Annotated in this window: 110 protein-coding genes, 1 tRNA gene and 1 riboswitch (2 of these 112 only partly in view); of the genes, 54 read left to right on the plus strand and 57 right to left on the minus strand. The window is 53.9% G+C overall.

What is annotated here, in order from left to right; translation table 11 throughout:
• The 3 genes from rpsT to mutM all read right to left on the minus strand — a co-directional run.
• Nucleotides 1–235, minus strand: partial view of a 30S ribosomal protein S20 gene (rpsT, locus tag AC3Y7R_RS09805; protein WP_490041851.1) — the 5' portion only. It extends 29 nt beyond the left edge of the window; only the first 235 of its 264 coding nucleotides appear in the window; it begins with the start codon at nt 233–235; the stop codon falls past the left edge of the window.
• 86 nt (nt 236–321) lie between these two features.
• Entirely contained in the window at nt 322–1098 is a 777-nt protein-coding gene (locus AC3Y7R_RS09810) for an enoyl-CoA hydratase (RefSeq protein WP_490041852.1), read from the minus strand.
• A 58-nt stretch (nt 1099–1156) separates the two neighbouring features.
• Entirely contained in the window at nt 1157–2005 is an 849-nt protein-coding gene (gene mutM, locus AC3Y7R_RS09815; RefSeq protein WP_490041853.1) for a bifunctional DNA-formamidopyrimidine glycosylase/DNA-(apurinic or apyrimidinic site) lyase, read from the minus strand.
• Between the two features lie 89 nt (nt 2006–2094).
• Between mutM and ubiE the strand changes: the two genes are divergently transcribed.
• A complete protein-coding gene (gene ubiE, locus AC3Y7R_RS09820; RefSeq protein ID WP_490041854.1) occupies nt 2095–2847 on the plus strand; it encodes a bifunctional demethylmenaquinone methyltransferase/2-methoxy-6-polyprenyl-1,4-benzoquinol methylase UbiE in 753 nt (250 codons plus the stop codon).
• A complete protein-coding gene (ubiB, locus tag AC3Y7R_RS09825) occupies nt 2848–4383 on the plus strand; it encodes a 2-polyprenylphenol 6-hydroxylase (RefSeq protein WP_490041855.1) in 1536 nt (511 codons plus the stop codon).
• Nucleotides 4384–4388: 5 nt separating this feature from the next.
• Here the strand turns inward: ubiB and AC3Y7R_RS09830 are convergent, their stop codons facing one another.
• Both AC3Y7R_RS09830 and AC3Y7R_RS09835 read right to left on the minus strand, forming a co-directional pair.
• Nucleotides 4389–5042, minus strand: a complete 654-nt coding sequence (locus AC3Y7R_RS09830; RefSeq protein ID WP_490041856.1) for a flagellar hook capping FlgD N-terminal domain-containing protein — start codon at nt 5040–5042, stop codon at nt 4389–4391.
• 12 nt (nt 5043–5054) lie between these two features.
• Nucleotides 5055–6662 carry a flagellar hook-length control protein FliK gene (locus AC3Y7R_RS09835; protein WP_490041857.1) on the minus strand — a complete coding sequence of 536 codons (1608 nt, stop codon included), beginning with the start codon at nt 6660–6662 and terminating at the stop codon, nt 5055–5057.
• Nucleotides 6663–6770: 108 nt separating this feature from the next.
• Between AC3Y7R_RS09835 and AC3Y7R_RS09840 the strand changes: the two genes are divergently transcribed.
• The 6 genes from AC3Y7R_RS09840 (at nt 6771) to AC3Y7R_RS09865 (ending at nt 10738) form a co-directional block, all read left to right on the plus strand.
• A complete protein-coding gene (locus AC3Y7R_RS09840) occupies nt 6771–7058 on the plus strand; it encodes a rod-binding protein (RefSeq protein WP_490041858.1) in 288 nt (95 codons plus the stop codon).
• Nucleotides 7045–7398, plus strand: coding sequence for a hypothetical protein (locus AC3Y7R_RS09845; protein WP_490041859.1), 354 nt, complete (start codon nt 7045–7047; stop codon nt 7396–7398). The genes AC3Y7R_RS09840 and AC3Y7R_RS09845 overlap by 14 nt, the downstream gene beginning before the upstream one ends.
• A gap of 204 nt (nt 7399–7602) precedes the next feature.
• Complete coding sequence (locus tag AC3Y7R_RS09850; protein ID WP_490041860.1) at nt 7603–9084, plus strand: flagellin N-terminal helical domain-containing protein; 1482 nt, start codon at nt 7603–7605, stop codon at nt 9082–9084.
• Nucleotides 9085–9156: 72 nt separating this feature from the next.
• Nucleotides 9157–9534 carry a flagellar biosynthesis regulator FlaF gene (gene flaF, locus AC3Y7R_RS09855; RefSeq protein WP_490041861.1) on the plus strand — a complete coding sequence of 126 codons (378 nt, stop codon included), beginning with the start codon at nt 9157–9159 and terminating at the stop codon, nt 9532–9534.
• Complete coding sequence (gene flbT, locus AC3Y7R_RS09860) at nt 9531–9935, plus strand: flagellar biosynthesis repressor FlbT (protein WP_490041862.1); 405 nt, start codon at nt 9531–9533, stop codon at nt 9933–9935. Before flaF ends, flbT begins: the two co-directional genes overlap by 4 nt.
• Nucleotides 9932–10738 carry a DUF1217 domain-containing protein gene (locus AC3Y7R_RS09865; protein WP_490041863.1) on the plus strand — a complete coding sequence of 269 codons (807 nt, stop codon included), beginning with the start codon at nt 9932–9934 and terminating at the stop codon, nt 10736–10738. Before flbT ends, AC3Y7R_RS09865 begins: the two co-directional genes overlap by 4 nt.
• 270 nt (nt 10739–11008) lie before the next feature.
• Here the strand turns inward: AC3Y7R_RS09865 and AC3Y7R_RS09870 are convergent, their stop codons facing one another.
• From AC3Y7R_RS09870 to AC3Y7R_RS09895, 6 genes are all read right to left on the minus strand, one after another.
• The gene (locus AC3Y7R_RS09870; RefSeq protein ID WP_490041864.1) at nt 11009–12295 is read right to left on the minus strand and encodes an acetylornithine deacetylase/succinyl-diaminopimelate desuccinylase family protein; all 1287 of its coding nucleotides are present in this window, start codon (nt 12293–12295) and stop codon (nt 11009–11011) included.
• A gap of 45 nt (nt 12296–12340) precedes the next feature.
• Nucleotides 12341–14218 (minus strand): excinuclease ABC subunit UvrC, encoded by a 1878-nt coding sequence (gene uvrC / locus AC3Y7R_RS09875; protein ID WP_490041865.1) that lies wholly within the window; start codon nt 14216–14218, stop codon nt 12341–12343.
• Nucleotides 14219–14515: 297 nt separating this feature from the next.
• Nucleotides 14516–15301 carry an SDR family oxidoreductase gene (locus tag AC3Y7R_RS09880; RefSeq protein WP_490041866.1) on the minus strand — a complete coding sequence of 262 codons (786 nt, stop codon included), beginning with the start codon at nt 15299–15301 and terminating at the stop codon, nt 14516–14518.
• Nucleotides 15302–16252, minus strand: a complete 951-nt coding sequence (locus tag AC3Y7R_RS09885; RefSeq protein WP_490041867.1) for a calcium/sodium antiporter — start codon at nt 16250–16252, stop codon at nt 15302–15304. It abuts the gene before it with no gap.
• Between the two features lie 3 nt (nt 16253–16255).
• Nucleotides 16256–16444 (minus strand): hypothetical protein, encoded by a 189-nt coding sequence (locus tag AC3Y7R_RS09890; protein ID WP_490041868.1) that lies wholly within the window; start codon nt 16442–16444, stop codon nt 16256–16258.
• Between the two features lie 4 nt (nt 16445–16448).
• Nucleotides 16449–17249: a S49 family peptidase gene (locus AC3Y7R_RS09895; protein WP_490041869.1), complete on the minus strand. Its 801-nt coding sequence runs from the start codon at nt 17247–17249 to the stop codon at nt 16449–16451.
• Nucleotides 17250–17361: 112 nt separating this feature from the next.
• Here AC3Y7R_RS09895 and AC3Y7R_RS09900 point away from each other — a divergent pair, with 112 nt between their 5' ends.
• From AC3Y7R_RS09900 to AC3Y7R_RS09925, 6 genes are all read left to right on the plus strand, one after another.
• Complete coding sequence (locus AC3Y7R_RS09900) at nt 17362–18720, plus strand: aminotransferase class III-fold pyridoxal phosphate-dependent enzyme (protein ID WP_490041870.1); 1359 nt, start codon at nt 17362–17364, stop codon at nt 18718–18720.
• Nucleotides 18720–19628, plus strand: coding sequence for a LysR family transcriptional regulator (locus AC3Y7R_RS09905; RefSeq protein WP_490041871.1), 909 nt, complete (start codon nt 18720–18722; stop codon nt 19626–19628). Before AC3Y7R_RS09900 ends, AC3Y7R_RS09905 begins: the two co-directional genes overlap by 1 nt.
• Before the next feature lie 104 nt (nt 19629–19732).
• Complete coding sequence (locus AC3Y7R_RS09910; protein WP_490041872.1) at nt 19733–20599, plus strand: NAD(P)-dependent oxidoreductase; 867 nt, start codon at nt 19733–19735, stop codon at nt 20597–20599.
• Nucleotides 20596–22104: an aldehyde dehydrogenase family protein gene (locus AC3Y7R_RS09915; protein WP_490041873.1), complete on the plus strand. Its 1509-nt coding sequence runs from the start codon at nt 20596–20598 to the stop codon at nt 22102–22104. The genes AC3Y7R_RS09910 and AC3Y7R_RS09915 overlap by 4 nt, the downstream gene beginning before the upstream one ends.
• Before the next feature lie 12 nt (nt 22105–22116).
• A complete protein-coding gene (locus AC3Y7R_RS09920; protein WP_490041874.1) occupies nt 22117–22860 on the plus strand; it encodes a serine acetyltransferase in 744 nt (247 codons plus the stop codon).
• The gene (locus tag AC3Y7R_RS09925; protein ID WP_490041875.1) at nt 22857–23750 is read left to right on the plus strand and encodes a VOC family protein; all 894 of its coding nucleotides are present in this window, start codon (nt 22857–22859) and stop codon (nt 23748–23750) included. Before AC3Y7R_RS09920 ends, AC3Y7R_RS09925 begins: the two co-directional genes overlap by 4 nt.
• Before the next feature lie 331 nt (nt 23751–24081).
• Here AC3Y7R_RS09925 and AC3Y7R_RS09930 read toward each other — a convergent pair whose 3' ends face one another.
• From AC3Y7R_RS09930 to AC3Y7R_RS09960, 7 genes are all read right to left on the minus strand, one after another.
• Nucleotides 24082–24306 carry a hypothetical protein gene (locus AC3Y7R_RS09930; RefSeq protein ID WP_490042024.1) on the minus strand — a complete coding sequence of 75 codons (225 nt, stop codon included), beginning with the start codon at nt 24304–24306 and terminating at the stop codon, nt 24082–24084.
• A gap of 282 nt (nt 24307–24588) precedes the next feature.
• The gene (locus AC3Y7R_RS09935) at nt 24589–25695 is read right to left on the minus strand and encodes a flagellar basal body P-ring protein FlgI (RefSeq protein ID WP_490041876.1); all 1107 of its coding nucleotides are present in this window, start codon (nt 25693–25695) and stop codon (nt 24589–24591) included.
• A complete protein-coding gene (locus AC3Y7R_RS09940) occupies nt 25692–26699 on the minus strand; it encodes a flagellin N-terminal helical domain-containing protein (RefSeq protein ID WP_490041877.1) in 1008 nt (335 codons plus the stop codon). The genes AC3Y7R_RS09935 and AC3Y7R_RS09940 overlap by 4 nt, the downstream gene beginning before the upstream one ends.
• A 1-nt stretch (nt 26700) precedes the next feature.
• Nucleotides 26701–28146, minus strand: a complete 1446-nt coding sequence (gene flgK / locus AC3Y7R_RS09945; RefSeq protein ID WP_490041878.1) for a flagellar hook-associated protein FlgK — start codon at nt 28144–28146, stop codon at nt 26701–26703.
• A gap of 20 nt (nt 28147–28166) precedes the next feature.
• Entirely contained in the window at nt 28167–29474 is a 1308-nt protein-coding gene (locus tag AC3Y7R_RS09950; RefSeq protein ID WP_490041879.1) for a flagellar hook protein FlgE, read from the minus strand.
• 82 nt (nt 29475–29556) lie between these two features.
• Entirely contained in the window at nt 29557–30387 is an 831-nt protein-coding gene (locus tag AC3Y7R_RS09955; protein ID WP_490041880.1) for a flagellar motor protein MotB, read from the minus strand.
• Nucleotides 30388–30472: 85 nt separating this feature from the next.
• On the minus strand, nt 30473–30895 hold the full coding sequence (locus tag AC3Y7R_RS09960) for an Lrp/AsnC family transcriptional regulator (RefSeq protein WP_490041881.1): 423 nt from the start codon (nt 30893–30895) through the stop codon (nt 30473–30475).
• 130 nt (nt 30896–31025) lie between these two features.
• Here AC3Y7R_RS09960 and rocF point away from each other — a divergent pair, with 130 nt between their 5' ends.
• The 4 genes from rocF (at nt 31026) to AC3Y7R_RS09980 (ending at nt 34646) form a co-directional block, all read left to right on the plus strand.
• Nucleotides 31026–31955 (plus strand): arginase, encoded by a 930-nt coding sequence (gene rocF, locus AC3Y7R_RS09965; protein ID WP_490041882.1) that lies wholly within the window; start codon nt 31026–31028, stop codon nt 31953–31955.
• The gene (gene ctlX, locus AC3Y7R_RS09970; RefSeq protein ID WP_490041883.1) at nt 31955–32890 is read left to right on the plus strand and encodes a citrulline utilization hydrolase CtlX; all 936 of its coding nucleotides are present in this window, start codon (nt 31955–31957) and stop codon (nt 32888–32890) included. Before rocF ends, ctlX begins: the two co-directional genes overlap by 1 nt.
• A gap of 2 nt (nt 32891–32892) precedes the next feature.
• A complete protein-coding gene (gene ocd / locus AC3Y7R_RS09975) occupies nt 32893–33939 on the plus strand; it encodes an ornithine cyclodeaminase (protein WP_490041884.1) in 1047 nt (348 codons plus the stop codon).
• A 44-nt stretch (nt 33940–33983) separates the two neighbouring features.
• Nucleotides 33984–34132, plus strand: a riboswitch (FMN riboswitch).
• Between the two features lie 79 nt (nt 34133–34211).
• Nucleotides 34212–34646: a 6,7-dimethyl-8-ribityllumazine synthase gene (locus AC3Y7R_RS09980; protein WP_490041885.1), complete on the plus strand. Its 435-nt coding sequence runs from the start codon at nt 34212–34214 to the stop codon at nt 34644–34646.
• Here AC3Y7R_RS09980 and AC3Y7R_RS09985 read toward each other — a convergent pair.
• Entirely contained in the window at nt 34643–35407 is a 765-nt protein-coding gene (locus AC3Y7R_RS09985; RefSeq protein WP_490041886.1) for an SDR family oxidoreductase, read from the minus strand. The two genes, AC3Y7R_RS09980 and AC3Y7R_RS09985, sit on opposite strands and share 4 nt — an antisense overlap.
• 60 nt (nt 35408–35467) lie before the next feature.
• Here AC3Y7R_RS09985 and kce point away from each other — a divergent pair, with 60 nt between their 5' ends.
• Nucleotides 35468–36391 (plus strand): 3,5-dioxohexanoate:acetyl-CoA acetone transferase, encoded by a 924-nt coding sequence (kce, locus tag AC3Y7R_RS09990; RefSeq protein ID WP_490041887.1) that lies wholly within the window; start codon nt 35468–35470, stop codon nt 36389–36391.
• A gap of 12 nt (nt 36392–36403) precedes the next feature.
• Here kce and AC3Y7R_RS09995 read toward each other — a convergent pair whose 3' ends face one another.
• The 12 genes from AC3Y7R_RS09995 to AC3Y7R_RS10050 all read right to left on the minus strand — a co-directional run bounded on the left by AC3Y7R_RS09995 (nt 36404) and on the right by AC3Y7R_RS10050 (nt 51847).
• Complete coding sequence (locus tag AC3Y7R_RS09995) at nt 36404–37606, minus strand: NAD(P)/FAD-dependent oxidoreductase (RefSeq protein WP_490041888.1); 1203 nt, start codon at nt 37604–37606, stop codon at nt 36404–36406.
• Nucleotides 37603–39312 carry a hydantoinase B/oxoprolinase family protein gene (locus tag AC3Y7R_RS10000; protein ID WP_490041889.1) on the minus strand — a complete coding sequence of 570 codons (1710 nt, stop codon included), beginning with the start codon at nt 39310–39312 and terminating at the stop codon, nt 37603–37605. Before AC3Y7R_RS10000 ends, AC3Y7R_RS09995 begins: the two co-directional genes overlap by 4 nt.
• Nucleotides 39313–39318: 6 nt before the next feature.
• Nucleotides 39319–41397, minus strand: coding sequence for a hydantoinase/oxoprolinase family protein (locus AC3Y7R_RS10005; RefSeq protein ID WP_490041890.1), 2079 nt, complete (start codon nt 41395–41397; stop codon nt 39319–39321).
• An 81-nt stretch (nt 41398–41478) separates the two neighbouring features.
• Nucleotides 41479–42456 carry a LysR family transcriptional regulator gene (locus AC3Y7R_RS10010; protein ID WP_490041891.1) on the minus strand — a complete coding sequence of 326 codons (978 nt, stop codon included), beginning with the start codon at nt 42454–42456 and terminating at the stop codon, nt 41479–41481.
• The gene (gene cueR, locus AC3Y7R_RS10015) at nt 42420–42809 is read right to left on the minus strand and encodes a Cu(I)-responsive transcriptional regulator (protein WP_490041892.1); all 390 of its coding nucleotides are present in this window, start codon (nt 42807–42809) and stop codon (nt 42420–42422) included. Before cueR ends, AC3Y7R_RS10010 begins: the two co-directional genes overlap by 37 nt.
• A 4-nt stretch (nt 42810–42813) precedes the next feature.
• On the minus strand, nt 42814–45249 hold the full coding sequence (locus AC3Y7R_RS10020; protein WP_490041893.1) for a heavy metal translocating P-type ATPase: 2436 nt from the start codon (nt 45247–45249) through the stop codon (nt 42814–42816).
• A gap of 67 nt (nt 45250–45316) precedes the next feature.
• The gene (locus tag AC3Y7R_RS10025; RefSeq protein WP_490041894.1) at nt 45317–46345 is read right to left on the minus strand and encodes an ABC transporter ATP-binding protein; all 1029 of its coding nucleotides are present in this window, start codon (nt 46343–46345) and stop codon (nt 45317–45319) included.
• On the minus strand, nt 46333–47757 hold the full coding sequence (locus AC3Y7R_RS10030) for a mannitol dehydrogenase family protein (RefSeq protein ID WP_490041895.1): 1425 nt from the start codon (nt 47755–47757) through the stop codon (nt 46333–46335). Before AC3Y7R_RS10030 ends, AC3Y7R_RS10025 begins: the two co-directional genes overlap by 13 nt.
• On the minus strand, nt 47754–48647 hold the full coding sequence (locus AC3Y7R_RS10035) for a cupin domain-containing protein (protein ID WP_490041896.1): 894 nt from the start codon (nt 48645–48647) through the stop codon (nt 47754–47756). The genes AC3Y7R_RS10030 and AC3Y7R_RS10035 overlap by 4 nt, the downstream gene beginning before the upstream one ends.
• Before the next feature lie 90 nt (nt 48648–48737).
• The gene (locus AC3Y7R_RS10040) at nt 48738–49568 is read right to left on the minus strand and encodes a carbohydrate ABC transporter permease (protein ID WP_490041897.1); all 831 of its coding nucleotides are present in this window, start codon (nt 49566–49568) and stop codon (nt 48738–48740) included.
• Nucleotides 49565–50425 carry a carbohydrate ABC transporter permease gene (locus tag AC3Y7R_RS10045; RefSeq protein WP_490041898.1) on the minus strand — a complete coding sequence of 287 codons (861 nt, stop codon included), beginning with the start codon at nt 50423–50425 and terminating at the stop codon, nt 49565–49567. Before AC3Y7R_RS10045 ends, AC3Y7R_RS10040 begins: the two co-directional genes overlap by 4 nt.
• A 114-nt stretch (nt 50426–50539) precedes the next feature.
• Nucleotides 50540–51847, minus strand: a complete 1308-nt coding sequence (locus tag AC3Y7R_RS10050; RefSeq protein ID WP_490041899.1) for an ABC transporter substrate-binding protein — start codon at nt 51845–51847, stop codon at nt 50540–50542.
• A gap of 360 nt (nt 51848–52207) precedes the next feature.
• Between AC3Y7R_RS10050 and msrB the strand changes: the two genes are divergently transcribed.
• Entirely contained in the window at nt 52208–52654 is a 447-nt protein-coding gene (gene msrB, locus AC3Y7R_RS10055) for a peptide-methionine (R)-S-oxide reductase MsrB (RefSeq protein ID WP_490041900.1), read from the plus strand.
• A complete protein-coding gene (gene msrA / locus AC3Y7R_RS10060; RefSeq protein WP_490041901.1) occupies nt 52651–53157 on the plus strand; it encodes a peptide-methionine (S)-S-oxide reductase MsrA in 507 nt (168 codons plus the stop codon). The genes msrB and msrA overlap by 4 nt, the downstream gene beginning before the upstream one ends.
• Nucleotides 53158–53313: 156 nt before the next feature.
• On the opposite strand, the gene AC3Y7R_RS10065 is transcribed toward msrA, so the two are convergent.
• The 4 genes from AC3Y7R_RS10065 to AC3Y7R_RS10080 all read right to left on the minus strand — a co-directional run bounded on the left by AC3Y7R_RS10065 (nt 53314) and on the right by AC3Y7R_RS10080 (nt 56862).
• A tRNA-Thr gene (locus AC3Y7R_RS10065) sits at nt 53314–53389 on the minus strand.
• 42 nt (nt 53390–53431) lie between these two features.
• The gene (locus AC3Y7R_RS10070; RefSeq protein WP_490041902.1) at nt 53432–54904 is read right to left on the minus strand and encodes a heme biosynthesis protein HemY; all 1473 of its coding nucleotides are present in this window, start codon (nt 54902–54904) and stop codon (nt 53432–53434) included.
• 12 nt (nt 54905–54916) lie between these two features.
• Nucleotides 54917–56122 carry a COG4223 family protein gene (locus tag AC3Y7R_RS10075; RefSeq protein ID WP_490041903.1) on the minus strand — a complete coding sequence of 402 codons (1206 nt, stop codon included), beginning with the start codon at nt 56120–56122 and terminating at the stop codon, nt 54917–54919.
• A gap of 98 nt (nt 56123–56220) precedes the next feature.
• On the minus strand, nt 56221–56862 hold the full coding sequence (locus AC3Y7R_RS10080) for a uroporphyrinogen-III synthase (protein WP_490041904.1): 642 nt from the start codon (nt 56860–56862) through the stop codon (nt 56221–56223).
• A 78-nt stretch (nt 56863–56940) separates the two neighbouring features.
• On the opposite strand from AC3Y7R_RS10080, the gene tsaD reads away from it, so the two are divergent.
• Genes tsaD through AC3Y7R_RS10100 form a run of 4 tightly spaced genes read left to right on the plus strand, consistent with a single transcriptional unit; the run spans nt 56941 to nt 59663 of the window.
• On the plus strand, nt 56941–58038 hold the full coding sequence (tsaD, locus tag AC3Y7R_RS10085; protein ID WP_490041905.1) for a tRNA (adenosine(37)-N6)-threonylcarbamoyltransferase complex transferase subunit TsaD: 1098 nt from the start codon (nt 56941–56943) through the stop codon (nt 58036–58038).
• Nucleotides 58035–59006, plus strand: coding sequence for an NAD(P)H-dependent glycerol-3-phosphate dehydrogenase (locus AC3Y7R_RS10090; protein ID WP_490041906.1), 972 nt, complete (start codon nt 58035–58037; stop codon nt 59004–59006). Before tsaD ends, AC3Y7R_RS10090 begins: the two co-directional genes overlap by 4 nt.
• Nucleotides 58978–59250: a YciI family protein gene (locus tag AC3Y7R_RS10095; RefSeq protein WP_490041907.1), complete on the plus strand. Its 273-nt coding sequence runs from the start codon at nt 58978–58980 to the stop codon at nt 59248–59250. Before AC3Y7R_RS10090 ends, AC3Y7R_RS10095 begins: the two co-directional genes overlap by 29 nt.
• A complete protein-coding gene (locus AC3Y7R_RS10100) occupies nt 59250–59663 on the plus strand; it encodes an EVE domain-containing protein (RefSeq protein ID WP_490041908.1) in 414 nt (137 codons plus the stop codon). The genes AC3Y7R_RS10095 and AC3Y7R_RS10100 overlap by 1 nt, the downstream gene beginning before the upstream one ends.
• Before the next feature lie 767 nt (nt 59664–60430).
• On the opposite strand, the gene AC3Y7R_RS10105 is transcribed toward AC3Y7R_RS10100, so the two are convergent.
• The 3 genes from AC3Y7R_RS10105 to ahcY all read right to left on the minus strand — a co-directional run bounded on the left by AC3Y7R_RS10105 (nt 60431) and on the right by ahcY (nt 63025).
• On the minus strand, nt 60431–60772 hold the full coding sequence (locus AC3Y7R_RS10105; RefSeq protein ID WP_490042021.1) for a DUF2853 family protein: 342 nt from the start codon (nt 60770–60772) through the stop codon (nt 60431–60433).
• Nucleotides 60773–60908: 136 nt separating this feature from the next.
• Nucleotides 60909–61604, minus strand: a complete 696-nt coding sequence (locus tag AC3Y7R_RS10110; RefSeq protein ID WP_490041909.1) for an extensin-like domain-containing protein — start codon at nt 61602–61604, stop codon at nt 60909–60911.
• Nucleotides 61605–61633: 29 nt separating this feature from the next.
• On the minus strand, nt 61634–63025 hold the full coding sequence (ahcY, locus tag AC3Y7R_RS10115) for an adenosylhomocysteinase (RefSeq protein WP_490041910.1): 1392 nt from the start codon (nt 63023–63025) through the stop codon (nt 61634–61636).
• A gap of 108 nt (nt 63026–63133) precedes the next feature.
• Between ahcY and AC3Y7R_RS10120 the strand changes: the two genes are divergently transcribed.
• Together AC3Y7R_RS10120 and AC3Y7R_RS10125 are read left to right on the plus strand one after the other, a co-directional pair.
• Complete coding sequence (locus AC3Y7R_RS10120; protein ID WP_490041911.1) at nt 63134–63724, plus strand: HD domain-containing protein; 591 nt, start codon at nt 63134–63136, stop codon at nt 63722–63724.
• On the plus strand, nt 63721–64200 hold the full coding sequence (locus AC3Y7R_RS10125; RefSeq protein WP_490041912.1) for a GNAT family N-acetyltransferase: 480 nt from the start codon (nt 63721–63723) through the stop codon (nt 64198–64200). Before AC3Y7R_RS10120 ends, AC3Y7R_RS10125 begins: the two co-directional genes overlap by 4 nt.
• Nucleotides 64201–64209: 9 nt before the next feature.
• On the opposite strand, the gene AC3Y7R_RS10130 is transcribed toward AC3Y7R_RS10125, so the two are convergent.
• The 4 genes from AC3Y7R_RS10130 to AC3Y7R_RS10145 all read right to left on the minus strand — a co-directional run bounded on the left by AC3Y7R_RS10130 (nt 64210) and on the right by AC3Y7R_RS10145 (nt 66995).
• Nucleotides 64210–65082 (minus strand): LysR family transcriptional regulator, encoded by an 873-nt coding sequence (locus tag AC3Y7R_RS10130; protein WP_490041913.1) that lies wholly within the window; start codon nt 65080–65082, stop codon nt 64210–64212.
• Between the two features lie 312 nt (nt 65083–65394).
• Nucleotides 65395–65736 (minus strand): hypothetical protein, encoded by a 342-nt coding sequence (locus AC3Y7R_RS10135; protein WP_490041914.1) that lies wholly within the window; start codon nt 65734–65736, stop codon nt 65395–65397.
• A complete protein-coding gene (locus AC3Y7R_RS10140; protein ID WP_490041915.1) occupies nt 65736–66290 on the minus strand; it encodes an ActR/PrrA/RegA family redox response regulator transcription factor in 555 nt (184 codons plus the stop codon). The genes AC3Y7R_RS10135 and AC3Y7R_RS10140 overlap by 1 nt, the downstream gene beginning before the upstream one ends.
• Before the next feature lie 87 nt (nt 66291–66377).
• Nucleotides 66378–66995 (minus strand): SCO family protein, encoded by a 618-nt coding sequence (locus AC3Y7R_RS10145; protein ID WP_490041916.1) that lies wholly within the window; start codon nt 66993–66995, stop codon nt 66378–66380.
• A 94-nt stretch (nt 66996–67089) separates the two neighbouring features.
• On the opposite strand from AC3Y7R_RS10145, the gene regB reads away from it, so the two are divergent.
• The 8 genes from regB to trxA all read left to right on the plus strand — a co-directional run bounded on the left by regB (nt 67090) and on the right by trxA (nt 79044).
• The gene (gene regB, locus AC3Y7R_RS10150) at nt 67090–68478 is read left to right on the plus strand and encodes a sensor histidine kinase RegB (RefSeq protein WP_490041917.1); all 1389 of its coding nucleotides are present in this window, start codon (nt 67090–67092) and stop codon (nt 68476–68478) included.
• Nucleotides 68479–68544: 66 nt separating this feature from the next.
• Nucleotides 68545–70113: a PAS-domain containing protein gene (locus tag AC3Y7R_RS10155; protein ID WP_490041918.1), complete on the plus strand. Its 1569-nt coding sequence runs from the start codon at nt 68545–68547 to the stop codon at nt 70111–70113.
• 98 nt (nt 70114–70211) lie between these two features.
• Nucleotides 70212–70685, plus strand: a complete 474-nt coding sequence (tsaE, locus tag AC3Y7R_RS10160; RefSeq protein ID WP_490041919.1) for a tRNA (adenosine(37)-N6)-threonylcarbamoyltransferase complex ATPase subunit type 1 TsaE — start codon at nt 70212–70214, stop codon at nt 70683–70685.
• Complete coding sequence (locus AC3Y7R_RS10165; protein WP_490041920.1) at nt 70682–71701, plus strand: aminoglycoside phosphotransferase family protein; 1020 nt, start codon at nt 70682–70684, stop codon at nt 71699–71701. Before tsaE ends, AC3Y7R_RS10165 begins: the two co-directional genes overlap by 4 nt.
• Entirely contained in the window at nt 71694–72389 is a 696-nt protein-coding gene (locus tag AC3Y7R_RS10170) for a nucleotidyltransferase family protein (protein WP_490041921.1), read from the plus strand. The genes AC3Y7R_RS10165 and AC3Y7R_RS10170 overlap by 8 nt, the downstream gene beginning before the upstream one ends.
• Complete coding sequence (gene addB, locus AC3Y7R_RS10175; RefSeq protein ID WP_490041922.1) at nt 72376–75315, plus strand: double-strand break repair protein AddB; 2940 nt, start codon at nt 72376–72378, stop codon at nt 75313–75315. Before AC3Y7R_RS10170 ends, addB begins: the two co-directional genes overlap by 14 nt.
• Nucleotides 75312–78659, plus strand: a complete 3348-nt coding sequence (gene addA / locus AC3Y7R_RS10180; RefSeq protein ID WP_490041923.1) for a double-strand break repair helicase AddA — start codon at nt 75312–75314, stop codon at nt 78657–78659. The genes addB and addA overlap by 4 nt, the downstream gene beginning before the upstream one ends.
• Before the next feature lie 64 nt (nt 78660–78723).
• Nucleotides 78724–79044 carry a thioredoxin gene (trxA, locus tag AC3Y7R_RS10185; protein ID WP_490041924.1) on the plus strand — a complete coding sequence of 107 codons (321 nt, stop codon included), beginning with the start codon at nt 78724–78726 and terminating at the stop codon, nt 79042–79044.
• Nucleotides 79045–79119: 75 nt separating this feature from the next.
• Here trxA and AC3Y7R_RS10190 read toward each other — a convergent pair whose 3' ends face one another.
• The 3 genes from AC3Y7R_RS10190 to AC3Y7R_RS10200 form a co-directional block, all read right to left on the minus strand.
• On the minus strand, nt 79120–79746 hold the full coding sequence (locus AC3Y7R_RS10190; RefSeq protein ID WP_490041925.1) for a LysE family translocator: 627 nt from the start codon (nt 79744–79746) through the stop codon (nt 79120–79122).
• A gap of 168 nt (nt 79747–79914) precedes the next feature.
• Nucleotides 79915–81252, minus strand: a complete 1338-nt coding sequence (locus AC3Y7R_RS10195) for an ammonium transporter (protein WP_490041926.1) — start codon at nt 81250–81252, stop codon at nt 79915–79917.
• Between the two features lie 27 nt (nt 81253–81279).
• A complete protein-coding gene (locus AC3Y7R_RS10200; protein ID WP_490041927.1) occupies nt 81280–81618 on the minus strand; it encodes a P-II family nitrogen regulator in 339 nt (112 codons plus the stop codon).
• Nucleotides 81619–81874: 256 nt separating this feature from the next.
• Here AC3Y7R_RS10200 and AC3Y7R_RS10205 point away from each other — a divergent pair, with 256 nt between their 5' ends.
• Complete coding sequence (locus AC3Y7R_RS10205; RefSeq protein WP_490041928.1) at nt 81875–84082, plus strand: transglycosylase domain-containing protein; 2208 nt, start codon at nt 81875–81877, stop codon at nt 84080–84082.
• On the opposite strand, the gene AC3Y7R_RS10210 is transcribed toward AC3Y7R_RS10205, so the two are convergent.
• Both AC3Y7R_RS10210 and AC3Y7R_RS10215 read right to left on the minus strand, forming a co-directional pair.
• On the minus strand, nt 84079–84678 hold the full coding sequence (locus AC3Y7R_RS10210; protein WP_490041929.1) for an MlaC/ttg2D family ABC transporter substrate-binding protein: 600 nt from the start codon (nt 84676–84678) through the stop codon (nt 84079–84081). The two genes, AC3Y7R_RS10205 and AC3Y7R_RS10210, sit on opposite strands and share 4 nt — an antisense overlap.
• Nucleotides 84665–85375 carry an MlaA family lipoprotein gene (locus tag AC3Y7R_RS10215; RefSeq protein ID WP_490041930.1) on the minus strand — a complete coding sequence of 237 codons (711 nt, stop codon included), beginning with the start codon at nt 85373–85375 and terminating at the stop codon, nt 84665–84667. Before AC3Y7R_RS10215 ends, AC3Y7R_RS10210 begins: the two co-directional genes overlap by 14 nt.
• Before the next feature lie 226 nt (nt 85376–85601).
• Here AC3Y7R_RS10215 and AC3Y7R_RS10220 point away from each other — a divergent pair, with 226 nt between their 5' ends.
• Genes AC3Y7R_RS10220 through AC3Y7R_RS10240 form a run of 5 tightly spaced genes read left to right on the plus strand, consistent with a single transcriptional unit; the run spans nt 85602 to nt 91089 of the window.
• A complete protein-coding gene (locus tag AC3Y7R_RS10220; protein ID WP_490041931.1) occupies nt 85602–87338 on the plus strand; it encodes a type I secretion system permease/ATPase in 1737 nt (578 codons plus the stop codon).
• Nucleotides 87335–88636, plus strand: coding sequence for an HlyD family type I secretion periplasmic adaptor subunit (locus tag AC3Y7R_RS10225; RefSeq protein ID WP_490041932.1), 1302 nt, complete (start codon nt 87335–87337; stop codon nt 88634–88636). Before AC3Y7R_RS10220 ends, AC3Y7R_RS10225 begins: the two co-directional genes overlap by 4 nt.
• A 12-nt stretch (nt 88637–88648) precedes the next feature.
• The gene (locus AC3Y7R_RS10230) at nt 88649–89113 is read left to right on the plus strand and encodes a RidA family protein (RefSeq protein WP_490041933.1); all 465 of its coding nucleotides are present in this window, start codon (nt 88649–88651) and stop codon (nt 89111–89113) included.
• Nucleotides 89110–89865 (plus strand): glycerophosphodiester phosphodiesterase family protein, encoded by a 756-nt coding sequence (locus AC3Y7R_RS10235; RefSeq protein ID WP_490041934.1) that lies wholly within the window; start codon nt 89110–89112, stop codon nt 89863–89865. The genes AC3Y7R_RS10230 and AC3Y7R_RS10235 overlap by 4 nt, the downstream gene beginning before the upstream one ends.
• A 30-nt stretch (nt 89866–89895) precedes the next feature.
• Complete coding sequence (locus AC3Y7R_RS10240) at nt 89896–91089, plus strand: GNAT family N-acetyltransferase (protein WP_490041935.1); 1194 nt, start codon at nt 89896–89898, stop codon at nt 91087–91089.
• Between the two features lie 31 nt (nt 91090–91120).
• Here the strand turns inward: AC3Y7R_RS10240 and AC3Y7R_RS10245 are convergent, their stop codons facing one another.
• A complete protein-coding gene (locus AC3Y7R_RS10245; protein ID WP_490041936.1) occupies nt 91121–91609 on the minus strand; it encodes a peroxiredoxin in 489 nt (162 codons plus the stop codon).
• Nucleotides 91610–91688: 79 nt separating this feature from the next.
• On the opposite strand from AC3Y7R_RS10245, the gene AC3Y7R_RS10250 reads away from it, so the two are divergent.
• The 3 genes from AC3Y7R_RS10250 (at nt 91689) to AC3Y7R_RS10260 (ending at nt 93685) form a co-directional block, all read left to right on the plus strand.
• Nucleotides 91689–92891, plus strand: a complete 1203-nt coding sequence (locus AC3Y7R_RS10250) for an NAD(P)/FAD-dependent oxidoreductase (RefSeq protein ID WP_490041937.1) — start codon at nt 91689–91691, stop codon at nt 92889–92891.
• Nucleotides 92888–93448, plus strand: a complete 561-nt coding sequence (gene rsmD / locus AC3Y7R_RS10255) for a 16S rRNA (guanine(966)-N(2))-methyltransferase RsmD (RefSeq protein WP_490041938.1) — start codon at nt 92888–92890, stop codon at nt 93446–93448. Before AC3Y7R_RS10250 ends, rsmD begins: the two co-directional genes overlap by 4 nt.
• 108 nt (nt 93449–93556) lie before the next feature.
• Nucleotides 93557–93685, plus strand: coding sequence for a hypothetical protein (locus AC3Y7R_RS10260; protein ID WP_490041939.1), 129 nt, complete (start codon nt 93557–93559; stop codon nt 93683–93685).
• A gap of 159 nt (nt 93686–93844) precedes the next feature.
• Here AC3Y7R_RS10260 and AC3Y7R_RS10265 read toward each other — a convergent pair whose 3' ends face one another.
• Complete coding sequence (locus tag AC3Y7R_RS10265; RefSeq protein ID WP_490041940.1) at nt 93845–94870, minus strand: TRAP transporter substrate-binding protein; 1026 nt, start codon at nt 94868–94870, stop codon at nt 93845–93847.
• 197 nt (nt 94871–95067) lie between these two features.
• Here AC3Y7R_RS10265 and recQ point away from each other — a divergent pair, with 197 nt between their 5' ends.
• Together recQ and yaaA are read left to right on the plus strand one after the other, a co-directional pair.
• Entirely contained in the window at nt 95068–97107 is a 2040-nt protein-coding gene (gene recQ / locus AC3Y7R_RS10270; protein ID WP_490041941.1) for a DNA helicase RecQ, read from the plus strand.
• 46 nt (nt 97108–97153) lie between these two features.
• Entirely contained in the window at nt 97154–97948 is a 795-nt protein-coding gene (gene yaaA / locus AC3Y7R_RS10275) for a peroxide stress protein YaaA (protein WP_490041942.1), read from the plus strand.
• Here yaaA and AC3Y7R_RS10280 read toward each other — a convergent pair.
• Nucleotides 97924–98517, minus strand: a complete 594-nt coding sequence (locus tag AC3Y7R_RS10280) for a VOC family protein (protein WP_490041943.1) — start codon at nt 98515–98517, stop codon at nt 97924–97926. The two genes, yaaA and AC3Y7R_RS10280, sit on opposite strands and share 25 nt — an antisense overlap.
• 18 nt (nt 98518–98535) lie before the next feature.
• Between AC3Y7R_RS10280 and AC3Y7R_RS10285 the strand changes: the two genes are divergently transcribed.
• The 4 genes from AC3Y7R_RS10285 to AC3Y7R_RS10300 are packed head-to-tail and all read left to right on the plus strand — an operon-like array spanning nt 98536 to nt 101744.
• Nucleotides 98536–100020, plus strand: a complete 1485-nt coding sequence (locus AC3Y7R_RS10285; protein WP_490041944.1) for an FAD-binding oxidoreductase — start codon at nt 98536–98538, stop codon at nt 100018–100020.
• A gap of 3 nt (nt 100021–100023) precedes the next feature.
• Nucleotides 100024–100431 (plus strand): DUF4383 domain-containing protein, encoded by a 408-nt coding sequence (locus AC3Y7R_RS10290; RefSeq protein WP_490041945.1) that lies wholly within the window; start codon nt 100024–100026, stop codon nt 100429–100431.
• A complete protein-coding gene (locus AC3Y7R_RS10295; RefSeq protein ID WP_490041946.1) occupies nt 100428–101483 on the plus strand; it encodes a hypothetical protein in 1056 nt (351 codons plus the stop codon). The genes AC3Y7R_RS10290 and AC3Y7R_RS10295 overlap by 4 nt, the downstream gene beginning before the upstream one ends.
• A complete protein-coding gene (locus tag AC3Y7R_RS10300) occupies nt 101484–101744 on the plus strand; it encodes a hypothetical protein (protein WP_490041947.1) in 261 nt (86 codons plus the stop codon). It begins immediately after the preceding gene.
• Nucleotides 101745–101754: 10 nt separating this feature from the next.
• Here the strand turns inward: AC3Y7R_RS10300 and AC3Y7R_RS10305 are convergent, their stop codons facing one another.
• The gene (locus AC3Y7R_RS10305; RefSeq protein ID WP_490041948.1) at nt 101755–102375 is read right to left on the minus strand and encodes a hypothetical protein; all 621 of its coding nucleotides are present in this window, start codon (nt 102373–102375) and stop codon (nt 101755–101757) included.
• A gap of 216 nt (nt 102376–102591) precedes the next feature.
• Here AC3Y7R_RS10305 and AC3Y7R_RS10310 point away from each other — a divergent pair, with 216 nt between their 5' ends.
• The 4 genes from AC3Y7R_RS10310 to AC3Y7R_RS10325 are packed head-to-tail and all read left to right on the plus strand — an operon-like array spanning nt 102592 to nt 106476.
• Nucleotides 102592–103281 (plus strand): hypothetical protein, encoded by a 690-nt coding sequence (locus AC3Y7R_RS10310; protein WP_490041949.1) that lies wholly within the window; start codon nt 102592–102594, stop codon nt 103279–103281.
• Nucleotides 103278–104786 carry a C39 family peptidase gene (locus AC3Y7R_RS10315; protein ID WP_490041950.1) on the plus strand — a complete coding sequence of 503 codons (1509 nt, stop codon included), beginning with the start codon at nt 103278–103280 and terminating at the stop codon, nt 104784–104786. Before AC3Y7R_RS10310 ends, AC3Y7R_RS10315 begins: the two co-directional genes overlap by 4 nt.
• Nucleotides 104783–105631 (plus strand): hypothetical protein, encoded by an 849-nt coding sequence (locus AC3Y7R_RS10320; RefSeq protein WP_490041951.1) that lies wholly within the window; start codon nt 104783–104785, stop codon nt 105629–105631. The genes AC3Y7R_RS10315 and AC3Y7R_RS10320 overlap by 4 nt, the downstream gene beginning before the upstream one ends.
• The gene (locus AC3Y7R_RS10325) at nt 105628–106476 is read left to right on the plus strand and encodes a DUF4123 domain-containing protein (protein ID WP_490041952.1); all 849 of its coding nucleotides are present in this window, start codon (nt 105628–105630) and stop codon (nt 106474–106476) included. Before AC3Y7R_RS10320 ends, AC3Y7R_RS10325 begins: the two co-directional genes overlap by 4 nt.
• Before the next feature lie 3 nt (nt 106477–106479).
• On the opposite strand, the gene typA is transcribed toward AC3Y7R_RS10325, so the two are convergent.
• From typA to dapE, 6 genes are all read right to left on the minus strand, one after another.
• On the minus strand, nt 106480–108297 hold the full coding sequence (gene typA / locus AC3Y7R_RS10330; RefSeq protein WP_490041953.1) for a translational GTPase TypA: 1818 nt from the start codon (nt 108295–108297) through the stop codon (nt 106480–106482).
• A gap of 168 nt (nt 108298–108465) precedes the next feature.
• Nucleotides 108466–109320, minus strand: a complete 855-nt coding sequence (locus AC3Y7R_RS10335) for an alpha/beta fold hydrolase (RefSeq protein ID WP_490041954.1) — start codon at nt 109318–109320, stop codon at nt 108466–108468.
• A gap of 128 nt (nt 109321–109448) precedes the next feature.
• Entirely contained in the window at nt 109449–110783 is a 1335-nt protein-coding gene (locus tag AC3Y7R_RS10340; RefSeq protein WP_490041955.1) for a lytic murein transglycosylase, read from the minus strand.
• A 69-nt stretch (nt 110784–110852) separates the two neighbouring features.
• Nucleotides 110853–113096, minus strand: a complete 2244-nt coding sequence (gene rnr, locus AC3Y7R_RS10345; protein ID WP_490041956.1) for a ribonuclease R — start codon at nt 113094–113096, stop codon at nt 110853–110855.
• 75 nt (nt 113097–113171) lie between these two features.
• Nucleotides 113172–113741 carry a TIGR04282 family arsenosugar biosynthesis glycosyltransferase gene (locus AC3Y7R_RS10350; RefSeq protein ID WP_490041957.1) on the minus strand — a complete coding sequence of 190 codons (570 nt, stop codon included), beginning with the start codon at nt 113739–113741 and terminating at the stop codon, nt 113172–113174.
• On the minus strand, nt 113734–113785 hold the 3' end of the coding sequence (gene dapE / locus AC3Y7R_RS10355; protein WP_490041958.1) for a succinyl-diaminopimelate desuccinylase. 1097 nt of this gene lie beyond the right edge of the window; only the last 52 of its 1149 coding nucleotides appear in the window; the start codon falls outside the window, past its right edge — the gene reads right to left on this strand; its stop codon occupies nt 113734–113736. The genes AC3Y7R_RS10350 and dapE overlap by 8 nt, the downstream gene beginning before the upstream one ends.

A 113785-nucleotide genomic window follows, 5' to 3' on the forward strand; every position in this document is an offset into this window, starting at 1 on the left:
GGCGCGACATTTTACGTGCCGCAGTATTTTTGTGCATGATTCCTTTAGATACGCCGCGCATCAGTTCAGGCTGTGCGGATTTGAGCGCATCCTTGGCAACAGAAGAATCACCAGCGGTAATTGCTTCTTCTACTTTGCGCAGGAAGGTGCGGATGCGTGAACGACGCGTTTTGTTCACTTCGGTGCGGCGTTCGATTTGACGCGCGCGCTTTTTTGCTTGAGGCGAATTTGCCATACGTAAGAATCCCGATGGTTCGGTGTGTAAATCTAAGAATGCGCTTCTAGGACTGACTCCTTGGCAAGTCAACGCCCTAAATACTGTTACTTGTCGCGGAACTGGGCCTCTCGCTTCTCAACAAAGGCCGCCATGCCCTCCGCTTGGTCTTCTGTAGCGAATAATGAGTGGAAAAGACGGCGCTCAAACAGCAAGCCCTCAGCAAGTGACGACTCATAGCTACGGTTAACAGCTTCTTTAGCCGCCATTGTCGCCATAGCCGATTTCTCAGCAATTTTAGCCGCAGAGGCCAGCGCTTCTTGAACCAATTTCTTAGCGGGAACCACGCGACTGACGAGCCCGGAGCGCTCAGCCTCTTCCGCATCCATAAAACGGCCAGTCAAGTTCATATCCATGGCCTTAGATTTACCAACGAACCTCGTGAGGCGTTGAGTTCCACCAAGCCCGGCAATAACGCCTAAATTAATTTCTGGTTGACCAAACTTAGCAGTGTCGGACGCGATGATGAAATCGCACAGCATTGCTAACTCGCATCCTCCGCCCAGAGCATACCCAGACACCGCCGCTATGACCGGCTTGCGAACACGCATGAATACATTTGGAAACTCAGAAAACTGGTCGTTTCCAAATACATCACCGAAGCTTTTTCCCGCCATCTCGGTGATGTCAGCACCTGCTGCAAATGCCTTCTCGGACCCTGTCAGAACGATGCATCTAACTTTATCATTCTTACCCGCATCGATCAAAGCATCCGACAATTCCACCAACAATTCGGCGTTCAGAGCGTTCAAAGCATCGGGTCTGTTCAGCCTGATAAGAGCCACATGGTCTTCAATTTCAACGATAATCGTCTTGTACGCCATTGGATAACCTCATTCCTAACCGCCCATGACTCGTACCATGTTCACTGAGAGGTTCAATTCATCTTTGACATTTCGGACAGTAAAAGCTTGATCGCCCCGACTGAACAACCCGAAAAACCTTGGTTCCGCATTCGCTCAAACAAGGTTCCCCTTCTTGACCGTAAACCGCGAATCTGTGCTGAAAATAACCAAGTTCCCCATTCGTTTGCCGGTGATCCCGCAAGGATGATCCGCCTGAAAGAATGGCCTCATTTAACACGTCACGAATGGCAGGCACCAATGATGCCACCCGAGGCGCACTTAGATTTGAAGCCTTCCGCTTGGGAGAAATACCCGTACGAAACAGCACTTCGCATACGTAAATGTTCCCCAACCCAGCGACGACACGCTGGTCCAGCAAAGCCGTTTTGATAGGTGAACTCTTGGCTTTAAGCTTCTCAACTAGATAAGCCTCATCAAACTGATTCCCCAAGGGTTCCGGTCCAAGTTTATTGATCAACCAATGCTGCTCAACACCTTTAGTGGCCACAAGATCCATCGCCCCGAAACGTCGTGCATCGTTGAATGCAATCCGTGTGCCGTCCGCCATATGAAAAACCACATGATCATGTTTCAGCGTCACAGGAGGCTCATTATCGCCCCCCGCAAATGCGCCTTCATAAATTTGCATCCGGCCAGACATGCCAAGATGGATAATAAGCGTCTCACCGCTATCAAGGTCGGCTAAAATGTATTTTGACCGCCTGCGCAGCGCCGTCACCGCTCGCCCTTTCAGTCGCTCTGCCATTTTCTCCGGGAACGGCCACCTTAAATCAGGCCGGTTCACGTCCACATGCGCAATCACGCGCCCCGCCATGACCGGCTCAAGACCACGGCGCACAGTTTCGACTTCTGGTAATTCAGGCACGGCAATCCCCTTTTGGTCGTTCCGGTCGCATTGTATCCCTGCAAGCTGGACCTATAAGAAGGGTGAGACCACAAGGACTGCAAGCTCAGATGTCAAAAGAAATATCTAAAACAACTCATTTCGGGTTCACCGATGTCCCGGAAGACCAAAAGGCTGGGATGGTGCACGGCGTGTTCACCAATGTGGCCTCCAAATATGATATTATGAATGACGTAATGTCGGTTGGTATCCACCGAGTTTGGAAAGACGCTATGATGGATTGGCTGGCACCGCGCCCAGGCCAGCGCCTACTTGATGTCGCTGGCGGCACTGGAGACGTGTCATTTCGGTTTCTAAAGCGCGCAGGACAGGCGCAAGCCGTGGTTCTTGATCTGACCGAATCGATGCTGATTGAGGGCCGAAAACGGGCCGAGGCCTCTGCGATGACCGATAGCCTCGATTGGATTGTTGGCGATGCAATGTCCCTGCCCTTTGAGGACAACAGCTTTGACGTCTACACAATCAGCTTTGGCATTCGCAATGTAACCCGGATTGAGGATGCACTGTCTGAGGCTTTTCGCATCTTGCGCCCCGGCGGCCGCCTGATGGTGCTGGAATTTTCACAACTGCCAAACGAGATGATGCAAAAGGCATACGACCTCTATTCATTCAACGTCATCCCCCGCATGGGACAGATGATTGCAGGAGATCGAGACAGCTATCAATATCTAGTTGAATCTATTAGAAAATTTCCGAATCAAGAACGATTTTCAGCCATGATCCGTTCTGCTGGATTTGAAAATGTTAGCTATCGAAACATGACTTTCGGCGTTGCGGCTCTTCATTCAGGCTGGAAAATATAGATGCGCGGACCACACAATGTTTTGCGCCTTATTCGCACCGGTGCAACGCTAGAGCGAACTGGCGCAATGGGGCTAGTTTTAGATGCATTTGATGCACCTCCGTCACTGCGACTTTTGGCGCGAGTCTTAGGGTGGCCTTTCAAGTGGCTGGGAGCAAAAGGTGACCCTTCCATGCCACCTGCGGTTCGCGCATTAACAGCCCTTGGCCCTGCATATATTAAGTTTGGCCAAGTCCTCTCGACACGACCCGATGTGGTTGGTGATGAATTGGCGTTACAATTGAGAGTGTTGCAAGACAAGCTTCCACCATTCCCAACTGATGTCGCTATTGCCACCGTTGAAACTGAACTTGGTGCTCCTCTGGATACGGTATTCTCAGAGTTCTCAGACTCAATCGCCGCAGCTTCAATCGCACAAGTCCATAAAGCAAAATTGAAATCCACGGGCGAAGACGTCGCCGTCAAAGTCCTTCGCCCAAAAATCGAACGCGCCTTTCGCAAAGATATCGACGCATTCTATCTCGCCGCCTCAATGGTTGAATTATTCTCCCCATCATCACGCCGACTTCATCCATCTGAAGTTATCCGACATTTTGACGGCGTAGTCCAAGGTGAGTTGGATCTTCGCCTAGAAGGTGCTGCCGCAGGTGAATATGCTGCTAAATCAGCCGATGATGCAGGCTTCATTGTACCTAAAATTCACTTTTTCCACTCCGCCAAACGCGTAATGACGATGGAATGGGCTGAGGGGACTCCCTTTGGCGACACCGAAGCAATTTATGCAGCCGGCCATGATCGGAAAATTCTGGGTGAGCGGCTTTTACAATTATTCCTGCGGCAGGCCCTCAATGATGGATATTTCCATGCGGACATGCACCAGGGCAATCTAAAAGTCAGCGCAAACGGTGACATTATTGCCTACGATTTCGGTATTATGGGCCGGATCGACGAGTATACACGTCGGGCATATGCGGAAATTTTAATTGGGTTCATTCGCAAAGATTATCGGCGCGTAGCAGAAGTACACTTTGAAGCAGGATATGTACCAGCGGACCGCGACATAGACGACTTCGCCCAAGCACTGCGTGCTGTTGGAGAACCCATTTTCGGCATGAACGCGACTCAAATGTCGATGGGTAGTCTCTTGGCGTACCTGTTCGAAGTTACCGAGCGCTTTGGCATGGAAACCCGTACGGAGCTAATTTTACTGCAACGAACAATGGTCGTTGTCGAAGGTGTCGCTCGTACGATGTACCCACAAATCAATATCTGGGAGGTCGCCCAGCCAGTCGTCGAAGACTACATTAAGCAAAACATCGGACCTCGTGCTTTTCTTAGAGATATAGCAGCAACCGCTCAGGTGCTCGGACGTTTCGGCCCGAAGCTCCCCCACCTTATGGAGGCAATATTAACCCAGAGCGGGCAGCAATCTCAGATAAATCAATCCGTAACGGCAAAGCACTCGAGGTGGTTTTATTTTGCCAGTGGTATTGCTGTGAGCGCCATTGCAGCCACTATCTGGGCCTGTTTTTCCTAAATCAGCTAGCGCAACCCTGTTACAAGTGAGGATGGGTAGATATCTCCCCCGCCCAAGACAACGACCGTTTGAAGGTCAATTATCCGGACTTCCTTCACTTCAGCAAAGATGTCGGGAACATGCACGTCAATGATTTCATCATTACTGTAAGCAACGACCTGAAAGCTGTAGCTCCCCTCTTCGAACGGCTCCCCGTCACTGGAAACACCCGCCCACTCGAAAGGCTCGTCTGAAACAGGTATGTCTAGCCTTTGCACTTCGTCCCCATTTGCATCTAAAACAACCAGCTCTGTGCTCTCGGAAAAGCTTGGTGGATTTGCTACAATTTCGACAGGGGAGCCGTCGAAATACGCTGGGGTGGCCATGCGTGCGTCCATCCCCACCCAGCTAGCCATATCCCCAAGACCTGAGGTGAGAAACTGCGAACTCAACGCACTGAGCAAATCATTGGTTTTAACCTGCTGCTCAACGCCCGAAAATGTCGCGAGCTGGGTCGCAAAATCTTGCGAATCTAGCGGGTTAAGTGGATCTTGATTTTCCATCTGCGCCGTAAGCATTACAAGGAATGTTTCAAAGTCAGAGCTAATGATACTTTGTGATGAAACAGTTTCTGTAGCGGCTGTAGAATTCGTAGATGATGTCGAAGTTATCGCGTCCATAGCAGTTCGTCCTTATAGTCTAATATCCAATTTATCTGATGGTGGCCTAGTTCCAAGGAGTGCCACTTCAGTGAGTTCACTAGTTGAATCCGAATCCAAATTTTCGTCCGATGGTCGACCTTGGTCATTGTTATCTGAGTCACCCTGCTCAAAACTAAAACTAGTATTCTCGTACCCAACATCCGAAAAGCTTGCCTCCAACTGCTCATAGTTTCGGCGCATTAAATCCAAGGTTTCAGGCCGGTCAGCTATAATCAAAACATTCATGCCACCATCTTTACTCGACAGCACGATCCGAACTCGTCCAAGCTCTTCGGGATCTAAGCGAATATCTACCTCCCTGCCCCCGCCTGTCGCCACAGCCGTACTAATTTGAGTTCCAGCATGATGCACCAGCTGAAGCTGTCCCCCAGCGGTAGGCATCCGCGGCAGCGCACTAGATTCCGCGCTAAGACCTCTACCATTTCCAATAGGTTCTTGGCTCGAAAGGTTTAACTTACCCCCAAGGTCCAAAACCTCCCCCAGTGACTGCGGCAACAACTCCGCAAGAGGAAGTGTAGGCGCTACTGGCAGTACACCTAGTGATTTTTCAAAAGAAACTTCCCCGTCAGCTTCTATGACGGCCCACTGCTCATACGCCGAATACATAAGTTTCTCAGCATCCTCGGTTTGCACCTGAGTACGTTGGTAAATGGCTTGAAGCCCATTTTGCACGCGCTCAAACGACCTAGGGGGCGCCCTAATTATAGACACAGGCAAGACTGTTTCCAGAGTGCCGCCATCTCTCGTCGCTAGTATATGAGCGGTAGAATTTAGATTCTCATGGAGTTGCATTTGGCGCGGCTCAGGAGGCGTTATAATATCTAGCGGCACGGGCTTAACTACAGGTTGGAGCTCATGTTTCCGCCTATTTCCACCTAACTGTTCATCAGGAGCGCGGGGGGCCTCTGCTTCCCTTTGGCTTGCACCAAGTAAAAAGTCGTTTTCAGGTACAGGAAGTGCTGTTGGCCTTTCCCCATCCAGAGGCCTCCGGCCCGCTTCCATAGGCAACGGCGCAATATCTGTTGTTTTAGCGTCAGACCGTTTTAATGTACTCGCAGTCCGAATCACATCAACTACTGTTGGGGTCACTCCCTCTACGGCCTGAACTATTCCAACACCACCAAGATCAGAAACGCCCGTTCTTTCCTTCAAAGGAACCACATTAATAGAAGCAAACTCTTGCCCCCCTTCTTTTAAGTTAGGGGTATGTGGCGTTTCATCGTTGTCGGCAGCAACCTCACCCAGATGTAATGCACTCACGACATGTAATTTCGTAGAGCTTAGAAGTTCTTCGTTCAATTCACCTTGAGTGCCCTCAACATCAAGTTCAAGGAACTTCTGCTTGGCCTCGGCCTCCTTACTCGGTGGCACCACATCTGCAGGCAGATTGGAGCCCAACGCACTCCAATCTGCCGAGGCCGCCTCATCCATATCCACCAACTCAAAAAATTCTGCATAGGGACTCCCGTCTGACTTGTCCCCTTGAAGGGTTGAGGAAGGTTCGCCGTTACGGTCGCCCCCTTCCCTTCCAAACCGACTCGTTAGGGCATCCACAAAAATCTGCAGGGAAAAGGTCATTCTGACACCTTTGCTAAATTACGTACTTCTAAATGACATGTAGTAGTTACCGGTTCTTTACTTCCGCCCGGTATTTATACCTAAATTTCGTTACAGCAGGAGAGACATATGAAAATATCTAACACCGCAGGGTTTGATATTAATTCAGCATTAAACTCAAAAATTCAAGATCGGCAAAATATTGCAACAAAATTGGAGGCCTCATTCATTTCAGAGATGTTAAAATCAATCGGCATGGAGGCTAGATCAGGTGAGTTCAATGGCGGCCTTGGCGAGCAGCAATTTCAATCTTTCCTAAGGGAACAACAAGCAAAGTTGATTGCTGAAAAAGGCGGACTCGGGCTCGCATCTCATTTCTCTAATAGCATTATGGATCACAACAATGAATCTATTTAAAAAATACAGCCTAGGATCTCGCCTTTTAGATCTATTGGCAGACGAAAGGGTCATACTAACATCTGGAAACCTTAACGCCCTTGAAGCTATAGGGAAGAAGAAAGAAGTTTTAATACTCGCGCTTACCAAGGGAAAAGAAACTGTCTCCAAAGATGAACTTAGCTCTATAACCATAGCAACTTCTATCGTTGAAAGTTTGTATATTTCAGTTAAGAAAGGTTTAATATCAGCAGACGTTCGCTTAAAAGGCATACGTGAATCCAGCATTCGATTGGAAACTTATTCGATTGATGGGGGGAAAATCAGCTCCCCGTACAACCGCCGCGAAACGAAAGCTTGAATTTCATTTACTAAAACTGTCTCAACTTCAAGCGCAAACATTAGGAAACCCTTAGGGTGTTCGAAGTCAATTAGGCGGGCACCCTGCGAATGGGGTGGCGCACGACGGAACGAACAACCGCCGGGCATTTGTCAAAACGACTCTTCTATCACCGAAGGTGAGCAAATCGCGACGTTGAATGCGTCGAATATGAGGAATAATTGAATGTCTAGTATCCTAACCAATAACGGCGCAATGGTCGCGTTGCAAACTCTGAAATCTATCAACTCGAATCTACTGCAAATTCAATCTGAAATCTCAACCGGCAAGTCTGTTTCTTCCGCAAAAGATAACTCGGCTCTTTGGGCCATCTCAAAAGTGATGGAATCAGATGTAAAAGGCTTCAAAGCCATTTCCGAAAGCCTATCTTTAGGAGAATCAACAGTAGCTGTCGCTCGTCAAGGTGCCGAAACCGTTACAGATCTTCTCACGGAAATTAAAGGGAAGGTAGTGTCATCTCAAGAGCAAAATGTTGATCGGGAAAAAATTCAAACAGATATCGACGCACTTACATCTCAGATCAAATCCGTGGTTGGTGCCGCGCAATTTAACGGACTGAACATGTTAAAAGGCACCGATGCGGTTGAAATTCTATCCTCCCTAGATCGCCTTAGCGACGGTTCCGTCAGCGCATCTAATATCAAAATTTCCCGGGCTGATTTATCCGACAGTACAGGTACGTACGGAACCGGCACGTCTCTATCTGCAAACTCCACCGCATCGGCTGGACCAATTGCAAACACCGGGAATACCGAAGCCATCACATTTTCAAATAGCGCGGACATGTCTGGTGACGACTTCCAAATAACAGTTGCAGGAAGTACTCTAAATTTCTCAGCCGGTACATTCTCTGCAACAGACACTGAAGAACTTGCAATTGATCAGATAGCTGGAGCCATTAATGCTCTAGGCTTAGAAGGTGTTAGCGCAGCAAGAAACGGCAGTGACTTGGAGATAACTTCAACACGGGCATTTGCGGAGGTAGATCTCACGTTCGCGGGCTCTCCTGTCGTTGATGGAACCGCATCCATCGCGGAGCGATCCGAGAGCGTGACTTTCTCTGCGGTTTCCAAAGTCAACGCAGGTGATGGGTATCGGATTACCGTTGGCTCGGATGTTGCAACATATGTGGCTGGTGAAGGTGAAACATTTGAAGATGTAGCCAACGGCTTAAAAGCCGCGATCGATTCGGCAGGAATTGAAGGCATATCCACACAGGTTACGACTAACGACAATGGCGAGATGGTTCTCAAAATTGACAACGACAGTGCTACATCTATTTCGACATTTACTGCTGTTGGTGCACAAGACGGTAACGCATCTGGGGGATTGTTTGGCCTTGGCGACATTGATGTAACCTCCAACCAGGGAGCAGAATCCGCCCTCCAAAACGTTGAAGTTCTTATTCAGAACTCAATTGATGCTGCCGCAGAGTTTGGGTCGGCTCAGGGTCGTATCGAAACGCAATCTGAATTCATTGGAAAACTGACTGACTCATTGCAATCTGGGATTGGCACCCTAGTTGACGCCGACATGGAGGAAGCCTCTGCACGCCTTCAAGCACTTCAAGTTCAACAACAACTTGGCGTACAGGCTCTTTCGATCGCAAACCAGGCACCGCAAAGTATCCTATCACTCTTCCGGTAATTAAATGAAATGGTGGGGCGCTTAATAAGCCCCGCCAATCATTCTTAAATTAATCACTAGGGAGGCCAAAAGATGAACGCCACACACCAGGCAATTTCCGCATATGGAAGAGCAAACACACCACTTCGGACAGATCGGGGGATTGAGTTTGAAATTTTTGCGAAGGTGACTCACCAAATAAAGGATGCATCACAAATGGGGCCAGCGTCATTTCCAGCATTGGCGGCAGCACTTCACACCAATAGGAAACTTTGGACTACACTTGCTGCCGATGTATCTAACGTCGATAATCATCTACCCAGTGGCCTCAAGTCTCAGATATTTTACCTCTCCAAGTTTGTTGCGGATCACACTAGAAAAGTACTTAAAGGAGCGGCCACTTCAGACGCCTTAACGGATATAAATTTGTCTGTAATGCGGGGATTAGGTTGCGATGGGGGCGCTCCATGAGCGGCTTAGTTATTAAGCTTGGGCCAAAAGAGCGTGTTTTGATTAATGGAGCAGTGCTTGAGAATGGTGATCGTCGTGGGCGTGTTAACATCTTAACTCCTGGCGCAAAAATACTTCGACTAAAAGATGCAATGCACCCAAATGAAGCGAACTCTCCCGTTCGGCGAGTTTGTTACGTATTGCAGCTTATTCTGTCTGGAGATGCTGACGACATCCGAGGAAAGCAGCAAGTACTTCGTGGTGTGGAGCAGTTGAGCCACGTCCTGTTAGACTCTGACAGCCGAGGGATCTTTGATGTAACAACCAAACTCGTTCTCAACAATCAATTCTATCCAGCATTAAAATCCTTACGCTCATTGATAGCGCGTGAAGATCGCTTAATGGCATCGAGCCTTCAATGACCTACATTCCAATAATCCCTCAATCGGGCCTGCAAGGTTGGCTCTTCCTTGAGCGAACACTTGATAATCAAAAATCTTCTTTCTCTCAATCCACTCAAAACAAGCGAGAAAGTGACGCCTTTAAGGATAGAATATCAGATATCAAGACGGCCGAGCAACTCGTTAACGACCGAGAACTTCTAAAGGTATCGCTAGCTGCCTTTGGGCTCGAAGGCGATATCAACAATAAATATCTAATTAGAAAAATTTTAGAAGAAGGGACATTGAACGAAAACTCCCTTGCGAACAAGTTTTCTGATAAACGGTACCTTGCGCTTTCGAAGGCCTTTGGATTTGGAGACTCTGATACACCCCGAACGCAATCAAGCGGTTTTTCAGACGAAATACTTGACGCATTTAAAGACAGAAGCTTCGAAGTCGCTGTCGGGGACCAAGACGCAGACCTTCGGCTTGCCTTATCTCTGGATCGAGAACTACTTAAAATATCGGACAGCCAATCGTCTGACAATGCCAAGTGGCTTTCCATCCTTGGGAATGCACCGCTTAAATCTATTTTTGAGAGAGCGCTATTTTTGCCAGACGGCTTTGGAAACCAATCACTAGACCGTCAAATAGAAACATTAAAAAATAGATCAGAATCCCGCCTTGGAGTGAGCCACTTTGATGGGTTTAAACTTAGCGAAGCTAGAGAAAAATTGAGAACAAATTTTCTTCTTGCATCTGACTTGTCGTCTCAGACTCTTCTTTCCAGTGAAAAAGTAGCCTTAACCTTATTGCAATCTTATTCTGTGTTGAGATTTTAATTACTCTCCTGCAGAAGTGTTTCTAGAATAATAAATACTTTTCTTGGTGGCTTCAGAACCAATAAAATGCGTATATGAATAAAAAATTACCTTACGGAGAGGTAAATTCCGGCCCGCTATCCACCCGAATGATTTTGGGGTAACCTGTTTTCGTACAAAACCTGTCATGAGTTTTGACCTCATCCTCGCCACGATAACTGAATTTTACACCTAGAGTGGGTCAGACCTACCCCCTGAATTGTCACTCGCCTTGAGCTAGAACCTTTCGTGTTAATACGCGATTTCAGGCACCAATAGATCCACTAAAACCACCCCCATAACCTTGGCGGAATCCACCATGTCATCCACACCCACATATTCATCGGGCTTATGCGCCAGTTCCAGCAATCCCGGCCCATAGGCGATGCAGTTTTTCAGCTTGCCAATACGGTCGATGTGCTTTTGGTCATAGGTTCCCGGCGAGACCACATATTCCGCCTGCTTGCCTAAAACCGCCTGCACCGCCTTGGCGACTGAGCTCACAACGGGCGCATCCTTCGGGGTCATCGTCGGCTCAACCGACCAAATCTCACTCAGGTCATAGCGGAAGTTTTCGCGCTCAGATTTTACCTTTTCCAACACCGCGCGAATTTCGCCCTCGACCTCCTCGCGGCTCTCCTCCATCAGATAGCGCCGGTCCACGATCATTTTTGCGTAATCAGGCACGCAGGCCGAGGGCAGCCCGGTGAAATCTGCATCGGGTTCCGCCTGCCCGCCATGTAGTGAGTTGATGTTCATCGTGGACGAGCGCGCCCCTACAGGCACCACAGGCATCGCCGTGTGTTTCTGTGCCAAGGCGGGAAACAGGCTTTCTTCCATCTCATGCAGCACCGCGCCCATGTGGCGTACGGCGCAGTCGCCAAGAAACGGCATCGAACCATGTGCGATCTCGCCATGGGTCTCGATCTGGCCCCACCACACGCCGCGATGGCCCAGACAAATGCGGTCCTTTTGCAACGGCTCGGGAATGATCACATGGTCCACATTCTTGTAATGCCCCTGCTCGGCCAGATAGGCCACGCCGCCATATCCCCCCGTCTCCTCGTCCGCCGTGGCGCTGATCTCAATCGCGCCCGTGAAGTCTGGATATTCCTCAATAAACGCCTCCACAGCAATGATGGATGCGGCCATACCACCCTTCATATCGCAGGTACCGCGCCCGTAAATTTTGCCCTCATGCAGCTCCGCGCCAAACGGATCAAAGGTCCAGCCCGCGCCCACCTCCACCACGTCAATGTGGCTGTTGAAATGCACGCAATCCCCCGCCCGCGCCCCTTCAATCCGCGCCACAAGGTTCCAGCGCGGATAACGCTCGCTATCGCCGGGCGTGCCATGCGCACGGATCAATTCGCATTGGAACCCTTTGGCGCGCAGCCGCGTTGCCAAATACTCGCAAATCTCGCGGTAATTTTCCCCCGGAGGGTTCAGCGTCGGGATGCGTACCAGCTCTTGGGTCAGCACAATCAGGTCATCGCGCTTGGCGGCGATGCGATCAGTCAGGGCGTTTTGTGTGGTCATCCTCAGGACGCTAGGACCAAGATTGCCAACCCACAATACCGAAGTTTATCCGCGCTCATTGAAATGGTCGTAAATCATCTGCGCCATGGTCGCGGAGACCCCCTCCACGCTGGTCAAATCCGCAAGTGCTGCGCGCCCCACCGCCTTGGCCGAGCCAAAATGCAACAACAGAGCCTTTTTGCGTTTTGGCCCCACGCCCTCGATCTCATCAAGCGGACTTTTCAATTGTGCCTTGGCGCGTTTGGCACGGTGTGTGCCAATGGCAAAGCGGTGCGCCTCGTCGCGCAGGCGTTGGATGAAATACAGCACCGGATCATTGTGGCGCAATGCAAAGGGACGTTTGCCAGTGCGGTGAAATTCTTCTTTTCCCGCGTCGCGATCCACACCCTTGGCCACCCCCACCATGGCGATGTCTTCAACATCCATCTCGCGCATAATTTCTCGCACCGCGGAAACCTGCCCCGCACCGCCATCAATCAACAGCAAGTCCGGCCATGCCTCGGCCTTGCGCTCGGGATCTTCCTTTTGCAGGCGTTTGAAACGGCGCATCAACACCTCTTTCATCATCCCGAAGTCATCGCCCGGAACCAAGTCTTCGCCCTTGATGTTGAACTTGCGATACTGGTTGCGCAAAAATCCTTCTTGCCCCGCCACAATCATCCCACCCACGGCATTCGTGCCCTGAATATGCGAGTTGTCATAAACTTCGATCCGCTTGGGCGGTGCATCCAGATTAAACGCCTCGGCCACGCCCTTGAGCAACTTGGTCTGCGTCGCGCTCTCCGACATTTTACGCGCTAAGCTTTCGCGCGCGTTACGCAGCGCCGAGGTCACCAACTCTTGCTTTTCACCCCGCTGCGGGACCAAAATTTCAACCTTACGGTTAATTTTTCCACCCAGCGCGTCGGCCATCAAATCATCGTCCTCAATCGCGTGGGATAAGATGATTTGACGCGGAGGTTCCTTATCGGAATAGAATTGCCCGATGAAGGCCTGCAAAATTTCAGCCTCGGCGGCATTGGCCGTTTTAGGGTAGAAATCTCGGTTCCCCCAGTTTTGGTTGGCACGAATAAAAAACACCTGCACGCAGGCCTGCCCATGCTCCAAATGCAGAGCGATGATGTCGGCCTCCGTCACCGTTTTAGGGTTAATCCCCTGTGTCGTCTGCACTTGGGTCATCGCTCTGATCCGGTCGCGTAACGCGCCCGCGCGCTCGAACTCCATGGCCTCGGACGCCTCTTGCATCTTGACCGCAAGTTGCGCTTGCATCTCAGATGACTTCCCCGACAAAAACCGCTGTGCATCCACAACCAGCCCGCCATATTCTTCACGGCTGATCTTGCCCACGCAAGGGGCGGCACAGCGTTTGATCTGATATTGCAGGCAAGGCCGCGTCCGTGTCTCAAAATCGCTGTCCGAGCAATTGCGCAACAAAAACGCGCGCTGCAATTGGTTCAGCGTTCGGTTCACCGCCCCCGCGCTGGCAAACGGGCCGTAGTAATCGCCTTTCTCACGCTTCGCGCCACGATGCTTCTTGATTTGTGGGTAGTCATGGCGATTGGTGACCAAAATATTGGGAAAGCTTTTATCGTCGCGCAGCAGCACGTTAAACTTCGGCTTAAGTTGCTTGATCAGATTTTGCTCTAACAGCAGCGCCTCGGTTTCGGTCTTGGTCGTCAGAAACATCATCGACGTTGTTTCCGAGATCATCCGCTCAATGCGCGGCGAATGTCCGTTGGGGTTCGCATAACTCGAGACCCGCTTGCGCAGCGCCCGCGCCTTACCCACGTAAAGCACGCTTTGTTGCGCATCCAACATCCGGTAAACGCCCGGCGAATTGTCGAGCGTCTTTAGGTACGCCTGCACGCAAGCATGTCCGGCAACCTTTGGAACATCAGGTGGGCCGTCGGTGGCGTTTGTCATGTGATTCCCTACTTCCCTGCAATGTCACCGAGTTATGATCAAGATAAAAGCTTTCCACTGATCTTGTGGATAACCTTGTGGGCGAATTGGCCTGAACCGGAATTTATCGTTATATATCCGGGTCAAAACCTGTTTGCACAAAAAATAGGCGCTCATTCAAGTAATTGATTTTAAAAGATATTTTTATTGCCATTTGCCAACCAACTGAAAACATTAAACTATTTGTAAATAGATTCGCGAGACCCCACGTTGAGTGGACAAGTCAATCCCATTCCTCAGAAAATACTGCGATTCAAGTTATTCAACGCCCAAAACATCTGATGTCTTCCAAGCTAAATGTTGCCCTGCATCAATGCACAAAAGCTGGCCTGTCAAAGCTGGTGCGTGCAAAATATACACCAAAGCTGCCGTGATATCGGCAGCGTTTGGCCCGCGCTCCAAAATGGTGGCAGCCCGCTGCCTTGCAAAATGGCCGTCCGACTGCCGCGCGCCCTGCATCGTTGGTCCCGGCCCAATCGCGTTCACCCGAATTGCAGGTGCCAAGGCCTGTGCACTGGTTTGCGTCAATGCCCACAGCCCCATTTTAGCAAGCGTATAGGTCATGAACTCTGGTGTTAACTTGCGCACCCGCTGATCAACCATGTTGATAATTGCGGCCTGCGCCAAAGGCTCCCCCTGCGCATCTTTGCCCACTGTCGGGGCTTGCGTGGCAAAGCTTTGCGTCAACAAGAACGGAGCTTGAAAATTTGACGCCATGTGCCGATCCCAATTGCCCCGCGTGGCGGTTTCCAACGTGTCGTACTCAAAGATAGACGCGTTATTGATCAAAACACTTAACGGCCCGCCCAAAGCCTTTGCCGCTGCTGGCACCAAAGCCTCTGCCGCGTCCAAGTCCAGTAAATCAGCTTGCAGCGCCACAGATTTACGCCCTTTGGCCTCGATCAGTTTAACCGTCTCATCCGCCTCTTGCGCCGACGTTCCATAATGCACGGCAACGTCGAACCCCAAATCGGCAAGCTGCAAGGACATTGCCCTGCCCAGCCGACCAGCGGCTCCTGTTACCAATGCCCGCCCTGTGATCATTTACGCCCCCGCTTGCAACACAATCAAAATATAGGCCCCGTATAGCATGCAAAGCGCGATGCCCCAGCGTTTGCCCAAATCCTTGCGAAAGAACACCGCCGGGATCAAGATCAAGGATGCACCCAGCATGACCCACAGGTCAAATTGCAAGAATGCCTGTGGCACAGGAATAGGACCAACCAGGCCCGCGATACCAATGATCATCAACAGGTTAAACAGGTTCGAGCCAATAACATTGCCCAAGGCCACATCCGCCTGCTTGCGCATCGCGGCAATGACAGTGGTGGCAAGCTCTGGCAGCGATGTGCCTACGGCCACCAGTGTTAGGCCGATAACTGTGTCCGACACTCCAAGGCGGCTGGCGATAATGCTGGCGTTGTCCACCAACAAACTCGCGCCCAGCGGCAGCCCAATGAGGCCCGCCAGAAGGTAGGCCGCAATTTTCCAGCCCGCCATCGTCGGATCCGCACCCTCAGGGTCAGCCCCGGCTTTGGCTTCGGCGCGCCCGCAAAGTGCGTCACGAAACTGGTCCGCAAGGATGACCGCCATGCCCGCAAGCAGCACCAGCGCGTGCACCCATGTGATCGGCCCAAAAAAGCAAACGCCAATGAACAGCAAGCTCGCGGCAATCATCTGGACATAGCTTTTGCGCGTGTCGCACATGCTGGTCGGCAGGCCCGAGAACAGCGCAGGAATGCCCAAGACCAGCAGTACATTCGCTGTGTTCGACCCCACAACATTACCTAATGCCAAACCCGGAACGCCGCGGACGACGGCCTTCACAGCGATCAATAACTCAGGGGCGGATGTCCCGAAGGCCACGATCGTAAGGCTTACGATCAGCGCGGGAATGCCCAAACGCAAAGACAGGTTTACCGCGCCTCGCACCAATGCATCGCCAGCCAGAAGCAGGAGTATCAGCCCCCCCACCGCACCTAGTATCTCCAACATTTCTTAGCCCTTTTTGAGGCAGTGGCACGGGCCCTTGCCGATTTTGTAGCTTCCGCATTTAGGGCATTTACGAGCGGTCACCGCCCCCAACTTTCGCCCTAACTTTGGCCCAACCTTAGGGAATTTTAGTTTACCAAACATGGCCATTACGGCCATACCAACCAAAAAGAGAGTGATGATTTTGAAAATCATTCGCTCAAAGTCCAAACTGCGCCCAAAGCGCCTTCTCGTCCAGCTGCTCCAGCGTATCCGTCAAAACACGCGCGCCAAAGCGTTGAAATAGCGACCGTTTCGGCCCGAAGTTATTGAACACAACCTTGTCACCGAAGCGTTCTTTCATCACCGGCACCAAGTGGCCAATCGCATCCGCGAGGCCCACATCAATAGCTTTTTGGCCGACCCAAATCTCGCCGGTAAACAAGTCACCATCGTCAGACAGCTTCACGCCACGACATGTTTTCACATGCGCAATGAAACTGTCATGAATTTGCGCCTGAAGTGCTTTCAGCCGTTTCACATCCGCGGGGCGCTCGGGGCGGAATGGGTCCAGCATGGATTTGTCCTTGCCCGCCGTATGCACGCGACGCTCCACGCCTTGGCGCGACATCAATTCAGTGAACCCAAAGCTTGCAGAAATCACCCCGATGGAGCCAACAATAGAGCTGGGATCAACAAAAATCTCGTCAGCACTTGCCGCCAGCCAATAGCCGCCCGACGCAGCCACATCCTCGACAAAGGCGATCACTGGCACCTCGTTCTCTTCGGACAACCGCCGAATGCGCGCCCCAATCAACGAGCTTTGCACTGGCGAGCCGCCGGGCGAGTTCAACACCAAGGCCACCGCCGCAGGCTTGCCTTTTTTGAACGCCTTTTGCAGCAATGGGGCCAGCCCCGCGTCATTCAAATTGCCACCACGCCCGCCAGCGGCAATAACGCCGCTCATCGAGACGGCATTGACGGTGGGTTGTTTCTTCACAAAGGGGATAAATCGTTTCATCCTTGCCATGTAGAGCCCCGCTTCGCCCCAAACAAGGGCGATGTCGGAAACGGACTTGCAGGCGTTGCTTTTTGGCGCAACCTTGAGGCAGTAAATTTGCGGAGATGGCCCCATGAAAGACTCGAACTTCCTTAATGAAAACAACGCCCGCCACTTGTGGCACCCCATGGGCCACCCCGGCGCAATGCGCGACACCCCACCGCGCATTATCTCCAAGGCCCAAGGCTCGACCGTTACCGACATTAACGGCCACACGGTGGTCGATGGGGTTGGCGGGCTCTGGTGCGTGAATGTCGGCTATTCCTGCGAGCCAATCAAGCAAGCCATGACAGAGCAAGCGCAGACCTTGCCCTATTACTCCGCGTTTGCCGGCACCACCAATGAGCCCGCAATTGAGTTAAGCTATGAATTGCACCAGATGTTTGCACCAGATGGCATGGGGCGCGCTTTCTTCACCTCTGGCGGCTCTGACGCGGTGGAGACTGCGCTACGGCTCGCGCGCCAGTACCACAAGGTTCGTGGCGCGCATGGGCGAACCAAATTTTTGTCGCTGAAAAAGGGCTACCATGGCACCCATTTCGGCGGCGCGTCAGTGAATGGCAACAACCGCTTCCGCATCAACTACGAGCCTTTGCTGCCCGGCTGTTTTCACATCCCATCGCCCTATCCCTATCGCAACCCTTTCAACGAGACCGACCCCGCCAAGCTGGCGCAACTTTGCGCCGCCGCCATGGTCGACGAAATCGAATTCCAAGGCCCGGAGACCATCGCCGCTTTCATCATGGAACCCATTCAGGGCGCGGGCGGGGTCATCGTGCCCGATGCTAGCTTCATGGGATTGATGCGCAATATTTGCACGCGCTACGGCATTTTGATGATCGCCGATGAGGTCATCACAGGTTTCGGGCGCACTGGTGATTGGTCCGGCTCACGCCATTGGGGCGTGCAACCTGACATGATGACAATGGCCAAGGGCATCACGTCAGGCTACTTTCCCTTCGGCGCCTGTATGGTGTCGGACGCCGTTGCCGAGGTGTTCGAAACTGGCGATGCCTCGTTGGCCGCCATTTACCACGGCTACACCTATTCAGCCCACCCCATCGGCTCGGCCGCCGCCTTGGCCTGCATCCGCGAAAGCCAGCGCATGGAAATCCACAAGAATGCTGGCCCGCGCGGGGATCAGCTGTTTGCGGGTCTCACCGCCTTAAAAGACAAGTTCGCCATTATCGGTGATGTGCGCGGCGGGCATGGCTTGATGGCCGCGATAGAATTGGTCAGCGATGCGCAGGCCAAAACCCCAGCCACGACAGACACGCTTAACCAAGTGTTCAACCTAGCCTACGAGGCCGGGGCCATGGTCCGTATCGGTGGCAATAATCTGTTGATGTCACCGCCACTGATCATCACCGAGGCCGAGGTCACAACCATCCTATCAGCCTTGGACGCGGGCCTGTCCGCTGTCTCAGGGTAATGCACCACCTTGACCCCAAGCAGACCAGTTGTTTCATGGCGGCGGCCCATTGCGGGACGCTTCGTGCCGCCGCCGAGCAGCTTGGGGTGGAGCCATCAACTATCAGCCGCAGCATTAGTGCGCTGGAAACCCGCCTTGCCGCGACCCTGCTGGAGCGGGGGCGAAACGGGGTGCAACTGACCCAGGCAGGCTCCGTGTTGCTAGACTACCTGCGCCAGCAAGACGGCGCGCTTGAGGCTATGCAGTCCCAGTTCGACGCGCTTAAAAATATGCAGCGCGGGGCTATATCCGTGGCCATCGGCGAAGGCTTCGTCGGCGATTTGTTCAAAACCTCTCTCAGCCATTTCTCCAAACTCTATCCGGGGATCACTTACCAACTATCCGTCGGCTCGACCGAGCAGGTCACTCATCTGGTCACAACAGGTCAGGCGCATCTGGGCATGGCCTATAACGTGGAGCCTGATCAGCAGATTAAATCTCTGGCCCAAGCGCGCCAGCCGCTGATCATGCTCGCTGCGCCAAATAGCAGTGTCGTCACTGATAAAACCCCCATCACATTGGCAGAACTGGCAAAACTGCCCTGCGCAATTCTCAATCGTGGCTATGGGGTTGGGGCCATGATTAGCGCCTGCGAGGCCAAGCTGGGCTTCCGCCTACATGCGGTAGTCGAAACCGGCTCCATCGCGGCGCTCAAAGCCTTCGTGCGCAATGACATGGGCATCACTATTTTGCCGCGCTTCGTTGTCATGAGTGAACTTGCCGACGGAGTATTGTGTGAGCGCGCGATCCAATCCCCCGGCTTCGGGCAAGGGCGCGCGCATCTGGTGGCTAAAAATGGCCGCCAGTTGCCAATTGCGGCCCAGAAACTGGCAAGTCACCTTGCCCAGTCGATGTCTGCATTCACATAGCGTTGCTATTGACGCAACAAAAGCAAACATACGGTGCAATTTACGACGCTAAATATCCATGCGACTGTTCCCCGAAGCAAAATTAAAAGTCGGGATTTTATGCTATGAAACTGGGCATTATCGGATGCGGAAACATGGGTGGTGGCATGGCAGCCCACCTGCTTGCAAGCGGGTTTGAGGTGGTTTGCTATGATCCTGAGCACGTCACGCGGCAACGTATGGCGGAGCTTGGCGCGACCGCTACAACCTCCGCCCCCGAGTTGGCGTCGCTTTGTGATACCATCATCTTATCCCTACCCAAAGCCGCCATTGTGCAATCGGTAATGGCGCAAATTTCGCCCCACATCCGGCCCGGATCAATCGTGTTGGACACGTCAACGTCAGAACCAGAGACGTCTCAACAAATGTCCGCCCTTGCTACCGAAAGTGGCTACTCCTTTGTAGACGGGCCGGTCAGTGGCGGACCGATTGCTGCGCGCTCTGGCACCATGACCATGCTTTTGGGCGGCGACCACGACGCCATTGACCGCCTGCGCCTCGTCACCGACATACTCGCTGCCAAGACGGTTACAGTCGGCGGGTCAGGCGCGGGCCACGCGGCCAAAATCGCCAACAACATGCTGTGCGCCGCCAACCTTGTGCTGGTGGCCGAGGCCGTGCGGCTGGGCGAGGCCGCGGGCGTCAAACCCAGCGACCTGTTAGAGGGTATCAACGCCGGGTCGGGACGCAGCGGCGTCAGCGAGGTTAACTTTCCCAAATGGGTGCTGAATGATGCTTATGATTCCGGCTTCACTATGGGCCTGATGCGCAAGGATGTCGGGCTAGCCTTGGATCTGGCCCGCGAGAGCCGTGTCACCCTCGACGGGTTCGCGGCGATCGCTGACATTTGGCTCAACAAATCGGCGGATATTGAAGACGGGGCCGATTTTAACGAGATCACAAAACGGACTGGTAAAGGAGCATTCACATGACCGACCGCAAAGCCCTGTTCGTTGAATTGATGGCATCCCTTGGCCTTGGACCTCGCCCGCAAAGCCTGATTAACGGCGCTTTAGTAGATGGCGATGGCGCCATGGTTTCGCTAGTTGATCCCTATACCGAGCAAATGTTAACGCAATACCCTGACGCCAACGCAGCACTCGCGATCCAAGCCTGCGAGGTGGCACAAAACGCGCAACGCGATTGGTCAAAAGGCCGTTCCGCAGCGGCGCGCGGACAAGTTATGCAAGACATAGCACGCGCCGTCCTAGACATGGCAGAATCACTGGCCCGCCTTGAGGCGCTGGTCGCAGGTAAGCCGATCCGTGATTGCCGCGTGGAGGTCGCCAAGGTCGCCGAAATGTTTGCCTATTACGGCGGCTGGGCCGACAAATTGCACGGCGAGGTGATCCCTGTCCCATCAGGTCACTTGAACTACACATTGCGCGAACCCTTGGGCGTTGTATTCCAAATCACGCCTTGGAATGCCCCGATATTTACCGCTGGCTGGCAAATAGCACCCGCCATTGCCACAGGAAACGCGGTGGTCATCAAGCCAAGCGAGCTAACCCCTGTGACTACCGTGGCACTGGTGCGACTGGCCGAGAATGCGGGTCTGCCAAAAGGGCTGATCAATGTGCTGTGCGGCCTTGGTCCCACCACAGGCCAAGCTGCGATCGAGCATCCCGCCATTCGCAAAGTCATCTTCGTCGGCTCCCCCGAGACCGGTCGCCGGGTTGCAGTAGCCGCCGCGCAATCGCTGAAACCTGTAGTGCTTGAACTGGGCGGAAAATCCGCCAACATCGTGTTTGAGGACGCCAACCTTAAACACGCCTGCCTTGGGGCACAGGCTGCGATATTCTCTGGTGCGGGGCAAAGTTGCGTTGCCGGGTCTCGCTTGTTGGTCCATCAATCTATCCAGTCCGAGTTTTTGGATATGTTGTCCTCAGGGATGAACTCGATCCGGCTTGGCGATCCACTCGACGAGGCAACAGAAGTCGGCCCGATCAGCAATGTTCGCCAATACGCCCATGTCCGCGACATGATCGCTGACGCTAAATCTGATGGGGCGGAAATCCTAACCAGGACCACCCGGCCCGACGCAGGGTTTTTTGTACCCCCAACCGTTTTATCAGGACTAGGCAACCAAGCGCACGCTTCGCAGATTGAGATTTTCGGCCCTGTCGCCACCGCAATCTCCTTCGCGAGTGAGGACGAGGCCATCAGTATCGCCAACGACACATCTTTTGGCTTGGCCGGCGCAGTTTGGACCAGCGATGTCGGACGCGCCCATCGAGTATCTGAAGGCGTACGTGCAGGCACTTTCTGGATCAATAGCTACAAAGCAATCCATGTGTCCTCGCCATTTGGCGGGTCCCTGAATTCCGGTTTTGGGCGCTCCAGCGGCACGGATGCGTTGATGGAATATACAGCGGCCAAAAGCATCTGGCTCGACAGCGCACATGTCCCAAGGATAGCCTTTGGCTATGTGTCCTAGGAGGCCCCTCGAATGACGGAAAAACTAATCACAAGCGTCACAGACATGATGGAGAAATCGCCCGAAGTGGCGGTGCTGCTTGGCCTTAACCATAGCAGCTTTGAAGATTTCGGGGCATTGGCAGGCGCGGTGCTAGGTCAGGCCTGCCAAAACACGCGGATCGGCGAAATCATCCAAAGGGTATACTCTGAGAACCCGATCATTGCCGAGCAATCGCACTATGATATCGCAGAAACCGCCCGGCGAAATTTTGAACCAGGCGGACAAGCCGCCACGCTTCTTTTCGCGCACGGCGTTCATGCCATCATGGCCCATAGGGTGGCCCATCAGCTCTGGCGCGACGGCGATCATACACTTGCTTTGGCGGTAAAAACTGTTTGTGGTCGGACCTTTACCACTGACATCCATCCGGCGGCGCAAATCGGGGCCGGGTTGTGGCTAGATCACGGCTTAGGCTTCGTGGTCGGGGAAACCTCCGTGATCTGTGAAAATGTTTCGATCTGGCACAATGTCACGTTGGGCAGCACCTTGACTGACAGCGGCCTGACCCGACATCCAAAGATCGAACACTCCGCAGTCATTGGCGCAGGCGCTATACTGTTGGGCAACATCAATATTGGCGCGGCAGCCAACGTCGCAGCGGGCGCAATTGTCGTGGAAGATGTACCGCCTGCAACCGTGGTGGTCGGGGCCAAAGCGCGTAACATTGGAGTCGCAAAGGTCTCGTTCGCTCCCATTTTGAAGGGTCAAAAATGAACGCATCTTTCGGCATCGACCACCCCTTAATCGCAGTCAACGACATCGAAGACCTACGCCAGCGTCTGATCTCGCTTGGGTTCAACATGACTGAAACCGGAAAGCATCCGTGGGGAACCAGCACTAGTTTGGCAATGTTTAACGGCTGCCTCCTCGAAATAATGGGAATTTACGATGACACACTTTTGGACGAGACCCCCGCCGGTGAGTTTAAATTTGGCCGGCACATCCACACTCATCTGAAGTCTCGCGAAGGCATTGCCCTTACTGCCCTACACAGCACAAATTCAGTGCAAGATGCCAAACGGGCTCAAGCCGCTGGCTTCACAGTTAGTGGCCACCTAGAATTCGGAAGGGATGTAACCTTGCCGAATGGTCAAGAGGGCCGAACAAAAACAACCCTTGCCTTAATGCCAGACCCAGACTGGCCGCGCCTGTCATTCTTTTTATGCCAACAACATCGTCCAGATTTGATTTATGTGCCCGAATGGCTGGAGCATCCCAACACGGTCTACACAATCAGTGGCATTACCATTCGCGCGGAACTGAAAGACCATTCTGCCTTAAGCCAAAAGCTGCGCGGCCTATATACAGAATTTCAAGAGATTGAAGGAGGCTTCAAAGTTCAAACCCAAAACGGCCCTATGTGGATTAAAACAGCAGCCTCGATTGAGGCCGAGTTCGGCGCTTTGCCCGAGGCCGTCGCTGCTGAAACCCAACCAAGTATCGTAGCCATGGATTTTAACTATGAAGATATTACTCGATTCAATAAATGGATTAAAAACAGCAATCTCAAACACTCTAAGGAAAAGAGCACGTTTACGTTGCTTTCGGCACAAGACACTGGCAACGCCTTCTTGCGATTTCACAAACGCCAACTTGCGCCCTAAAACTACATCTGACGCACTTTGTGCCAATCGAGGCTCTCGCTCAATCCCGTTTTCGTTCGAAAGCACTCGTAATTTTCTAACCCAACACTGAGTGGTGACATCATGGGTTACAAAACCGTTAACCTATTCGAAATTTACCACCTCACCCTACCGGTGCAGCTCTCCATAGCGCGACACGAGCGCATTTTGGTCGAGCGGGGCCTCATTAAGTAGCGTGTGATCGCCCGCAGGCCGAGATCTGGCTATGTCGGTTGCGGCATCTTCCCCTCAAAAGGAATTAAGATGGTTCCAGCAATGCTTGCCCATGTTGCCCAGGCAGGCGCAATCACAGCTAGGCTGCACACCCCATGAGTGTTCCGTACTTTTCCCGCAACCACTCCGCCAGATCGCCTAAGACGTAGCTGGAGCCGTTGTCGATGAACAGGCGCGGCTTGTGGACAGCATGGACTTGATCACAGCCTCCTTCATGGCCAGCATATCGTCCAGCTGGCCACCCGGTTATCGTGCCATCCCCAGCTTCGCCAGAGACCTGAATGGAGCTTGTGTAACTTATCACATCCAGCACGTTTGCGCGGGCATCATCTTCGAATGCATCAATGGCTTCTACAATCCGCGACGCCGTCTCTCAGCACTCGGCTGAAAAAGCCCGGTCGCGTTCGAACGAAAGGTGGTTTAAACGAGCACCGAGGGCGGCAGGAAAACGGGACAAGTCCACAAGGTCAAGCTTAGTTTTCGCGCTGGCAACGAATATCCCCTTCGATTGGCCACTCTGCAGTACTGGATCGGTACGCTTATGGTCGACAGGTCAACAAGAGGCGCGGTGCACGTATCCCTCACACTATTGAACAATAAACTCGGCATGCAACGCACCAGCCGCTTTTATGCTCTTGAGAATATCAATCATATCCATTGGTGTGACTCCCAAGGCATTCAAACCCGAGACTACATCTCGTAAGGTTGTTCCTGGAGGGATTTCCGCCAAACCCGTGCCAGGTTCCTTAAGTATTGACGCACTACTTCGTGGTACGATCACAGTCTCACCCTCTGTAAATGGGTTCGGCTGCACAACCAATGGTGCCTCCTCAATTGTCAGTGTCAAGTTGCCCTGAGCCACAGCCACCCGAGAAATTCGCACATTTTCATCCATGACAATCGTACCCGATCTTTGATCAACAACCACACGCGCTCTCCTTTCTGGTTCTACTATGATATTCTCAATCCGGCTTAAAACATGCGCCGCCGAGCGCAATCCCGTTGCTTCAATATCCAACTCAACGGTCCCTGCATCTAGCATCAACGCCACTCGGCGCCCCAATAAAGAGTTTATAGCGTTCTCAATCTTTTCCGCTGTCGTAAAGTCTGGAGACCGAAGAGCCAAGCGCAGACTCGAAAGCTCAGAAAACTCAAACGCAACCTCTCGTTCAACTCGCCCACCGGACGGAACAATTCCCGCAGTAGGAACACCATGAACCACCCTGGCAGCCGCACCGTCAGCCACCACCCCGCCTGCAATAACCGTTCCCTGCGCTACAACATAGACATCACCATCCGCGGCATTTAGTGGCGTCATAATCAAGGTACCACCAAGCAGACTTTTCGCATCACCAATCGCAGATACTGTCACATCTACTTTACTACCTGTGCGACTAAATGGTGGCAGGGTTGACGTAACCAGAACGGCAGCAACATTTTTCGGTCGAAACTGCTCGCCCCCAACATTCACGCCTAACCGCTCAAGAATGTTTATCATCATTTCTTCGGTAAACGGGGAATTCCTTAGCCCATCTCCCGTACCATTAAGCCCTACGACAAGCCCGTAGCCCACGAGGTCATTACCCCGAACACCATCGAACTCAACAAGGTCTTTTAGCCGCACACTTGACCCGTTCGCCAGGCTAGGCAAGATAACGGAAAAGAAAATTATCAACAGCTTCCTTAAAATCATAGGTAATCCGATAGCTTAAGCTGCGAAGTGCGTGCTGTAATAACGTACAGCGTCTCTATTTGGTATTGCACCGCTTCTAATTCACTTGCCGTCTCATATGGGTCAGAAGAAATAATCTTGTTAAGTGCCAGTTCCAGCACATTCCGTTCCGTTTCAGAGGCAACCTCTGCCTCAGACAAAAAGCTTTCAGTCACACCTGTATCGCGTTGCAAGCCGATCAACGCATTCTCGGATGCAATTAAGCTTGTACCAACAGCCGTCAAAATCTCACGCTTTTCTTGCTCGGTAGTATTTAGAGACCCTTCAGATATTACGGAAGCAATTGCTAGGTCGCGGAGTGTCTCACGGAAGATTAGGTCATCCGCCTTAATCGGCACATCTATAGCTTGAGTCTCAGAAATTGAAATTCCATTCTGGGCAACGTCTGCCCCCCCATAAGCAAAGCTTTCGAAGCCACCTCCACTATCTAGAAACCAAGCATCTACCTGAGTCCGAAAATCAGTAACATCCACCGCAGTAGAGGCAATATTTCGAACTTGGGTTAAAATTTCTTCCCCAGAAGACAATGGCTTTTGATCTGTAGAAATTCCGGAAAAAAGGAACCGACCTGTTACTTGCGTATTCAATAACGAGACGACTTGATCAAGCCGATCAGGCGCGCTGGACAGCTTGGCATTCAATACATCAGGTTGCTCCAAAGATGCTGAGCTTACCAAATCCGACCCGAATGAGGCCACGACGTTCTCTAGGGTGGACAGACTACTTTGTATTCCGGAAATTCGTAAACTTAAATCTGAACGTGCTGAAGAAAAGCCCTCCAACCGACTAAGCGATCTTTCAAGACCTGCCAATGGCCCAAAATCACCTCTCACCTGACGGCCAACATCTAGGCGCACCCCTGTGGTAAGCTCTTGTGTCAATCGCGCTAAGTTTGTTTTCAGGTCGGCCCCTTGTCGGCGAAGCATCAAGTTTTGCCCAAGGTCGCTTATACTAGAAAATCTCATATCAAATCCTCAACAGAGACTGCAGCATTTCATCGACAGCCTGTATTACCTTTGCATTCGCCGCAAAATTTCGTTCGATCAGTAGCAGCTTTTGCATCTCTTGATCAGTGTCTACCCCCGCAGATTGCTCAACATCTCTAAACGCTTGCACTTTGGTCGAGGCGAACCCTTGGCGTTGTTCAGAAGTTTGCCGTGACTGGCCGACATCCGATATTAACTCGGCAATTAGTTCCGCGCTAGAACCGCCAGAAAAAGTGCCGCTCGCCGGTGTCCGCGAGGTTGAGAACACCTGCTCCAAGGCACTTAATGTCGTATGGTCGGAAACAGGCCCCGGAACTGTTGCTCCGAGCCCATCGCGTAAGCGCCACAGATCCCCGCCTTCAGATGGAACCACTCGAGAGTTCACTGACAGCCGAGATGCCAAGCCAGCTTCATCTAGAGGGTCCAGAACTTGGTCGGCATCTGTAAATATCCCAGGCTGGCCTGAGGCTAGAGTCGGATCAGCTAGCGCAGAGCGGTCGATCAAATCACGAGCAAATGAGTCTAAATCTGCTTGGAGCGCAGGGATTTCTACGTCACGCAGATTGAATGCTGCAGCCAATGCTCCACCTGCAACACTATCAGAGGCCGAACCATTAACGCTAGACGCGCCAATGATCTCAAGGCCAGACAGCGCCCCGCTTGCAAGGCTCATATCCGGTGTGATGATAGGTGTCGGGGTGAAGTTGAACTGTGCGGCCTGATAGTCAACAAGAGTGGTTCCATTTGCCGTGACCAATGCAACTTGCCCGTAGTCACGCGCAACTTCTTGAATCGGGACCAGAGAGCTTATCTGGTCAATGATTACTTGCCGTTGGTCCATCAAACCAGACGCATCCCCACCAGAATTCACCTGCACACGAATTTCACGGTTAAGTTGATCAACATCAGTTAATGACGCGTTCAATGTTTCAACCATTTCACCGATCGATCTATCTGCCTGCTCACGTTCAGAGATAAACTTATCCGAGATAGTGTTAATTTTAGCGGCCAAACTTGTTGCATCATTTACAACAGCTGAGAGGCGCGAGGTACTTGAGGGATTACCCGCTACCGACAATAAACTTTCTTCAAATTGGTTCATATGTGCCGATAGAGACGATTCTTTTTCTGGCGTGCCAATCAAAGTTTCCGCCGTGGAAAAGAACGTGGCATTCGTCTGGTGGAAACCTAAATCCGCCTCTGAAATCCTGCGATCTGTAAGCGCGGCTTGATTCACCATTCGCTCAACCCCTACGATCTGCACCCCTGCACCTTGCCCCCCCACCGTTGCAGCACTAAGCGACAGTTCCCGGCGACCATACCCTTCAGTCATGGCATTTGCCACGTTAGCTGACACTAATTCTGCAGCACGAGACACAGCCGAAAGCCCGGAAATGGCATTCGATAGAGACGTAGACATGCTCATTTTAACACCTCACCTTGGATTTATCGTTTGATATTGGTTGTTTCTTGCAGCATTTCATCCACGGTCTGGATAACTTTTGCATTGGATGAATAGGCTCTTTGCGTTTGGATAAGTGCTGTTAATTCGCCTGCGACATCTGTAGTGGATTCTTCCAGAGCATACCCAACAATATCCCCGGTTGGACCATCACCGGCATCCCATAAAAAGAATGAACCACTTTCGTTTGACGGGGCGTAAGTCTGGTTATCCAACGCAGTGAGACCATTTGGATTTGGTAAATCCACAAGAGGTATTTGGTAAATTGTTCGTGTGATCCCAATGTCAAATGTCGCTTGGACGAAGCCATTTGCGTCAACATCGACCGAAGTCATATTCCCGACAGGAGAGCCATCCTTGGTAATCTGAGTTGGTGCGAAACTGTCAGACAGTTGGGTAAGCACAGAGCCAGATCCCAACTCGCCAACTGTAATTTCAAGCGGGCCACCGTCAATATCAATAGAGAAGCTTCCTGTTACCGGATCATAGTCAGCACCAACTGCCGACGTTCTGGTCACAGATTCGAGAGTGCCGCCAGCGCCTCGGGTATCGTCAAAAACTAAGGTATACTCACCAACAACATCCCCGTTGCTAGCTGAATCTCGCAACTCCATCGTCCACTCATTTGAAGCACCAGATGCTGGGACTGTTGGAGTGTATGTCACCAATAGGTTTTGCGAAGTGCCGAGGTTGTCAAAATATTCCACAGACAACTCCACCGGGTCTCCGCTCGCGCCAGCCTCTGTTTCCGTGGCAGGAAGGTTTACCCCAAGCGACATCCGGGTCGTCGGTTCACCGGCAAACTGGTTTACATTGATTCTGATTGGCTCCAGCCCATCGGCAGTATCTCTAGGGTAGGTTGGGACAGTCCCGTCGGCATCTGCAGGCCACCCCATGAGCACCATGCCCGAATCTGTGGACAAATAGCCTTGTGAATCGGTTCTAAAGGATCCAGTCGTCGCCAGTCGAAACGGTAGGTCGGAGGTGCCAAGGTTAACTGCAGTCTGTGTCGTTACCGGAAGAAAACCACGGTCTCGAACTGCCAAGTCCGTAGAGTTCGTGGTTGTTAGCAACGAGCCAGATTGATCGATAAGACGCTGCGATGTTACCCGCACCCCGCCCGCAGAATAGTTACCACGGCCATTCGATATAACCATTGAATGGAATTCCGTCGTAGCGCGCTTGTAGCCATTTGTGCCCGAGTTGGCGATATTATCCGCAATCGTAGATAGGCGACTGGCATTTGCCGCCAAACCAGCCACGCCAGCATTAAGGGATGAGGAAATCGTCATGATGCGCCTTTCTGATGCATTTCGCTTAACTGCCACTATGCGGGCTGGTGCCTTAACAGCGCGCTAACAGATAAAATTGATCCTAGTTTGGTTGCCGCAGCCGCTCAGATCGTAGCAAAGTGATCTCAAGCCGGTTATTGCGCACTGCCATTGGATCGTGGAGTAATGGCTTGCTCTGCCCATATCCCGTCAGCCGTTGAAACCGATCGGGAACCGTTCCCTGGCGCTCCATGAGTTCGCGGATCATGTGAGATCGGGACGTAGTCACATTCCACGCCGGATTATCTATTAGAACGGATGGGTAAGCCAAAGAATGACTGGATATAGAAATCCGATTCTGTACAACTGAAAATACATCGACCAAAACCTCTGAAATTTCGTGCATGATTACAGTCGGTGCACCAGTTTCAACGTCAAATAATGGCGCTCCTTCAAGGTCAAAAATTTCAACGACCAACCCTTCATCAGTGACTTCGGTTATAATGTGTTCCAAAGCCATTTCTTTTATCAGGCTGTCGCCGCCTTTTCCCAAAATTCCACTCGCCAAATCTTCCAACTGAGCCTGATCTGCCATAGCCAAGGCCCCATCGGGGCTATCCTTTGATAACGCCGCATCAGGCAATCCACCTTGCCCAGATTGAGGCAGTCGCGACTTAACAATCAGGCTGTCGCCCCCAAATGCACCATCCCCACCACCCGAGACCCGCGCCACGGCAATGGTCGGAGTGAAGTAGTCAGCCAGCCCCTTGCGCTGTTTTTCGGTGGTCGCGTTCAACAGCCACATAAGCATGAAGAAAGCCATCATCGCGGTCACAAAGTCAGCGTATGCAACCTTCCATGCCCCGCCGTGGTGGCCGGCGGCAATTATTTTCTTGCGCTTGATAATGATTGGCCGAACAACTTCGTCGCTCATGATAATCCTCGCATGTTCCTACGGTCGGTATAAAACGACAGGCTGAACTACGAGTTAACGATTAAAATTGTCGGAACTTATTGACTTAGCCGCGGGCACGGTCGAGCAACAATGAAGTCTCGCTTCCTGTCACAGCTGAGATTTCGCGCACTTGGCGCAGGACGCGGTCAAAATCAGGCAAGCTGCTGACTTCAATTCGGGCAACAAGATCCCAAACCCCGTTTGTCGTGTGCAAATCAACAACCTCAGGCATATGTTGCAACTGCCTGATCACGGCTGCGGTTTGCGGCCCTTTCACTTCGATCATCATCACTGCATGAACAAGATCATCCAAACCAACATGTCCAAGTTCTACCGTAAAACGCCGTATCGTGCCTTCCCGCTGCATCCTGTCCATACGCGTTTGAACAGTCACCCGCGATAGCCCCAATTGCCCCGCAAGCGTTGTCACAGATGCCCGGCCGTCCCGCTTTAGAGCTGCAATCAATCGCCTTCCAATATCATCCACCCAGACGCCCTATCATAATGAGAATTAAACTTATCATTATGATAGCAAATACTGGCTAAATTTCCATAATGATTATCACTTTTATCACTCCGTCTCTTTATCCTTTTAGGTGAATAGCTTGGAGACTTTGATGAAACAAAGAACATGCATACTTGTCGGCGCGCCCGTTCAGTCAGGGGCCAGCCAACCCGGTTGCGTCATGGGTCCGGACGCGTTTCGAACCGCACATTTAGCCGAAACCCTTCGCGATCTTGGTCACAGTATTTTAGACAATGGCAATGTTACGCCTGACACAGTTGTCGACCAGCGTCACAACAATTCGGCGGTACATGACCTAACACAAACGGTGGCTTGGGCCGCAGCATTGGAACGTGCAGCTTTCGATGCCGCACAAACCGCAGACATGCCTATTTTCCTAGGTGGGGACCATAGCTTATCTATCGGAACCGTACCGGGCATCGCGCGTCATTGGCAGCAGCAAGACAGGCCACTTTTTGTCCTATGGCTCGATGCTCACCCAGATTTTCACACTTTAGATACCACCAAAAGCGGCAACCTTCACGGCACCCCTGTTGCGTATTTTTGCAATCTCCCCGGCTTTGAGGCATATCCCAAACTCACTGCCCCCGTGGACCCTGCTAATGTCTGTATGCTCGGCATCCGCTCGGTGGACCCCGCGGAAAACGCAGCCCTTCTCACGAAAAACATTGATGTCAGCGACATGCGCGCAATTGATGAGCATGGAATTGCCCCCCCCCTACGGGCCTTCCTTGAGCGGGTTCGGGCCGCCAATGGCGCTTTGCATGTATCGCTTGATGTAGATTTTCTTGAGCCAGCGATTGCTCCTGCTGTTGGAACCACAGTCCCCGGAGGGGCCACATTTCGCGAGGCCCATTTGGTGATGGAGATGCTGTGTGACAGTAAGCTTGTCACTTCGCTGGACATGGTCGAGTTGAACCCGTTCCTTGACGAGCGTGGCCGCACTGCCAGCCTAATGGTTGACCTTTGTGCCAGCCTAATGGGACGCAAGGTTCTGGACCGCCCAACAGGGCGATTTTGATGCACTCACCTCAAGCACCCAGCGCCGTAGTCATGATACGGCCTCACCACTTTTGCTCCAATCCGCAAACCCAAGGGGACAATGGCTTTCAAACTAGTAGCACCCGCGACGCGGGTGATGTGTCTTGCCTTGCGCTCGCTGAATTTGACGCGATGGTTGTCAAGCTTCGCAACGCGGGCGTGAGCGTGCACGTCTTTGACGATGCAGGTACTGAAACGCCGGATTCAGTGTTTCCCAACAACTGGTTTTCGTCTCATCCCGGTGGCCACATAGCAATCTATCCGATGTATGCCCCCAACCGCAGGGCAGAGCGCCGTTGGGACATCATCGAAGCTTTGAAAGCCGAATACCGCGTCCAAACTGTCGTCGATTTTTCAGGCTTGGAGCAAGACGGTGTATTCCTTGAAGGTACAGGGGCCATGGTCCTCGATCACATCGCGAGGGTGGCCTACACGGTCGAGTCCAACCGTGCGGACCCGGTCATTCTCGAGCGCTTCTGTAGCCATTTCAATTACGAGCCCATGGCTTTCGCCGCCACGGACGCGGCTGGGGTCAGCGTGTACCACACCAACGTGCTGATGACCGTAGGAACCAGTTTCACAATGATTTGTAGCGATATGATCACCGATTCAAGTCGTCGGGCCGAGGTCCTGGACCGCTTGGCGGAAAACGGGCGGGATATCATCGACTTAACGCTGTCTCAAATCAAGCAATTTGCCGGGAACGCCTTAGAACTTTCCGGCGAAGCCGGGGCGATACTCGCCCTATCTCAAACAGCATATGACGCACTGACGGGGGATCAAATTTCACGGATAGAGCCTCACGCGACCCTGCTCCCGCTTGCTGTCCCAACCATTGAAACCGCTGGCGGGTCTGTCCGCTGCATGTTGGCCGGAGTGCATCTCTCGCGCAGGCCCGAATTGAAAGTATCTTAACCATGAGCAACCCCTCTCAACTCGCCCTTGTCCCTTTCGTATCGGTCGACAACATGATGAAACTGGTAAATGCTATCGGTCCCGCCAACATGATCGCTGAAATTTCCGCCTATATTGAAACAGACTTCAAACGGTGGGAGCAGTTTGACAAAACCCCGCGTGTGGCCGCTCACTCTAAGGAGGGCGTTATTGAACTGATGCCGACCTCTGACGGTGAAAGCTACGGGTTCAAATATGTGAACGGACACCCTGCCAACATGGCGCGTGGCTTCCAAACTGTGACGGCCTTCGGCGTGCTGGCACGGGTCGACAATGGCTATCCAGTGTTGTTGACAGAAATGACCATTTTGACCGCACTTCGCACCGCCGCAACCTCGGCATTAGTGGCGAAATACTTAGCCCCAAAGGGTGCAAAAACCATGGCGATGATCGGCAATGGTGCCCAGTGTGAATTTCAAGCTCTGGCTTTTCAAACGATCGTAGGTATCGACACCGTGCGCCTGTATGACATTGATCCAGTCGCAACTGAAAAAGCCGCGAGGAACCTCGCGGCGACAGGCTTGAGCGTTGTGAAGTGCACCTCTCCCGAGGACGCGGTGGCTGGGGCGCAAATTATCACAACCTGCACCGCTGACAAGCAATGCGCCACGATCCTGACTGACAACATGATTGGCAGTGGCGTGCACATCAACGCTATTGGTGGTGATTGCCCCGGTAAGACAGAATTGCACCGAGACATCCTCTTGCGGTCCGATATCTTTGTGGAATACCCGCCGCAAACTCGTGTTGAAGGCGAAATTCAACAGTTGGACGACGACTATCCGGTGACAGAGTTGTGGCAGGTGATGACGGGACAAGCAGAAGGTCGCCGCGACCCACAACAAATCACGCTGTTTGACAGCGTTGGCTTCGCCACCGAGGATTTCTCTGCCTTGCGCTATGTCCGTGATCAACTGGCCACCCATGACACATATGTTGAGCTGGATATGCTTGCGGACCCTGACGATCCACGCGATCTGTTTGGCATGGTCGCGCGTGCCGCCAAATAAGCCGCTTTTGATCTTGCACGCCCGCCTCTGGGTCGCCATCTTAGGGATGTTCTCAGGGCGGGGCGAGATTCCCCACCGGCGGTAAGCGACTTAGGTCGCAAGCCCGCGAGCGCCTCTTCTTTCGAGGGGAGGGTCAGCAGATCAGGTGTAACTCCTGAGCCGACGGTCATAGTCCGGATGAAAGAGAACGAGCATTTGGCCCCCATTAATACGGGGGCTGTTTGCCCGTGATCGCCTTGGGTGACGTGTCGTTGCTATAAGGAGAAAACACTATGACACCCACCCGATACGCGTTCGTCAAAGCCAACTGGCACTCGGATATTGTTGACCGAGCCTTGGAAGGTTTCTGCGAATTGATTCCATCAGCGCAAGTGGATGTCTTCGACGTCCCCGGTGCATTCGAGATGCCGTTGGTCGCCCGCGACCTAGCAGCATCTGGCCAATACGGAGCTGTGGCTTGCGCAGCCCTGGTCGTTGATGGCGGCATTTATCGCCATGATTTTGTAGCCCAAGCCGTCGTGGACGGGTTGATGCGCGCAGGCTTGGACACTGGCGTGCCGGTGCTGTCAGTGTCGTTGACGCCGCACCACTTCCAAGAGACCGAGCATCACATGGCCATCTACGGAGACCACTTCGTCAGCAAAGGCCGCGAGGCCGCACAGGCCGCGTTGATGATCGGCAAAACCCGCGCCGCGCTCGCGGCTTAAGCCAACTTCTGCGTGTCCCCGCAGATTGAGATTGCCTGACCAGAGATTGTCCTGCCCCGCGCAGATGCAAGGTACAGGCACTGATCGGCAATCTGCTGCGGGGTCACGTATTCCTTGATGGATACATGAGAAAAAGCCGCCGCCTCGGTGTCTTCAAAGGCTTGGCCAAGGCGTTGTGATTTGGCCTCCAGCACCCTACGCTGGCGATCACCGGCAACTAGTCCCGGCAAAATTGCGTTGGCCCGCACCCCATGCGGCCCCAACTCTAGCGCCAAAGATTTGGTGAACCCGATCACACCCCATTTGGCCGCTGCATACGGGCTACGCATCGCAAATCCCACACGGCCCGCAAGGGATGACAGGTTGAGGATCGACCCGTTGCTACTCTCTTTTAACGCGGCGACCGCCGCGCGGGTAGTATTGAACTGAGATGTCAGGCACACCGCCAAAGTGTCATCCCAACCATCGGGCGCGATGTCTTCCACGCCACCCGTCGGGCCTGCAATGCCTGCGTTGTTCACAAGGCAATCGAGACCTCCCATAGTTGCAATTGCCTCAGCCATGAACGCACTGACCGCGTCACGATTAGACACATCCACTTGTGCGCAAGACAGACCTTCAATGCCCGCCAAAGCCGCCGCGTCTATGTCGCAGATCGTCACCACCGCACCCTCTGATTTAAACGCCTCAGCAATTGCACGTCCAATGCCACTAGCCCCTGCGGTGACAATTACGCGGTGTCCTTGCAGCCCAAGATCCATTCTCTCACCCCTTTTCATGCTCTCATACTTACGACAGTATCAGTGAAAAGGAGCGCTGCAATGTCCAACCCAGTTATCATCACGGCCGCCATCACCGGGGCAATCCACACGCCAACGATGTCTCAGGCACTGCCAATCACACCGCAACAAATTGTGGATGCAGCGGTTGAGGCCGCCGAGGCTGGCGCGGCCATCGTCCACCTGCATGCGCGCAACTCAGATACTGGCGCACCGGATCAAAGCGTTGAGGCTTTTGAGCCAATACTCGGCGCAATCAAAGCCCGTTCCGACGTGGTCATCAATATCACAACCGGCGGCGCACCAACCATGACTGTGGCCGAGCGGGTAAAACCTGCACAACATTGGCAGCCAGAGTTGGCCTCTCTCAACATGGGGTCGATGAACTTCGGACTGTTCGAGATGTTGGGGCGGTTCCCTGAGTTCAAACACCAGTGGGAGGTCGACTATCTTGGCAACCATGACATTATTTTCCGCAACACATTTGAAGACATCAGCTTTGTTCTAGAAACATTGCACGATGCTGGCACACGGTTTGAGTTCGAATGCTACGATACCGCGCATCTCTATAACCTCGCCCACTTCCGCGATGCAGGCACCGTCAAAGGCCCGCTGCTGATCCAAACAGTGTTCGGCCTGTTGGGCGGTATCGGGGCGCATCCCGACGACGTGGCACATATGAAACGCACAGCAGACCGCCTGTTCGGGGATGATTATGTTTGGTCTGTGCTGGGGGCTGGGCGACACCAAATGCCACTGGCGGCCATGTCGGCGGCGCAGGGTGGTAATGTTCGGGTCGGTTTAGAGGATTCCCTGTGGCTGGAGAAAGGTGTCATGGCCCCATCAAGTGCTGCGCAAGTCTTACGTGTGCGCGAGATTATCGAAGGGCTGGGGCGGCGTATCGCGACGCCAGATGAGGCAAGGGCGCGGCTGGCGCTAAAGGGCGGCGCCAAAACTGCCTTTTAGCGCGTTCTTGCCCTAAATCACTGCCTTTTCATGAAGAGGTACGCTGCCCTCAATCCGCTCATATCCGAGTGCTGTCAGGTCTAACGTGCGGTACTCACCATAACAAATCAGCTCCGCCACACCGCGCCCGATTGCTGGGCTTTGTTGAAGCCCATGGCCCGAAAACCCATTGACGAAAAGGAAGTTTTTAAGGCTCGAATGAGGTCCGACAATCGCGTTTTGATCGAATACATTATAAGCGTAATGCCCGACCCAAGAGTTGATCAGCTTAATAGCCTCAAACGCCGGAACCCGTGTTGCCAGAGCGGGCCATATCTTGTTTTCCCAAATCGCGTGGTCTTGCGAAAAATCATCAAATGCCACCGCTGGATCATCATCCGCCCTACCACCTGCAAGGTAATATTTCCCGTCACTGCGCATATGCACACCGGACGGGTCAATCGTCAGCGGCAGCACGCTTTCAAGTGGTTTCTCGGCCGCAAAAATATAGGTATAACGCTTGCGTGGCTCCACCGGGATGTTCAGCCCAGCCATACGCGCCACATGGGCGGCCCGCGGTCCTGCGCAGTTGACCAATGTGCCACATGATATCACCTCGCCAGACGATAGAGTAATGCTTTCAATACGCGCCCCAGTCGCATTCGCGGTAATGGCGACGACCTCATTGTGAAGAAATTCAACCCCGCGCGCGCGGGCCTTGCGCCGCCACCAATCGAATATGGTGCCGCCATCGAAATAGCCCTCATCAATGCGATTATGATTGCCTCCGATGATGCCGTCGAGATTGTAAAACGGGTAATCCTGCGCGATCTCCTCGGCGGTCATGAATTTGGTGCCAGCGCCTAAACGCTGTTGAGTCTTTTGTGCCTCGCGCAACGTATCCGCGAACTCAGCGGTGTCGGCCAAATACAGATAGCCGTCACTTTGCAAGACAATTTCGGGGGCTTCATCATCTTGCATGAAGCCTTTGAAGCCGTGAATGAACTCAGCGCCAAACTGCGAAATCTTGACGTTCACCTCTGCCGAGAATTGCTGCCGGATGCAGCTATTCGTGTGCGAGGTCGAGGCAAACTCATAGGTAGGGTCGCGCTCGACCACCAAGATCGAGCCATCGAAATCCGGGTTGCGCGACAACCACCATGCCACCGACGCCCCGTACATAGCGCCGCCCACGATCACCACATCGTAGCGGGTCCTCGCGGGAGCCTGCGTCAAAGTGCTTCCCCCTTGGTCACGGCATTTTGAACATCCTCAATCTCATGGTCTGATAGGCCGTAATCCTGCTTGGCGACCTCAGCCGAGATATAGCCGCGCGCCAGATCGCGTCGCACCAATTCGGGGTCGCGATCAGACACGGATCCGTAGCCAGCACCCCCCGGAAAGGCGAGCATCACACGACGGCCATGTGGCACAAATTGCTTGCCCTTGCCCGCCATCGCAGCCCCATCATCTTGCGCAATCGTGGTTGGCGCGCCAGCACCACCGCCCCGACGCCCAAGCGCGGGGTGATCAACGCGGTCAAACATCGCCTGAAAATCAAATTCGTGACCCTCTGTTGCGCCAACTTCCATGTATTGCCCCAAACCGCCGCGATGCTTGCCAGCACCACCAGAGTCAGGGCGCAGCTCTTTGCGCCAGATGATCACTGGACCCGCGTGCTCCGTCGCCTCAACTGGCATGGTCATAACGCCGGATGGGAAAGCCGTAGCGTTCAAGCCATCGTGCAACGGTCGCGCGCCAGAGCCGCCAGAGTTAAAGGTCAACACCTCCGCGCGGCGGGCGCCCTTTGGCGCAGGGGCGTCACTGCGGGGGCGCGTTGAGATTTGGAAGTTGCACAAACAACCCGCGCCCTCTGCCGGAACCACGCCGGGCAATAATTTGTCGAGCGCGTTGTAAACCGCATCCGGCACAAAGTGACCCACGATATGACGCAAAGCCACTGGCGCCGGGTGCACCGCGTTCACAATCGTGTTCTCTGGTGCAGATATTTCAAACGGGGCGAGCGAGGCCGCGTTGTTGGGAATTTCAGGCGCGATGGCGCATTTCAGCGCATAGCAAGCATAGGCTTTGGCGTAGACCAGCGGGCAGTTGATCCCCTTTTTATCCACCGCAGATGTCCCCGCGAAATCTGATAAAATGCGGTCCTTGCCGATGGTTAACTTCACCTTCAACGTAATCGGGTGAGAGAACCCATCGACGGTCATCTCCCCCTCTGCCGTGCCGGGCTTAAGGGCGTTAATCCGCTCCAGCGTCGCGCGGCGGGAATTCTCAAGGATGAACTCCGCGATGCCGGTAAGGTCACCAAGTTGAAATTCCTCCATCATCTCGATCAGGCGACGGTGGCCGATCTCGTTGCAACTGGCCAATGCAAACATGTCACCCACCAATTGGTCCGGCTCACGGACATTGCCGCGCACGATGTGCAGCAAGGTTTGATCGACCACGCCGCGGTCCGCGAATTTCATAATGGGAAGGTAGAGGCCCTCCTCATAAACGCTGGCAGCATCGGCCCCGAAACCACGCCCGCCGATGTCCACAATATGCGCCGTACAGGCAAAGAACCCGACATGTTTGCCATTGTGGAACGAGGGCGTGACCATGGTGATATCATGCAAATGCCCGGTGCCTTCCCATGGGTCATTGGTAACGTACACATCGCCTTGGTGGATATTCTCGCGCCTAATGCGCCGGATGAAATGTACAACTGCATCTGCCATGGCGTTGACATGGCCCGGGGTGCCGGTAACCGCCTGCGCGATCATCTGGCCATCCACATCATATGCGCCCGCAGACAAATCACCCGCCTCACGCACGGAGGTCGAGAATGCTGTGCGCACAAGAGCCTGCGCCTGTTCCTCAACGACCGAGATCAATCGGTTCCACATGACTTGATAGGCGACGTTTGAATATTGCTGTGTCATGGCCTGCTATCCCTTCGCTACAATGTCGATGCAGCCATCAGGTTGGCGCAAAGCGCTGCGGCTGACGGGCACAATGATCGTTGTTTCATCTTCCGTGATAACCGCAGGGCCGTGGGCCAGCTCGCCCACGCCCATATTTGCACGCTCAACCACCGCCGCATCCACATAAGCGGATTTGGCTGGATCAAACAGTTGCCGCCGCACAGAGGTCGCGATGACCGCCCCACCGGACACCGTTGCAACCGCATCTACTTTTTCGGGCGGCGTCGTGGCGTTTACGGCCCAAACGGTAATTTCCACATCAAGGCCCTCAACTGTGCGCCCGAAGAGCCGCGTATAATCCGCCTCAAACAGCTCTTGAAATGTGGCGGCGTCTGGGGTCATGGCCTGCGCGCCTGACAAGGTGATCGGAATTTCCCAGCCCTGCCCAGTATAACGCATATAGACCTTAAACTCAGTGAGGATCTCCGCGTCGCCATCGCATCCACGCACGAAGCCGGTGGCCTCGGATTGCAACTCTGACAGTAGGGATTTGATACGCGCAGGGTCAAAATCCGACAGCTTCATATAGACAGAGCGGTTGGCCTCAAAGCTGAACGGCGCACGCAGGAAGCCAATCGCGGACCCGACGCCCGCACCCGTAGGCACCAAGCACCGTGCGATACCCAGTTTTTCGCACAGACGCCCTGCATGAAGCGGGGCCGCGCCACCAAAAGCAATCATCGTGTAATCACTAAGGTCTTCGCCGTTCTCAACCGCATGAACACGGGCCGCATTGGCCATATTCTCGTCAACCACTTCGGCCAAACCAAAGGCCGCTGTGGCGGCATCCATATCCAAAACATCGCCAAGAACGTTACTCAACGCGGTCTTCGACTGGCCGACATGCAACGCAATTGTGCCACCAGCAAAATTGTCCGGGTCCAGCTTGCCCAGAACCAGATCCGCATCGGTCACAGCGGGCTTTGTGCCACCACGCCCATAACAGGCCGGCCCCGGCTCGGACCCCGCACTTTCAGGGCCAACGCGAATTTGGCGCATCGCATCCACATGCGCAAGAGAACCACCGCCAGCACCAATTTCAACCATGTCAATCACCGGGATCGAGATCGGCATGCCAGAGCCTTTCTTGAAGCGATACGTGCGCGCGACTTCAAAAACCCGAGACGTCTTCGGTGTTTGATCTTTGATCAGGCAAATCTTGGCCGTGGTCCCCCCCATGTCGAATGACAACACCTTGTCCAAGCCATAGCGCGCCGCAATATGAGCCGCAAAAACCGCACCGCCCGCAGGGCCGCTTTCAACCAATCGCACCGGGAATTCAGCCGCACTTTCAAGCGATATAATACCGCCCCCTGAGTGCATCAGGAAGATCGGGCAAGCCGCACCTTCATCTCTTAAGCGCGCTTCAAGACGGCTAAGGTAGGACTTCATCAGCGGCTTAATATAGGCGTTGGCAACCACGGTATTGAACCGCTCATACTCGCGCATCTGGGGCGAAACTTCGCACGATAAAGACACCATGACATCAGGCAGGCGTTCCGCCAACACGTCGCGCACCAGCTTTTCATGGGTGTCGTTCAGGTAGGAATGAATCAACCCTACCGCGACGCTTTCATATCCAGCCTCGGCAATTACGTCGACCACAGCCTCAATCGCAGTGCGCTCACTTGGGATCAGCTCTGCGCCATTTGCCCCAATCCGACCCGGCACCGTGTAGCGCATCTGCCGCGGTAATAGTGGATCTGGCAGGTTAAGGTTCAAGTCATATTGCTCGAACCGAGACTCGGTGCGCATCTCGATCACATCGCGAAACCCTTCAGTCGTGATTAGCGCCGTTTTTGCCCCACGGCGCTCAATCAAAGCGTTAGTAGCTAGGGTCGTGCCATGAATGATTTGAATAATTTCCGCCGAGGTGACACCTGCTTTGGCGCAAACCTGATGCATTCCGGAAATGATAGCATCTTCTGGCGCGGTGTATGTCGTCAGCACTTTGGTAGAATAGGTGGCGTGGCCAACTTCTAATACGACGTCCGTGAAGGTGCCGCCAATATCCACACCCATTCTAATAGCATCTGCGCTCATTTGTTGTACCTTGAGATTTTTTCAAACGGTAACAGGCTTCGCATCATCACCACTAATTATTTAGTTGAATATACGTGATAACTATTTTTGATCCTCAGCGCCTGCAATAGCCCCAAGTTTCGTAGCATCAAAGGATTCCGCGCATTGTTTTGCAATGTCACCAGATTTGACGACGACACCTGCGCATTTATCTGCATGATATCGAGCAAAAAATCGCAGCGGCGTTGGCACCCAATCGACTGGTAGCTCAACCAAAGCGCCGCCGGTCAACTCATCCAATACCATCACCCGAGGTTGCACGGAAATCCCAATGCCATCCACGGCCATATGCAAGCTCGAAGTCAGGCTCCCCGATGGGACAATGCGTGGCTTCAAAGCCCCTTTGCCAGCACAATGCGCAGACAACTCCTGATAGGCTTGGGTATAGCGTGCAGGTGTCAAAACCGGCTGCGATAAAAGGTCATCAAAGCCCGGACAGCGAGGCAACATTCGCGCTACGACAGGCGAGGCGACCCAAATATAGCGGTACTCGCTCAGCTCAATCAGACCTGCAACTTGCGTCGTAAACGGAGCCGTTTGAAAGGTGATATCCAAAACCCCGGAGGCAAGCTTCTGATCAAGGTTGACGGACAAATCAATCGTTAACTCAACGGATAAGCTGGGATAAGCACGCTTCATCTCACGCAAAAATAGTCGCAGCCAAGTGCATGCAACCAGCTCGGTCACGCCAAGACGCAACCGCCCTTCGATCAGGTCTGCGCGGCTTGCAACCTCGATTAGCCCTTCTGCCTCGCGCAGAACACACCGCGCGCGCTCGACGATTTCAGCACCTCTAGCAGTCAACCGAACGGAGGCTGAATCCCGCTGCATCAGGACCATCCCAAGCGTATTCTCCAACCCTGAAATTCGTGCTGAAATGTTGGGTTGCGTCGTGTTCAAATGCTCTGCCGCTTTGCGAAAACTCCCGAGGTCAGCGACCCAAATAAGTGCCTCCAGCTGCTTAAGGTTGAACTTTCCGCCGATCATCGCGGCGTGCCTAGCCCGGTCAAGATCGGGCAATCTGGCCGCCCGTCACCTGCACATTCGCGCACCAGATCACCTAGAGTTTCCCGCATTGACCTCAAATCAGATATCTTTCGATCGATTTCCCTCAGGTGCTCTCCGGCCAAGTGCTTCACATCCGCGCTTGCACGGGATTTGTCTTCCCACAAAGCAAGCAAAGTCCGGCAGTCTTCAATGGTGAACCCCAAGGCCCGCGAGCGACTGAGGAACGTCAGTTTATGCAAATCTGACGCGCCAAAAGAGCGGTATCCATTTGCGTCACGCGCTGGCTTAATCAACCCTATATCTTCGTAATACCGGATTGTTTTCGCAGGTAGCCCCGACTGAGACGCCACTTCACCAATGTTCATGAAATCACCCTTTCATACCACGCAATCGCAACGCATTACTCACCACAAATACACTCGAAAACGCCATCGCTCCGGCGGCAAGCATGGGTGACAACAGCACCCCCCATACCGGATAGAGTACACCTGCTGCGACTGGAACCAAGGCCGTATTATAGGCAAATGCCCAAAATAGATTTTGACGGATATTGGTCATAGTGCGGCGACTAATATCTATTGCCTTCAATACGCCGCCTAAATCACCGGCCATCAAAACAACGTCTGCCGTCTCGATAGCAACATCCGTACCAGTGCCCACCGCGATCCCAACATCTGCCGCCGCCAAGGCAGGCGCATCATTGATACCATCCCCTATAAACGTCAGGCTTCCTTTGGCTTTCAGCTCGGAAACTACGCGCGACTTCCCATCAGGCATCACCCCCGCAACGACGTCATCAATACCAAGCTCGCGCGCGACAGCCTGTGCGGTTTTCTCGGTGTCACCAGTGATCATCACAACTCGAATGTTATCCTGACGAAGCTTCGTGATAACATCTGTAGCGCCTGGTTTTATGGGGTCCGCCACCCCCATGACAGCAACGGCCACGCCATCAGTTGCAACAAACACTGGGGTTTTGGCCTGTTCCGCCATTCTGAAAGCAGGCCCTTCAAGCGCCGATATATCAATGCCTTCCTGCGCCATAAGCCGATCGGCCCCAACTAAAATAGCCTTGCCGTCCAAACTGGCACGAAGCCCCAAACCGGTTATGGATGAAAACTCGGACACATCGGTTATCGGCAGCCCCCGCTGCGAGGCCGCACGCGTTAAGGCCCGCGAAATCGGGTGTTCAGACATGGCCTCAACCGACGCAACTTGCGCCAGTACAGCCGCCTCTTCAAACCCATCAACCATCACCACGTCGGTCAACTCGGGGCGCCCCATTGTTAAAGTTCCGGTCTTGTCAAAAGCCACAACGTCCACTTGAGACAGGGTTTGCAAAGCTGATCCCTTGCGAAACAACACACCCAATTCTGCCGCTCGCCCCGAGCCGACCATGACCGAGGTCGGCGTTGCGAGCCCCATGGCACAAGGGCAGGCCACGATCAGGACCGACACGCCAGCAACCAAAGCATGGCTAAGGGTCGGGCCGAATATAAGCCACACCAACACAGTCGCCGTCGCTGCAATTAGAACTGCTGGAACAAACCAGCGAACGACTTGATCAACCGCCGCCTGAATGGGCAGCTTGGCACCTTGTGCCTGCTCAACCATCCGCACAATTCCCGCCAGAACTGTGTCAGATCCAACGGCTGTTGCGCGGATTTGCAAGGCCCCTGTGCCGTTAACCGTGCCGCCAATCACATTGTCGCCGAGGCCCCGGCTCACTGGAACCGGCTCGCCAGTCACCATGCTTTCGTCCACGAATGACCCACCATCAACAACTTCACCATCGACGGGCAAACGCTCACCCGGGCGCACCAATACGATATCACTCTCACTAATATCTGCGATTGGCACCTTGTGCCATTCTTCACCCCTGCGCACTTGGGCTTGCGATGGTTGCAATCCCAGCAAGGCACGGATCGCGGCCCCGGTTTGGGATTTTGCGCGGGCTTCCAACCATCGGCCAAACAGGATGAGCGTCACAATCACCGCAGCCGCTTCGAAATACACGACGCGGCTGCCTTCGGGCAGCAACCCCGGCGCGAACAATGCCACTGTTGAGAAAAGCCACGCCGCCGAAGCCCCCAGCGCAACCAGCGCATTCATTTCAGGAGCCCCGCGCAGCAGAGCCGGAAACCCTTCGCGCATGAAACGACGCCCGGGCCAAAGCAACACGACTGTAACCAAAACCCACTGGATCAACCAGCTGGTCCGCGCCCCAATCGTTGCCTCAATTAAGGTCGCCACTCCGGGCACGAAGTGGCTTCCCATTTCCAGCAGGAACACGGGCAAAGTTAAGATGGCCGCGATCATCAAGTCATGCCGCAAGCTGGCAACTTCTTGAGCGTTACGATCCACAGAAGTGTCATCCGCCTGCGATAACTCGCTTGGCGTTGTTGGATAGCCTGCCTCGGTCACGATTTCAGCCGCCCGGCGTGCAGTAAGCCCGCCTTTCAACCAAACTGCCGTGGCCACACCTGTCGCTAAATTAACCGATGCCTCGATCATCCCCGGTGCAGCCTGCAATGCGCGTTCTGCCCGGCCAGCACATGAGGCGCAGGACAACCCCCCGACCGTGAATTGAGCCTGCTCGGTCACGGCCGGATATCCTGCCGTATGTAAAGCTTGCTGTAGAGAGTTTGGCGTCGCATCGTCGAGAGTGACTTCAGCGCGCGACATCGCCAAATTCACATGTGCGTTCGTCACGCCAGATATGGCCTGTAACGCGCGTTCAGCCCGCCCCGCGCAAGACGCGCAGGACAGACCCTCAATCTCAAAAGACAGGTCATATGGTGACATGCGCGAAGCCTCTAACTGTATCAGGGACTCGCTATATGGGGCTTCCATCTACTGGAAGGTCAAGCCCTCAATCGTTCTTGGACAACCCATCAGAGCCAAAAACATGCAGCCGACTTGTAATCGCGTTGAAATACAGTGTGTCGCCATAAGCCTCTGTTGGCGGTTTCTCCATTTTAGCGATGAAGTCTACACCTTCGGGAGAGGTCAAATGCGCCAAAGCATATTCCCCCAATTGCTCAACCAATTCCAGCTTACCAGACACGAACGCCGCTGCCGCATCGCATTGTTCCAAATGCTCGGGGCGAATACCCAGTGAATCGCCCTTCACATAATTGGAGGGCATCGCATCGTCATTCACGTCGCCGTCACCATAGAAATTCATTTTCGGACTGCCGATGAATTGTGCCACGAAAGCATTTGCAGGGCGCTCGTAGAGGTCAATTGGCGCGCCAACTTGTTCAATACGACCATCCCGCAGAACCACAATTTTGTCAGCCAAAGTCATGGCTTCGACCTGATCGTGGGTCACATAGATCATAGTCGACTTCAACCGCTCATGCAGGCGAGCAATCTCCAAACGGGTTTGCACGCGCAGGGCGGCATCCAGATTGGACAGCGGTTCATCAAACAAGAAAACTTCCGGGTCACGCACAATGGCACGGCCAATGGCGACCCGTTGGCGTTGCCCGCCAGACAGGTTGCGTGGTGAGCGGTCGAGGTAGTCAGTAATCTGCAATATCTCTGCTGCCGAATTCACACGACGGTCAATTTCTTCAGGAGCCGTCTTGGCCTGTTTCAAGCCAAACGCCATATTCTCGAACACTGTCATATGTGGGTAGAGAGCGTAGGTCTGGAAAACCATAGCCACACCGCGTTTCGACGGAGCGACCTCATTGACCTCACGATCACCAATCGCAACCGTGCCGCTGGAAATGCTTTCCAGCCCCGCAATCATCCGCAGCAATGTGGATTTACCACAGCCCGACGGCCCAACGAAAACGACAAATTCGCCGTCCTCCACATCTAGATCAACGCCGTGCATTACTTGCACGTCGCCATATGATTTCTTCAAGTTTCTGATGGTTACACCGGCCATGTCAGCTCCATTTCCATAATCGCACCGCGCAAAGCAGTTGGGAAGTCAGGGAAGCGGCCCGGAAGGTCCGCCCATAGTAATTTCGAAGTGCAGAAAGCATCCAAGCCCGCATCACCCTGAAGCATTGTCTTCAGGGCCTCCCAGCTAGGCTCTAAGTAGGAGAAATTGATCAACCCCGCCTCAACGTGGCGCGCAAATACGTACCAGCTTGCGATCGAGCGCAGGCAAGCTGCGGGCATCACGCCTTGCTCTAGACAGCCTTCCAGCGTGGGGCGGATAAAGATTGGGAACTTCGCCATGCCATCCGCGCAAATCCGCTCAACTGAATCAGCAATAGCGGCGTTTCCGAAACGCTGGGCAATGCTTTGGAGGTACTCAGCCTTTTCAAATGGCAAATCGAGCGTTAACGCCGACAGCACCTCATCTTGCTCATAGCTCCAGAAGTGTTGCTGCAAATCAGGGTCGCGCATCGCCGCATCAAAAGTATCCAAACCACGCAATGCTGCAAGGTAGGTCAGGCAAGTGTGGCCGCCATTCAGAATGCGGATTTTCGCCTCCTCATAAGGATGAACATCTGCGGCAACGGTCACACCAGCCGCCGCCAAATCCGGCATTGGGCCTGCAAACTTATCTTCAAGAACCCACTGAATGAAATCCTCTGCGATAATGGGTGCATCAACTTTTGTGCCAAAAATCGCCTGAATTTCGGCCCCTAGCTCTGGGCTGCCGCGAGGCGTAATCCGGTCCACCATGGAACAAGGAAACGTCGCGTTTCCTTCTACCCAAGTGATCAAAGCGGCATCTCCCAAGAGGTTCAGGTACGCTAGGAAATTTGACTTCAGCTTGGAGCCATTCTCGCGAATATTATCGCAGCACAAAATGGTGATGGGCAAACCACCCGCGTCCATCCGGGCGCGCAGTGATGAGGCAAGGTAAGAGTACACCGAAACCGGTGCTCCCCCTGTAAGCTCTGCCTCAATCGTTGGATCGACAGGGTTCAATGCCCCGGCATCGTCAGTATAGTATCCGCTTTCCGTCACTGTGATTGTTACCAAATGAACCGACGGCAGCGCTAGCAGTGCTTCGGCAGCCTTTGCATCGACGCTCCAATCCTCAAAGGCGACATGCGAGCGAACCCGGCGAAAGTCCACAGCCCCTTCAGGGGAAACCGACTTGATGATGTAGCCCTCGTCTGCCGTGCGATGCCGGGCAAAGCTATCCGCCTCTGCACCACGTAGATTGACGGCAGCAATCCCCCAACGAAGGTCACCCGTCAGCTCCATCATATCATCAATGTACAACGCCTGATGGCCACGGTGAAAAGCACCAAACCCCAGATGCACCACACCGATAGCGCAAGCGCGCCGGTCATAGTTGGTAGCAAACAGTTCAGGCCGGTCGTATTGATTCATGACGCGCGGGTCCCTTTTGAGTTTAATTCTTGCCGCGCAAAGTCACGATAAGCTGACGGTGTCATATCCTTCATTTTTAGAAAATGACGGTTGAAGTTTGCTAGGTTTTGAAAGCCGACGTCGTAGCAGATAGCTGAAATCGGCTCCTCGGTCGCGTAGAGCATCCCGCAGGCTTGGCCGATACGAACCCGGTTCACGAACTCTACAAAGCGGTGCCCGGTAACAGATTGAAAGTTCCGCGAAAAAGACGTCGGGCTCATGCTCGCCTTACCGGCCGCCATTTCCACCGAGATATCGTCCGCATAATTCGTCACAATGTGATCAATCACATCCGCAATACGGGCTTGCTTGCTGTTCCCTTCAGGTTGGACCAACTTCATCACCGACAGCGTCTTCTTCTCGGGATGTTCATTCACGCTGATCATAAATCGTAGGAATGCCACGATCCGCTCAGGGCCTCTGGCGTCTCGAATTTCCTCGAAATACTCTTGGGCCACAACAGGATCAAACCCCACAAATTCGATGCCAGATTGCGCCAACGCCAACATCGGCCGCTGATCTAAGAATTCCGGAAATGCCGTCGCCAGCCGATCCAGACTCCCTTGGCTAAACTGAACCATCATGTCGCGAATCTCGGCTCGTTCTTTGTGAACCTCATCCGTGATCCAGTTGTGCGGCAAGTTTGGCCCGGTCAGAAACAAAGCCCCCGGTTTGAAATCCCCAATGTAATCCCCCACGAACGCCTTGCCGCGCGTGGTCGTGATCAAATGCAGCTCGTATTCGCGGTGGCTGTGCCATCTGCACAGATCAGACGGCCAGCCATGCTCCAAATAGCGGATGCTCTCGGTGGCGCGATCAACGATCTCAATTTCCGGTTGAATTATCGACATCAGCGCACCTCTAGAGGGTCTTGCCACGGGCTACATCGGCCGGTGCAACCCAAATTGCACCGGCACCCAAGCCTATGACATTCGCTTTGATCATTTCACCGCACCAAAGGTCAGGCCCTGAACCAACTGTTTCTGGCACAACCACCCAAAGACCACGATTGGCGCGCAGGCCAGTGTGGAGACGGCGGATAATTTAGCCCAAAACAGACCTTCTGGTGATGAGAACGAGGCAACCAGAGCGGTTAGCGTACCTGCATCAGCCGAGGTCAGGTTGATCGACCAAAACGCTTCATTCCAACACAACACGATTGACAGCAAAGCGGTTGACGCAATGCCCCCCCACGCCAGCGGCATGACAATTTGCGTAATCTCGTTCCAGGTCGAGGTGCCATCCATGCGCGAGGCTTCCAGTATCTCTTTTGGAATTTCGCGGAAGTAATTGAACAAGATCATCATAATGATCGGTAAGTTGATCAAAGCATAGATCACCACCAAAACAATCTTGGTGTCCAGTAAGCCGAATTTTTGACTCAGCAAGTAGATCGGCATCAGCACACCGACAGCGGGCAACATTTTAGTGGAGAGCATCCATAGCAAGATATCTTTCGTAAACCGGCCGGTATTGAACGCCATAGCGTACGCCGAGGGGATCGCGATAATCATCGCCAGCACTGTGCCACCGACCGAAGTCACAACCGAATTCCACGCAAACTTGGTATAATCGGTACGTTCTTGGATCAACGAAAAGTTATCCAATGTGGGCTCAAAGAAAAGCAGAGGCGGGATTGCAATGGCTTGAAGCTCCGTTTTAAAGCTGGTCAGAACCATCCAGAAAATCGGGAAAAAGAACAGGCAGGCCACAACCCAAGCAGCGATAACGGCAATGCGGTTCTTTATGCGGGATACTTGTGCGTCGGTCATGTCATCAAGCTCTTTCCGATTACTTTGATCAAGAAGAAGGCGGCAATGTTGGCGATGATGATTGCAAACACACCCCCAGCCGACGCCACGCCTATGTCGAAGCCCTGCAACGCCTGCGTGTAGATCAGGAAGGCAAGGTTGGTAGACTGTGTGCCCGGACCACCCGAAGTTGTCACGAAGATCTCGGCGAAAATCGACAGGTGAAAGATCATCTGGATCATCAGCACGATCGCAATCGGGCGCGCCAGATGCGGCAAAGTCAAATTATAGAGTTGCGACCAGAACCCGGCGCCATCCAAAGTGGCGGCTTCCTTCTGTTCTTGGTCTTGGCTTTGCAGCGACGTCATAAAGATCAAGATTGCAAATGGCGTCCACTGCCAGCTCACGATAATAATCACGGACAGCAAAGGCACATCAGACAGCCAGTCAATGGGCTCGATCCCAACAGCATGTGCAAGCACCGCAAATAACCCGTAAATCGGGTTCATCATCATGTTTTTCCAAAGCAATGCGTTCACTGTCGGCATGATGAAAAACGGCGAGATAAGCATAACCCGGACCAGTCCACGGCCAAAGAACGGGCGGTCAATCAGCAAGGATATCGCAAGGCCCAAGAGGACCGAGATAGCCAATACAGAGCCAACCAGAATGAGCGTATTTACCAACGCAGGCCAAAAGGATGGGTCCGTGTAAAAGTAGGTGTAATTGTCTAGCCCAACAAACCCGGAACGCTCTGGGTAGAGCAGGTTATAGCGGATGGTTGAGAAGTAGAGTGTCATGCTCAGCGGCACGATCATCCACAGCATAAGCACGATGATACTCGGTGCTTGTAGCCATCTGACGAGTGTTGGGTTCATAGCGAGCGTCCCTATGTTTGGCGGCATGTTCAGGTCGCATCATGCGCCTGAAAACCAAATCCTAGCGAAAGTGGTGGGGCGGCGGCCAAAGCCTCCGCCCCAAGTGAAAGCAGCTTAGTAGTAGCCAGCTTTCTTCATTTCGCGGTCAGCAGCAGCTTGAGCATTTGCCAAGGCTTCTTTGACCGTGATGTTGCCAGCCAGTGCGTCAGTCATTTGTTGACCAACAACTGTACCGATTGCCTGAAACTCAGGGATCGCAGCAAACTGAACACCAACATATGGTGATGGGTTCAGGGTGCTGTCTTCTGGGTTAGCAGACAAAATCGCCTTCAGCTCAGCCTCGTCAAAGGTCGCAGCTTCTTGGAACTTAGGGTTGTCATAGGTTGACTGACGCGTGCCCGTTGGGACCGAACCCCAGCCATTCTTAGACGCAACCAACTCGATGTAGGACTTAGAAGTTGCCCACTCGATAAAGGTTTTCGCATCAGCAGACTGCTTGGTGCCAGCTGGAATAGCCAACGACCATGCCCACAACCAGTTTGCACCTTTGGTGGTCGCTTTTTGTGGCGACTGCGCAAAGGCAATCTTGTCAGCAACTTTAGATTGGCTTGGGTCAGTCACAAAGGACGCCGCAATCGTTGCGTCAATCCACATGCCGCATTTGCCTTCGTTCATCAAAGCAAGGATTTCGTTGAACGAGTTACCTTCAGAGCCGGGAGGGCCCGATTCATTAAGCATCTCAACATAGAAAGTCACAGCATCCTGCCAAGCGTCGGAATTCAGTGCAGGTGTCCAGTCTTCATTGAACCACTGAGCGCCAAAGCTGTTGGCCATAGTCGTCAAGAACGCCATGTTGTCGCCCCAACCCGCTTTGCCACGCAGACAAATTCCGTAGACGCCTTCGTCTTTGTTGGTGATCGCTTTAGCCACATCGCGGATGTGATCCCAGCTTGGGCTATCCTCGATGGACATGCCGGCAGCCTCGACCAAATCCTTGCGGTACATGATCATGGAAGATTCGCCATAGAACGGCGCAGCATAGAGCTTGCCCTCATGGCTCAATCCGCCACGCATAGCGGGCAAGATGTCATCGACATCATATTCAGCGTCAAATGTCAGCTCTTCCAACCAGCCACGTGCGCCCCAAATCGGAGCCTCGTACATGCCGATAGTCATGACATCGAACTGACCGCCTTTGGTGGTGATGTCTGTCGTCACGCGGGACCGAAGTGTACCTTCATCCAGCGTCACCCATTTGAGAGTGATGCCAGGGTTGGCAGCCTCAAAGTCAGGTGTAAATTTTTGCATTTCGACCATGTGGCCGTTGTTCACTGTAGCGATAGTTAGCTCGCCTGCGACTGCGAATGATGCGCCAGCCACACCGAGGGCCAAGCCCAGAGCTGTATTACGTAGAAATTTCATGTTTTCCTCCCTGAAATCACGTTTAGCAAATTCTGTCCTCCTACGGTGCGGCGTCGCTCCACTTTCAGCCAATATCATTTCCGCAAGAATTGATACTTTTCATGCATAAATGTGAGCAAACGCCCGCACTCAGCATAAAAATAATACAACTCAGAGCCATCTCATAACAAAATAAGCACGATTCTCGGCTACGTAATCACAAAACTGAGAGGGAGCTTGTCGTAGAAAATATCTAAATTATATGCGGAAACACGGCCACTAAAATTACGGTTTAGAAAAATGAATTTAGTACAGTAGGAACTTCTGTATACATCCAACAACACCCCGTGAAATCAGAACGCACCCGAAAGAAGATCCCAAATGAAATACACAAAGACGGACAGCGCCCTTGCTAAGCTAACTCCCGAACAGTTTCGAGTGACGCAAGAAAATGGAACTGAACGTGCGTTTTCAGGGGCCCTCACTGACAATAAATCCCCCGGTATTTACGTCGATACCGTATCAGGCGAGCCGTTATTCGCCTCCTCAGACAAGTTCGAATCCGGGTGTGGTTGGCCAAGCTTTACCAAGCCACTCATTGCCACACATGTGACAGAACATAAAGACGCCACTCGTGGGATGGTTCGCACCGAAGTTCGTTCCTTGCATGGTGACAGCCACCTTGGTCATGTATTCCCCGATGGACCAGAAGACCGGGGCGGGTTGCGGTACTGTATCAACTCTGCCAGCCTCAAATTCATTCCTCGCAACAGCATGGTAGCTGAAGGCTACGGGGAGTTTCTTGATCAGGTGGAGGACATCGAATGACAGAGCGTGCTGTTCTAGCCGGTGGGTGTTTCTGGGGTATGGAAGACTTGATCCGTAAGATACCCGGCGTACTATCGACCCGTGTAGGCTATACTGGTGGGAACGTAGAGAACGCCACTTATCGCAACCACGGAACGCATGCCGAAGCGATTGAGATCACCTTCGACCCCAGCATGGCAAGCTACCGTGGTTTGTTGGAATTCTTCTTCCAAATTCATGACCCATCCACCCCATTGAAACAGGGAAATGATCTTGGCGCGTCATACCGTTCGGCGATCTACTATGTGAATGATGCACAAAAAGAAGTTGCCTTGGACACGATTGCAGACGTTGATGCCTCAGGTTTATGGCCCGGAAAAGTTGTAACCGAGCTGGAACCGGTAGGTGTGTTTTGGGAAGCCGAACCCGAGCATCAAGATTATCTGGAACGTATTCCGAGCGGCTACACATGCCACTATGCAAGGCCCAATTGGGTATTACCCAAGCGCAAAACCTCTAAATAGTTAAGGCAAACTTAGAAACGTCGAAGCTTCTACCGCGTAAAAACCTAGTGGTGCAGGTGAGAAGACAAATCTAGAAACCATACACCCAAAGGTGCGACTGCGCCTCGGGCGGCCAGCCCGCCCCGTCGGAGGTGCTACGCACCGTGAGACAGAAAATGGTGCCGCTGATAGGACTCGAACCTACTACCCCATCATTACGAATGATGTGCTCTACCTGATGAGCTACAGCGGCCACGGCGCGGAAAATACCACTCTGAGCGCCACGGGGAAAGGCCTAATCTTCCTTAGTATTGACCTCGGCAGGAGTATCGCCGTCAACAACTTCAGCATCCGGCACGGGGTCAACATCTACCTCTGCGGATTTGTCTTCCACCTCTCCTACAATCAGTGGCAACATTGCGGTTCCAGCCGGCATCGAAGCGGGTGTTTCAAGCGTCTCAGTCCAGCTCAAAGTATCGAGGCTTCCACAACTTCCGCACGTCGGGCTCCATACTGGCTGCACGGTTTGGCATTTTTCGCAGACCCATTGCGGCCCGCGAGATGCCGATAATGCGCGGGTCAGCCACCCTCTAACCACCGCATCATCTGAGCCTTCGCCACGCTCTACCGCAGCCATAATCGTCAATATTCGGGCCGTCGGGGCGCTTTCTGCCAAGCTTCCAATAGCCCGTCGCGCAGCGGGGAAATTTTCCGCTGCAATATTTAGCTCAGCTATCAACATCTTGGTCTCTGCATGCTCGGGCAAAGCCCGGGTCAATGCGTTAAACCGCTTAATGCGGGCTTGCGGTGTCTCCTCGGGTAAAATCTCTGCAAACGCAGCCGCCAAGTCAGGATGGGGGCGGGCAGCCCAAGCTTTTTTGAGCACCCGAGCTGCATATTTAGGCTTCTCTTGCTCGATATAGCTGCGCGCGGCCAAAACTGCGGCTGGAATCAAATCCGGCGACAGGCGGTTCGCTTCAATCGCGGTCTCGCGCGCCTCAATGCTAGAGCCGTCAGCAAAAATGTCGCGCGCCTCCGACAGTGCCAAAACCGCATCGCGACGGCGATGAACGTCTCGCGGCAAGCTCCCGTGCTTCAATTGGGCATTTAGGGTTTTCCGCGCTCCAGCCCAGTCCTCGGTCTTTGCCTGCAACTTCAACAACACGTCTTGAGTTTCTTCATGCTTCGGTTTCAAAGCAAACGCTTTTTCCGCCAATTTTAACGCTGTATCCGTATCACCTTCGGCCAGCTTTTGCTTCATAATACCGCGCACACCAACAAACCGCGTGCGCTCATCGCCGAGTAGACGCTTATAAACTTCTTGGGCTTTCTTTGTGTCCCCAACTGTCTCGGCGGCTTGCGCGGTCAAAATATTGGTCAGCTCGGGGCGTGCCAAATATTTCTCGGCTCTGGCTGCCTTAGCCATTGCAGCGCGCCCCTCACCAGACGCGAGCGCCATCATCCCGTCGGCCAGAGCCTCGAAACCTTTGCGCTCCCGATTGCGTGTGAAATAGCGGCTGATTGCGGTTTCGTCGCCGTTGAGAAACCGAAAAGTCGCGACCAGAAGCCCAAACACCTTCAGCAGCAGCCAGAAAGCCGCAAGCATGACAGCCAGCCCAAGTAAGCTCATCAGTGGGCTAAGTGTAAATTCCGTATTAGCGACTGATACCCGCACCCCGCCGCTGGTCTCCAGCAACATGCCCAACCCCATTGTCACCGCAATGACAACGGAAACGAATACCAAAATTTTTACGAGAGACCAAAGCATATAATATGTATCCTAATTCGCGTTCAGCGCGTCTGAAAGGCTATCTAAGGCGGCCAATGCATCTCGTCGAGTTGCCGTAGCGGTGGCCCAATCTTGAAGTTCGGACTTACCCGCGTCGGGCAACATTTCTACCGTTGCCAGCGCGCCGCCCAGATCACCTGATTTTACGGCGGCCTCTGCCCGGGACAACACGGCATCGGCGTCATCACCATCACGCGGAGTTAATGAGCGTGCGCCCAATTGGTCTTGCAAGAACAACTTCAAACGGTCTGTTGGCGCATCGCCCGCAGACGCTTTCAACGATGCAGATAACGCCCGACGCGCACCGGCTGAGAACTGTGCTTCCAGAGTTGCGGCGCTAGGAATACCAGTGCTCGCATTGTCAGTAAGCACATCAGGAATATCTGTGGCGGCGGCGATATCAGGCAGAGCCTCGGCGTAACCCACACCTGTATTCATTGCCACACGCAATGCATTCAGCGCACCGCGCGCTTTGGCGCGAGCCTCGGCTTGCACTGCGGTCTCTTGCTGTGCTTGTGCCGCAGAAATTTGATCCAGCGTCAGTGCGCTTATCTTATCCAAATTTTCCTGTAGCGCATCCATTTCAGCCTTTTGCGCCACCAATTTGGCTTGCAGCTCGGCAGGCAATAATTCTGTACCATCAATCTTTGGCAACGCATCAATGCGCGCACTCAGTGCAGCAATACCTTCTGCGCCTTGGGCTTGCGTATTTTTCAAGGCGAGTGCCAAATCTTCAATTTTCGTTGACTGCACTGTCAATGTATCCGCGACATCATTACTGCCACCAAAAACTGGCCACTCTGCGGCTTTGAAATAGAGTGCGCCTCCGAAGCCGATCAAGGCGGCTAACGCGCCCCCAAAGAGCGGCCCTAAAAAGCCATTTCGCTGTGCAACCGGCGTTACAGGTGCGGGAGCGGCGGCTACATCAATGTCCGCCTCATCAATATCCGCCTCGGCACCGCTATCGCTCGCGATGTCAACTTCTGTATCAACCCCGCCATCAGCTTCGGTCTCGACCTCTTCAACGATGTCATCGGCCACATCAAGAACAACGCCCTCAACCTTCGTATCTACCATTGCGTCATCCAACGCATCAAAATCTGATTCTTGCACGATACCAGAAATTGCTTCTGCTTTGGTCGGTTTGCCGCCAGCAACTGGCTTCGGCGTGGGTGGAGTTTTCTTCTTACGGGCCAAGGCGCGTGTTCCTTCTCACTGCGGTCACGGGACGACTCTATTTTGTCACCACACCTGCGACCTTAAACCAACACTCCACATGCCCTCAAGCAAAACGCCTAACCCAGAGCAAACCTTATGGCTCGGATCATCGCTGGGCCATCAGGCGCATCCGCAACAAGAGCAACCTCTAGCCCTCCTATGCGCGCGGCGTCGCCAACGGCTGCACTCATTGCAACAACTGCTATAGGGGCTGTTTTCCCTCTAGGTAACTGTTCTGCAAATCGCGTAGCACTTCGCGGGGAAAAGAGCGGGACAATTACCTTACTGGTCCCATTCAAAGCCTTGCAGGCTTCATCCGTTAAAGGAAGGGGGCTTTGTTCATACACAATGAGCACTCGAACATTGGGACCAACATCACCCGCCACATACCGACCGCGCGCATGAACCAGCTGCGCCCCATCAGATTCCAAATCCAAAAGTTTTTTCAAATCTTCAAGGTCGCCGCCTGCACTCACAGCGTCAAACCCCGCATCCTGCGCAGCCTGCGCTGTTCTGTCGCCCACACACAGTGCCCTCCCGCGCCATTTTTGACACCGCTTAAAGCCCAAAACACCATTTTCCGAGGTAAACACCACCACATCCGGCACATCCGGCAACACGCGAGGTGCCAGCCAAAGCGTTTCCATTAGAGGTGAAATCACCACCCGTACATCCAGCAGCTTGGCAAACCGCCGAGACGCTGCCAGCGGGCGGGTCAAGAGTACAGTCGGTGGGATTGTCGGAACCATGGCAAAGGTGTTACCCGTTGGCAAAGCTCCGCACAACAGGCCTAAACCTTGGCACAAACTCTCACGATCCTCGGCATTGAAAGTAGTTGCGACGACACCGCCGCCGCAGTTGTTCGTCATGCACCGGGTCAACAGCCAGAAATCTTGTCGAATGAAGTTTTTGGGCAAACTGAACTTCATGCGGATTTTGGGGGCGTTGTGCCGGAAATCGCAGCTCGGGCACACGCCGAGAAACTAGACATTATGGTCGAGGTTGCGTTAGCTAAATCCAACTTATCGCTATCAAAGATAGATGCCATTGCCGTCACGTCCGGCCCCGGATTGATTGGCGGCGTCATGTCCGGTGTCATGTGTGCCAAAGGGTTGGCGGCGGGATCCGGCAAACCGCTCATTGGGGTAAACCACCTCGCAGGCCACGCATTAACCCCGCGACTAACCAATCAGCTGGAGTTTCCCTATCTAATGCTGCTGGTCTCAGGTGGGCATTGCCAGTTCTTGATCGCACACTCTGCAACGAAATTTCAGCGCCTTGGCGGTACCATAGATGATGCTCCGGGCGAGGCATTCGATAAGATCGCGAAACTCATCGGCCTATCTCAACCCGGCGGACCTGCCATAGAAACCGCAGCAAAACTCGGTGATCCAAAGGCACATAAGCTACCCCGCCCCTTACTCGACCGCGAGGGCTGCGATATGTCCTTTTCAGGCCTAAAAACGGCGACGTTGCGCGCACGGGATGCACTGATAGCAAAGCAAGGTGGGCTTCATTCACTTGACCAAGCCAACTTGTCGGCTAGTTTTCAAGCTGCTGTTTCCGATGTTCTGGTCGAAAAAACACGCCGCGCGCTGCAACTATACCTAGATCTCTCGCCCGCATCGCCATCCCTTGCCGTCGCTGGCGGCGTTGCGGCAAACCAAACAATTCGCGCCAGCTTGCAGGCCTTAGCCGATATTCATAATGTGCAGTTTATAGCCCCTCCAATGAAGCTTTGCACCGACAATGCCGCAATGATCGCATGGGCAGGGTTAGAACGCTTTCGCCAAGGATTGTTTGATGATCTGACCCTCATAGCAAGGCCTCGATGGCCGCTCGATAATATAGCCCCAGCCATGCTAGGCTCAGGCAAAAAAGGGGCTAAAGCATGAGCAAAATAGTTGTAGCCGGAGCAGGCGCATTTGGCTCCGCTTTGGCCATTGCACTGGACATGGCAGGGCGCGATGTCACTCTTGTTGGCCGCGCCGTCGATACATATCGCGAAACCCGCGAGAACCCACGACTTAAAGGCGTGCCTATCCCGGCCTCCATCAAGCTTTCCACCTCACTCCGGGTCACCTCGGATGACTTGTTGTTACTGGCCGTCCCGATGCAATCTCTAGCTGGATACCTGTGCGAAACCCTTCCAAAACCCAAGGCCGCCATTGCATGCTGCAAGGGGGTGGACCTTACCTCCGGCCGCGGTCCGACAGCTATCATCGACGACGTCCTCAACACACCTTCAGCAATCCTAACCGGCCCTAGCTTTGCGGCTGATATCGCGCGTGGCCTACCCACAGCTTTGGTCATCGCCACCCAAAACGCCAACGGACCTGAGCTGCAAGAAAACCTATCGACTGATACCCTACGCCTCTATTTGTCCGATGACCCGATCGGCGCGGAACTGGGCGGTGCCCTGAAAAACGTCATCGCTATCGCATGCGGAATGTGCATCGGCGCGGGCATCGGAGAAAGCGCGCGCGCCGCCCTAATGACCCGGGGCATGGCCGAAATGTTGCGCATGGCGGTCACCATGGGGGCCAAACCTGAAACATTGGCCGGTCTCGCGGGCTTTGGCGACTTAGCGCTTACCTGTACCTCGGAGCAGTCGCGCAACTTTTCGTTTGGCCTGTCGCTTGGAGGCAAAGGCCCTGCTCCAACCGCCACAACCGAAGGCCGCCATACCGCCCGCGCGATTGTAACGCTGGCAGAGGCCAAGGGCGTAGATATGCCCATCGCCAAGATGGTCGCCGGGGTGGTAGAAGAGAAACTAACGTTGGATCAGGCGCTCTCAATGCTCTTGTCTCGTCCACTTACAAAGGAATGGCCTTATGCTTATCGCCCTGATCTGCACCGATAAACCGAACCACCTCGACACCCGCAAGGCAAATCGCGACGCGCATGTGACCTACCTGAAAAGCACTGATGCGGTAGTCCAAGCTGGTCCATTTTTGGATGCGAACGGTGACATGTATGGCTCGCTTGTTATTTTGGATTTGCCCGACATGGACGCCGCCCACGCCTGGGCCGCGGCTGACCCCTACGCAAAAGCCGGGTTGTTTTCCGAGGTTCGCTTGGAGCAGTGGAACAAGGTTATCGGCTAATGCGCTACTGGCTATTCAAATCTGAGCCCTCTGTCTGGTCATGGGACAACCAAGTTGCCAAGGGCGATGCGGGCGAAGAATGGGATGGCGTGCGCAACTACCAAGCCCGCAATTTCATGCGAGAGATGGCCTTGGGTGACCAAGGTTTTTTCTACCACTCGCAAAAAGACAAAGCGATTGTTGGGATCGTCGAGGTCTGCGCCACCGCGCATCCAGACAGCACAACCGACGATGAACGCTGGGAATGCGTAGACATCAAGGCGGTCATGCCATTGAAATCATCCGTCACACTGGAAATGTGCAAGACAGATGAGCGCCTATCACAAATGGTTCTCGTCAAGAGCTCACGGCTTTCGGTGCAGCCTGTATCTGATGAGGAATGGCACATCATCCGTCACCTGGGCGGGGTATGAAGTTAATCTTTCTCAGGCCCGATTGCTGTAGCGCTTGCCCAGTCCCCACCCGAGAATCTAAAGACGCTCGTTTTCGTCGCCAGTTTCGCGACTAGCCCCAGACGCCTCCCCCCATGGATGGCTTACGGGTTAGGTTTCTTTCCCTTGCGAAATCAGATCTCAATCCGGCTGTTACAGGGCGTTGCAACAGGAACGATACGCCGCAGCGCATTTACGCAAGATTTACAGCGCGCCTTGGGTAAGGTGAAAAAGACCACTATCTAAGAGCCGCCCAAGACCGCTTCGTCCCCCACCGCCATGCCAATCATTTCAAGCAAGCGGGCGCTCAGGTGGAAGCCATCCATGGTCCGCATTTCTTGCTCCAAATCCAGCCAAGCCTCTGCGCCGCAAGTATCCCGAATTTCGCTCGAAGCCTGTAGGTGAATTGGTCGGCTTTTGTCAGTGACAGGATTGCCTTGGGCTTCATGACAAGTATGAAGGCAGCCCGTTTGGAATAAAAAATTCTACACTGAAAATGAAAAGAGGGCTCCGATCTGCCGGAACCCTCTTCTACCCCACGTGTTTGGTTACTCGCACCACGTGACTATGAAACTAGGTCCGGCCTTACTGGCCTGATGTGTTCATGGATAGCTATCCACTGGCTGCATTGCAAACAAACTATACCTGCAACTTGCCTCTAGTTTCATTAAAATGCGTAATGATAGGGCCAAACAAAACGCCCGCACGAAAACCGGCGGGCGTCTAAACTCGTGCAACAGGCAGGCCGTTTAGCCGTACACTGCTTCTTTGTTGAAATGCTTAGTCAGCATGTAATACACAACAGCGCGGTATTTATTGCGCTCAGATTTGCCATAAACTTCGATAACCGAATTTATAGCTTCCATCAGCTGCGGGCTATCAGACAGCCCCAATTTTTTGATTAGAAAATTATCTTTTACTGTTTCCAACTCGGATGGCTGGCTACCAGCAACGGTAGAAGCGTCAGCGTTATAAATAGCCGGGCCACAGCCGATGGTAACTTTGGTTAGCAAATCCATATCAGGCGTCATGCCACATTTATTTTTTAAATCGTCCGCATAGACAGCAATCAGATCGTCACGTTTTCCCATAGAAATTTCTCCCACCAATGAACGGGCACAAAAGCCCTGTTTTAGACCCCTCTCGGATCTTGCGGGAACAATACGTGCTAAATCTGCCAAGCCAAAGGAAAAAGGAGCTCGTTTTTCCCCGCAAGTAAACCTCTGCCTAACGGCAAGTGCCCCAGCCATTGTTTTGCAAGTGAAAATGGTCTGCGTGCAGCGAATTATAGTCCGGCCCTAACACGGTCGAAAACCACCTACACCCAGAATCCCGTAGATCACGAAGAAATGCTTGCCGGTCAACTGAGCCGTTCCAATCACGTAGCAAGTCCACTTTGTGGCCATCTGCCAATACGACCCCCCGGATGTCGATTGAGGCCGCCGTCGCATGCGTGCTCATCCGCGTTGAGGACCCGCGAATAGGGCGGCAATTATAGCTCCCAATATGGCGAATCCCTGTGACTGCTTGGCCTAAATGCTTCTGCGCGGCAGGCTGCACCCCGTGTCGCTCCCACATGGCCAATCGAAGCGCTGTTTCGCAAGCCGTCTCGATAGGGCGCATGCTGGCGTCCCCCACTGTCGAGAGTTTCACCCGATTGCGAATATGACAGCCATCTCTTTCCAGCAAGGGGGCCATTAGGGAAGCAGACCCAGCATCCGCCAATGCCACACGGCACATCGCAGGATCAGCCACCGCACGCCTAAGTTTGAAGTAAGTAACCGGTGTTACAGGGTCGGCCACCACCAGAGCGCGCATCGGATTCCATTCGCGCGGCATAGGGCTACGCGGGTCAGTAAATGCCCAGTAAATGCCGAACGCCACCACAGTAAAAACCGTGATGGCGCTGATAATACTAAGCAATATTCGTAGAGTGGCGATAAGCCGTCTCCTTAGTAACGGTAATGCTCGGGTTTGAATGGGCCGTCTTGTGGAACGCCAATATAATCCGCTTGTTCTTTATCCAAACGTGACAGCTTCACTCCGATACGATCAAGGTGAAGACGGGCTACTTTCTCGTCCAGATGCTTGGGCAGGATATAAACGTCATTTTTATATTCGTCGCCCTTCATCCACAGCTCCATTTGCGCCAAAACTTGGTTGGTGAAGGAGGCGGACATCACAAAAGACGGGTGCCCCGTGGCGTTACCAAGGTTCAACAAGCGTCCTTCCGAGAGCAAGATCAAACGATGGCCATTGGGCATCTCGATCATGTCCACTTGCTCTTTGATACTGGTCCATTTGTGGTTCTTCAGCGCAGCCACTTGGATTTCATTGTCGAAGTGGCCAATGTTGCCCACAATCGCCATGTCTTTCATCGCGCGCATATGCTCGATGCGGATCACGTCTTTGTTGCCTGTAGTCGTGATGAAAATGTCCGCGCTATCTACAACGTCTTCGAGCAACACAACTTCGAACCCGTCCATCGCGGCCTGCAAGGCGCAGATCGGATCCACTTCAGTTACTTTCACGCGGGCACCAGCGCCCGACAGCGACGCGGCCGAGCCTTTGCCCACGTCACCATAACCCATCACAATCGCAACTTTACCGGCCATCATTGTGTCAGTGGCGCGGCGGATACCATCCACCAGCGATTCTTTGCAGCCATATTTGTTGTCGAACTTCGACTTGGTGACAGAATCGTTCACGTTGATTGCAGGGAAAGGCAGCTGGCCTTGCTTGACCAATTCATACAGGCGGTGAACGCCCGTGGTGGTTTCCTCAGAGACGCCTTGGATTTGATCACGCATTTTGGTGAACCAACCCGGCGTTGCGGCCATACGTTTCTTGATCTGCGCAAAGATCGCTTCTTCTTCCTCAGAAGTTGGGACCTCAATCAACGCGGTCTCGCCATTTTCAACGCGAGCCCCCAGAAGAATATAAAGCGTCGCATCGCCACCATCATCCAAGATCAGGTTCGGGCCGTCTTTGAACATGAACGACTTATCAAGATAGTCCCAATGCTCTGTCAGAGTTTGACCTTTGATCGCAAAAACCGGAACGCCCGTCGCCGCAATCGCCGCTGCCGCGTGATCTTGGGTCGAGAAGATATTGCACGACGCCCAGCGCACATCAGCGCCAAGAACTACCAGTGTTTCAATCAAAACCGCCGTTTGAATTGTCATATGCAATGAGCCAACAATGCGCGACCCGGCCAGAGGCTTGCTCTCGCCATACTCTGCGCGCAAAGACATCAGCCCCGGCATCTCTGTCTCGGCGATGTCTAATTCTTTACGACCAAAATCGGCCAAGTTAATGTCTTTAACGATGTAGTCCTCGGCCATGTGCCCGCACTCCTTAAAATCATAGTTGAGGGCAGATAGCACCCTCCCCCCCTCTCGACAACGCCTGATCCACATGGAAGAAACTAGGACGCAACAAAAGGCCACCCCATGAAACAGCCCCGCGCATGGCAACGGATGCTTTCAGGTCGCAGGTTAGACCTGCTTGACCCAACACCGATGGACATCGAAATCGAAGACATCGCCCATGGCTTGTCTTTTGTCGCCCGCTGGAACGGGCAAACCATGGGCGAATTCGCCTACTCCGTGGCTGAGCATTCCGTATTGGTGGAGCGTCTGTTTTCAGCGGCCAACCCCAAAGCCCCGGTTAAATGGCAATTGGCCGCACTCTTGCACGACGCACCAGAATACGTAATCGGCGATATGATATCACCTGTTAAAGCCGCAGTTGGGCCTAGCTACGCTGAGCTGGACGACCGCCTCACCGCCGCGATCCACCTTCGGTTCGGGTTGCCTGCCACAACTCCGATAGCGGTCAAAAAGCAAATCAAAAAGGCCGACAAGATGTCGGCATGGCTAGAAGCCACACAAATTGCCGGATTTTCCATTGATGAAAGTAATAAGCTTTTCGGCGCACCCGGTGACAGCATACCGCTACCTAAACGACTGATCCCACGCCCCCCGATGCTTGTGAAGGCCGAGTTCCTAGCTCGCTTTCAAAAGCTATCAGCGGCTTTATGATTGTTCAGAAAGGCCTATCAAGTGACCGTGGCGCATTGGTAGGAATCTTAAATGAAATAATCTCGATCGGCGGAACAACGGCGTTTGAAATCCCCCTGAAGGTTGCCTTCTTCGACCGCTTCATAAACCCGCCCAGTTCCAAAACATTCCTTCATGTGGCGGACGTCGACGGGGATGTGGTGGGATTTCAATGGATGGAACCACTCGCCCCACCTCACAGCCACATCGGTGGCATCGCCACTTTTGCGCGTCGCGATACAACTCAACGAGGCGTCGGTTCAGCCTTATTTGAGCGTACGCGAGCATCTAGCCATGATGCAGGTTACACCTGTTTAGATGCCACCATTCGCGAGGATAATACCGGCGGGCTGGCCTTTTATACAAAACTTGGTTTCTTGGATCATTCCGTAACACATGCCGTCCCGTTAAACGACGGCACGCCTATAGATCGCATCCATAAACGGATGAAGCTATAGTCCCCCAGTTTAATCTGCCGATGCTCTCAACCACCGTAGAATCGTTTTCAAACCTGTGGATTGCACCCCAGGACGCGTCACTAAGTAATACCCAAGAGATGTACGCGGCGCCTCGTACAAGCCAACCAAAGCCCCCTGCTTCAGATCATTTTCAACCAAAGCTCGCCCCTGAATAGATAATCCAAGTCCGGCACGTACTGCGGAAAGGACAAGAGCATTCGTTGGCAGATTACTAATTGCAGCATTCGACAAGTCCAGCCCCACGTCTTCGGCCCAAACCCGCTGCTCTTGCCGTCTTGCCTCAAAAACCCACGGCAAAGAGCATAAAGATTTTATATCCCCTGTCCGCGCTTTCGCTGCCAGTTCCGGCGTTGCAACCACGACGTAATTAGCGTTCACCAATAATTCAGCTTCCAAGCCTTTCCAAGCACCTTGGCCATACCGAATAGCCAAATCAAATCCGTCACGCCGCATGTCAACCACGGCCGACGATGGATGAAGGACCACCTCAATATCAGGGTGTTGCGCCCAAAACTCTCCGAGCCGCGGCATAAGCCAGTTCTCGGCGAAAGTGGGGGTCAACGCGACCTTTAGCGGCTGATTGCTCCGATACGAGCGCAGGTCCCGCACGCCCGATGCGATTGTGCCGAACCCTTCACTCAGAGAGACCGCTAAGTTGCGGCCAGCCTCCGTCAAAGCCATGCCCGTTCCCTGACGGAAAACCAACTCGCACCCGAACTCAGCCTCAAGCGCACGCACATGTTGCGCAACCGCCGCATGGGTAACATTCAACTCACGAGCCGCGGCTGAAAAGCTCGATAAGCGCGCTGTAGCCTCAAGCGCCCGCAATGCTGACAGGGAAGGAAGATCACTCCAATTCATGATTTATATGTTAGCTGAACTATCATCTATAAAATCATACTGATGTGCAAATTAAAGGCAAGTGGCTCATGTTAGATCACAGCATAATAGAAGGACTACAAGCCATGCTCACCCTACTTTCCTCCATTATTCTCCGTGCACTTCACGAGCGGAGTGATTTCCCTGACCACCCAAAAGATCATGCAGACCGCTACATTCGCAGCCCCCGCGCACGAAGACATGACGGTGTATCGCGTCGCGAACCTGTTCCCAAAGCACGCCTTTGGTAGAATTTCGCGCTGGAGCCCTGTCCTTGCGCGAAAACGTCCGCGGCTAAGCGGCTGGGGAGCAGGTTAGCCCTGCACCCGTGCCACTTGCCGCGGACACCCATCCGCGAAACTCACCCTGTGCCATCACAAAACCGGTGCCATCAGGCCAAATCACCAACGCGCCTCCGCTCGTACAGTTTCGCGTCGTAGCAGGGGGCTGGCCAACTAACTTGGTCATCGCCGGGATGGTTGAGTGGTCTGTGCGCCCAAAATCAATACGCAATGGTTTTCCCAACACTTGAACGCCACCTTGATCCAAGGCGAATGCGATCGGAGCAGAGCGTGGCGCAGGTGTTTCTACCGGAGCACAAGCCGCCAGCATCACAGCCGCCACGACCAGTCGCATTATTTTGGCGATCGTTTAGCAAGGATTCGTTGCAGCGTCCGTCGGTGCATATTTAGCCGCCGTGCAGTCTCGGAAACATTACGGTCGCATAGCTCATACACCCGCTGAATATGCTCCCAACGCACACGATCGGCTGACATTGGATTCTCTGGCGGCGGCGGAAGCCCATCCTCAGCGGCCAACAAAGCGTTCATCACATCATTCGCATCGGCTGGCTTTGACAAATAATCCGTCGCGCCAATTTTAACAGCGGCGACGGCGGTGGCGATGGCCCCATACCCAGTTAGCACTACGATCTTTGAATCAGGGCGCTTTTCGCGCAAGACTTCAACCACGTCCAAACCGTTGCCGTCCTCAAGCCGCAAATCAATCACCGCATATGCCGGAGGTCGGGCCGTAGCGATAGCACGACCACCTGCCACTGAATCAGCAGTTTCAGGTGCAAAGCCTCGTTTTTCCATTGCTCGAGCAAGGCGGCGCAAAAACGGCTCATCATCATCCACGATAAGCAACGTGTTATCTTCGCCAATCTCCTTTAGAGCATTGTCACCCATGATAAATACCTCCCGACGCCTTCCACTTACTAGGTGTAAGTTGCGCAAGCACGCGCGTCAAACACTACTGCGTCAGACTGCCGCGTTTCAACTGCCCGCTGCGTAGCACGCAACCGTTTCGGCAATCTGTTCTGGAGTGGTTTCACGGCGAAAGAAATCAACGAACCCCTTTTCCGGCAGGACCAGATAAGTGAAGGTAGAATGATCCACAAGATAGTACTCTGGATCACCCGGCTGCTTTTTGTAATAGGTCCGGTAGGCCTGCGACGCCGCCTTAACCTGAGCCGCCGATCCCGTCAGTCCAATCATGTCTGGATGCATCACATCGGTGAATTCTGCCATCACTTCTGGCGTATCGCGCTCTGGATCAATCGAAATGAACAAAGCCCCCGTTTCAATTCCTCGAGCAGCCAAAACATCCATTGCTTCAGCGTTGCGCGCCGAATCCAACGGGCAAACGTCAGGACAGAACGTATATCCGAAATAAACCAACGTAGGTTTGGTTATCACATCCTTGTCGGTCACCGTTTCGCCGGTTTCACTGACCAACTCAAACGGCCCACCAATGTCTCCCCCCGCCACAGCGGAAGATGCGCAATTGGCCAGCTCGTCCTCTTCTCCACGGTTCATCAAAACAATAGCCGCCGTACTGCCAAGCATTACAACCACCAGCCCCAAGGCCGTTACCGCATAGAGTTTGTTCATCGTGAAGCTCCGCAATTGAATTCAGTTTAGTTGATCCGCCATCCTTCCCCCTGTATCAAGCTGCCATTATGACGCTGCTCCTCAAATCTTCGCGATGAACCACGCTTCACTAAACCTAGGCGCGGGCCCCGCGCGTAATGGCGTCGTTCGTCTGCGCACATTGATTATCTTGCGATGGTTCGCCGTGATTGGGCAAATCAGCGCCATTGGGGTGGCTAGCCTTTACCTCGGCCTCAGAATTGAGTTGGGCCTGTGTCTTATGGCAATTGTCGCCTCCATCATCACCAATATGGTTGCTATTTTTGTCTACCCTGAAAATCGTCGCCTACCAGAGCATGAGGTTTTAATAACCTTACTCTTTGACCTCAGCCAACTGACGTTTTTGCTATATCTAACCGGCGGGCTGAACAATCCTTTCGCACTTTTAATGCTAGCCCCGGTTACAGTATCCGCAATGACCCTGCGCTTCGGCTCCACTTTCTTCCTCGGAGGGTTGGCGATGGTCTTAGCGACATTGCTTGCCTTTTATTACCTGCCTTTACGCAGTGACACCGGGTTTGTTTTACGCATGCCACAACTCTTTGTTGTGGGGTTTTGGGTCGCTATGGTCATCGGTATTGGATTTTTAGGCCTTTATGCCGCACGGGTTACTGCTGAGACCACTTCCATGAGCATGGCCCTGTTAGCAACGCAAATGGCGCTATCTCGTGAGCAGAAACTTACAGACTTAGGGGGGGTAGTCGCCGCTGCGGCACATGAATTAGGCACGCCCTTGGCCACAATAAAACTGGTCAGCGCCGAGTTGGAGGACGAGCTTGATAACCCTCGGCTTCGCGAGGACGCAATCCTGATCAGAGAACAAGCCGACCGTTGTCGCGATATCCTTCGCTCCATGGGGCGTGCAGGAAAGGATGATTTACACCTGCACACCGCTCCCCTTAGCTCGGTCATAAAAGAAGCCGCCGAACCGCACGCACATCGTGGAAAAACAGTACATTACAAGCTCACACCACGGAACGGGGCTTCCGATAAAATGCCCACCATCCACCGCCGCCCCGAAGTGATTCACGGCGTGCGCAACCTCATACAAAATGCTGTAGATTTTGCGACTACCCAGGTTTGGGTCGACGTTAAATGGACCCAAACATTAGTAACCGTAAGGGTGCTCGATGATGGCCCTGGCTACCCACCCGACTTACTGGGCCGCATTGGGGATCCCTTTATTAAACGCGGGCAGAAACAGAAAAAAGATGCCTCTCGGCCAGAATACGAGGGAATGGGGCTTGGGCTTTTTATTGCTAAAACGCTACTGGAACGCTCAGGTGCCGAGATTAACTTTTCCAACGGATCAAACCGATACGCCGGAAAAGTAAGCGAACGGCGTGGAGCTATCGCAGAGGTTAACTGGCCAGTTGAAGCGATTATCAAGGTTCAATCTGGGGCATCAGGGGCGCTAGGCGACAACAAACCTATCGAGATTTAATCAAGCTTTAAGAGTTCTGCGTTCTTTTTGGTGTCGAACAAGTACGATACGCTAAGGAATGTATAGATGAGCAACCTTCTATTCGAATATGCCACGGTTCTAGGACTCGGAACCCTTATCGGTGTCATGAGTTGTTATTCATGGGGTCGGATAACGCGAAAATCCAAAGGAGCTGCATCCAAAGGGCTGGAGTTTCGTTTTGAGCATCGCGAATTAGTGGGGGCGTGTACGCGGGCCCGCCGTGCGCTCAGCCTAGAAGACCTGGACGAAGATGTTTACCATCAGCTATTGGACCGCCTCTCACAGATATTTCCTGACTTGTCACGTCGGCTAAGGGAGGTAACCACCCACACCGATCATTTCACTCTTGTTGAGGCCACGCAATCAGGCCCCGCTAGCGTTGAAGTTGACATGCATGGCAACAGCTTGTGTCTTCGTATTACAGGCTTGGATGCACCGCTGACACGCAAAACTCTCGTCGACAGCGATCAGGCTGAAGCCGCAGCCGCAGAACTCGCTGTTTTGCGCGCCACAGTCGGGGCCGCTCCATACCCCACATGGCGTGAGACCGCGGATGGCACAGTAGATTGGGTCAACAAAGCCTATCTGTCGACGCTAAAAAAAGCCGATATAAATCAGACCGAAGACACATGGCCGCCTGCCCGATTATTCCATGGCGGACCGCTCAGCAAACTGGGCGAACAACCACAAAGCAAAAGATCTGTTCTCCCAATGAAATCTGGTGAGAAAATGACATTCGAAGTTGTGCGCTTCGGAATGGGCGTCAGCACATTAAATTTTGCCACAGATGCCGGCATGACGGTTAAAGCTGAAGAATCTCTGCGAAGTTTTTTACAAACTTTGACCCAGACTTTTGCAGCATTGCCGATCGGGCTTGCAATATTTGATCACTCACGGTCCCTCGTGATGTTCAACCCCGCATTGATGGAATTAACTAACCTTGAGCCGGAGTGGCTCAGTGCGCGGCCAACCTTGTATGACTTCTTGAACCAACTCCGCGAGAAACGCATGGTGCCAGAGCGGCGCGACTTTGCGGACTGGCGCAACAAACTTACTGCATTAGAAAAATCAGCAGCCGATGGCACATATTGTGAAACTTGGACCTTGCCGACAGGTCAAACATACCGGGTTTCAGGCCGACCTCATCCTGAGGGAGCAATTGCTTTTCTCATGGAAGACATCACCGCCGAGATATCCCTTACTCGCAAGTTTCGTCGCGAACTTTCAATGGGGCAGGCACTTTTGGACCACTTACCTGAAGCTCTCGTTGTGTTTGCCGAAGATGGGGTGATTACCCTTACTAATGCGGCATATAACACTCTATGGGGCACCGATCCGGAAGATGCCCTTGGGCAATTAAGCATCACCGACGCGTCCCGTATGTGGCAGTCGCAAAGTACACCAAGCCCGATCTGGGGCGATGCGCGAGATTTTATTATCCAACGCGGTGAGCGTTCCGAGTGGACTGATAGTGTGACCCTAATCAATGGCCAAGCCCTCAACTGCCGCTTCCAACCCCTCGCAGGAGGAGCAACGATGGTTGGGTTTTCGACAGCGCAATTCGGCGCATCATCTCCACAATCACCCCCGCAATTGGCAGCGGTTTTTTCCTGATCGACGCTTGAAGGCTGCCGCCATTGGCGTAAGATTGCGCCATGGACACAAGACACCCGACACAACACACTGGCACAGATCTGCTGTCTAGCTATACGATGGCGCTCGTCGACGAAGCGGCAACAAAAAAAGTTTCTTTTATCCTCGCTGATCTTGCCGCGCCGGGCCTTTGCATTTTGCTTAATGGACCTGTTGGGGTTGGCAAAAGCTTCCTAGCGCGCGCCATCATTCAAACCCTGATGGCACGCCATGGTGTGATGGAAGATGTCCCCTCTCCGACATTCACGCTTGTTCAGCAATACGAGTTTGATTCACTGGACGTTTGGCATGCCGACCTTTACCGCCTGACAAATTCTGATGAGCTATTTGAGCTAGGGCTAGAGCAAGCTTTCGGTAACGCTTTTTGCTTGATTGAATGGCCTGAGAAACTTGGAAGTTTGCGTCCAACTGGGTGTTTAGAGCTTATATTAAGCTCCGATCCGTCTCATGTAGGTGCCAGATCACTGCAAGCCAACGGGCCTGAATCCATTATCATGCACATTAAAAATGCTCCGGAGTTCGAACAGGTATGACCCTTTCACGGTATAATCTGGGTGAGAGTTTTCTTGCCTCTACAGACTGGCGAAACGCCAAGCGCACCTCCCTTGCTGGTGACGCATCAAATCGAAAATACGATCGTATTCATAAACTAGATTTGCCACCTGTCGTTCTCATGGATGCCCCGCCCGATAAAGGTGAAGATATACGCCCCTTCATCACTATCGCCCGCCACCTTCGCAGTGCAGGCCTGTCTGCGCCAATAATATACGCTGAGGATGTAACCCACGGTTTTTTACTCATCGAAGACCTTGGCGATGATCTCTTTTCGCGTGTATTGGCATACGATCCTTCTCAAGAACAAGAACTCTACACTGCTGCTGTCGACGCGCTGATCGTTACCCAGAAAGCCACCCCCCCGGCGCTAGACACCTATGACACAGACGCCATGACAACCACGGCACTGCTCTTACCGGATTGGTACTTGAAATACGGCAGCGAAGCTGAGGTGCATACTTCCGTGCGGGCTGAATATAGAAAGCTTATTCACGACCTACTCGCGCAGCATGTCACAACCACAGACCCGGTTTTGGTACAGCGTGACTACCACGCGGAAAACCTGCTTTGGCTACCGGATAGGACTGGTCCTGCCCGCGTTGGATTGCTGGACTTCCAAGACGCCATGCTCGGCCACCCAGCCTATGATCTGGCCTCTCTTTTGAAAGACGCCCGCCGGGATGTACACCCAGAGGTACAGCGCGACACTCTAGATTATTACATATCCAAAACCAGCGCAGACCCCACTACCTTTAAGGCAGCCTATGCCGTTTGCTCGGCTCAGAGGAATTTACGAATTCTCGGGGTTTTTACCCGTCTTTGTGTTCGAGACGGCAAGACCCATTACCCTGATCTAATGCCTCGGGTCTGGGGCAACTTAATGGATGATCTTTCCCACCCTGCATTGAGTGATTTACGCGATTTCATCACCACTCACGCCCCAGTTCCAGATGCACAATTCATTGCAAACATTAAGGCCGCGACCCATGCGTAGTCCAAGCATGACAATGGTCTTTGCCGCTGGCTTTGGAACGCGCATGGGATCACTAACAAAATCTCGGCCAAAACCCTTGATTGAGGTAGCGGGTCGCTCTCTTTTGGATCGAGCCCTTCAACTTACCCAAGATGCAAACACGCACTCATTCGTGAATGCGCATTATAAATCCGAGATGTTGGAAGCACATTTAAAAGACCGCCCCAATGTCGAGGTGCTCGTTGAGCAGCCAAACATTCTAGACACTGGCGGCGGCTTAAAGGCCGCTCTGCCAAAACTGGGAAACACCCCCGTTTTTACGTTGAACTCTGACGCCGTTTGGGCTGGCCCAAACCCGCTCGAAATCCTACGCGCAGCGTGGCGCCCCGAACACATGAAAGCCCTCCTGCTACTTATCCCAATCGCGTCTACTGTAGGCTATTCCCGATCAGGAAATTTTACTGTCGATGCTAGGGGATGTCTTTCACGTAGCCCGTCTGGCTTAGTCTACACCGGCGCACAAATTTTGCATACAGGTGGCCTCGAAAGCATTCCAGAACAAAGCTTTTCTCTCAATAGGCTTTGGGATCAAATGCTGCCGAAAAACCAAGTTTTCGGAGTTCAATACCCGGGCCGTTGGGCCGATGTTGGCACCCCAGAAGGTATTCCTCTGGCAGAGCAGATGCTAGAACAACATGCCGATGTTTGAACCAACAGAGCACCCGCGCGTTTTCGCTCTTCCGCTCGGTGTAGACTTCCCAGCGGCCTTGACCCAAGGTCTGAGAGATCGGTTTTCCGCCGCCGCCCCCCATCAAATTTCGCAGGTCGAACTATTCGTCAACACGGCACGCATGCGAAGACGCATCCATGCCCTGTTTGCTCGGACTGGGGCCACTTTCCTACCAAAACTGCGGCTCATTACGGATCTGGGGAAAGAGGCGGCCACCGGCCTACCCAAGTCGGGAAACCCACTCTCCCGCCGACTGGAATTAGCTCAACTCATCCGCCGCTTAATTGAGGCCGAACCTGACTTCGGCGCACGGTCGCACGCGTTTGATTTGGCTGACAGCCTCGCAGCGCTCATGGAAGAAATGCAAGGGGAGAACGTCCATCCAGAGGCACTCGCGACCTTAGATGTTGACCGCCACTCGGCCCACTGGGAACGCAGCCAAAGATTTCTTTCCCTCGTAACCCAATTTTTTGACGCAGAGGCACCACTGGATAACGAGGCCCAGCAGCGTGCTGCGGTCTCGCGGTTGATCAATCAATGGCGCGTCACCCCACCACAGCATCCAATCTTGATCGCCGGCTCGACAGGATCGCGAGGAACCACGCGCCTGCTCATGGAGGCTGTCGCTCAGCTTCCGCAAGGGGCTTTGATTTTGCCCGGATTTGACACAGACCAACCGGACCATGTGTGGCAACAACTCGGCACTGATCAGGCCAATGAAGACCACCCACAATACCGGTTTTACGCATTGCTAAATTCGCTAGGATTGAAGGGCCAACATATCCCTCATTGGGCAGACGCCCTACCTGTGAACGCCGACCGAAACGCGCTCGTGTCATTAAGCCTGCGTCCAGCGCCAGTCACGGATGAGTGGTTAAAAGAAGGCCCCAGCCTGAAGAACCTGTTGCAAGCAACGCGCGGTATATCCCTAGTTGAAGCCCCCACACCCCGCGATGAAGCCATTACCATCGCATTGCGTTTGCGTAAGGCCGCTGAAGATGGCCAAACCGCTGCCCTAATCACTCCTGACAGGATGCTCACTCGCCAAGTCACGGCCGCCCTGCAACGGTGGGGGATCAAACCTGACGACAGTGCTGGCACCCCATTGCCACAAACCCCCAGTGGCCGCATTTTACGCCAAACGGCTGAACTCATGGGGCGAGAGTTGCCATCTGACAAGCTCCTAGCCCTGCTCAAACATCCGCTGGTCGCCAACTCTGACCGGGGGCAACACTTACTTCGCACCCGCGACTTGGAGTTGGAGTTTTTACGAGGCGGGCCACCCTTCCCATCCCGCGAAGCTATATCCATCTGGGCCTCCAAACGTACGTCGGATGACGCTGCACAGACTTGGGTAAGCTGGCTCTGGGACATCCTTGATGCGTTAACCAACTCGAACACTGCTCTTCTTCCAGAATTGCTCGACCATCACATCACCTTAACCGAGCGACTTTGTGCAGGCCCTGAAGCCAGCGGAGCAGGCTTGTTGTGGAAAAAGCCCAGCGGTGAAGAGGCTTTCACCGCCGTGGATTCCTTGCGGGACGTGGCAGGTGCAGCAGGCAGTTTAGACTGCATAGATTTTAGCAACCTAATCCACTTTGTTTTAAACCGTCACGAAGTTCGGGATCCCAATGCCCCGCACCCGGGGATCATGATTTGGGGCACAATGGAGGCCCGTGTTCAAGGCGCTGACATGGTAATTCTTGCCGGCTTGAACGATGGTATCTGGCCCGAGCTTCCCAGCCCCGATCCTTGGTTAAACCGCCAAATGCGCCGCGATGCTGGGCTGTTACTACCTGAGCGTCGCATCGGCCTGTCCGCGCATGACTTTCAGCAAGCCATCGCAGCCCCGGAAGTCTGGCTAACCCGTGCTAAGCGAAACGCCGAGGCCGAAACTGTTCCCTCGCGTTGGGTCAATCGCCTGACCAACCTGCTGGGCGGGCTACCGGAAGAGGGGCATCAATCCCTCGCAGACATGCGTGCCCGCGGGGACAAATGGCTTGACCTTGCCGCAGCACTGGACCGACCTCAGGCACAATCCCCTGCGGCCAAGAGACCCTCGCCAATACCACCCGTTTCGGCGCGACCAACAAGGCTACCCGTCACTCAAATCGAGACCCTAATCCGCGATCCTTATGCCATCTATGCGCGCTATATCCTAAAATTACGCCCCCTTAATGCGCTTCATGCCTCAGCCGATGCTCCGTTACGCGGCCTCGCCCTACATGAGGTGTTAGACAGATTCATCAAGGACACAGCCACCCATCTGCCGCCTGATGCGGCAGGAAAACTAGATGAGATCGCCCAAGACGTCTTCTCTGAGATGGTTCCCTGGCCCGCGACCCGCGCCATGTGGAAAGCCAAGCTCGCCCGTGCTGCACCATGGTTCTTGGAAAGCGAGGACAAGCGCCGCCAATTTGCCCGCCCAACACGCCAAGAAGAAAAAGGCGAAGCTCAAATAGAGGGATTGGACTTTACACTAGAAGGACGCGCCGATCGTATCGACGAAGCTCCGGACGGTGCATTGTTTCTGTATGATTACAAAACCGGATCTTTGCCCACAAAACCACAGCGCCAACATTTCAACAAACAACTCCCTCTGCTCGCAGCCATCGCTAACCGAAATGGGTTCGCAGGGTTGAGAAACAGAAAAATCTTAGCCGCCGAATATATCGGACTTGGCTCTGATCTCAAACAAGACGGCGAACAGTTTAACCACGGTGATTTAGACAAAACTTGGGACGAGCTGACCGAACTCATCACGGCCTACATGGACCCCGACAAAGGGTATTCAGCCCGCCGGGCAGTTTTCGAGGCCCGATGGGAACAAAGCTATGATCACCTCGCCCGGTTTGGAGAATGGGACGAAACCGATGAGGCCGTTCCAACGGAGGTGGGCCAATGATCCGTGATGCTGCCAGTCAAGCGCAAGTTGCCGCCGCTGACCCGACCGTCTCCACATGGCTTTCTGCGAACGCGGGATCGGGCAAAACTCGTGTGCTCACTGACCGCGTAGCGCGGCTTTTGCTTGATGGGGTGCCTCCGCAACGTATCTTGTGCCTGACCTATACCAAAGCTGCCGCCTCCGAGATGCAAAACCGCCTGTTCCAACGCTTGGGTGACTGGGCAATGATGTCCGACAACAAGCTGCAACAAAGCCTCTCTGCGCTTGGAGTGTCGGACAACATCACGATTGCTCCCGATGTTTTGACCGATGCCCGCCGGTTGTTTGCCAAGGCCATCGAGACGCCGGGCGGATTAAAAATCCAAACCATCCACTCTTTTTGCGCCTCTTTACTGCGCCGCTTCCCTTTGGAGGCAAAGGTTTCCCCCGCCTTTACCGAAATGGATGACCGCGCCTCTAAAGCTTTGCGCGAAGAGGTTATGAATGAGCTCGCCACTCAAGACCCCGAGGCTATGAGCATTTTCGCTGCCAATTTTTCCGGTGCAGAAATTGACAGCTTCGTGACCGAATTACTTTACCGAAAAGAGCTCTTTGACGCCCCCGTCTCGGATGCACAACTTCGCCAAGCCACGGGGCTAGCAGACGGTCTAGATGAAGCTACGATCCTTGCTTCAGTTTTCCACGGGGATGAAGGGGATCTATTGCGCGACGTTGGGGCCGCATTGCAAGGCTGCCCCAAGGCAGGGGATCAAAAACTTGGGCAAAGCATGGCTAGCCTCAAGATCGGCACCCCATGCCTGAACTTACTCAAGCGCTTGGAAAAGGAATTTCTTGGGGCAAGCGGAAAAAGCGCAGGACTTCCAAAAGCACACCCGCCAACCAAGGATGGCAAAACCGCGCTTGGCCCGTTGCTTGCCCCATTTGACGCATTGCGCCTCCGGGTGTCAGAAGCGCGCCCAATGCGCCAAGCCCTTGAGGCGCACAATCGCACGGTAGCGCTGCATCAATTTGCCCGCGCCTACCTGCCCCGTCTTGAAGCCCAAAAGCAGGCTCGCGCTTGGTTGGATTTTGACGACCTGATACTAAAGGCTCGCGCACTTTTGACTGACCCCGGCGTTGCGGCGTGGGTGTTGTTTCGACTTGATGGTGGCATTGATCATATTTTGGTCGATGAGGCTCAAGACACTGCACCGCGCCAATGGGATGTCGTGCGCCTGCTTGCTCAGGAATTCACTGCTGGCCAAGGCGCGCGCACCGATACTCAGCGTACGATATTTGTGGTGGGTGACCAAAAACAGTCAATTTATTCCTTTCAGGGTGCCGATCCTGATGCTTTTGAAGCAATGCGCGCGCACTTTGACACGGCTCTTTCAGACATTGGCCAACCGTTGAAACGGCAAGATTTGCTGCATTCTTTTCGCTCTTCCAAGGCTGTACTCGACTTGGTTGATGCCAGTTTCACGGGCGAGCTGAAGCGAGGCATGGGGGAGAACATAACCCACCATGCCTTCAAGGAGAATTTGCCTGGCCGCGTTGACCTATGGGATTGGATTGAGGACACAAAAGCGGCTGACAATCGTGACTGGTTTGACCCGATCGACACAGTCGGCGACGATCACCACGCAGTCATCCTTGCCAAGCAAATCGCCCATACAATTAGGGACCGGATCAAGTTTGGCCAAATCACCGAAGTAAAGCGCGCCGACGGTCAGGATGTTCAAGCAACTCGCCGGATCAAGGCAAGTGATTTTTTAATTCTGGTGCAACGCCGCTCATCCTTATTTCACGAAATCATCCGTGCCTGTAAAGATGCGGGCCTTCCCATGGCGGGCGCCGATCGCTTGCGTATTGGTGCCGAATTGGGGGTCAAGGATCTTGTTGCATTGCTGCGATATATCGCGACGCCCGAGGATGACCTGTCATTAGCCACCGTTCTCCGGTCCCCGCTATGTGGCATAACGGAGGCCGAACTTTTCGACCTTGCATATGATCGCCCAAACTATCTAACCCGCACGTTAGAGCAGCAAAAAGACCGCTTTCCAGCCACCGCGGCAATGCTGCGCGACTTACGCAACCAGTCCGATTTCCTACGACCCTATGACTTACTAGAGCGGATCCTAACCCATCATTGGGGCCGCGAAAAACTGCTCTCTCGCCTCGGCGCTGAAGCAGAAGAAGGTATAGCTGCTCTGCTTGATCAAGCCATGGTGTATGAGCGCACCGACATTCCATCGCTTACCGGATTCCTAGAATGGCTCGCTCGTGATGAGGTTACGATCAAACGCCAAATGGACAGCGCAGGCGACGCAATCCGCGTAATGACAGTGCACGGCTCAAAGGGCCTTGAGGCCCCTATCGTGATCCTTCCCGACACCGGGCAAGTTAGAAACTTAGTGCGCGACGACATTTTGAACCACAATGGCATTCCTCTATGGAAGGCAAAGTCCGAAGACTTGCCGCCCGTACAGGTCGACCTCACGAATGATATCAAAACTAGGCAACGCGAGGAACGAATGCGCCTTCTTTACGTTGCCATGACACGGGCCGAAAGTTGGCTGATCATTTGCGGCTCTGGCAAGCCTGCCAAGCTTGAGGACGGTGGCTGGTACGCCGTAGCCGAGGCCGGGATGAACACTGCAGGCGCAGTAGACGGCAGGTTGGCTCACCTCAGTTGGCCTGAGGATACTTCACTGAGTGATGTAGAGGGCATCGGAGAAACCGCGTCACTACCGGATTGGGCGTGCACCAAAGCCCCTGAGCCAACGCCGTTGCCAGAGGTGCTTTCTCCGTCCAAGCTTAACGGTGCGAAAGCTTTGGCGGACCCCGCCGGTGGCGCTTTGACTGAGAGTGACGCCATGATGCGAGGCACCACGTTGCACCGCCTTCTAGAACACCTTCCGGGGGCGGAAAGCCCAATCGATCTTGCCCAGAATTTAGGGCATTTGGCCCCGGATGGCGAAGATCTGCTACCGCTGGCACAAGCAGTTCTATCCGCCCCCTCTCTTGCCCATATCTTTGCGACTGGCACCCTGCCTGAAGTTTCTCTCTCGGCTAAGTTGCCATCGCTCGGTGGTCAGATAGCGCTCGGAACCATAGACCGTCTGATCATCGATTCTGACCGAATCCTTGCCGTTGATTTCAAGTCAAACCTTATTGTCCCAGCGTCACCTGAGAAAACTCCAGCCGGGCTTTTGGCGCAAATGGGGGCTTATCTGGAAATGCTCGAGCAACTTTACCCGGATAAAAACATCGACGTGGCAATCCTTTGGACCCAAACGGCACAGCTTATGGCCCTGCCACACGACATCATGAGGCGCGCACTGGTCGCAGCCCATACATCTTGACGTTACCCACGGGGATACCTAGGTTCCAATCCTGTCAATTCACATCCACTTGGAGGGCTCAGCAATGGCCACCGTCGCAGTTACCGATGCAACTTTCGATGCCGAAGTTCGCAACTCAGACATCCCCGTAATGGTCGATTTTTGGGCTGAATGGTGTGGTCCGTGCAAGCAAATCGGCCCCGCTTTAGAAGAATTATCTGCTGAATACGAAGGCAAGGTTAAAATCGTCAAAGTGAACATCGACGAAAACCCAAATGCGGCCGCAGCCGTTGGTGTGCGCTCGATCCCTGCACTCTTCATGTTTGAAGGTGGCGAAGTGGTTTCCAACCGCGTTGGCGCAGCACCTAAGTCAGCTTTTGAAGGCTGGATCAAAGAAACTATCTGATCGCCTAGACACTGAAACGCAAAGGGCGCCCCAAACGGAGCGCCCTTTTTATTTTCCAAGAACCGCTAAAGATAACTACCGACTTGCCGTTACGCTTGCCATTTTCGCCCCGGCAAACAGTAACGCACCACCTGCGGTTTTATTGATTGCATTGACGATCCAGCTTTTCATACCACCGCGTGATAGGCGCTCGCCCAGATACGCATAGGCAGTATAAATCATGCATTGCATCACAAATGCCGTAAGCCACATGATAAAGAACTGCGGCCCAATTGGTCTTGTGACGTCCAAAAATTGAGGCAGTATTGCCGAGAAATACAAAAGCGCTTTGGGATTGGAAAACTCGATCAAGAAACCATGCACGAATAGCTCTTTGCGAGACCTCATCGGCGCGCCTGCTGTCACGACCAAACCGCCAGACTTGCTGAATATTGCGCCAAATCCAAGGTAGCACAAATAGGCAACACCTACCCATTTGATGATCTGAAACAACGTATGCGATGCAACGATCAACGAGGCGACCCCTGTTGCCGACAGCACAAAGTAGATCACTGTAGCGCAGGTGATGCCCAGCACAGCCGCCAAGGTGCGACGCACTCCGCTGCCCGCCCCTTGAGATGCCATGAGAACTGCCGTTGGACCCGGTGAGAATATGACGATTGCCGTTGTCATCGCGAAAATAAGAAAGGTTTGTAACTCCATCTAGCCCATACTCCTCATGTCTAGCTTAAACTAGAACATAGTAGGAACAAAAATGAATTTACGTCAAGTGTTTCACCGCCACCAAAGCCGCCGGTCTGGATCGATGCAACGCATAAAAAAACCCGAGCCGTTTCTGGCCCGGGTTAAATTCAACTACTTTTAGAACAGCTAGCCGTTGGTGAACTCTGGATATGCTTCCATACCCATTTCAGCCATGTCGAGACCATTGATTTCGTCTTCTTCACTCACCCGAATGCCCATGACAGCTTTCAAAGCGAACCAGACGATACCAGAAGCTACGACCGTGAAGGCACCAACCACTGCGATCGAATACAGTTGAGTACCCAGCGATGCGTCGCCATTGGTAAACACAACCGCGATAGTACCCCAGATGCCCGAGAACAGGTGAACAGGGATCGCACCAACAACATCGTCGATCTTCAGCTTGTCAAGGAATGGCACCGCGAAGACCACGATAACACCGCCCACAGCACCGATCAAAGTAGCGGCACCCAGCGAAGGCGTCAGTGGCTCTGCGGTGATGGCCACGAGGCCAGCCAAAGCACCATTCAAAATCATGGTAAGGTCAGGCTTTTTGTACATCAACTGCGTCAGGATCAGCGCCACAACGGCACCACCAGCGGCGGCTGCGTTGGTGTTGGCGAAGATGCGAGACACGTCAGCAACATCGCCCACGGTTCCCATGGCCAACTGTGAACCACCGTTGAAGCCAAACCAGCCCATCCACAAGATGAATGTACCCAAAGTGGCAAGTGTCAGGTTTGAACCCGGCATTGGGATCGTGCGGCCATCTTTATATTTGCCGATACGCGGCCCAAGAATTAGCGCGCCAACCAAAGCCGCCCAACCGCCTACAGAGTGAACAACTGTCGAGCCTGCGAAATCCAAGAAACCCATCTCGTCCAAGAAGCCACCACCCCATTTCCAGCTGGCTTGCAGCGGATAGATGAAGGAGGTCAGGATGATCGTGAAGATCAGGAACGGCCACAGCTTCACGCGCTCGGCCATGGTGCCGGACACGATCGACGCTGTTGCGGCGCAGAACATCAACTGAAAGAAGAAGTCAGCGCCAGTCGCCGCGTAGGAATAATCGTCCGCGCCTGCAGCATCAATGCCAACCGCCTCTAGAACAGCGACTGCCGGGAAGACGCCCGAGAAGACACCCTCCATCGCCCAATTGCCGAGCGGGTACATTAGGTTGTAGCCGATCAGATAATAAAAGATCGTCGCGAACGAGAACAGCGCGACGTTCTTGGTCAACTGCATCGTCACGTTTTTGGACCGGACAAGACCAGCCTCAAGCATGGAGAAACCTGCGGCCATCCAGAACACCAAAAAGCCGCCCACGAGGAACAGCAAAGAGTTCATAATGAAGACCATATCGGTCTGAAGGATCGCCGGATCAACCGGCGCATCCTGTGCGAGCGCAATACCGGGCAGCACAACTGCGGCGGCCATTGCAGGAATAAACTTGGTGAGTTTCATGTTACTTAAATCCCCTTGAGACAGCGCTTAAAGCGCGTCTTCGTTTGTTTCGCCGGTGCGCACCCGAACGGCTTGCGTCACGTCGAGTACGAAAATTTTACCATCTCCGATTTTGTCGGTTTTGGCCGTGGTGGCGATGGTCTCAACCACCTGATCCGCCATGGAGGCCGACACGGCGATCTCCAGCTTTACTTTTGGTACAAAGTTCACGGCATATTCAGCGCCACGATAAATTTCGGTATGACCCGATTGCGAGCCAAAGCCCTTAACCTCAGTCACCATCATCCCGCGCACGCCAATAGAGGTCAGCGCCTCGCGGACTTCCTCCAGCTTGAACGGCTTAATTGCTGCAATGATCAGTTTCACTGTCTTCCCCTTCAGTTTCACCCCATCACGAGGCACGTCTGAACGTAAAGTCAGGCGCGACGGACCCGCGCAGCAACGTGCGAAGTGCCTAAACCCGAGTCATTGCTGCTCTGCGGCATAAGTTTTTGCACATTTTTTAGCCAATGCCCTTTTATTGGGCGAAATGGGAACGGCCATTGCCAAGACTTTCCCTCCACATTCGACTCAAACCGCCCTATATTAGCGGTAATAAAAAGCAGCATTGAAGCGCAGGTAGATGAGCAACTCCGGACGAAAAAAGCCCACCTTGGTGGCTGAAAAGCGCTACAGCAAAGCGCGCAAAGCCAAACCAAAGGCCAAAGCCAAGCCAAAGCCGCGGGTGAGTAGGCGCAAAGCTGCACCCAAAAAGCGCGGTATAATCGGCTGGATACTGTTCCCTTTCACTTGGACGCTTCGCCTAATCTGGCGCCTGACTTGGCGGATCGCCGCCGTTGGGGTGATTTTGTTGGCCGCTGCCGTAGGCTATACCTATGCACAACTTCCTTCAGTTGAGGAGTTATTGGACGGACGGACACGAGGGTCGGTCACACTGCTTGATCGTGAGAATGTCGTATTCTCATGGCGTGGTGACTCGTTCGGCGGCACAATTCGTGCCAAATCCGTCGCCCCCGCCTTAAAGGACGCCATTGTCGCGACAGAAGACAAACGGTTCTATTGGCACCTAGGCATTTCCCCACGCGGCATCGCCTCGGCAATGCGCATCAATATGCGCGAAGGTCGCAAAGCATGGAAAGGGAATGGCGGATCGACCCTAACACAGCAGACAGCCAAACTACTTTGCCTTGGCGTGCCGTTTGAGCCATCCCAATGGAAGAGCGAAAAGGCATATGAGACAGATTGTCGGCGCACCACACTCGCGCGCAAAGGGAAAGAGGCCCTCTTCTCCCTAGCTATGGAAGCGAAATATTCCAAGGACGACATCCTCTCCATCTACATGAACCGGGTATACCTTGGGGCTGGTGCGCGTGGTTTTGAGGCCGCAAGCCAAATTTACTTCGGCAAGTCTGCTACAAAAGTCAGCGTCCCAGAAGCCGCCATGTTGGCCGGCCTCCTTAAAGCCCCATCCACCTATGCACCCACCAACAACCTGCAACGCGCCCAAGACCGCGCAGCCACGGTTCTGAAACTTATGCGCGAGCAAGACTACATCACCTCCGCCGATGAGGCCGCGGCCAATGTTGCCCCCGCAACCTTGTCTAAAGCCGCCCAAGCACGCGCAGGTGGCTATTTTGTTGATTGGGTTATGGACACTGCGCCTAGGTTCCTGACCAGAGACACCACAGAGGATGTGTTGATCCGCTCAACCTTTGATGCGCGCCTGCAAAAAGCTGCCGAAGCCGCGCTAGATCATGTTTTCGAGACCAAAGTTAGTTCAGGATCCAAGGCACAGGCCGCAATTGTGGTGATGTCAGCCGATGGCGCAGTGCGCGCTATGGTCGGCGGGCGACAAGCCAAAGTCAGCGGAGCGTTTAACCGTGCGGTGCAGGCCAAACGACAAACCGGTTCAGCCTTCAAACCCTTCGTTTACGCTGCGGCAATGGATTTCGGATTTCAATACGATTCTGTTGTCGAAGACGCCCCGGTCTGCATCAATACCGCTGGCTCTGGGGACTGGTGCCCGAAGAACTACACCAGCAAATTCAAAGGCGACATGACCCTGACCGACGCCTTAGCTCAGTCGATCAATACCGTCGCCGTGAAAGTGTCGGAAGAAGTCGGTCGCGACAATGTACGTGTTGTGGCCGAAGGGTTTGGCATCGACAACAAGCTCGCCAAAGGCCCCGCCTTGGCATTGGGGGCATCGGAAAGCACCTTGCTGGAAATGACGGGCGCCTATGCAGGCATCCTGAATGGCGGACGGGCCGTGTCTCCATACGGGATCCGCGAGCTGCGCTTAAAGGGCGATACAGAGGCTCTGATGGGCCAAGATGGCGGCTTTGGCGAGCGTGTCATTTCCCCAACCGCCGCCGAGCAGCTCACCTATATGATGTACCGCGTGGTCAATGATGGCACGGGCCGACGCGCCAAGCTAGGCGACCGTGAGGCTGCCGGGAAAACCGGCACTACCAGCGCTGCAAAAGACGCTTGGTTCATCGGTTTCACCGCCCAATATGTAGTGGGTGTTTGGATGGGGTATGATGACAATACCCCCCTGAAGGGGGTTACTGGCGGTGGGCTTCCTGCCGATATTTGGCGCGAAACCATGACTAGGGTGAACGCAGGCCTTGCGGTCGAGCCTTTGCCAATGATCCGCCCCGCAACACCGCCCCGCGTCAGCGTGCCAGACCCCGTGCAGCAGCAACCGCATGTGGCGCAAAGCTCGCGCGGCAACGATCAAGGCCAGCAAAATTTTGAAAATGTGACCGAGCAAATACTCCGCGATGTCGGCAACCTGCTCGGGAAACTTTTAGGAGGCGGGAACTAGCCCATCTTTTTGAGGTCAGCCGTCAGCTTTTTAATGCTCCCACGACGCTTGTCCAGCATGGCACCGATTTCGGCGCGCTCCGAGGTCAGCGTGTTCACACCCTCAATGATGATGTTAAAGATTTTCGGCTTGCCAGAACGGTCAGACACCAGCCAAGCCACATTGAACGGTGCCACCCCACGCAGCTTAGCGGTGGACCGCACCTCATAATTGCTTTTGGACTTGCGAGAGCCTTCGACTATAATCTTACCGCCCACAAACTCGTTAAAGCGACGCGCATATTTGCGGGTGAAGTAGCCTTTAAACGCCTTCACATATGCCGAAACCTCGGATTTAGAGGCAGACCTGCGCGCAGGGCCAAGTGTGGTCAACGCAATGATATTCACATCGGCATAGCGCTCGAACACCTTTTGAAAGCCGCCCAGCATAGCCTTCTCTGACTTGCCAGACGCAATGATTTTGTTGATGTCGTTCACAGCGGCATCAACAAGCTTTTCAGCCGTAGATCCAGTCAGCGCATTTGCAGGAAAGGCCAGCGTTAGGGCGGCAAGACCCGCGACAACTGCGCGGCGAGAAAGTGTGTTATTCTTGGCCATAGACGTCCTCATAGGGGTCAACGTAATCCGGCTGCTCCCCACCTGACAGGTGGAAACGCCGATTTTGCAAATATAGAAGCTGCGCTTGCGTGTAGCTATCTGCACTTTCATATAAGACCGAGTCTACCAAATCTGAATACTGGTAGCGATCACCAAATCGTGCAGCCATGCTGGAGGCGGTCCCGGCGACCCTTAACGGCCCTTCCGTTGCGAAGTTCAACGGGTTCAACAGCAAGTCCACAACACGTCCTGCGGCATGGCGCTCCGTCGAGGGACCAACAAGCGGCAATTCCAGATATGCCCCCTCTGGCGCGCCCCAAACATGCAAAGTCTCTCCGAAATCAGTAGTCCGGTTCTCCAGCCCTGCTTCCGTTGCAACGTCAAGCAAGCCGCCAAAACCAAAGGTAGTGTTAACTAGAAAGCGAAATACATTGTGCCCGGCATTCTCAATGCGAAATTGCAGCAGGTTATTGAGCACCTGCCCCGGCATATTCAAATTGGATGCAAAGTTTGACACGCCTGTACGCACCGGGCTTGGTAATACTGAACCGTATCCGTTAGAGGTTGGGCGCACCAACAGGCGGTCCAACTCGCGGTTGGTATGGTGCGTTTTGCGGTTTTGTGCTTCAACCGGGTCATTTACACCTGTGCCGATTGGCGCAGCCGTGCATCCCGCGAGCAATACCGCGAGCAACATAACGCAAAAGCGCCTTACAAAATTATATGCCAACGACGTCATATCAATCCCACCGGGGTCATTCGTATCAAGTGTGGCGCTACCTACGAAACGATGCGCCAAACTTCCAGAAGATCAAGACACGACTCCTCAATCTTTCAGCGATAGAGGACTACAAAGCACAATTGCGCCTCAAATACACATTACGGTGGCATAAAGTACATAAAATAGAGTTAAGTCCAGCCTTATGAGAAGAGACCCGCATCACCTTGGCCAAACCGAATTAGCCGCCGCTCGGCGCCAAAGTCGGTCGCTATTCATTGCCGCATTTATTTTCAGTATATTCGTGAACCTACTCATGCTGACAGGGCCGCTTTACATGCTGCAGGTCTATGATCGCGTGCTTGGATCACGCTCGGAAGAAACATTGGTGGCGCTGTCTGTTCTCGTCGCATTCCTCTACACCATGATGGGTTTGCTTGATTATGCCCGTGGCCGTATTCTGGCTAGAATTGGCGCGCGCTTTCAAGACAGTCTCGACCGCCGGGTTTTTTCTGCCATGTTGCGCAAATCCAATCTCGCCCCAGAACGAACTGAGGGTAACACTGGTTTGCGCGATCTTGAAGCCGTGCAAACGCTCCTTGCTTCACCTGTTCTTGTGGCTCTGTTCGATATGCCATGGACACCGTTCTTTCTCGCCGCAATTTTTATCTTTCACCCATGGCTTGGCTATCTGGCCATCACCGGTGGTGCCTTGTTGGTGGTCCTCACATGGGTCAATCAGCGCACCACGCGCCAGCCCCAGATGGAAGCCGGGCTGAACGGGTTACACGCCAACCGCCTTTCCGATGAAATTATGGACGAGACCGAGGTAATTTCCGGTTTAGGTATGCGCGCTGCAAGCTTTGATCGGTGGCAAAAATTTCGCTCAGAGGCTTTGCGAAAGTCGCTCCTTAAGTCTGATCGCGCTGGAACAGTCACCGCCATCACCAAAACGCTTCGCCTGTTTTTGCAATCCGCAATGTTAGGCCTTGGGGCCTATCTGGTGTTGCAAGGCGAGATGACGGCTGGCGCGATGATCGCTGGCTCTATCTTGCTGGGGCGCGCATTGGCTCCGGTTGAGATGGCTATCGGTCAGTGGGCGCTGGTCCAACGTGCAACAATGGGCTGGCAAAGCTTGCGAGCCTTGCTCTCCGAGGTTGCCAAATTACCTACCCGCACCCCGCTACCGCGCCCAGAAGCCCACTTAAAAGGCGAGCAGGTCACCGTCATCCCACCCGGCGAAAAACAGGCAACACTGCGTATGATCTCGTTTGACTTGCCCGCAGGTCACGCCATGGGAGTTATCGGGCCATCAGGGGCGGGGAAATCCACGCTGGCCAAAGCACTGACTGGCATCTGGCCCACGGCCGGCGGAAAAATCCGCCTTGGAGGCGCGGCGCTAGATCAATATGACCCCGATACGCTAGGCAAACACATTGGTTATCTACCGCAAAAAGTGACCTTGTTTGACGGCACTATCGGCGAGAATATCGCCCGGTTACAGTCCAACGCAGCCCCGTCTGCAATCATAAAAGCTGCCCAAAAGGCCGACGCCCATGATCTGATTTTGCGTCAACCGCAGGGTTATGACACTCCAATTTCCGCCGCGCGGGGCCGCTTGTCTGGCGGTGAATTGCAGCGCATCGGCCTTGCACGCGCACTATTCGAAGACCCTGTTTTACTGGTACTGGACGAGCCAAATTCAAACCTCGACAACGACGGCTCAAACGCGCTGAATGTGGCCATTCGAGCAATCAAAGCAGATGGCGGATCGGTGATCATTATGGCCCACCGCCCCTCGGCAATTGCTGAGTGCGAATTACTGATGGTGCTAGCGCAAGGCATGCGCCGCGCCTTTGGCCCCCGCGATGAGGTCTTGAAAGGCACAGTTGCCAATCACGCCACAATCGAAAACAAATCCGGGCCCGGAGGCGTGCTATGAACACTGCGCAGAATTGGCCAGCGCGCGGGCCTATCATCCTTGGAATTTTATCACTGTTAGTTCTTCTAGGTGGCTTTGGTCTATGGGCCATAAAAGCTAATATTGCCGGAGCTATAATTGCACCTGGCCGCATCGAGGTGGATCAGAACAGACAGGTCTTACAGCACCTAGATGGGGGCGTTGTTGCCGAGATCACGGTGCGCGAAGGGGATCGCGTACAAGAAGGCGATATTCTTATCCGGCTGGATGACACGCGGTTGCGCTCTGAGTTACTGATTGTGGAAGGCCAGTTGTTTGAAATCATTGCCCGTGGTGGTCGCCTAAAGGCTGAGCGTGACGAAACCGCGCGTATTAGCTTTGATCCGCTTTTGCTTCAAACCGCTCAAACCCGTCCTCAACTGCAAGAATTAATTAGCGGACAGGAACGCCTGTTTGAAACCCGTATCCATTCAGCCGAGGAGTCGGAAGAACAGTTAGAAAAACGCAAAGCTCAAATTGCCAACCAAGTGGATGGTGTGCACGCCCAGCAGCAAGCGTTGGAAATTCAACTTAATCTGCTGCATGAAGAACTGGAGGCCCAACAAAACCTTCTCGACAAAGGTTTAGCGCAATCCAGCCGCGTCCTAGCCCTAAAGCGTGAAGATGCCCGGCTACGAGGCACGGTGGGGGAATTAACAGCCGCTGCGGCAGAAAATCAGGGCCGCATTACCGAAATTGATCTAGAAATTCTACACTTCGGAACTCAACGCAAAGAAGACGCCATCACCCAACTTCGTGATCTTCAATATCGTGAGTTCGAGCTGCGTGAACAACGACTGTCTTTGCACGAGAGGTTGTCCCGACTGGACATCACCGCACCGGTCTCGGGGCTAATCTTTGGCCTGACAATATTTGCGGAACGCGCTGTAATTCAACCTGCTGAAGCATTGATGTTTATTGTCCCACAGGACCGCCCAATGGTCATCACTGGTGAGGTTGACCCGATCCATGTGGACGAGGTGTATCTTGGGCAAGACGTGACATTACGATTTTCCACTTTCGATGCCCGCACCACACCAGAACTGTTTGGCACTATCTCCTCCATTTCAGGCGACACCTTCCGCGATGAGGCAACTGGGCGCAGTTTCTACCGCGTGGAGATGGCCCTGAAGGAAGGTGAAATTGAGCGCTTGGGCAATGTGGACCTTGTTCCGGGCATGCCCGTCGACGGTTTTATTCGCACAACGGACCGATCCCCGATGACATATCTGCTCAAACCCCTTACCGATTACTTCAATCGAGCTTTTCGCGAAACCTGAACGGAGACTTTCATGTCCAAATTTGAAACCCGCCTCGCCGAACTGGGCGTCACCCTTCCCGACGCCCCCGCCCCCGCCGCCAACTATGTGCCAAGTGTTGCTGTTGGTGACATTGTCTATATTTCCGGCCAAGTCAGCCAAGGTGATGATGGCTTTATCACTGGCAAACTTGGGACTGATCTAAGCGTCGAAGATGGGGCCGCTGCCGCGCGCACTTGTGCTGTGTCACTGCTGGCCCAAGTAAAGGCCGCTTGTGGTGGTGATTTGGATCGTTTGGTGCGCGTCGTCAAACTGACAGCATTTGTAAATTCCACGCCCGAGTTCACCGATCAGCCAAAAGTCGTCAATGGCGCATCTGACTTTCTGGTCGAGGCCCTTGGAGAAGCTGGGAAACACGCCCGCTCCGCCGTAAGCGCCGCCGCGCTCCCTTTCAATGTTGCCGTCGAAATCGAAGGCATTTTCCAAATTAAACCGTGAGCCTTCCAGCCACGTTTCTTGACCGCCCTATCACGCATCGCGGCCTGCATGACCTCGGGCGCGGGGTGGTCGAGAATTCCCCTTCCGCGTTTGAAGCCGCTATTGAGGCCGGTTTTGGCATTGAACTGGACGTCCAGCTCAGCTCTGACGCACAGCCCATGGTATTTCACGACTATGATATGGCGCGCCTAACAGGCCAATCCGGCGCCATCCAAACTCGCAACGCAGATGTAATCCGCGCAATGCGGCTTTCAGGCTCGACCGACACGATTTTTGATTTACGCACAGTGCTAGAACTGATCGCGGGTCGCGTCCCGTTATTGATCGAGTTGAAAGATCAAGATGGTGCGATGGGGCCTAATATTGGCTCTCTGGAACATGCTGTTGCAAGCGCCTTGCATGGGTACGAGGGCGATGCCGCGGTGATGTCTTTCAACCCGTATTCCACCACTATGATGGCGAAGCTGGCGCCCGATCGCCCCTGTGGGTTGGTCACCAGTTCCTATGAGCCAGACAAATGGATGCCGCTTTCAACTAAAACCTGCGATCACCTGCGCGATATTCCAGATTATGCAACAAGTGGATCGTGTTTCATTTCGCATGAGGTCACCGATCTTGCGCGCCCTCGCGTGGCGGAGCTCAAAAAACAAGGGGCCACCATCCTGTGCTGGACGGTCAAATCTCAAGAGCAGGCCGATGCCGCACTTAACATCGCCCAAAACATCACCTTTGAAGGGTTCATACCCACTTGACCCCCCGCCTTGGGAGCCCATCTACAGATCATGAGTGACGGGACCGATACCGAAATAGAGATCAGCGTGATCTCCAGCCTGTCTCAAATTGACGCGACAGAATGGGATAGTTGCGCCGCCCCGGAAACCGGCCAATCCCGTCCTATAGACCCGTTTACCACCCACCGGTTTTTATCTGCACTGGAGCGTTCCGGCTCGGTCGGCCAAGGCACGGGGTGGCAGTCCCAATATCTGCTGGCCCGGCAGGCTGGAATTTTAATCGCGACCGCGCCGCTTTTCGCCAAGAACCACAGTCAAGGCGAGTATATCTTCGACCACAATTGGGCCGAAGCCTATGAGCGATCTGGCAGGCATTATTACCCGAAACTGCAAATGGCAGTCCCCCATACACCCGCCACCGGACGTAGATTATTAACCAAACCGGGGTTCGATGCCATCGGCCAATCCGCACTGATACAGGGTGCAGTACAACTGGCCACGCAAAATGATGTCTCTTCCTTACACATCACATTTTGTACCAAAGAAGAGGCACAGGCAGGCGTGGAAATGGGGCTTCTGGCACGCCTCAGCCAACAATTCCACTGGACCTCTGGCGGCTACAAAACTTTCGACGACTTCCTCGCCTCTATGTCTGCGCGCAAGCGTAAAAACATCCGCCGCGAACGCGCACAAGCGGCTGATTTTGGCGGCACTATCCACGCCATAACCGGCGACCAAATCCAACCTGAACATTGGGATGCTTTTTGGCAGTTTTACCAAGACACCGGCGCGCGAAAATGGGGCACGCCTTATCTAACCCGCGCCTTCTTTGATGAAGCGCAAGAAACCCTGCGCGACGACATTCTTTTGCTGCTGGCGGAACGTGACGGGCGCTACATTGCTGGTGCGCTGAATTTCATTGGGCGCGACACGCTTTATGGCCGCTACTGGGGGTGCGTTGAAGATCATCCCTGTCTGCATTTCGAGCTGTGCTATTACCAAGCTATCGAGTTCGCTATAGCCCATGGGCTGACCCGCGTAGAGGCAGGCGCGCAAGGATCACACAAGCTGGCGCGCGGCTACATGCCCGTGGCGACCCATTCATTACACTGGGTCGCAGATGAGGGGTTTCGCGATGCAATCGCTCAATACCTAGAGGCTGAGAGTGCCGCCATTGGTGAAGACATCGAAATCATGACGGATTATGGCCCCTTCAAAAAGACCCACGCCGAACCCGACCCGTAGCCAGCAAAAAGGGGCCCGTAGGCCCCTTCATTTAGATGTTTTCCAACAGGGCCTCACCGCCGGATAGCTCACACGTGCCGGGGGCTTCTTCGGCTTGAAAAACCTTCACCACGCCATCTTCCGCATACAGCGCATACCGTTTGGAGCGCGCGAACAATCCGGCCGGTACTGCGTCAAAACCCATACCGACTGCTTTGGTAAATTCACCCCCAGCGTCCGCCAACATCGATAATCCGGCGTCGTTGGCTCCAGTGGCATCGCCCCATGCTTTCATCACAAACGGGTCGTTGACGGACACACAGATGATTTCATCCACGCCTTTAGCCTCGAACCCAGCCTTGGTGCGCATGAAGCTTGGCACATGAGCAGCACTGCATGTCGGCGTATAGGCCCCCGGCACTGCGAAAATTACGACTTTCCGCCCCTTTAGCAGGTTGTTCAGAGAGACCGCTTCGGGCCCCTCGGCGCCAAGACGAAGAAGGTTTGCATCGGGCAGTGTGTCGCCAATTGAAATTGCCATGTCGGTTTCCCTGATTGAGTTTTGGTTGCCTCTGCATATAGGCTCGTCGTGGGCAGTAGACCAGAAAAAGGCATTCAAAATGAGCCATATTATCGTGATCGGCGCCGGACAAGCCGGAGCATCCCTAACAGCCAAGCTTCGAAATCTTGGATATGAGGGGGCCATCACCCTGATCGGGGCTGAAAATGTACCGCCCTATCAGCGCCCGCCATTGTCCAAGGCCTACCTGCTGGGCGAGATGGACAAAGAGCGCCTGTTCCTGCGCCCAGAGCAGTTTTATGTAGATCAAAACATCACTCTCAAACTTGGCGCGCCGGTCACGGCGATTGACCCAGAAAGCAAGACCATCACCCTAAACGGCGAGGCGCTTTCCTATGATCAGTTGGCATTGACTACTGGCTCTAATCCGCGCCGTTTGCCCGCCAACATAGGCGGTGCCCTTGAAGGTGTGCACGTCGTGCGCACTTTGGATGATGTGGACCGCATGGGGCGCGACATGGCCCCCGGCAAACGCGTGTTAATCGTGGGGGGCGGCTATATCGGGCTGGAGGCCGCCGCTGTTGCCGCTAAAATGGGATTACATGTGACCGTGGTTGAGATGGCCGCACGTATTTTGCAGCGCGTCGCGGCGCCCGAAACATCCGACTATTTTCGCACGCTCCATAGTAGCCATAGTGTTGATATTCGCGAGAATGTGGGACTTGATCACTTATTGGGCGCCCCCCGTGTCACGGGTGCAAAGCTCACAGATGGCACCCGGATAGAGGCCGATATGGTCATCGTCGGTGTCGGCATCACGCCCGGTGACGCACTGGCGGCGAGCGCGGGCCTAAGCATCAACAATGGCATCGAGACTAACGCGCATGGGCGCACATCAGACCCTAATATCTGGGCGGCAGGCGACTGCGCTTCCTTCCCATGGCGCGATGGGCGCATTCGGCTTGAATCCGTGCAAAACGCCATCGACCAAGCAGAGCTTATTGCTGAAAACATGCTAGGCGCGGACAAGGCCTATGTACCTAAGCCGTGGTTCTGGTCTGACCAATACAATGTGAAGCTGCAAATTGCGGGGTTGAACTCCGGCTATGACCACATCGCGACGCGCACCACGGGCGATGCGGTCTCTTTTTGGTATTATAAGGACAACCAGTTGCTGGCCGTGGATGCAATGAACGACCCACGCAGCTATATGATTGGCAAGCGGCTGATTGAGGCTGGCAAAAACCCCGCGCCTGAGGTTGTGGAGAACCCCGAGACAGACATGAAAGCTCTCCTCAAATGAGAATTATCGGCGGCATCCATCGCTCCGTTGCTTTGACCCCGGTGGGCAAGGGCGATATGGGCGCGCATCTGCGCCCCACCACTGACCGCATTCGCGAAAGCCTGTTCAATGTTTTGGGCGGCGGCCGCTTTGGTGCACCACTGGATGGCGCGCGGGTGCTGGACCTGTTTGCAGGTACAGGTGCGTTGGGGTTGGAAGCCTTATCGCGGGGGGCAGAGCAAGTCTGCTTTGTTGAAAACGGGCGCGCAGGCTTCAAACTACTCAGTAAAAACATCGCCAAACTGCGCGCCGCAGAGGTAACGAATGTCCTAAGCTGCGATGCCACGCGCCTGCCCTCGAACCCATATAAACCCTTTGATTTGATCTTCTTAGACCCCCCTTACGGCAAAAATTTAGGGGAAGCGGCACTCACTTGCGCAAAAGCACAAAATTGGATTTCCAACGATGCATTAATCGTGTGGGAGGAGGAATTCCCACAACCTGCCCCGGAAGGCTTCGCAGTCCTCGACCAAAAGAAATATGGCTCGACTCATATAACGTTCATGGAGACCAAATGAGCAGCACCCCAAATCACTATTGTCCCGGCTGTGGAGCTGTATGCAAAAGCATCCCACGATACGTTTGGTACTTCTGCAAGGATTGCTGCAATTTAGCTGTGGATGGTAATGGACGACAGGTGGAATGCACCAATTCTAGCATATCTGGTGGATTTCAATGGCGATATATCAGCGAAGATGATTGGATCGTTTGTCGCGGCCTCTACTGCTATATTCTTCAACGTGATGTTTACCTGAGCGATGCGCGCTTTGGTGGGATCGTAGCGCAACCGTTACTTTCACGCCAACCGGCAGAGGAAACCTTAGGCTCTTTCAAGGCTATAGACATTCGCAATGCCTAAAAAAACCGCCCCGAATTTCGGAGCGGCTTAACGGCAATACAAATTATGCAGGTATTTATTTGCCTTCGGCAATAAACGCCTTAGCGTCTTCAACCAAGGCTGCACCATCAAGGCCTTTCTTATCAGCCTCCACGATCCATTCCGCTCTGACCTCTTCGCCCAAGGCCATCATGCGAGCAGTTTCTTCTTTTGAGATCACACCGATTTCATTCCCAGCCGATGTCATCAATGCTTTGCCAACCACATCACCCTCATCATGAGCACGGCCAGCCCAAGCGGAGGCGAACTCGCCTGAATTTGCATCAATCACAGCTTGTAAATCAGCAGGCATGCTATCGTATTTGTCCTTGTTCATCGCCCAGATGAAATAGAGGTTATACAGTGCTTTCTCACCCGCCACATCGGTATGGCTGTCGGTCAACTCGTCCAACTTCAGGGACGGCGACATCTCCCAAGTGATCACACCGCCGTCGACCACACCTTTAGATAGCGCCTCAGGAAAGGCCGGGACCGGCATACCAACCGGGATTGCACCCATTTTATCAAGTAGCAAGGTTGCAGGGCGTGACGGGCCGCGCAATTTCAGGCCCTTAAAGTCTTCAACCGCTTTGATCGCAGGGCCCTTTTTGTGCACCAATCCGGGACCGTGCATGTGGGCCGCAATCAGGTGGACATCTTTAAAGTCATCCATCAGGTGCTTTTGAGTGAATTTCCACGCCGCCACAGAAGCCGCCTCGCCGGATTTGGTCGTCATAAAGGGCAGCTCCAACGCTTCCGCCTCTGGGAAACGGCCGGGTTGATAGCCGGGGATCACCCAGCCGCCATCCACCGCGCCATCGCGGATCAGGTCGTATTGGGTCGGGGCTTTGCCACCCAACTGCATGAACGGGTACAATTCTACTTTGATACGCCCATTGCTGTCTTTTTCAATCTTCTCAGCCCATGGCTGCATGAAATATGTGGGGTTCGCTGATTTTGGCGACACAAAATGCTGGAATCGTAGGGTCACTTCTTGGGCAAAGCCCGCCGAGGCGCCCACAAGTGTGAAAAGAGCAAAAGTCGTGGTTTTGAGAAAGGTCATCTTAAGACCTCCTTATGCAAGATCAGTTAGCGATGCTTTTAGCCGCATCGCAGCATATATGTAAGCTCCAATGGCCCAATTGCAAGCCATTCGCAAAAACTTCCTCCAGATGTAGTGGTTCCGGGGATTGTTTGCACAAGCAGGATATGGGAGTTTCCCCACAATTGAGCACGTCACAAACAACAGGCACAAATCTTATGGGCGACCCGCAAAAACTGTTGGCTGACATTTTCGGGTTCGATAAGTTCCGGCCCGGTCAACGTGAAATTGTGGATGCCGTCTGTGCCGGTAAAAATACGCTTGCCATTATGCCAACCGGGGGGGGGAAGTCGCTGTGTTTTCAACTCCCCGCCCTCGCGCGTGACGGGCTAACGGTTGTGATTTCACCGCTTATTGCGCTGATGCGTGATCAAGTTCGTGCATTACGCGCGGCGGGGGTTAATGCGGGTGCGTTAACCTCTGGAAACACCGACGAAGAAACCGACGAAGTGTTTGCCGCATTGCAAAATGGCGCGCTAAAACTGCTCTATATCGCACCAGAACGTCTTGCCTCGTTTGGCACTCGCGACATGTTGCAACGCGCAAATTGCACCATGATCGCTGTCGACGAGGCACATTGCGTCAGCCAGTGGGGGCATGATTTTCGCCCCGATTACCTACGCATTGGCGAATTGAAACACGCGCTTGATGTGCCTGTTGCAGCCTTCACCGCCACCGCCGATGCGCAAACCCGCGACGAGATTGTGACGCGCCTGTTTGACGGGGTGCAGCCTGAAACCTTCATGCAGGGTTTTGACCGCCCGAACCTGCACCTCGCGTTTGATGTCAAAGACAGCCCGCGTCGCCAAATTCTTGACTTCGCCGCGGCACGGCGTGGACAATCAGGCATTGTCTATTGTGGCACACGCAAAAAGACCGAAGCCCTTGCGCGCGCACTGCGAGAAACCAAACACAACGCCTGCTATTACCATGGTGGCATGGACCCAAATGACCGCCGCGAGGTCGAGCGGCGTTTCTCCCAAGAAGACGGCCTGATTGTCGTCGCAACCATCGCCTTTGGTATGGGGGTTGATAAGCCAGATATCCGCTGGGTTGCCCACGCGGACTTGCCAAAAACAATCGAGAGCTACTACCAAGAAATTGGGCGGGCGGGCCGCGATGGCACCCCTGCCGACACCCTGACACTTTACGGCCCCGATGATATTCGCTTCCGCCGCCAGCAAATCGACGAGGGCCTTGCGCCCGATGACCGCAAAGCCGCCGACCATGCCCGCCTAAACGCATTACTGGGTCTCGCCGAGGCGCTGGAATGCCGTCGCACGCCGCTGCTTAGCTATTTTGGCGATGCCGACATTATCTGTGGCAACTGCGATCTGTGCGATAAACCACCCGAGACTTTCGATGGCACCCTTGCCGTGCGCAAAGCGCTTTCTGCCATTTTGCGCACTGGTGAATATTTCGGTGCAGGTCATTTGATCGATATTTTGTTGGGCAACTCCACCGAGAAAGTTTTGGCACGGGGCCATGAAAAGTTGCCCACTTTTGGCGTTGGTGGTGAGTTCGACAAGCGCAGCTGGCAGGCAGTGTTTCGTCAAATGATGGGGCGTGATTTGATCCGCCCTGATCCCGCACGCCACGGTGCCTTTCGCATGACCGAAGCCGCCCGCCCGATTTTGCGTGACGAAGCCGGTATCACCCTGCGTCGCGACACCATTCGCAAGGGGGCGAACCGCCCTGTTGTGCGGTCTCTGGTCTCGGACGAGGACGCGCCGCTGCTCTCCGCGCTCAAAGCCAAACGCCGCGCGTTTGCCGAGGCCGCCCGCGCCCCAGCCTATGTCATTTTCAACGACAAAACCTTGATTGAAATGGCCGAAACTCGCCCTGCCAATCTAGACGATTTCGCCCGAATTTCCGGTGTCGGGGCCAAGAAACTGGAAAGCTTCGGCACGGCCTTTCTCGAGGTCATCAATGGCGCACCCAGCCCAGAATTACACCCGACCCGGCGCAAGCTGGCAGGGCGCGATAGCGGGGAGATTTACGATCAACTGTCAGAGGCACAAGCCACTTTAGCGCGCGGATCTGATGGGCATGATAAGCCGCTTAGTTGCTCATCCTCGCTGCTTGCCAAAGTGGCCCAAAGCAAACCAGATGATACCGCCGCTATGACCCGCCTACTAGGTGAGCGCCGCGCGGAACGCTTTGGCGCGGCCTTCCTCGATATCCTCCACGCCTCTTGAGACTGCGACCACCTACGCTACAGTGCACCCCGAAGGAGACCCGCCCATGCTGACTGTCATCTCGCCTGCCAAGAAATTGGACATGTCACCCGTCGATGTCGCCGTGACATTGCCCGAGTTTCAGACGAACGCCAATGAGCTGGCAAGCATCGCGCGCACCTTATCGGTCAATGACCTGCGCAAGCTCATGAGCATCTCCGAGAACCTTGCCACATTAAACCGCGACCGCTTCCGCGATTTCACTGACGCCAGCACGCCCGACAATGCCAAAGCCGCGATGTTCATTTTCGCTGGTGACACTTATACAGGGCTTGAGGCCGCCAGCCTCGACCCTGATGAAATCGTGTTTGCCCAAAGCCACCTGCGTATTTTATCCGGCCTTTACGGGGTGCTGAAACCGCTTGATGCGATCCAAGCTTATCGGCTGGAAATGGGCAGTCGGCTTAAAACCCAGCGCGGAAAGTCGCTCTATGACTATTGGGGGGATACGATCAGTATCGCGTTGAACGCGCAGGGAAAAGCCATGCAAACAGACACACTTATCAACTGCGCCAGCCAAGAATATTTCGGGGCGGTCAAGCCAGCAGCCTTAGAGTTGAACGTGATCACGCCACAATTCTATGAGGACAAACCCGGCGGCCCGAAAATTGTCAGTTTCTACGCTAAGAAAGCCCGTGGAGCCATGGCACGCTTCATCATCCAAAATCGACTAACAACCTCAGATCAGATCATCAATTTCGACACTGGCGGATACGTTTATCAGCCTGACACATCCACCCCAGAGCGCCCGGTTTTCTTACGCAGCGAAAGCGCCGCTCAATCTTTAAAAGTGGCATCATAGGCTACCAGTTCAACGGTATTTCCATCTGGATCGCGCGTAAAAATACCATGCCATCCAACCCAGCCAAACGTTTGCTCGGAATATTCCTGCCCCAAATGGTCATACCATTCTCGCACGGCTTTTTGCTGTGCAACGGGCAGGCTCAACGCAATGTGGTGCAATGTTGAAGTTGTACCCCCTTCCACCATATTCGGGGCACCCCCTAAAGCTTTGTCGAACAACGCCAGAACTGTAGTGTGGCCTGCAACCCCCTCTGCAATCCGAAAAAATTTGATCCCATCAAACTGTTTTTCCTCAATCAGTTTCAGTCCAATCACGTCACGGTAAAAGGCAATCATCGCAGGGAAATCGCGGCATCGAATAGCAATTTCACCCAACCCGCCTATTGAAAACCCACGGTCCATATCCTCATCCTTCTGAAGCCAAAGCGCCACGAATGCAGGCTTATCTATTTTCATGATAGCAAAGATAAACCAGCTTTTGCCAAGACAATGAAAATACCCTAATCTGACGTTAACCCTTACAAAACCCACATACTGATCGCAGGTATATACTGGGGATAAAACCAAAAGGGAGCTGAGGATTAGATGAGCAATACCAGACGCACCTTCTTATTAGGCACAGGCGCCCTGATCGGCAGCTATGCCACACGCAAATATTACACCACCCCGGACCCGGTAGGGCGCGTATTGGATGCCCCCATTGGTGATCCGTTAATCTTGAATGACGCCTCAGAATTGTCACCCACACATATAGCTAAGCACCTGACATTCACCGATCGCTTTGAAACCGCGCAAATCGACGCCCTGCGCCGCGAACTAAGCGATGCCAAACAAGCAGGCAGACCGGTCATCGCCTCTGCTGCACGCCATTCAATGGGCGGGCAAAGCATGGCGCAAGCTGGCACCACCATCACACTTGATCACGACTGGATGGAGTTGGACAAGACCGCGCTCACCTACCGCTGTGGCGCAGGCACCCGTTGGTCTACGATCATTACTAAACTGGATGCCGAGGGCTTCTCCCCGGCAGTCATGCAGTCCAATAACGACTTTGGCGTGGCCTCGACCTACTCAGTCAACGCGCATGGTTGGCCCGTGCCGTTCTCGGGCATGGGCTCCACAGTACAATCCCTGCGCATGATGCTGGCCGATGGCTCCCACATCACCTGCTCACGCGATGAGAACGCCGACATTTTCTCTGCCGCAATGGGCGGCTATGGCTTGCTGGGTGTCATCACCGATATGACCATCAAAATGGTTGCCAATACCCGCCTGCAACCAACCTTCGAGATGATGGATGCAGAGCAATTTGGCCCCCGCTTTGTGCAAGCCATCAAGGGCGAGACCGGCGTGCAAATGGCCTATGGGCGCATGGATGTGAGCAAAGACCGCTTCTTTGATCAGGCCATGATGATTACCTATCGCCCGACGCAAGACCAATCCGACCTGCCACCTGCCCCCGGCTCTGGGTTCATGTCCAAAGCCTCACGGTCCATCTTTCGCGCGCAGCTTGGCTCTGACAGTGCTAAACATCGCCGTTGGTGGGTCGAGACAGGTCTGGGGCGCTGGATGGGCGGCGGTGATACCACTCGCAATACCTTGCTCAATGAGCCGGTGATCACCCTTGACGACCGAGACCCAACCCGCACCGATATTTTACACGAATATTTTGTAACCCCCGACAAGTTTGCAGGCTTTGTAAATGCGTGTCGTGATGTGATCCCGTCCAGTTACCAAGAACTGCTCAACATCACCCTGCGCTACGTGACCCAAGACTCCGAGAGTTGGCTTTCTTATGCTCCCTCCGACCGAATTGCCGCAGTGATGCTGTTCAGTCAGGAAAAAACCCATCGCGGCGAGCAGGATATGAAACGCATGACCCAAGAGCTGATCGATCGGGTGCTGGCCCTTGGCGGCAGCTATTACCTGCCCTACCGTCTGCATGCGCGGCAAGATCAGATGGCTAAAGCCTACCCCGGCCTGCGCCCCTTCGTGGCCAAAAAGCGCGCCATGGACCCCACCAACCTGTTCCGCCATGCCATGTGGGACACCTATATGGCGAAGGTTTAAACCATGACCGTGTTGCGCAAATTGACCTTTGGGTATTTCATCTCTTTGATGGTTGCCGCCTCCCTAAATTACCTCCCAATTCCGGGGATCATCGACGACCAAGGGCGCGCTTTCGGAATATTTGCGCTCGATCTGTTCGATGATCTGCTGCATGTCGCCTCGGCGCTTTGGGCATTGGCTGCGGCCTTGATCTCGCACCGAGCCAGCCGCATTTTTCTGACCTATTTTGGCGCCCTATACTTTGCCGATGGCTTGCTGGGCCTTGCCACCGGGTCAGGGTTCCTTGATGCAGGCATCTTGGTTTACGGCTTCTATGAGTACCCCAGCTTTCTGATCAAACTGGCCGCCAACATCCCTCATTTAGCACTGGGCGGCGTCGCCATAGCCGCCGCCTCTCTGGGTCGTAAATGAAACGGGTTTTCAAATGGCTAGGCCTCGCCTTGCTGGGCCTAATCATAATCGTCGCGGCCCCTATCGCCTATACGGAAACCATGTGTCGCGGCCAAGCCTTAGAACAAGCCGCGCCCGTCCATATCACCGACCCCGACTGGCAACGCGCCGAGGCACGCACCTACCTCACTTACCCTGAATGGCACATCGTCTATGCTTATGAAGGCTACGCCGAAGTATTGGGGCGCGCTGATCCGCATAACTTCCCTTACTCCACCGCCATCACCGGCTTTTGGTCTTCCCTATGCGCCTTGACCCAAAAGGCCGACGAGTTGGGCGAAGCAGGCCTTGATGCCAAGCTGACCATCTACACCATCGGGGCCAGTTTCACGTTGGAAATGATCTTTAAGGCGGCCTATGAGGAAACCATCGGGCGGCTTGCCACGCTCACCTCCGACACCTCGCCGCAAGACAAGGTAGAGGCCACGATGGCGGCGGATTATGCCAACTTCCTACAAGAAGTGCCGTGGTACAAATACGATTTCGACGGCTGGTACACCAAGCTAATGGCCGCCCCGACTGAGGGGCTACGATCGCATGAACGCCGCATTGCCCTTGGTATAGAGTGGAAAGCCAAAGCCGCCTATGCGCGGGTGATCGCCAAAGCCGCAGGCGCGGTGGGTGTGGATGAATTGCGCATGCGCGTGATCCTCAAGGGCGTAGACAGCAACACCTTAGAAGCCTTTCCCGGCGTAGAAATAATCAGCGAGACAGACGGCCTGATCATTGCCGAGGTTCCACGCTACCGCAGCTTCACCAAGATGGCAGCGAAGCTCTTACAGCCGGGAAGTGATGTTGAGTTCATCGAGATCGCAGGGAATGACGACATCCTGATTAGTCTCTATTCATGCGCAAAACCTACAAAATTACAAGTAGGAGAGGTAATTTCAACAACCACCCGTCCCGGATTTCATGATGCCACACGCCGTCTTGTTGCGCTAAAAGTCACCGAGTTGCACAAGTTGATACCGCTTCTAAAGCTCGACGGGCTCGAGCACATCTACGACTATTGAATGCGGAAGTTTTGCATCATATTTACGATCTTTGCCGCTTGGCTTGGCTTGGCGTTAATCGCAATGCTGCCCGGCACGATCGCCACCGCCGCAGTGCCAAAAGGTACTCTATTGCCGCCCAATGTCGCCATCATCGGCACCGCGCCGGGGCTATTGATCATCCGCAGCGACGACCCTAACTACGTGCGCGCGCTTTATCGCAATGGGGCCAAGCTGGTGTTGCCAGCACGACGCAAGACCTGCCTCGCACTTCAGAGATAGCGTCCAGCCATTAGCAGCCGAAGAAGCCGCAGTTGCGATATTTCAGCACTGCTTCAAAAGTATCGGGCAGAGTGCCGGACGGTTGGATTAACTCGACTGTTGGCACGACCAATTCGACCATGGTTCCATCTTCAGAGATCGCGCCGTTAGAGCTTTCAATCTCCAACGCGCGCAAACGCACCACAATTTTGGCGCCCTCCAGGCCACCTGCAATCATGCCAAACATCGGGTTGTCAGCGGTTAACTCTGCTGGCTTTCCTTCGATGTTTTCAAAATCCAAAGGTAGGGTGATTTTTAATCGCTCATCGTCCAACCGCACCACCTCCAACGCCCCCATGAACGGGTCATCGTCTTTGGCTTCTTTCGTTTGTGCAATCACCTCGTCGATCGTCATCGTATCTGTGGTGCGACACGACACGCTCTCCGGAGTTTCGATCTTCTCGGATTTTGCCGGGCATAGGCCCTCGGCTTTTGCCCCCATCATCTGCATCATGTCGAACAACTGGCGCCCCAAAATCATCGTCGCCTCGCTCGTAACCACCTCATCCGAGCCGACGGTGAATTCGGCCTCAACATCTAGGCATCCCGCAAGAGGCAGCATTAAAACCAAAGCAAATTTGCGCAATGACATGGGGCAATCCTTTATTCAAAATACGCCCCCACAATGCCCTGTTTCCGCCCCCATGAAAAGGTAGCGCGCCACCTCGCGGGCAAAAACTCTTCCTCGTTGACGCAAGGGCGGATACACTTGCCCTATATTTTCTATTTTATTATTTCAGGCCCCAATTTCGGGATCATTTAAATGCTTGTTTCCAAAGTACTATCAGGTCAGGGCAGGTCCGCCCTCATGCAAGAGCGAGTCGCCGATTACGAGCTTCGCGCCCAAGCATATCTGTGTGATACCTTTCCTGAACATCATGCAAAGCATGGGGCCGAAGTGGAATTGGCACTGATCCGCTCTACCTATGGGACTGCTAAAAGACGTGGAATAAAGCGCATCCGAGACCACCTGCAATACCTGGCGCTAACCGTCTATCTAGGCGCTGGTTTTGAACGGAACCCTCTGCATCAACGCGCCATCCATCGGGCTGGGTGGCGCGCCGTTGATGGCTCTAACAAGCGTATTTCCAGCTTTGACACCCTGTTTGGCTGGGCTGGGCAATGGCAAGAGTTGACCGCGCTGGATGGTGATCCTTGGCCCCTTGAGGCATTACATGACGAAGCCTTACGCCTCAGCGGGTGGCACGGCGATGCGGCTCTACTTGATAGTTTGATCCAAATTTGGCCAAATCGCACAATGGCTGCACCTCAAAATGCCCTGGTGGAATTCGCCCAAGAGGCACACGCCTACGCCACATCGCTCTCTTTGCCCCAAGGTGAGATGTTGCTTTGGGCCACTGCGGGGCTGCATTTGGGCAGCCGTTTTCCGCAAGATGCCCGGTTTCAGCCCCTTGCCGCGAAGATGCATCCAACAAGCGAGGCCGTGCGCCCAACCCCAGACAGTTTACTGACCGATTTACAGGAGCTCACCCCATGACCCAACCCGGTGACGCGCAATCCGCTGCACAATCCGCAGGCGAGGGCGAGGTCGAAGCGGCCTCCATCACCTGCCCGCTTTCTTGTGTCATTTCCGTAGTTACCCGCGCGGGTGAAAACCCGGTCGAAGGCGTCTTCATTGAAGGTGACGGGGGGCGCATTGGCGTCTCCAACAGCAACGGGTTGGCCATGGGCATCGTGTCATGCTGCGACAGCGAGGTCGCATTCAAAGCCGTCTATGAAAATGCAGATGCCCGGGTTAAATCCGAGGAGGTCACGCTTGACGTCACCGGCATCGACATCCCCTCGAACGCGGCCACAGGCGGGCAAGCGCGCAACTTCATTGCCAAGGTTCAAGATGTCTTCGGCTCTGGCGAGGGCGGCTTCCCTGGCGATAAAGATTTTGAAGACACCTATGACGGTGCCGACCTCGTGCGCATGGAAAACGGCACCCTTTATGTAACAGTGAAACTCGCCACCATATCGCTTGATGTACCGTACCGAAACCAAAACGATTCCGCTGAAAGCATCCACCGCGTACGCCAACGCGGCGCGATCTTATGCATGCCCACTTCGGGTGAAATGCAAGGGCAGTACTGGGGCATTCAAAAGGTGACACCCGCCACTGAAACCCAAGTGGAAACCCGTGCAGATATCACCCGATATGACATCATGATGAAGGCCTATAACCGCAATAAGACCGGCTACACATTGGGCAGTTTTCCGCGTCATTGGCAAAACTGGGGCAATCTGCGCGGCGCAGTAAGTGACTTGGTAGAAGTCTCACACCCCGACACATATTCGGTTGGAAACGGGCCAGCGGGCGAAGGCACGCAAAACATCCCAAGCGCCTATGCCGACGGGTTGAAAGACCTATTAGGCAAAGGTGTGCCATCTGTAACTTCAACCTATGCCACCGACGGCCATGTAATGATCGTCACGGGCGCAATCGTGAAACATGACGACGAGGCGGAATGGTTGATCCTCAACGACCCGAACGGAACGCTTGCCAGCACGCGCTCGATCTATGGTGATTTGGATGTTCAAAATCCGGTCGGCCTGCGCGGCACCTCAACCGCGGCCATAATCAATGCCCCGGCCGATGTGCGCGCCATCCAAGAGCTGCTAACCGCAACGGGGCAATATAGCGGCCCAACCAATGGTATCATCAATGAAGCCGATCCGAATGATGCAACCATCGTCGCTATTCGCGCCTTCCAAGGTGGGCGGGCAGATGGTCGTGTCGATCCCGGCGGTCGAACAGAACGGCGCATGAACGCCCAAATTGATCGCAACACCAGCTCCAAATACTCCAACGTAGAGCAAGAGCGAAATGGTGCCACAGGTGACCGAGGGCGGCATGTCTACTATAATGGTGGCACCGAGGGCGCTTTGCGTGGGAATTTTCGCCTCAAAGGCCAAGCATGGTCTTGTGTCATTGAGCCAGACACAGCCCTGACAAAAGCCGAGGTATCCGACCGAATGCATGCAGGAACACGCAGATGAAACACCTCATGTCACTGGCCTTTATGCTCCTTGCAGGGCAGGCATTTGCAGATACCGCCTGCGATGACCCGGCATTTTCCGACAGTCTAATTTGTAGCACCTCCAGCGCTATAGCCCAGAAAGATCCTGCCGCTCAGCAGGCATGGATCGCCTGCGCGGGGAAATGCCTAATCTCGCAATATGATGAAGGCACACGCATCCGGTTTGAAGGTGCTGAGGAAATCACATTTCCCGGCCTGATGTTCCTTCACGGCCAAAAACCTACCACCTGCCTGAATAGTACAGTGGCCTTTACCAATGCCGATGGCACGGTGGTAGAATTCTATACTCTAAATGGCACTTTAGGCTCTGCAAAATTTGCAAATAAATTCCACGTGAAGGACATTACTCTCTACCCCGAGATTGCATTCTTATCCTGTGATGGGGCGCGCCTGATCGCACAAGATATCTATGGCGGGGATGGTGAAACCGTCATGTCCTCAACCAATGCACAGCTCATTTCACCCTCGCCCGGGAACAGAAATTGGCTCTTCACCTCACCTAATGGCCGCTATGGGGTTGAGCATATCTCCTCCGACGCATTTCAAGGCTACCGGATTTTCAACTTTGAGACCGAAGACAGCCATAACTTCTCGGCCCAACATGAATTGGACCACCCATTCTTTGGGCAGGCCGACGAATTAGCACTCGTGCATAGTGCTAACATCCCCGTCACGACCGACATCTACAGCCTGACTAGTGGCATCTTACTGCTGAGCCTAGATCGCCCGCTGGAAGGCGCGTTTCCCTTTACAGTAGCGGCAGATGGCACCCTCAAATCGCTACACCCTCCGGCAAGCGAATGACCAAGCAGCAGATTTTTGTCTTTCATCTTGACTGCATCCAAGGCGGCAAAGACTTCCAGCGCATCGCCACAGCCCAAGGCCCAAGCATCGTAGCGGCCCGCAGCAACCTTGACGCCTTATGCGAAAATCAGGGCCAGACTATCAGCAACGTCACTGCACAGCGTTTATCTACAGCCCGGCTCATCGCAGCCGACAATATGGCCAAGTCACTGACCATAGATACACCTGCGATTTTTGGGCCTGCGTATCTGGCACACGTGAAGGATTGCGATTTTTCCAACAGCCTTACACCACGCACAATAAAGATGGCCCCGCTTGATGGTTCTACTGAGGATTACATCCCGCCTGACCTCGCCCCATTTTTATTCGACACCAATGGCACATATGCCTTGCTTGATGGGGCCTTAATCCTGGGCCTCCCCGAGCGGCTCGCCGCATCTGGCCTGTCATATGCATGCCTTTACGAGGGAGATGCCGCCGAGGAATTTGCCGACACCGCACCCTATATTGTTCAACTTGAGCAAAATGCACCCCTGACGCGCGCGCTATTCTCAAGATACCCCAAAGATGGCATTCAACGTGGGCTATGGGCGGACGAGGCAGGCATCATTGTCCAAAGCCCGGCCAGCCTACACGCCCTGCGCCGCCATTTTCGCCGCTTTATTTATCTGACAGATGAGCATGGGAAGCGGATGTTTTTTCGCTTCTATGTGCCGGTTAGCTTGCGAACCTTGATTGCACATATGGAGCCTGAAGACCTTGCCGATTTTGGCACTGGCATCACCCGGTTCTTATGCCCCGGCAAACCTGCCGAGGCTTTTATTATAGATCGCATCGCCCCTTAACCTTTAGGCCGAACGGGACGCCCGTTTGCGCTCGTGGGGATCAAGGTGACGCTTACGCATGCGGATGGCATTGGGCGTAACCTCAACCAACTCATCATTGTCGATATAGGCAATCGCCTCTTCCAAGGACAGCCGGATCGGGGTTGTCAGGCGAACCGCTTCGTCAGTGCCAGAGGCACGCACGTTGGACAGTTTCTTGCCCTTCAGCGGGTTCACCTCAAGATCGTTCTCACGGTTGTGCTCACCAATGATCATGCCTTGGTAAAGCTGCTCTTGAACACCAATGAAGAAGCGGCCACGATCTTCGAGGTTGAAGATCGCATAGGCCACGGACACACCACTTTCCATCGAGATAAGTACGCCAGCACGACGGCCCGGAATATCGCCCTTATGAGGCGCCCATTCATGGAAAACCCGGTTCATGACGCCTGTGCCGCGCGTGGCAGTCAGGAACTCACCGTGGTAGCCAATCAGCCCGCGAGATGGCACAAGCGCAATGATGCGTGTCTTGCCAACACCAGACGGTTTCATCTCTGTCATCACACCTTTACGCACACCTGTGATCTTCTCGATCACCGCGCCAGAGAACTCGTCATCCACGTCGATGGTGACTTCCTCAATCGGCTCGTGACGCACGCCGTCAATTTCTTGAAACAGAACCTGAGGGCGCGAGATCGACAGCTCAAACCCTTCGCGACGCATGTTCTCAATCAAAACACCCATCTGTAATTCGCCACGGCCAGCAACCTCAAAAGCGTCGCCACCCGGAGTATCCGTAATCTTGATCGCCACATTCGTTTCGGCTTCTTTCATCAAGCGGTCACGGATCACACGCGATTGAACTTTTTTGCCATCTTTGCCAGCCAACGGGCTGTCATTGATGCCAAAAGTTACCGTGATAGTAGGTGGATCAATCGGTTGCGCAGGGATCGCAACATCGACCTCCAAAGCGCAGATCGTATCGGCCACAGTCGCCTTAGCCATACCAGCTAGCGAAACAATATCGCCCGCTTCAGCGATGTCGATTGGCTCGCGCGTCAAACCGCGGAACGCCAAAATTTTGGTGCAACGGAATTGCTCAACCTTGGTGCCATCACGCGACAGCGCTTTAAGTGTCTCGCCCACTTTCAGCGTACCGGTTTCAACGCGGCCTGTCAGCAAACGGCCAATGAAAGGATCATTGCCCAATGTAGTAGCCAGCATCGAAAACGGCTTATCACGGTCTTCAATCTGCTTAGGCGCAGGCACATGTTCAACGATCAGATCCATCAGTGCGGACAGGTCTTTACGTGGTCCGTCCAGCTCCATATCGGCCCAGCCTGAGCGGCCAGAGGCATACATTGATGGGAAATCCAGCTGCTCGTCGGTTGCATCAAGGTTCGCGAACAAATCAAAACATTCGTTCAATGCGCGATCCGGCTCAGCGTCGCCCTTATCTACTTTATTCAGCACAACAATCGGGCGCAGACCCAGTGCCAGCGCTTTTGCGGTCACGAATTTCGTCTGTGGCATCGGGCCTTCAGCCGCATCCACCAGCAACACAACGCCGTCCACCATGGACAAAATACGCTCCACTTCGCCACCGAAATCGGCGTGGCCAGGGGTGTCGACGATGTTCAGGCGAATGCCTTTCCATTCAACGCTGGTCGCTTTGGCAAGGATCGTAATCCCGCGTTCGCGTTCCAGATCGTTGCTGTCCATGGCGCGTTCGTCCACGGCTTGGTTCTCGCGAAACGAGCCAGATTGCTTGAGCATTTCATCCACGAGCGTTGTCTTGCCGTGGTCAACGTGAGCGATAATCGCAATATTGCGAAGGTCCATGAGTTCAGCCTTTGAAAGGAGGTGTTGCGCGCGCCTAACGTACCTGCCGCTCAAAGGCCAGCAAATATAAGTTTTCGCGGCAATATGAACGCTACGTTGTTTCCATCTAGCCCCAAACTCAAGGGCCATGCTTGGCTTTCGGAAAACTCTCTACCGTTGGCCTTTTAGCTACTTTGATAGAATAAATTTTCGTATTTCAGCTAAAGCTTCGGTCGGCCTGTCATGAACTACCCCATGTCCACATCTTGTATATTTCTTGTAGGTTGTGATCTCATCACGAAGGTTCTCGACAATTACATCGCTAAACTCGCTTGGGGTGATTGGATCGTCTTCTCCTACCATAACCAGAGTTGGGACAGTAATTTTTGACAGATCACTGCGGTAATCCATCTTGCCGTGCTCATTTTTGGGCCCGTTGAACCACATCGCGGTATCGTTGTTCATTTTAATGCGAGATGCCCAGTCTCGCGATCCGCCTTTGTTAAGTCTGTAAAATGGTATGCACTGCTCTCGATACCTTGCGCGCCTTTCAGGCGTTGGGTTTTCCCAATAGGTTTCGGCAATCTCGCGGATATCTGGCCCCGCCAACCGCTCAAATGCCTGATAAATTGTAGGGAATTCAATCTTTGCAGCAGTGCTGATCAAAATGAGTTTGGAGGCGTGGCTTGGGTGGCGACGCGCATAGGACTGAGCAACAAATCCCCCAAATGAAGTCCCAAGTACGATAGGTTTTTCGACGCCAAGCGCGTCACAAATCCCTGCAAGATCATCGCCCCACTGATCGAGCGTCCAGGTTGAGCTTTCGCAATGCTCACTCCGGCCATTACCACGATGATCATAATAAATGATCTGAGCTATATCGCTGAGCTGCGAGAAATAAGGCTTATAAGTTGTGTGATCAGAACCGGGGCCGCCATGCGCCAATATGACGGTTGGCTTCTCCCGCATTTCAGGCCCATCGGGAACGGTACTTGCCCCTTCAACATCGAAGAACAAACGGGCACCGTTAACTTTAATAAACATTTGCGCCTTTCGCCCTCAATCTGCGTGTCTCAACCTCAACCAAGCACAACAAGAACCAAAGTTCAGAGCAGACCTTGGCTACTTGCTATCTTGGGCCAAAATCAAACATCCCTGACGCTATATCAACCCTAACGCAGCTTCTTTAATATTGTCAGCGACGCATAGCCATCTGGCACCATCCCAATGGAGCGCTGGAAGCCGCGCACGGCTTCGATTGTTAGTGGCCCTATTTTACCATCAACCTTTTTAGTATCAAACCCTTTGGCTATCAGGCGGCGTTGCATTTCTTTCCGCTCGGAAAATTTCAACGCTCGGTCACCACGGGGCCATTTCGCCTTTATCGCGGATCCGCCTTTCAAACGGTCCGACAAATGCCCAACGCCAATCACATAAGCATCGGCAGTGTTATAGCGCTCGATCACCGAGAAATTCTTGAAGATCATAAACGCAGCGCCCTGTGCCCCAGCAGGCAATAGGATCGAAGCCGCACCGTGGTTTGGCACCACTTTACCGTCAGTCCCCTTCACGCCAAGCGCAGCCCACTCTGTCGGACGCTTGATGATTTTGCGGTTGGCCAATGAGTAGTCAAAACCTTGTGGCACAATGACCTCCACGCCCCATGGCTGCCCCTTTACCCAGCCAAATTTCGCCAGATAGGCCGCGGTTGAAGCCAATGCATCTGTCGGATCATCCGACCAAATGTCACGCTTTCCATCGCCTGTGAAATCCACGGCATAATCTAGATATGAGGTCGGAATAAACTGCGTGTGCCCCATCGCCCCCGCCCATGATCCAGTCATTTTGCGGGGGGCCACATCGCCGGCCTGAATGATCTTCAACCCCGCCACCAATTGCTGCTCAAAGAATTTACCGCGCCGCGCATCAAAAGCCAGCGTCGCGAGTGAGCCGATCAGGTCTTTGGAGCCGCGGAACGTGCCGTAAGCGCTCTCTAAGCCCCAAACTGCTGCGACCACCTCTTTATCCACCCCAAACCGTGCTTCGATCCGCTCCAGTGTGCTCCGCCGTTTGGCAATCGCGGCTTTCCCGTTCTTGATCCGGGCGTCGCTGGCCGCCGAATCCAGATAATCCCACAATGTTTTGGTGAACTCGGATTGGTTGCGGTCGCGCTTGATCACATCCGGATCGTAGCGCACGCCGCGAAATGCACGATCAAACGTCGTAGCCGAGATGCCTTGGCGCAATGCACGAAGCCGGAATGATTTGATCCACGCCTCAAAGCGCGCGTTAGAAGCCGCCAACACAACAGGGGCCTGACGCACCGGGGCTGCTTCGCGTATCAAATCTCGCATTTGTGGACGCACGGATCGCGATACGGCCAATTGCGACATCACTATCGCGCGTGCAGCCAAGTCAGGCCGCACCAAAGGCCGCATGGAAACCTCTCTCGCCACAGCCCCATATGCAAAAACTACGGCGACAACCGCTACACTTAAAAATCTCATCGTGGCACCTGCTCGTGTTCTCAATTTGGAAACAATCTACCCAAATTTACGAGGATTGGAAAGCTGCCGTTACTTGCGCTTGAGCTTCTTCTTCAACTTGGCACCTTTGGCCCTGTACTTGCCCGGCTTACGCCCGCGCGGTGCCCCCCTGCGCCCACGCCCACCGCCCTGAGGCAAAGGCTTACCGTCCAATTCCAACAGCTCCAACACCAGCCCGCCAGTGATCGGCGTTGCCTCCGCCAGCCGCGTCAGAACCCGCGTGCCCAGCCGGATCACCACGCCCGATTGCTCACCGGTCAAGGTCTGCGCATCGCGGTCATGGGCATAGTATTCACGCCCCAACGTCCCAATCGGCACTAGCCCGTCCGCGCCCGATCCGTCCAGTTTCACGAACAATCCGAACTTGGCAATCCCACTGATCCGCCCCGCGATCTCGGTTCCCACACGGTCCGCCAAATAAGATGCCAGATAGCGATCTGTCGTATCACGCTCTGCTACGGCCGAGCGGCGCTCGGTCATTGAGATATGCTCGCCGGTTTGTTTGAGATCATCGTCGACCAGCCCATCATCGCCCCATTTATGCGCGGAAATCAGCGCACGGTGCACGATCAGATCGGCATAACGCCGGATAGGCGATGTGAAGTGCGCGTAGTCGCGCAAAGCCAGCCCGAAATGTCCGAAATTGTCGGGGCCGTAATAAGCCTGCGTCATGGATCGCAGTGTCGAGATATTGATCAGCTCTGCCTGATCAGTGCCCGCTGCCTGCTCCAGCAACCGGTTCAAATGCCGCGTTTGCAATACCTGCCCCTTGGCCAAAACCAGCCCGCTGGCCTGCACAACCTCTCGCAGTGAATCCAGTTTCTCCGGGTTTGGCTCCTCATGCACGCGGTACAAAAGCGGCGTATTGCGTGCCTTCAATTCCTCGGCGGCGCAGACATTCGCCAGCACCATGAATTCCTCGATCAGCTTATGCGCGTCCAGCCGGTCGCGAAACGCAATCGAGGTCACTTTGCCCGCCTCATCCATCGCGATGCGACGCTCCGGCAGGTCCAATTCCAATGGCTGGCGACGCGCACGCTCTGATTGCAACGCAGCATAGGCCGCGTAAAGTGGCGCAATCACATCCGCCATCAAAGGCGCGACTTTCTCGTTTGGCGCACCATCTTGACCTGCCTGCACCTCTTCATAATTCAGCGCCGCAGGTGATCGCATCAAACCACGCACAAACCGGTGCGACAACTTACGCCCCTCACTATTTAAAACCATGCGAACCGCTAGGCAGGCACGCTCAACCCCTTCGTGTAGGGAGCATAAATCCCCCGACAAAGCTTCGGGCAACATCGGGACAACCCGGTCGGGAAAATAGGTCGAGTTCCCCCGCTTGCGCGCTTCTTGGTCCAACTCAGAGCCGGGCCGCACGTAATATGCCACATCCGCAATCGCAACCCAAACCACGTGACCGCCCTTGTTTTTAGGGTCATCATCGGCATGGGCGTAGCACGCATCGTCGTGATCGCGCGCGTCGCTTGGGTCAATCGTTACCAAAGGCAGCTCACGCAAGTCTTCCCGCTTGCCCAGCGCCACAGGTTGCGCGGCCTCTGCCTCGGCCACCACCTCAGCGGGAAACTCATCTGGAATGCCGTGCTGATGAATAGCAATCAACGAGACCGCACGCGGGCCAGCCGGATCACCCAGTCGCGCCAAAATTCGGGCCTGGGGCAAGCCCATGCGTGACCGAGGCCCGCTTTGCTCGGCCTCGACCAACTCGCCGTCACGCGCACCGGACATCGCACCGGGCGGCACCCGCCATTCCTTGTCAGCACCTTTATCAATCGACGTCACCCGTCCACCTTCCGCCCCTTTGCGGAAAATGCCCAAAATCTTCGCAGGCCCCTCGCCAATACGCCGGATCAGACGCCCTTCATACGCGTAGTCCTCGCCCGAGACTTTCGTCAGGCGGCACAAGACCCGATCACCCTCAGCCAAAGCAACCCCGCCCTCTGCGGCCACGAACAACACCCGCGGCGTGGCTTTATCACCAGACCACTCCGCCGGTTCCAAAAACAAATCCCCGTCCGCATCCGCGCCCACAACACGGCACACTGTCACTGGCGGCAAAGAGCCATCTTCGCGGAAGGTCTTGCGCCGCTTTTCCAGATGCCCTTCGTTTTGCAACTCTTTAAGCATCCGTTTCAGATCAATTCGGGCAGCACCCTTGATGCCAAAGGCTTTCGCGATATCTCGTTTATTGGTTTTCGTCGGGTTATCCCCGATGAAGGATAAGATATCGGCTTTTGTTGGTAGTTTTTTCATGTGCCCCGCCTAGCACGTCACATTCGTAACGTCATTGCTTCATCTTGGTGGTAAATAATCTTCCAAAAGGCTCGCTCAATCCAAATCCGCTGCGGTATCAACATCGCGCAACTCCGCAACATACCCCACGCGCACATCCCCAAGGCTTGCGACACTATCTTCCAGCGCATATTTGGAAGACCAACGCACGTCCCTGAACAGCCCGGCGTGACGGCGCATTCGTTTCAAACCTACCAGCCAATAACCACCATCTGGCGCAGGTCCGAACACAGCCTCGTACTTGCCTAACGCTGCAAACGCATCCGCGATATGTGTTGGCATGATGCCAGGAATATCTGCTCCAATAATACAAACTGGCCCCGGCGGCATGATGTGGAAAGCGGCCCCCATCCGGCCCCCTAAATCACCCGACCCTTGCGCCCAGCGCGGCAAATCTGCGGGCCAAACCCGTGATGCCACCCCTTCAATGTCAGGAGACACCGCCAGCACTAAATCCCATCTGGGATCGCGTAGACGACGCAACAGCGCCCCCGTTTGGTGGCGGAACCACCAAGCTGCATCGACCATCCCAATGCTTGCACCCAGCCGTGTTTTTACACGACCCGGGTGTGGCTCTTTCACCATAACAACCAGAGTTTTACGCAAAATAGTCGCGCAAGATGCGAGTATAAATACTCTTCAATTGATGT

This window comes from Litoreibacter sp., from assembly GCF_058136045.1.

What these genes read in the sequence shown, in the direction of transcription:
- flbT (WP_490041862.1), top strand. Translation starts at nt 9,531, where the DNA reads ATGAGCGGCTTAGTTATTAAGCTTGGGCCAAAAGAGCGTGTTTTGATT.
- ubiE (WP_490041854.1), top strand. Translation starts at nt 2,095, where the DNA reads ATGTCAAAAGAAATATCTAAAACAACTCATTTCGGGTTCACCGATGTC.
- AC3Y7R_RS10020 (WP_490041893.1), bottom strand. Translation starts at nt 45,249, where the DNA reads ATGTCACCATATGACCTGTCTTTTGAGATTGAGGGTCTGTCCTGCGCG.
- AC3Y7R_RS09845 (WP_490041859.1), top strand. Translation starts at nt 7,045, where the DNA reads ATGAATCTATTTAAAAAATACAGCCTAGGATCTCGCCTTTTAGATCTA.
- AC3Y7R_RS10250 (WP_490041937.1), top strand. Translation starts at nt 91,689, where the DNA reads ATGAGCCATATTATCGTGATCGGCGCCGGACAAGCCGGAGCATCCCTA.
- AC3Y7R_RS09925 (WP_490041875.1), top strand. Translation starts at nt 22,857, where the DNA reads ATGAACGCATCTTTCGGCATCGACCACCCCTTAATCGCAGTCAACGAC.
- AC3Y7R_RS10220 (WP_490041931.1), top strand. Translation starts at nt 85,602, where the DNA reads ATGAGAAGAGACCCGCATCACCTTGGCCAAACCGAATTAGCCGCCGCT.
- tsaE (WP_490041919.1), top strand. Translation starts at nt 70,212, where the DNA reads ATGGCGCTCGTCGACGAAGCGGCAACAAAAAAAGTTTCTTTTATCCTC.
- AC3Y7R_RS10005 (WP_490041890.1), bottom strand. Translation starts at nt 41,397, where the DNA reads ATGAGCGCAGATGCTATTAGAATGGGTGTGGATATTGGCGGCACCTTC.
- cueR (WP_490041892.1), bottom strand. Translation starts at nt 42,809, where the DNA reads ATGAACATTGGTGAAGTGGCGTCTCAGTCGGGGCTACCTGCGAAAACA.
- ocd (WP_490041884.1), top strand. Translation starts at nt 32,893, where the DNA reads ATGAGCAACCCCTCTCAACTCGCCCTTGTCCCTTTCGTATCGGTCGAC.
- AC3Y7R_RS10040 (WP_490041897.1), bottom strand. Translation starts at nt 49,568, where the DNA reads ATGACCGACGCACAAGTATCCCGCATAAAGAACCGCATTGCCGTTATC.
- uvrC (WP_490041865.1), bottom strand. Translation starts at nt 14,218, where the DNA reads ATGACAAACGCCACCGACGGCCCACCTGATGTTCCAAAGGTTGCCGGA.
- AC3Y7R_RS10135 (WP_490041914.1), bottom strand. Translation starts at nt 65,736, where the DNA reads ATGCGACTGGTCGTGGCGGCTGTGATGCTGGCGGCTTGTGCTCCGGTA.
- AC3Y7R_RS10240 (WP_490041935.1), top strand. Translation starts at nt 89,896, where the DNA reads ATGAGTGACGGGACCGATACCGAAATAGAGATCAGCGTGATCTCCAGC.
- flgK (WP_490041878.1), bottom strand. Translation starts at nt 28,146, where the DNA reads ATGAGCATGTCTACGTCTCTATCGAATGCCATTTCCGGGCTTTCGGCT.
- AC3Y7R_RS09905 (WP_490041871.1), top strand. Translation starts at nt 18,720, where the DNA reads ATGCACCACCTTGACCCCAAGCAGACCAGTTGTTTCATGGCGGCGGCC.
- AC3Y7R_RS10130 (WP_490041913.1), bottom strand. Translation starts at nt 65,082, where the DNA reads ATGAATTGGAGTGATCTTCCTTCCCTGTCAGCATTGCGGGCGCTTGAG.
- AC3Y7R_RS10190 (WP_490041925.1), bottom strand. Translation starts at nt 79,746, where the DNA reads ATGGAGTTACAAACCTTTCTTATTTTCGCGATGACAACGGCAATCGTC.
- AC3Y7R_RS10045 (WP_490041898.1), bottom strand. Translation starts at nt 50,425, where the DNA reads ATGAACCCAACACTCGTCAGATGGCTACAAGCACCGAGTATCATCGTG.
- ctlX (WP_490041883.1), top strand. Translation starts at nt 31,955, where the DNA reads ATGCACTCACCTCAAGCACCCAGCGCCGTAGTCATGATACGGCCTCAC.
- AC3Y7R_RS09840 (WP_490041858.1), top strand. Translation starts at nt 6,771, where the DNA reads ATGAAAATATCTAACACCGCAGGGTTTGATATTAATTCAGCATTAAAC.
- AC3Y7R_RS10300 (WP_490041947.1), top strand. Translation starts at nt 101,484, where the DNA reads ATGCGGAAGTTTTGCATCATATTTACGATCTTTGCCGCTTGGCTTGGC.
- AC3Y7R_RS09885 (WP_490041867.1), bottom strand. Translation starts at nt 16,252, where the DNA reads ATGTTGGAGATACTAGGTGCGGTGGGGGGGCTGATACTCCTGCTTCTG.
- yaaA (WP_490041942.1), top strand. Translation starts at nt 97,154, where the DNA reads ATGCTGACTGTCATCTCGCCTGCCAAGAAATTGGACATGTCACCCGTC.
- AC3Y7R_RS09835 (WP_490041857.1), bottom strand. Translation starts at nt 6,662, where the DNA reads ATGACCTTTTCCCTGCAGATTTTTGTGGATGCCCTAACGAGTCGGTTT.
- AC3Y7R_RS10295 (WP_490041946.1), top strand. Translation starts at nt 100,428, where the DNA reads ATGAAACGGGTTTTCAAATGGCTAGGCCTCGCCTTGCTGGGCCTAATC.
- AC3Y7R_RS09890 (WP_490041868.1), bottom strand. Translation starts at nt 16,444, where the DNA reads ATGATTTTCAAAATCATCACTCTCTTTTTGGTTGGTATGGCCGTAATG.
- AC3Y7R_RS10315 (WP_490041950.1), top strand. Translation starts at nt 103,278, where the DNA reads ATGACCCAACCCGGTGACGCGCAATCCGCTGCACAATCCGCAGGCGAG.
- AC3Y7R_RS10195 (WP_490041926.1), bottom strand. Translation starts at nt 81,252, where the DNA reads ATGAAACTCACCAAGTTTATTCCTGCAATGGCCGCCGCAGTTGTGCTG.
- AC3Y7R_RS10205 (WP_490041928.1), top strand. Translation starts at nt 81,875, where the DNA reads ATGAGCAACTCCGGACGAAAAAAGCCCACCTTGGTGGCTGAAAAGCGC.
- AC3Y7R_RS09895 (WP_490041869.1), bottom strand. Translation starts at nt 17,249, where the DNA reads ATGAAACGATTTATCCCCTTTGTGAAGAAACAACCCACCGTCAATGCC.
- flaF (WP_490041861.1), top strand. Translation starts at nt 9,157, where the DNA reads ATGAACGCCACACACCAGGCAATTTCCGCATATGGAAGAGCAAACACA.
- AC3Y7R_RS10230 (WP_490041933.1), top strand. Translation starts at nt 88,649, where the DNA reads ATGTCCAAATTTGAAACCCGCCTCGCCGAACTGGGCGTCACCCTTCCC.
- kce (WP_490041887.1), top strand. Translation starts at nt 35,468, where the DNA reads ATGTCCAACCCAGTTATCATCACGGCCGCCATCACCGGGGCAATCCAC.
- AC3Y7R_RS10145 (WP_490041916.1), bottom strand. Translation starts at nt 66,995, where the DNA reads ATGAACAAACTCTATGCGGTAACGGCCTTGGGGCTGGTGGTTGTAATG.
- regB (WP_490041917.1), top strand. Translation starts at nt 67,090, where the DNA reads ATGAACCACGCTTCACTAAACCTAGGCGCGGGCCCCGCGCGTAATGGC.
- AC3Y7R_RS09950 (WP_490041879.1), bottom strand. Translation starts at nt 29,474, where the DNA reads ATGACGATTTCCTCATCCCTTAATGCTGGCGTGGCTGGTTTGGCGGCA.
- AC3Y7R_RS09935 (WP_490041876.1), bottom strand. Translation starts at nt 25,695, where the DNA reads ATGATTTTAAGGAAGCTGTTGATAATTTTCTTTTCCGTTATCTTGCCT.
- AC3Y7R_RS10140 (WP_490041915.1), bottom strand. Translation starts at nt 66,290, where the DNA reads ATGGGTGACAATGCTCTAAAGGAGATTGGCGAAGATAACACGTTGCTT.
- AC3Y7R_RS10285 (WP_490041944.1), top strand. Translation starts at nt 98,536, where the DNA reads ATGAGCAATACCAGACGCACCTTCTTATTAGGCACAGGCGCCCTGATC.
- AC3Y7R_RS09870 (WP_490041864.1), bottom strand. Translation starts at nt 12,295, where the DNA reads ATGACCACACAAAACGCCCTGACTGATCGCATCGCCGCCAAGCGCGAT.
- AC3Y7R_RS10245 (WP_490041936.1), bottom strand. Translation starts at nt 91,609, where the DNA reads ATGGCAATTTCAATTGGCGACACACTGCCCGATGCAAACCTTCTTCGT.
- typA (WP_490041953.1), bottom strand. Translation starts at nt 108,297, where the DNA reads ATGGACCTTCGCAATATTGCGATTATCGCTCACGTTGACCACGGCAAG.
- rsmD (WP_490041938.1), top strand. Translation starts at nt 92,888, where the DNA reads ATGAGAATTATCGGCGGCATCCATCGCTCCGTTGCTTTGACCCCGGTG.
- AC3Y7R_RS10105 (WP_490042021.1), bottom strand. Translation starts at nt 60,772, where the DNA reads ATGGGAAAACGTGACGATCTGATTGCTGTCTATGCGGACGATTTAAAA.
- AC3Y7R_RS09880 (WP_490041866.1), bottom strand. Translation starts at nt 15,301, where the DNA reads ATGATCACAGGGCGGGCATTGGTAACAGGAGCCGCTGGTCGGCTGGGC.
- AC3Y7R_RS09980 (WP_490041885.1), top strand. Translation starts at nt 34,212, where the DNA reads ATGACACCCACCCGATACGCGTTCGTCAAAGCCAACTGGCACTCGGAT.
- msrA (WP_490041901.1), top strand. Translation starts at nt 52,651, where the DNA reads ATGACAGAGCGTGCTGTTCTAGCCGGTGGGTGTTTCTGGGGTATGGAA.
- AC3Y7R_RS10155 (WP_490041918.1), top strand. Translation starts at nt 68,545, where the DNA reads ATGAGCAACCTTCTATTCGAATATGCCACGGTTCTAGGACTCGGAACC.
- rnr (WP_490041956.1), bottom strand. Translation starts at nt 113,096, where the DNA reads ATGAAAAAACTACCAACAAAAGCCGATATCTTATCCTTCATCGGGGAT.
- AC3Y7R_RS10320 (WP_490041951.1), top strand. Translation starts at nt 104,783, where the DNA reads ATGAAACACCTCATGTCACTGGCCTTTATGCTCCTTGCAGGGCAGGCA.
- AC3Y7R_RS10325 (WP_490041952.1), top strand. Translation starts at nt 105,628, where the DNA reads ATGACCAAGCAGCAGATTTTTGTCTTTCATCTTGACTGCATCCAAGGC.
- recQ (WP_490041941.1), top strand. Translation starts at nt 95,068, where the DNA reads ATGGGCGACCCGCAAAAACTGTTGGCTGACATTTTCGGGTTCGATAAG.
- AC3Y7R_RS10165 (WP_490041920.1), top strand. Translation starts at nt 70,682, where the DNA reads ATGACCCTTTCACGGTATAATCTGGGTGAGAGTTTTCTTGCCTCTACA.
- AC3Y7R_RS10030 (WP_490041895.1), bottom strand. Translation starts at nt 47,757, where the DNA reads ATGAATCAATACGACCGGCCTGAACTGTTTGCTACCAACTATGACCGG.
- addA (WP_490041923.1), top strand. Translation starts at nt 75,312, where the DNA reads ATGATCCGTGATGCTGCCAGTCAAGCGCAAGTTGCCGCCGCTGACCCG.
- AC3Y7R_RS10290 (WP_490041945.1), top strand. Translation starts at nt 100,024, where the DNA reads ATGACCGTGTTGCGCAAATTGACCTTTGGGTATTTCATCTCTTTGATG.
- AC3Y7R_RS09900 (WP_490041870.1), top strand. Translation starts at nt 17,362, where the DNA reads ATGAAAGACTCGAACTTCCTTAATGAAAACAACGCCCGCCACTTGTGG.
- ubiB (WP_490041855.1), top strand. Translation starts at nt 2,848, where the DNA reads ATGCGCGGACCACACAATGTTTTGCGCCTTATTCGCACCGGTGCAACG.
- AC3Y7R_RS09910 (WP_490041872.1), top strand. Translation starts at nt 19,733, where the DNA reads ATGAAACTGGGCATTATCGGATGCGGAAACATGGGTGGTGGCATGGCA.
- AC3Y7R_RS09920 (WP_490041874.1), top strand. Translation starts at nt 22,117, where the DNA reads ATGACGGAAAAACTAATCACAAGCGTCACAGACATGATGGAGAAATCG.
- AC3Y7R_RS09865 (WP_490041863.1), top strand. Translation starts at nt 9,932, where the DNA reads ATGACCTACATTCCAATAATCCCTCAATCGGGCCTGCAAGGTTGGCTC.
- ahcY (WP_490041910.1), bottom strand. Translation starts at nt 63,025, where the DNA reads ATGGCCGAGGACTACATCGTTAAAGACATTAACTTGGCCGATTTTGGT.
- rocF (WP_490041882.1), top strand. Translation starts at nt 31,026, where the DNA reads ATGAAACAAAGAACATGCATACTTGTCGGCGCGCCCGTTCAGTCAGGG.
- AC3Y7R_RS10170 (WP_490041921.1), top strand. Translation starts at nt 71,694, where the DNA reads ATGCGTAGTCCAAGCATGACAATGGTCTTTGCCGCTGGCTTTGGAACG.
- AC3Y7R_RS09940 (WP_490041877.1), bottom strand. Translation starts at nt 26,699, where the DNA reads ATGAGATTTTCTAGTATAAGCGACCTTGGGCAAAACTTGATGCTTCGC.
- AC3Y7R_RS10305 (WP_490041948.1), bottom strand. Translation starts at nt 102,375, where the DNA reads ATGTCATTGCGCAAATTTGCTTTGGTTTTAATGCTGCCTCTTGCGGGA.
- AC3Y7R_RS10050 (WP_490041899.1), bottom strand. Translation starts at nt 51,847, where the DNA reads ATGAAATTTCTACGTAATACAGCTCTGGGCTTGGCCCTCGGTGTGGCT.
- AC3Y7R_RS09985 (WP_490041886.1), bottom strand. Translation starts at nt 35,407, where the DNA reads ATGGATCTTGGGCTGCAAGGACACCGCGTAATTGTCACCGCAGGGGCT.
- AC3Y7R_RS10225 (WP_490041932.1), top strand. Translation starts at nt 87,335, where the DNA reads ATGAACACTGCGCAGAATTGGCCAGCGCGCGGGCCTATCATCCTTGGA.
- AC3Y7R_RS10260 (WP_490041939.1), top strand. Translation starts at nt 93,557, where the DNA reads ATGGACGACAGGTGGAATGCACCAATTCTAGCATATCTGGTGGATTTC.
- AC3Y7R_RS10340 (WP_490041955.1), bottom strand. Translation starts at nt 110,783, where the DNA reads ATGAGATTTTTAAGTGTAGCGGTTGTCGCCGTAGTTTTTGCATATGGG.
- AC3Y7R_RS10310 (WP_490041949.1), top strand. Translation starts at nt 102,592, where the DNA reads ATGCAAGAGCGAGTCGCCGATTACGAGCTTCGCGCCCAAGCATATCTG.
- AC3Y7R_RS09915 (WP_490041873.1), top strand. Translation starts at nt 20,596, where the DNA reads ATGACCGACCGCAAAGCCCTGTTCGTTGAATTGATGGCATCCCTTGGC.
- AC3Y7R_RS09955 (WP_490041880.1), bottom strand. Translation starts at nt 30,387, where the DNA reads ATGAGCGACGAAGTTGTTCGGCCAATCATTATCAAGCGCAAGAAAATA.
- AC3Y7R_RS10035 (WP_490041896.1), bottom strand. Translation starts at nt 48,647, where the DNA reads ATGTCGATAATTCAACCGGAAATTGAGATCGTTGATCGCGCCACCGAG.
- AC3Y7R_RS10025 (WP_490041894.1), bottom strand. Translation starts at nt 46,345, where the DNA reads ATGGCCGGTGTAACCATCAGAAACTTGAAGAAATCATATGGCGACGTG.
- AC3Y7R_RS10120 (WP_490041911.1), top strand. Translation starts at nt 63,134, where the DNA reads ATGAAACAGCCCCGCGCATGGCAACGGATGCTTTCAGGTCGCAGGTTA.
- AC3Y7R_RS09850 (WP_490041860.1), top strand. Translation starts at nt 7,603, where the DNA reads ATGTCTAGTATCCTAACCAATAACGGCGCAATGGTCGCGTTGCAAACT.
- AC3Y7R_RS10090 (WP_490041906.1), top strand. Translation starts at nt 58,035, where the DNA reads ATGAGCAAAATAGTTGTAGCCGGAGCAGGCGCATTTGGCTCCGCTTTG.
- AC3Y7R_RS09830 (WP_490041856.1), bottom strand. Translation starts at nt 5,042, where the DNA reads ATGGACGCGATAACTTCGACATCATCTACGAATTCTACAGCCGCTACA.
- AC3Y7R_RS10000 (WP_490041889.1), bottom strand. Translation starts at nt 39,312, where the DNA reads ATGACACAGCAATATTCAAACGTCGCCTATCAAGTCATGTGGAACCGA.
- AC3Y7R_RS10215 (WP_490041930.1), bottom strand. Translation starts at nt 85,375, where the DNA reads ATGTTGCTCGCGGTATTGCTCGCGGGATGCACGGCTGCGCCAATCGGC.
- AC3Y7R_RS10100 (WP_490041908.1), top strand. Translation starts at nt 59,250, where the DNA reads ATGCGCTACTGGCTATTCAAATCTGAGCCCTCTGTCTGGTCATGGGAC.
- AC3Y7R_RS10095 (WP_490041907.1), top strand. Translation starts at nt 58,978, where the DNA reads ATGCTTATCGCCCTGATCTGCACCGATAAACCGAACCACCTCGACACC.
- AC3Y7R_RS10335 (WP_490041954.1), bottom strand. Translation starts at nt 109,320, where the DNA reads ATGTTTATTAAAGTTAACGGTGCCCGTTTGTTCTTCGATGTTGAAGGG.
- AC3Y7R_RS10265 (WP_490041940.1), bottom strand. Translation starts at nt 94,870, where the DNA reads ATGACCTTTCTCAAAACCACGACTTTTGCTCTTTTCACACTTGTGGGC.
- AC3Y7R_RS10125 (WP_490041912.1), top strand. Translation starts at nt 63,721, where the DNA reads ATGATTGTTCAGAAAGGCCTATCAAGTGACCGTGGCGCATTGGTAGGA.
- trxA (WP_490041924.1), top strand. Translation starts at nt 78,724, where the DNA reads ATGGCCACCGTCGCAGTTACCGATGCAACTTTCGATGCCGAAGTTCGC.
- AC3Y7R_RS10210 (WP_490041929.1), bottom strand. Translation starts at nt 84,678, where the DNA reads ATGGCCAAGAATAACACACTTTCTCGCCGCGCAGTTGTCGCGGGTCTT.
- AC3Y7R_RS10070 (WP_490041902.1), bottom strand. Translation starts at nt 54,904, where the DNA reads ATGCTTTGGTCTCTCGTAAAAATTTTGGTATTCGTTTCCGTTGTCATT.
- addB (WP_490041922.1), top strand. Translation starts at nt 72,376, where the DNA reads ATGCCGATGTTTGAACCAACAGAGCACCCGCGCGTTTTCGCTCTTCCG.
- msrB (WP_490041900.1), top strand. Translation starts at nt 52,208, where the DNA reads ATGAAATACACAAAGACGGACAGCGCCCTTGCTAAGCTAACTCCCGAA.
- AC3Y7R_RS09810 (WP_490041852.1), bottom strand. Translation starts at nt 1,098, where the DNA reads ATGGCGTACAAGACGATTATCGTTGAAATTGAAGACCATGTGGCTCTT.